Source organism: Acinetobacter sp. MD2(2019) (assembly GCF_035615615.1).
In the GTDB taxonomy this organism is placed as follows: Bacteria; Pseudomonadota; Gammaproteobacteria; order Pseudomonadales; family Moraxellaceae; genus Acinetobacter.
On sequence record NZ_VTDU01000009.1, the window covers coordinates 1 to 108725 of the forward strand.

General features: G+C 39.5%; 100 protein-coding genes, 4 tRNA genes, 4 pseudogenes and 1 other annotated feature. Of the genes and pseudogenes, 56 read left to right on the top strand and 52 right to left on the bottom strand.

What is annotated here, in order from left to right:
- From I2F62_RS06415 to I2F62_RS06430, 4 genes are all read right to left on the bottom strand, one after another.
- Positions 1-127: transposase (locus tag I2F62_RS06415; protein ID WP_324625581.1), on the bottom strand; the 127-nt coding region annotated here is incomplete at its 3' end.
- Positions 128-193: 66 nt separating this feature from the next.
- Positions 194-490, bottom strand: coding sequence for a hypothetical protein (locus I2F62_RS06420; protein WP_324626198.1), 297 nt, complete (start codon positions 488-490; stop codon positions 194-196).
- A gap of 278 nt (positions 491-768) precedes the next feature.
- Entirely contained in the window at positions 769-1176 is a 408-nt protein-coding gene (locus I2F62_RS06425; RefSeq protein ID WP_324626199.1) for a hypothetical protein, read from the bottom strand.
- Positions 1177-1374: 198 nt separating this feature from the next.
- A protein-coding gene (locus I2F62_RS06430; protein WP_324626200.1) for an IS3 family transposase occupies positions 1375-2594 on the bottom strand; the annotation gives its coding sequence in 2 pieces (ribosomal slippage) (positions 1375-2318 and positions 2318-2594; 1221 coding nt in all).
- Positions 2205-2319, bottom strand: a sequence feature (AL1L pseudoknot). (Overlaps the previous gene by 115 nt.)
- 50 nt (positions 2595-2644) lie before the next feature.
- On the opposite strand from I2F62_RS06430, the gene I2F62_RS06435 reads away from it, so the two are divergent.
- The 4 genes and pseudogenes from I2F62_RS06435 (at position 2645) to I2F62_RS06450 (ending at position 5026) form a co-directional block, all read left to right on the top strand.
- Positions 2645-2908, top strand: a complete 264-nt coding sequence (locus I2F62_RS06435; RefSeq protein WP_324626201.1) for a hypothetical protein — start codon at positions 2645-2647, stop codon at positions 2906-2908.
- Positions 2909-2926: 18 nt separating this feature from the next.
- On the top strand, positions 2927-4222 hold the full coding sequence (locus tag I2F62_RS06440) for a type VI immunity family protein (RefSeq protein ID WP_324626202.1): 1296 nt from the start codon (positions 2927-2929) through the stop codon (positions 4220-4222).
- A 30-nt stretch (positions 4223-4252) separates the two neighbouring features.
- Positions 4253-4369, top strand: a pseudogene (locus tag I2F62_RS06445) (IS1 family transposase); the annotation flags it as partial.
- Positions 4370-4408: 39 nt separating this feature from the next.
- Entirely contained in the window at positions 4409-5026 is a 618-nt protein-coding gene (locus I2F62_RS06450) for an alpha-ketoglutarate-dependent dioxygenase AlkB (RefSeq protein WP_324626203.1), read from the top strand.
- A 64-nt stretch (positions 5027-5090) separates the two neighbouring features.
- Here I2F62_RS06450 and I2F62_RS06455 read toward each other — a convergent pair whose 3' ends face one another.
- From I2F62_RS06455 to I2F62_RS06490, 8 genes are all read right to left on the bottom strand, one after another.
- On the bottom strand, positions 5091-5699 hold the full coding sequence (locus tag I2F62_RS06455) for a septal ring lytic transglycosylase RlpA family protein (protein WP_324626204.1): 609 nt from the start codon (positions 5697-5699) through the stop codon (positions 5091-5093).
- A gap of 284 nt (positions 5700-5983) precedes the next feature.
- Positions 5984-6985, bottom strand: coding sequence for a lytic murein transglycosylase B (gene mltB, locus I2F62_RS06460; protein WP_324626205.1), 1002 nt, complete (start codon positions 6983-6985; stop codon positions 5984-5986).
- 13 nt (positions 6986-6998) lie between these two features.
- The gene (gene rodA / locus I2F62_RS06465; RefSeq protein WP_324626206.1) at positions 6999-8141 is read right to left on the bottom strand and encodes a rod shape-determining protein RodA; all 1143 of its coding nucleotides are present in this window, start codon (positions 8139-8141) and stop codon (positions 6999-7001) included.
- Between the two features lie 125 nt (positions 8142-8266).
- Positions 8267-8917, bottom strand: a complete 651-nt coding sequence (locus tag I2F62_RS06470) for a hypothetical protein (protein ID WP_324626207.1) — start codon at positions 8915-8917, stop codon at positions 8267-8269.
- A 25-nt stretch (positions 8918-8942) separates the two neighbouring features.
- Complete coding sequence (gene queF / locus I2F62_RS06475; protein ID WP_324626208.1) at positions 8943-9758, bottom strand: NADPH-dependent 7-cyano-7-deazaguanine reductase QueF; 816 nt, start codon at positions 9756-9758, stop codon at positions 8943-8945.
- The gene (locus I2F62_RS06480) at positions 9755-10528 is read right to left on the bottom strand and encodes an ABC transporter permease (RefSeq protein WP_324626209.1); all 774 of its coding nucleotides are present in this window, start codon (positions 10526-10528) and stop codon (positions 9755-9757) included. The genes queF and I2F62_RS06480 overlap by 4 nt, the downstream gene beginning before the upstream one ends.
- Entirely contained in the window at positions 10525-11460 is a 936-nt protein-coding gene (locus I2F62_RS06485; RefSeq protein WP_324626210.1) for an ABC transporter ATP-binding protein, read from the bottom strand. Before I2F62_RS06485 ends, I2F62_RS06480 begins: the two co-directional genes overlap by 4 nt.
- Before the next feature lie 280 nt (positions 11461-11740).
- A tRNA-Arg gene (locus I2F62_RS06490) sits at positions 11741-11816 on the bottom strand.
- Between the two features lie 520 nt (positions 11817-12336).
- On the opposite strand from I2F62_RS06490, the gene I2F62_RS06495 reads away from it, so the two are divergent.
- A complete protein-coding gene (locus tag I2F62_RS06495) occupies positions 12337-13941 on the top strand; it encodes an isocitrate lyase (protein ID WP_324626211.1) in 1605 nt (534 codons plus the stop codon).
- Positions 13942-13998: 57 nt separating this feature from the next.
- Here the strand turns inward: I2F62_RS06495 and I2F62_RS06500 are convergent, their stop codons facing one another.
- Together I2F62_RS06500 and map are read right to left on the bottom strand one after the other, a co-directional pair.
- Positions 13999-14310 carry a hypothetical protein gene (locus tag I2F62_RS06500; RefSeq protein WP_324626212.1) on the bottom strand — a complete coding sequence of 104 codons (312 nt, stop codon included), beginning with the start codon at positions 14308-14310 and terminating at the stop codon, positions 13999-14001.
- Positions 14311-14464: 154 nt separating this feature from the next.
- Positions 14465-15292, bottom strand: coding sequence for a type I methionyl aminopeptidase (gene map, locus I2F62_RS06505; RefSeq protein ID WP_324626213.1), 828 nt, complete (start codon positions 15290-15292; stop codon positions 14465-14467).
- Positions 15293-15771: 479 nt separating this feature from the next.
- On the opposite strand from map, the gene rpsB reads away from it, so the two are divergent.
- The 7 genes and pseudogenes from rpsB (at position 15772) to I2F62_RS06540 (ending at position 20184) form a co-directional block, all read left to right on the top strand.
- A complete protein-coding gene (rpsB, locus tag I2F62_RS06510) occupies positions 15772-16518 on the top strand; it encodes a 30S ribosomal protein S2 (RefSeq protein WP_324626214.1) in 747 nt (248 codons plus the stop codon).
- Between the two features lie 135 nt (positions 16519-16653).
- Positions 16654-17529 carry a translation elongation factor Ts gene (gene tsf / locus I2F62_RS06515; RefSeq protein WP_324626215.1) on the top strand — a complete coding sequence of 292 codons (876 nt, stop codon included), beginning with the start codon at positions 16654-16656 and terminating at the stop codon, positions 17527-17529.
- A gap of 70 nt (positions 17530-17599) precedes the next feature.
- A complete protein-coding gene (locus tag I2F62_RS06520; protein ID WP_324626216.1) occupies positions 17600-17770 on the top strand; it encodes a hypothetical protein in 171 nt (56 codons plus the stop codon).
- 3 nt (positions 17771-17773) lie between these two features.
- Positions 17774-18106: pseudogene (locus tag I2F62_RS06525) on the top strand (DUF3465 domain-containing protein); the annotation flags it as partial.
- A gap of 125 nt (positions 18107-18231) precedes the next feature.
- Positions 18232-19071, top strand: coding sequence for an AraC family transcriptional regulator (locus I2F62_RS06530; RefSeq protein WP_324626217.1), 840 nt, complete (start codon positions 18232-18234; stop codon positions 19069-19071).
- A gap of 82 nt (positions 19072-19153) precedes the next feature.
- Positions 19154-19867: an AzlC family ABC transporter permease gene (locus I2F62_RS06535; protein WP_324626218.1), complete on the top strand. Its 714-nt coding sequence runs from the start codon at positions 19154-19156 to the stop codon at positions 19865-19867.
- Complete coding sequence (locus I2F62_RS06540) at positions 19864-20184, top strand: AzlD domain-containing protein (protein WP_324626219.1); 321 nt, start codon at positions 19864-19866, stop codon at positions 20182-20184. The genes I2F62_RS06535 and I2F62_RS06540 overlap by 4 nt, the downstream gene beginning before the upstream one ends.
- Before the next feature lie 38 nt (positions 20185-20222).
- Here the strand turns inward: I2F62_RS06540 and I2F62_RS06545 are convergent, their stop codons facing one another.
- From I2F62_RS06545 to I2F62_RS06560, 5 genes and pseudogenes are all read right to left on the bottom strand, one after another.
- Positions 20223-20675 (bottom strand): DUF962 domain-containing protein, encoded by a 453-nt coding sequence (locus tag I2F62_RS06545; RefSeq protein ID WP_324626220.1) that lies wholly within the window; start codon positions 20673-20675, stop codon positions 20223-20225.
- A gap of 81 nt (positions 20676-20756) precedes the next feature.
- Positions 20757-21152: a DUF2726 domain-containing protein gene (locus I2F62_RS06550; protein WP_420713736.1), complete on the bottom strand. Its 396-nt coding sequence runs from the start codon at positions 21150-21152 to the stop codon at positions 20757-20759.
- 102 nt (positions 21153-21254) lie between these two features.
- Positions 21255-21330 (bottom strand) — tRNA-Asn (locus I2F62_RS06555).
- A 141-nt stretch (positions 21331-21471) separates the two neighbouring features.
- Positions 21472-21543, bottom strand: a pseudogene (locus I2F62_RS13190) (hypothetical protein); the annotation flags it as partial.
- Between the two features lie 38 nt (positions 21544-21581).
- The gene (locus I2F62_RS06560) at positions 21582-21818 is read right to left on the bottom strand and encodes an ATP-binding protein (protein WP_324626291.1); all 237 of its coding nucleotides are present in this window, start codon (positions 21816-21818) and stop codon (positions 21582-21584) included.
- 72 nt (positions 21819-21890) lie between these two features.
- Here I2F62_RS06560 and I2F62_RS06565 point away from each other — a divergent pair, with 72 nt between their 5' ends.
- The gene (locus I2F62_RS06565) at positions 21891-22343 is read left to right on the top strand and encodes a hypothetical protein (protein WP_324626221.1); all 453 of its coding nucleotides are present in this window, start codon (positions 21891-21893) and stop codon (positions 22341-22343) included.
- Complete coding sequence (locus I2F62_RS06570) at positions 22344-22580, top strand: hemagglutinin repeat-containing protein (RefSeq protein WP_324626292.1); 237 nt, start codon at positions 22344-22346, stop codon at positions 22578-22580.
- Positions 22581-22899: 319 nt separating this feature from the next.
- On the opposite strand, the gene I2F62_RS06575 is transcribed toward I2F62_RS06570, so the two are convergent.
- The 4 genes from I2F62_RS06575 to I2F62_RS06590 all read right to left on the bottom strand — a co-directional run bounded on the left by I2F62_RS06575 (position 22900) and on the right by I2F62_RS06590 (position 24830).
- Positions 22900-22975 (bottom strand) — tRNA-Asn (locus I2F62_RS06575).
- A gap of 5 nt (positions 22976-22980) precedes the next feature.
- Positions 22981-23056: transfer RNA gene (locus I2F62_RS06580), tRNA-Asn, on the bottom strand.
- 250 nt (positions 23057-23306) lie between these two features.
- Positions 23307-23933 (bottom strand): superoxide dismutase, encoded by a 627-nt coding sequence (locus I2F62_RS06585; protein ID WP_324626222.1) that lies wholly within the window; start codon positions 23931-23933, stop codon positions 23307-23309.
- Positions 23934-24071: 138 nt separating this feature from the next.
- Entirely contained in the window at positions 24072-24830 is a 759-nt protein-coding gene (locus I2F62_RS06590) for a Nif3-like dinuclear metal center hexameric protein (RefSeq protein ID WP_324626223.1), read from the bottom strand.
- Between the two features lie 167 nt (positions 24831-24997).
- Here I2F62_RS06590 and I2F62_RS06595 point away from each other — a divergent pair, with 167 nt between their 5' ends.
- Entirely contained in the window at positions 24998-26173 is a 1176-nt protein-coding gene (locus I2F62_RS06595) for a S1C family serine protease (protein WP_324626224.1), read from the top strand.
- 195 nt (positions 26174-26368) lie between these two features.
- Here the strand turns inward: I2F62_RS06595 and I2F62_RS06600 are convergent, their stop codons facing one another.
- On the bottom strand, positions 26369-27370 hold the full coding sequence (locus tag I2F62_RS06600) for a Tim44-like domain-containing protein (RefSeq protein ID WP_324626225.1): 1002 nt from the start codon (positions 27368-27370) through the stop codon (positions 26369-26371).
- A 188-nt stretch (positions 27371-27558) separates the two neighbouring features.
- On the bottom strand, positions 27559-28944 hold the full coding sequence (gene radA, locus I2F62_RS06605; protein ID WP_324626226.1) for a DNA repair protein RadA: 1386 nt from the start codon (positions 28942-28944) through the stop codon (positions 27559-27561).
- A gap of 259 nt (positions 28945-29203) precedes the next feature.
- Here radA and I2F62_RS06610 point away from each other — a divergent pair, with 259 nt between their 5' ends.
- The 5 genes from I2F62_RS06610 (at position 29204) to I2F62_RS06630 (ending at position 34351) form a co-directional block, all read left to right on the top strand.
- The gene (locus I2F62_RS06610; RefSeq protein ID WP_324626227.1) at positions 29204-30616 is read left to right on the top strand and encodes an amino acid permease; all 1413 of its coding nucleotides are present in this window, start codon (positions 29204-29206) and stop codon (positions 30614-30616) included.
- A gap of 832 nt (positions 30617-31448) precedes the next feature.
- On the top strand, positions 31449-31652 hold the full coding sequence (gene lptM / locus I2F62_RS06615) for an LPS translocon maturation chaperone LptM (protein ID WP_324626228.1): 204 nt from the start codon (positions 31449-31451) through the stop codon (positions 31650-31652).
- Positions 31653-31670: 18 nt separating this feature from the next.
- Positions 31671-32921, top strand: coding sequence for a diaminopimelate decarboxylase (lysA, locus tag I2F62_RS06620; protein WP_324626229.1), 1251 nt, complete (start codon positions 31671-31673; stop codon positions 32919-32921).
- Between the two features lie 6 nt (positions 32922-32927).
- The gene (dapF, locus tag I2F62_RS06625) at positions 32928-33773 is read left to right on the top strand and encodes a diaminopimelate epimerase (protein WP_324626230.1); all 846 of its coding nucleotides are present in this window, start codon (positions 32928-32930) and stop codon (positions 33771-33773) included.
- A 215-nt stretch (positions 33774-33988) separates the two neighbouring features.
- Positions 33989-34351: a hypothetical protein gene (locus I2F62_RS06630; protein ID WP_324626231.1), complete on the top strand. Its 363-nt coding sequence runs from the start codon at positions 33989-33991 to the stop codon at positions 34349-34351.
- A gap of 206 nt (positions 34352-34557) precedes the next feature.
- Here the strand turns inward: I2F62_RS06630 and I2F62_RS06635 are convergent, their stop codons facing one another.
- Entirely contained in the window at positions 34558-35145 is a 588-nt protein-coding gene (locus tag I2F62_RS06635; RefSeq protein WP_324626232.1) for a hypothetical protein, read from the bottom strand.
- A gap of 744 nt (positions 35146-35889) precedes the next feature.
- Here I2F62_RS06635 and I2F62_RS06640 point away from each other — a divergent pair.
- Positions 35890-36792: a tyrosine recombinase XerC gene (locus I2F62_RS06640; protein WP_324626293.1), complete on the top strand. Its 903-nt coding sequence runs from the start codon at positions 35890-35892 to the stop codon at positions 36790-36792.
- 5 nt (positions 36793-36797) lie between these two features.
- Here the strand turns inward: I2F62_RS06640 and I2F62_RS06645 are convergent, their stop codons facing one another.
- The 3 genes from I2F62_RS06645 to I2F62_RS06655 are packed head-to-tail and all read right to left on the bottom strand — an operon-like array spanning position 36798 to position 38533.
- Positions 36798-37406, bottom strand: coding sequence for an FMN-binding negative transcriptional regulator (locus tag I2F62_RS06645; RefSeq protein ID WP_324626233.1), 609 nt, complete (start codon positions 37404-37406; stop codon positions 36798-36800).
- A 2-nt stretch (positions 37407-37408) separates the two neighbouring features.
- The gene (locus I2F62_RS06650; protein ID WP_324626234.1) at positions 37409-38014 is read right to left on the bottom strand and encodes a GNAT family protein; all 606 of its coding nucleotides are present in this window, start codon (positions 38012-38014) and stop codon (positions 37409-37411) included.
- A gap of 33 nt (positions 38015-38047) precedes the next feature.
- A complete protein-coding gene (locus I2F62_RS06655; RefSeq protein ID WP_324626235.1) occupies positions 38048-38533 on the bottom strand; it encodes an Lrp/AsnC family transcriptional regulator in 486 nt (161 codons plus the stop codon).
- 112 nt (positions 38534-38645) lie between these two features.
- On the opposite strand from I2F62_RS06655, the gene I2F62_RS06660 reads away from it, so the two are divergent.
- From I2F62_RS06660 to I2F62_RS06695, 8 genes are all read left to right on the top strand, one after another.
- Complete coding sequence (locus I2F62_RS06660) at positions 38646-39251, top strand: LysE family translocator (RefSeq protein ID WP_324626236.1); 606 nt, start codon at positions 38646-38648, stop codon at positions 39249-39251.
- A 421-nt stretch (positions 39252-39672) separates the two neighbouring features.
- Complete coding sequence (locus I2F62_RS06665) at positions 39673-40422, top strand: electron transfer flavoprotein subunit beta/FixA family protein (protein ID WP_324626237.1); 750 nt, start codon at positions 39673-39675, stop codon at positions 40420-40422.
- Between the two features lie 16 nt (positions 40423-40438).
- Entirely contained in the window at positions 40439-41374 is a 936-nt protein-coding gene (locus I2F62_RS06670; protein ID WP_324626238.1) for an FAD-binding protein, read from the top strand.
- A 206-nt stretch (positions 41375-41580) separates the two neighbouring features.
- Positions 41581-42018, top strand: a complete 438-nt coding sequence (locus I2F62_RS06675) for a MarR family transcriptional regulator (RefSeq protein ID WP_324626239.1) — start codon at positions 41581-41583, stop codon at positions 42016-42018.
- A gap of 148 nt (positions 42019-42166) precedes the next feature.
- Complete coding sequence (locus tag I2F62_RS06680; RefSeq protein WP_324626240.1) at positions 42167-42595, top strand: organic hydroperoxide resistance protein; 429 nt, start codon at positions 42167-42169, stop codon at positions 42593-42595.
- Positions 42596-42804: 209 nt separating this feature from the next.
- Positions 42805-43296, top strand: a complete 492-nt coding sequence (locus I2F62_RS06685) for a chorismate--pyruvate lyase family protein (protein WP_324626241.1) — start codon at positions 42805-42807, stop codon at positions 43294-43296.
- 8 nt (positions 43297-43304) lie between these two features.
- Complete coding sequence (gene ubiA, locus I2F62_RS06690; protein WP_324626242.1) at positions 43305-44183, top strand: 4-hydroxybenzoate octaprenyltransferase; 879 nt, start codon at positions 43305-43307, stop codon at positions 44181-44183.
- A gap of 31 nt (positions 44184-44214) precedes the next feature.
- Complete coding sequence (locus I2F62_RS06695) at positions 44215-44478, top strand: hypothetical protein (RefSeq protein WP_324626243.1); 264 nt, start codon at positions 44215-44217, stop codon at positions 44476-44478.
- 31 nt (positions 44479-44509) lie between these two features.
- On the opposite strand, the gene I2F62_RS06700 is transcribed toward I2F62_RS06695, so the two are convergent.
- Together I2F62_RS06700 and I2F62_RS06705 are read right to left on the bottom strand one after the other, a co-directional pair.
- Positions 44510-45793, bottom strand: a complete 1284-nt coding sequence (locus I2F62_RS06700; RefSeq protein WP_324626244.1) for an MFS transporter — start codon at positions 45791-45793, stop codon at positions 44510-44512.
- 98 nt (positions 45794-45891) lie between these two features.
- Positions 45892-46095: an amino acid transport protein gene (locus I2F62_RS06705; protein WP_324626245.1), complete on the bottom strand. Its 204-nt coding sequence runs from the start codon at positions 46093-46095 to the stop codon at positions 45892-45894.
- A 133-nt stretch (positions 46096-46228) separates the two neighbouring features.
- Between I2F62_RS06705 and def the strand changes: the two genes are divergently transcribed.
- Positions 46229-46726, top strand: coding sequence for a peptide deformylase (gene def, locus I2F62_RS06710; RefSeq protein ID WP_324626246.1), 498 nt, complete (start codon positions 46229-46231; stop codon positions 46724-46726).
- A gap of 29 nt (positions 46727-46755) precedes the next feature.
- Here def and I2F62_RS06715 read toward each other — a convergent pair whose 3' ends face one another.
- Positions 46756-47514 carry an AraC family transcriptional regulator gene (locus tag I2F62_RS06715; protein WP_420713735.1) on the bottom strand — a complete coding sequence of 253 codons (759 nt, stop codon included), beginning with the start codon at positions 47512-47514 and terminating at the stop codon, positions 46756-46758.
- 92 nt (positions 47515-47606) lie between these two features.
- Here I2F62_RS06715 and I2F62_RS06720 point away from each other — a divergent pair, with 92 nt between their 5' ends.
- Both I2F62_RS06720 and I2F62_RS06725 read left to right on the top strand, forming a co-directional pair.
- Positions 47607-48827 carry an MFS transporter gene (locus I2F62_RS06720; RefSeq protein WP_324626247.1) on the top strand — a complete coding sequence of 407 codons (1221 nt, stop codon included), beginning with the start codon at positions 47607-47609 and terminating at the stop codon, positions 48825-48827.
- Positions 48828-49359: 532 nt separating this feature from the next.
- Positions 49360-50985 (top strand): inorganic phosphate transporter, encoded by a 1626-nt coding sequence (locus I2F62_RS06725; RefSeq protein WP_324626248.1) that lies wholly within the window; start codon positions 49360-49362, stop codon positions 50983-50985.
- A gap of 73 nt (positions 50986-51058) precedes the next feature.
- Here the strand turns inward: I2F62_RS06725 and I2F62_RS06730 are convergent, their stop codons facing one another.
- Together I2F62_RS06730 and I2F62_RS06735 are read right to left on the bottom strand one after the other, a co-directional pair.
- Positions 51059-52576 (bottom strand): hypothetical protein, encoded by a 1518-nt coding sequence (locus tag I2F62_RS06730; protein WP_324626249.1) that lies wholly within the window; start codon positions 52574-52576, stop codon positions 51059-51061.
- Between the two features lie 199 nt (positions 52577-52775).
- Positions 52776-53393: a rhomboid family intramembrane serine protease gene (locus tag I2F62_RS06735; protein ID WP_324626250.1), complete on the bottom strand. Its 618-nt coding sequence runs from the start codon at positions 53391-53393 to the stop codon at positions 52776-52778.
- 130 nt (positions 53394-53523) lie between these two features.
- Between I2F62_RS06735 and nfuA the strand changes: the two genes are divergently transcribed.
- Entirely contained in the window at positions 53524-54168 is a 645-nt protein-coding gene (nfuA, locus tag I2F62_RS06740) for a Fe-S biogenesis protein NfuA (RefSeq protein WP_324626251.1), read from the top strand.
- 68 nt (positions 54169-54236) lie between these two features.
- On the opposite strand, the gene I2F62_RS06745 is transcribed toward nfuA, so the two are convergent.
- Complete coding sequence (locus I2F62_RS06745) at positions 54237-56636, bottom strand: TonB-dependent siderophore receptor (RefSeq protein WP_324626252.1); 2400 nt, start codon at positions 56634-56636, stop codon at positions 54237-54239.
- Positions 56637-56837: 201 nt separating this feature from the next.
- The gene (locus I2F62_RS06750; protein ID WP_324626253.1) at positions 56838-57854 is read right to left on the bottom strand and encodes a hypothetical protein; all 1017 of its coding nucleotides are present in this window, start codon (positions 57852-57854) and stop codon (positions 56838-56840) included.
- Positions 57855-58262: 408 nt separating this feature from the next.
- Here I2F62_RS06750 and I2F62_RS06755 point away from each other — a divergent pair, with 408 nt between their 5' ends.
- Positions 58263-58877 carry a carbonic anhydrase gene (locus tag I2F62_RS06755; RefSeq protein WP_324626254.1) on the top strand — a complete coding sequence of 205 codons (615 nt, stop codon included), beginning with the start codon at positions 58263-58265 and terminating at the stop codon, positions 58875-58877.
- Between the two features lie 76 nt (positions 58878-58953).
- Here I2F62_RS06755 and I2F62_RS06760 read toward each other — a convergent pair whose 3' ends face one another.
- Positions 58954-59586: an arylesterase gene (locus I2F62_RS06760; protein ID WP_324626255.1), complete on the bottom strand. Its 633-nt coding sequence runs from the start codon at positions 59584-59586 to the stop codon at positions 58954-58956.
- Positions 59587-59628: 42 nt separating this feature from the next.
- Here I2F62_RS06760 and I2F62_RS06765 point away from each other — a divergent pair, with 42 nt between their 5' ends.
- Both I2F62_RS06765 and I2F62_RS06770 read left to right on the top strand, forming a co-directional pair.
- Positions 59629-60336 (top strand): ABC transporter ATP-binding protein, encoded by a 708-nt coding sequence (locus I2F62_RS06765; protein ID WP_324626256.1) that lies wholly within the window; start codon positions 59629-59631, stop codon positions 60334-60336.
- Positions 60333-62786, top strand: coding sequence for an ABC transporter permease (locus I2F62_RS06770; RefSeq protein WP_324626257.1), 2454 nt, complete (start codon positions 60333-60335; stop codon positions 62784-62786). The genes I2F62_RS06765 and I2F62_RS06770 overlap by 4 nt, the downstream gene beginning before the upstream one ends.
- 25 nt (positions 62787-62811) lie before the next feature.
- Here the strand turns inward: I2F62_RS06770 and I2F62_RS06775 are convergent, their stop codons facing one another.
- Positions 62812-63612: a rhomboid family intramembrane serine protease gene (locus I2F62_RS06775; protein WP_324626258.1), complete on the bottom strand. Its 801-nt coding sequence runs from the start codon at positions 63610-63612 to the stop codon at positions 62812-62814.
- 68 nt (positions 63613-63680) lie between these two features.
- Between I2F62_RS06775 and mtgA the strand changes: the two genes are divergently transcribed.
- The 3 genes from mtgA to I2F62_RS06790 all read left to right on the top strand — a co-directional run bounded on the left by mtgA (position 63681) and on the right by I2F62_RS06790 (position 68604).
- A complete protein-coding gene (gene mtgA, locus I2F62_RS06780) occupies positions 63681-64358 on the top strand; it encodes a monofunctional biosynthetic peptidoglycan transglycosylase (protein ID WP_324626259.1) in 678 nt (225 codons plus the stop codon).
- Between the two features lie 106 nt (positions 64359-64464).
- Entirely contained in the window at positions 64465-66564 is a 2100-nt protein-coding gene (ppk1, locus tag I2F62_RS06785; RefSeq protein ID WP_324626260.1) for a polyphosphate kinase 1, read from the top strand.
- A 585-nt stretch (positions 66565-67149) separates the two neighbouring features.
- A complete protein-coding gene (locus tag I2F62_RS06790) occupies positions 67150-68604 on the top strand; it encodes a SulP family inorganic anion transporter (protein WP_324626261.1) in 1455 nt (484 codons plus the stop codon).
- A 165-nt stretch (positions 68605-68769) separates the two neighbouring features.
- Here the strand turns inward: I2F62_RS06790 and htpX are convergent, their stop codons facing one another.
- Complete coding sequence (gene htpX / locus I2F62_RS06795) at positions 68770-69675, bottom strand: protease HtpX (RefSeq protein ID WP_324626262.1); 906 nt, start codon at positions 69673-69675, stop codon at positions 68770-68772.
- A 152-nt stretch (positions 69676-69827) separates the two neighbouring features.
- Entirely contained in the window at positions 69828-70613 is a 786-nt protein-coding gene (locus tag I2F62_RS06800) for a lytic transglycosylase domain-containing protein (RefSeq protein ID WP_324626295.1), read from the bottom strand.
- 525 nt (positions 70614-71138) lie between these two features.
- Here I2F62_RS06800 and ttcA point away from each other — a divergent pair.
- Both ttcA and I2F62_RS06810 read left to right on the top strand, forming a co-directional pair.
- Positions 71139-72044 (top strand): tRNA 2-thiocytidine(32) synthetase TtcA, encoded by a 906-nt coding sequence (gene ttcA, locus I2F62_RS06805; RefSeq protein WP_324626263.1) that lies wholly within the window; start codon positions 71139-71141, stop codon positions 72042-72044.
- 242 nt (positions 72045-72286) lie between these two features.
- On the top strand, positions 72287-72670 hold the full coding sequence (locus tag I2F62_RS06810) for an SCP2 sterol-binding domain-containing protein (protein WP_324626264.1): 384 nt from the start codon (positions 72287-72289) through the stop codon (positions 72668-72670).
- A 47-nt stretch (positions 72671-72717) separates the two neighbouring features.
- Here I2F62_RS06810 and I2F62_RS06815 read toward each other — a convergent pair whose 3' ends face one another.
- Together I2F62_RS06815 and crp are read right to left on the bottom strand one after the other, a co-directional pair.
- The gene (locus I2F62_RS06815) at positions 72718-73830 is read right to left on the bottom strand and encodes a transglycosylase SLT domain-containing protein (RefSeq protein WP_324626265.1); all 1113 of its coding nucleotides are present in this window, start codon (positions 73828-73830) and stop codon (positions 72718-72720) included.
- Positions 73831-74203: 373 nt separating this feature from the next.
- Positions 74204-74884 (bottom strand): cAMP-activated global transcriptional regulator CRP, encoded by a 681-nt coding sequence (gene crp, locus I2F62_RS06820; RefSeq protein ID WP_324626266.1) that lies wholly within the window; start codon positions 74882-74884, stop codon positions 74204-74206.
- A 130-nt stretch (positions 74885-75014) separates the two neighbouring features.
- On the opposite strand from crp, the gene I2F62_RS06825 reads away from it, so the two are divergent.
- On the top strand, positions 75015-75437 hold the full coding sequence (locus tag I2F62_RS06825; protein ID WP_324626267.1) for an OsmC family protein: 423 nt from the start codon (positions 75015-75017) through the stop codon (positions 75435-75437).
- Positions 75438-75513: 76 nt separating this feature from the next.
- Here I2F62_RS06825 and I2F62_RS06830 read toward each other — a convergent pair whose 3' ends face one another.
- Positions 75514-76326, bottom strand: coding sequence for a peptidoglycan DD-metalloendopeptidase family protein (locus I2F62_RS06830; protein WP_324626268.1), 813 nt, complete (start codon positions 76324-76326; stop codon positions 75514-75516).
- A gap of 139 nt (positions 76327-76465) precedes the next feature.
- Positions 76466-78644, bottom strand: a pseudogene (locus tag I2F62_RS06835) (TonB-dependent receptor).
- 288 nt (positions 78645-78932) lie between these two features.
- Here I2F62_RS06835 and clpB point away from each other — a divergent pair.
- Complete coding sequence (gene clpB / locus I2F62_RS06840) at positions 78933-81512, top strand: ATP-dependent chaperone ClpB (RefSeq protein WP_324626269.1); 2580 nt, start codon at positions 78933-78935, stop codon at positions 81510-81512.
- Between the two features lie 151 nt (positions 81513-81663).
- A complete protein-coding gene (locus I2F62_RS06845) occupies positions 81664-82968 on the top strand; it encodes a DUF945 family protein (RefSeq protein ID WP_324626270.1) in 1305 nt (434 codons plus the stop codon).
- A 65-nt stretch (positions 82969-83033) separates the two neighbouring features.
- Here I2F62_RS06845 and rlmKL read toward each other — a convergent pair whose 3' ends face one another.
- On the bottom strand, positions 83034-85235 hold the full coding sequence (gene rlmKL, locus I2F62_RS06850) for a bifunctional 23S rRNA (guanine(2069)-N(7))-methyltransferase RlmK/23S rRNA (guanine(2445)-N(2))-methyltransferase RlmL (RefSeq protein WP_324626271.1): 2202 nt from the start codon (positions 85233-85235) through the stop codon (positions 83034-83036).
- A gap of 156 nt (positions 85236-85391) precedes the next feature.
- On the opposite strand from rlmKL, the gene I2F62_RS06855 reads away from it, so the two are divergent.
- Both I2F62_RS06855 and I2F62_RS06860 read left to right on the top strand, forming a co-directional pair.
- Positions 85392-86408: an aspartate carbamoyltransferase catalytic subunit gene (locus I2F62_RS06855; protein ID WP_324626272.1), complete on the top strand. Its 1017-nt coding sequence runs from the start codon at positions 85392-85394 to the stop codon at positions 86406-86408.
- 9 nt (positions 86409-86417) lie between these two features.
- Positions 86418-87659 carry a dihydroorotase gene (locus I2F62_RS06860; protein ID WP_324626273.1) on the top strand — a complete coding sequence of 414 codons (1242 nt, stop codon included), beginning with the start codon at positions 86418-86420 and terminating at the stop codon, positions 87657-87659.
- Between the two features lie 84 nt (positions 87660-87743).
- Here I2F62_RS06860 and I2F62_RS06865 read toward each other — a convergent pair whose 3' ends face one another.
- Positions 87744-90341 carry an ATP-binding protein gene (locus I2F62_RS06865; protein WP_324626274.1) on the bottom strand — a complete coding sequence of 866 codons (2598 nt, stop codon included), beginning with the start codon at positions 90339-90341 and terminating at the stop codon, positions 87744-87746.
- A gap of 180 nt (positions 90342-90521) precedes the next feature.
- Between I2F62_RS06865 and I2F62_RS06870 the strand changes: the two genes are divergently transcribed.
- The 3 genes from I2F62_RS06870 to rpmE all read left to right on the top strand — a co-directional run bounded on the left by I2F62_RS06870 (position 90522) and on the right by rpmE (position 93514).
- Entirely contained in the window at positions 90522-92675 is a 2154-nt protein-coding gene (locus I2F62_RS06870; RefSeq protein WP_324626275.1) for an AmpG family muropeptide MFS transporter, read from the top strand.
- Between the two features lie 14 nt (positions 92676-92689).
- Entirely contained in the window at positions 92690-93091 is a 402-nt protein-coding gene (gene gloA, locus I2F62_RS06875) for a lactoylglutathione lyase (protein ID WP_324626276.1), read from the top strand.
- A 198-nt stretch (positions 93092-93289) separates the two neighbouring features.
- Positions 93290-93514: a 50S ribosomal protein L31 gene (gene rpmE, locus I2F62_RS06880; RefSeq protein ID WP_166323224.1), complete on the top strand. Its 225-nt coding sequence runs from the start codon at positions 93290-93292 to the stop codon at positions 93512-93514.
- 69 nt (positions 93515-93583) lie between these two features.
- Here rpmE and I2F62_RS06885 read toward each other — a convergent pair whose 3' ends face one another.
- From I2F62_RS06885 to epmB, 3 genes are read right to left on the bottom strand one after another with little or no spacing between them, the layout of a single operon-like run.
- Positions 93584-95710 carry an EAL domain-containing protein gene (locus I2F62_RS06885; protein WP_324626277.1) on the bottom strand — a complete coding sequence of 709 codons (2127 nt, stop codon included), beginning with the start codon at positions 95708-95710 and terminating at the stop codon, positions 93584-93586.
- The gene (locus I2F62_RS06890) at positions 95707-97464 is read right to left on the bottom strand and encodes a PilZ domain-containing protein (RefSeq protein WP_324626278.1); all 1758 of its coding nucleotides are present in this window, start codon (positions 97462-97464) and stop codon (positions 95707-95709) included. Before I2F62_RS06890 ends, I2F62_RS06885 begins: the two co-directional genes overlap by 4 nt.
- Positions 97465-97480: 16 nt before the next feature.
- Entirely contained in the window at positions 97481-98494 is a 1014-nt protein-coding gene (gene epmB, locus I2F62_RS06895; protein ID WP_324626279.1) for an EF-P beta-lysylation protein EpmB, read from the bottom strand.
- Between the two features lie 70 nt (positions 98495-98564).
- On the opposite strand from epmB, the gene efp reads away from it, so the two are divergent.
- The 6 genes from efp (at position 98565) to I2F62_RS06925 (ending at position 104548) form a co-directional block, all read left to right on the top strand.
- Complete coding sequence (gene efp, locus I2F62_RS06900) at positions 98565-99134, top strand: elongation factor P (protein WP_324626280.1); 570 nt, start codon at positions 98565-98567, stop codon at positions 99132-99134.
- A 188-nt stretch (positions 99135-99322) separates the two neighbouring features.
- Positions 99323-101401 (top strand): carbon starvation CstA family protein, encoded by a 2079-nt coding sequence (locus I2F62_RS06905; RefSeq protein ID WP_420713737.1) that lies wholly within the window; start codon positions 99323-99325, stop codon positions 101399-101401.
- Positions 101402-101412: 11 nt separating this feature from the next.
- Positions 101413-101712, top strand: coding sequence for a YbdD/YjiX family protein (locus tag I2F62_RS06910; protein WP_324626282.1), 300 nt, complete (start codon positions 101413-101415; stop codon positions 101710-101712).
- A 146-nt stretch (positions 101713-101858) separates the two neighbouring features.
- Positions 101859-103034, top strand: coding sequence for a pyridoxal phosphate-dependent aminotransferase (locus I2F62_RS06915; RefSeq protein WP_324626283.1), 1176 nt, complete (start codon positions 101859-101861; stop codon positions 103032-103034).
- Positions 103035-103122: 88 nt separating this feature from the next.
- Positions 103123-103758, top strand: a complete 636-nt coding sequence (locus I2F62_RS06920) for a CatB-related O-acetyltransferase (RefSeq protein ID WP_324626284.1) — start codon at positions 103123-103125, stop codon at positions 103756-103758.
- Between the two features lie 211 nt (positions 103759-103969).
- Positions 103970-104548, top strand: a complete 579-nt coding sequence (locus I2F62_RS06925) for a YceI family protein (RefSeq protein WP_324626285.1) — start codon at positions 103970-103972, stop codon at positions 104546-104548.
- Positions 104549-104893: 345 nt separating this feature from the next.
- Here I2F62_RS06925 and I2F62_RS06930 read toward each other — a convergent pair whose 3' ends face one another.
- Both I2F62_RS06930 and I2F62_RS06935 read right to left on the bottom strand, forming a co-directional pair.
- Positions 104894-105604, bottom strand: a complete 711-nt coding sequence (locus I2F62_RS06930; RefSeq protein ID WP_324626286.1) for a glutamine amidotransferase — start codon at positions 105602-105604, stop codon at positions 104894-104896.
- A 150-nt stretch (positions 105605-105754) separates the two neighbouring features.
- On the bottom strand, positions 105755-106573 hold the full coding sequence (locus tag I2F62_RS06935) for a 5'-methylthioadenosine/S-adenosylhomocysteine nucleosidase (protein ID WP_324626287.1): 819 nt from the start codon (positions 106571-106573) through the stop codon (positions 105755-105757).
- A 722-nt stretch (positions 106574-107295) separates the two neighbouring features.
- Between I2F62_RS06935 and tsx the strand changes: the two genes are divergently transcribed.
- Positions 107296-108147, top strand: coding sequence for a nucleoside-specific channel-forming protein Tsx (tsx, locus tag I2F62_RS06940; RefSeq protein WP_324626288.1), 852 nt, complete (start codon positions 107296-107298; stop codon positions 108145-108147).
- A gap of 129 nt (positions 108148-108276) precedes the next feature.
- On the opposite strand, the gene I2F62_RS06945 is transcribed toward tsx, so the two are convergent.
- Positions 108277-108725, bottom strand: a 449-nt coding sequence (locus I2F62_RS06945) for an aldehyde dehydrogenase family protein (RefSeq protein WP_324626289.1), incomplete at its 5' end; no start/stop codon positions are given.

Sequence of the window (108725 nt, forward strand, 5' to 3'; positions counted from 1 at the left end):
ACTTCCATTTGTAGAACGTTGCCGTACTCATACCGTGTTCACGACAAAGATTCGGTACAGGCGTGCCAGATTCAGCTTGTTTTAAAATACTCATGATTAAACTGTCTGAATATTTTGATGTTTTCATAGAAAATCTCCTTGGACAAAGGTTAATCGATTTTCTACTTTTAAACTCGCTTAATTTGCGGGAGCATTACCAGTAGATTTGCATTTCAATTTTCTCTCGCTCGTAATCATTTTTAATTTTTCTAATTTCAGATAGATTATCTTTCATGACCTTATTAGAATGTTCTTTATCTCTAAAATTTAGGTTCTGAATTATATCTTTATATTTTTTAATAATGACTTGATCTTCTATAGAAAGATTCTGACTTTCCTTATTACTTTGAGTAGCCTTTACTTCACCATCACTAGAATCCAGTTTATTAGATGAAGAAGCCGTATTTCCAAGTATCAACAAGATGGCTATGGTCTTAAAAAAATATTTCATTTAGTTTCTCTAGTTGCTGACTTCAAAGTAAAAGTATGGGTTGTAAAGCTAGGAATCGGTGTAACTATTCCCATATCGGCTTTTTTTACAGCGGTTTTGGAACAAATTGCCAACAAAAATGGTTAATAAGTGAGCGTTTTTGAGATTTTACTAACTTCAAAAGAGCTTCATTTTTAAAACTATTCGCAATTTCTGCGGATAAAAGTGTGGGTAAAAAAGAACAACTGTAAGCTAAATCACACATATTCACAGCTAATGAAGCTTACTGGAAAGTACTTTTATTTATCGTCAATGGAAACGATAAATTTATCTGTTTTATGAATATCTCCTAGCATCGCAGAAAAGATACCTTGACATTGCAAGTTAATCTCTTTTACATTATTAATGTTTTTAGGATTACATATACCCTTGTCATTATTTTCACAATAACTTACTATAAAATCTATTCTATTATTTTGAAGCTCCTTAACATAACCATATAAGAGTTGACTCTTGTTGTTAACATCTTTGCAATCCATTTTTTTTGAAGATAATTCTTTAATTTCATTTAAATCATTTTTATTAAAATACATAGAAAAATTCAATACATTATTATTTTTATAAATATTATCTATTTTAGAAAAAGAGATATGTTTAGTACAACCAGTTAATAAAATTGCGCCAATTAATACCAAATATTTTTTCATTAGACCACCTTCTTTAACTCATATAGAAGAATATCTGCCTCAGATATATGATGTGTGCTGAATTAGCAGGAGACTTTCACTTGGGAGATTTTAGGCAGCCAACTTGCAAAAGTCCTCTGCCATTTGATTTGGTGTCTTAAAATCCAGTCCTTTTTGAATTTGAACCGTACCGAGTTTATCGGAGACAGTTTATCTAAGTTAGGCCACCTGACCTAACGGATTCATCTTAGCATAGTACGTCGTTTCATATTCAAATGGTGATACATATCCAATTGCACTATGTAGCCGTTTTTTATTAAACCAATCGACCCAATTCAATGTTGCTAGTTCAACATCAGATAGACCTGTCCAATCAGATTTCAAATATTCAATCACCTCCATTTTGTATAAACCATTCACTGTTTCAGCCAAAGCATTATCGTATGAATCACCTGTAGTACCAACAGAGGCTTTTACATTCGCTGCTTCTAGGCGATTGGTATAGCGAATCGACAAATATTGCACGCCTCTATCGGAATGATGAATCACATTCTTTGGCATACCTCGATCATGTAATGCTTGCTCCAGTGCATCGAGGACCATATCTGTATTCATACGTGTTGACACTTTCCAACCTACGATTGCTCGTGAAAAAACATCAATAATAAATGCCGTATAGACCCAGCCTGAATGGGTCTGAATATAGGTAAAGTCAGCGACCCACAGGTTATTAGGATGTTGTGCTGTAAAATCATGTTTAACTAAGTCATCTGCACGTTTTTGATCATCACGGCTACGTGTAGTTTGCTTATTCTTACCACGCCATACACCTTGTATATCAAGCTGTTGCATTAATCTAGCAATACGGCAACGAGCAATGGCATAGCCTTCTTTCTTCAATTGCTCCCAAACTTTACGAACGCCATAACGACCCGAGCTATCACGCCATATTCGTTTAATTTCTTCTGCATAATGTTCATCATGCAAAACTCGTTTAGAACGTTTATCGGGATGATCATTGAGGTATAAATGCCGATAGTACGTTGAAGGAGTGATTGGTAATATTTTGCAAATACCTTCAACGCTATACCGAATTTTATTGTTGTGAATGAAATCGACCATTATTTGCGTGGGCGGTCGAGCTCCGCCTGGGCGAAAAAAGCGGCTGCTTTACGCAGGATTTCATTTGCTCGTTGTAGTTCTTTATTTTCACGCTCAAGTTTTTTGATGCGTTCTTGATCAGACATCTGTTGAACTTTGGCAGGATTTTGGAGATCAAGATGCTTCTGATACCAAACACGTAATGTTTCAGGTGTACAGCCAATTTTAGGAGCAATAGCAGTGATTGTAGCCCAAGTTGAAGGATAATCTTTTTCGGATTCTAGAACTAAGCGAACAGCTCGTTCTTTGATTTCAGGAGTGTAGTTTGGTTTTTTCATCGGAGTAGTTTCTCAGGAAAAGTGGTCTCTGACAAACTCGGTACGATTCAATGCTCGGTGGTCTGGGTAAATTGATTGCCCCACCATCTCAAAAAGTTATTTTTCAGCGTAAGCTTGTACCTCTTCAAGAATATCAAAGCATGATGATTCCGATTACTGCAAGTGTTGGTATCGTAGGTGCATTTATTTGTGCAACAGTGGTTTTAGCAGGGGCAGTTGGAGGTACAGTTGCTACAGCAGGAGCAATTGGAGCAAGTGAAGCAGTTGGGGGGGGCTTACTGATTACAGGCTTTGCAACTTTGGCACATTCATAAAATAAGGAAAAGACCATCATGATCAACAGCTATGCAGATTTAGAGCCTTATTTAAAGGATTTTCAGTGGTTGGAGCATAAAAAAGACCAACCATCTTTATTTATTACAGGTGCTGAATTTCAGGCACATTTTTTATATTTTTCAGGACATACCCCTGAAAAACGTCAAGCTTTAGCTGAGTGTATCGAAGCATTTAATCAACATTATGCCGAACATTTCACATGGGGAGCTTATGTCAATGAAAAAGGAAAGGGAAAATATTACGATATTTCCGAAATGCCAAATATTCAAGAAGCTGTTGCTAAGCACACCCATCCCGATGATCAAATTGAATGGTATTGTGCCTCTGGTGAACGTGATGAAGCACCTGAATATATGATTAATGCTTTTACCAATCGAGGTTGGGAAGGACATATATTGGAAAGTTCATCTTTGATTTTTCATGTTCCTAATCAAATAATATTCGATGAAAAACAAAAAAAAATCCTTATGGGATTAATTCAAATGTGTATTGATAAACTCGGCGTATATCATGCTACAGCAGGATTTCAAGGAGTTTTGCCTTATAAACCTATCGGTGTTGGTGATTACTCGTTAGCTCAAGGTGAACGCTTTTGGGGAATCTATCAAGGCGCAAGTATAAGAGAAAGGGGGAGGATTCGGGATGGAATTAAAAGTATCGATTGGTTAACCTACATTAGTAACACTTTAGTACAGCGAATTTGTGAGGTTAAAACATTTCCTAAATATTGTGAGCATTTCAAGTTGAAGCCACAGCAACAGGCAGAAGGTTTTTTATTTCAACTCGAGAAGTTTCCTCAATTGTTACCAAGCAATCAGCCTGTTTTAGACAGTTATTACAATCTAAATAAAGCACTGCGTCCGTTAAGAAATGGCGCATATTGGTCAATTAGTTGGGACGTTGGAAATAATTATAAAGTTCTAGATGTTGAAGCCAGTCGTAAATGGATTCGTCGTTTGGACGCACCAGATATTTTTCCTGATCGTGGACATTATCAAGAGCATAAACCTCAAAAAAATAATATTTACTTAGAATCTGGGCGACCTTGTGAAATTGATGGTATCTATCGTTATGACGAACAGCTAGATTTAGATGGTCAGCCAATGTATGTAGGTTATGATAACCGTGATAACTATGAGCAAAACAATGCCGATGATTACCGCCAGCAAGTTATTTTGCTTAAAGGTGATATAGCACCTCGTTTTTTAGAGTGTTATGACCATATGGTTTTAAAGCAAGCTAAAAAGATTAAGTGGCATTTAGTCAGTGAGATTATTAGGTCTGATTCATAATCATAAGTAAGGGGGAATTCTTCTTACAGGAAAAGGCATCGCATCAGGCGAGGCTTTAGGGGAAGCTGCAACTTCTCTAAAAAGCTTGAGAATCATTTCAAAGCCTTTGATTTAGTCTTTTTTTACATCAATAATGGATTCGTTTAATGCCAGCATACTTTTTGAAACACTACCGTTTTTTTAACTATGCAACACAACCTCGATTTATTTGAGCAAGATCCGACAGAAAATTATTTACCATTTGATGGTACTGTAGAATATTTGCCACACTTTTTGACGCCTACAGCTGCCAATCAATTTTTTGAGGTTTTATTGCAACAGGTCTCATGGCAGCGTGATGAAGTATTTGTTGCAGGTAAATACATTCAAACCTCCAGAAAAATTGCATGGTATGCCGATCAAGCATTTTCTTATCATTATTCAGGCACAACCAAATATGCAAAGCCTTGGTTGCCTGAACTTTTCATCCTTAAACAGAAAATAGAGCAGGCAACAGGTGAACAATTTAATACCTGTTTATTAAATTTATATCATACAGGGGCAGAAGGATTAGGATGGCATAGCGATTCTGAGCCAGAAATAAGCCCTTCATCGGCGATTGCATCACTCAGCCTAGGGGTGGTACGTAAATTCGTCTTTAAGCATAGACAGCGAGCGTTTAAGGTGCAACTGCAACTTGAGTCTGGAAGCCTGTTACTGATGAAGGATCAAACTCAACAGTATTGGCAGCATAGCTTGCCTAAAATGCGCAATGTAGAGCAGGCGAGAATGAATTTAACGTTTCGTAAAATGCGAGATGAATAGGCTAAAAAAATAAAGCCACAAAAAGTGGCTCGTCAAATACAGTTGTTACATAGGAGTATTCTGATTAAGAATTAGGTCCGTCTACACGCTCGATGCTGACTTTGGCTGTACCAGAGTTAGTTAAGCCAATTTGTTTTGCAGCGGCGAAAGATAAATCAAGAACACGGTTACCGTGGAAAGGACCACGATCATTTACTTTAACAACGACACTACGGCCGTTATCTTTATTGGTCACACGAATATAACAATTTAACGGTAAGCTACGATGAGCAGCAGTTAAAGCGTTCATATCGAAAGTGTCACCACTTGCTGTCTTACGACCATGAAACTGACGACCGTACCAAGAGGCAATCCCTGTTTGGCTAAAACGACGTACAGTGTTTGACGCGACAGTATTTAATCTATCGATTACAGAAGGTTCATCTTCAGGGACTTCAACTTTAGCAGCCAAAGTTTGGCGACGGATGGTGTCACCTGAACGTTCGGTAATCGATAGACCATTTAACGTTGACAGACGGTTCGTCTGTTTTACATCTTTATTAATAACACGAGCAGCAAGACCAGAACTATCATTGTCGCTATTAAACGATGATGATTGAACCATATCTGCTTGTACCTGCGACAATGACAAACCAAGTGTAATTGCGAGCAGGGATTTTATGGGATATTGCATGAATAATCTCCTAAGACATTCGCTTGCATTCAATATAAATGCTTGAAAAGCAAGAGAAGCTGTCTAAAAATTGACTTGTTCAACTGCATTTGACGGATAGGATAATATTCATGTTGGTCTAAAAGTGTCTAGTCTTTATTGGCAAATAGTTACAAAAACAACAAAAATAGACAGAGTTTTGGTTAAAAAATAGACAAAATTGTAACATTTGATGAATTTTGCCTATTTTTAGTCCATTTAAAGCAAAAAAAAGCTTGCTTATTTAAAATTTTTGTAAATTTGACTTATCTTTCTGTGATTTCAGTGCCCAATAACCATACTGCCGTTGCGTACATTCTGCTTTTGTTATAAGTCGTGATCACTTGAAAATTAGGATAAGTGATGTAGTAAATTGGTGCATTATAATCTTGCAATTGAATGACATTTACAGGGTCAAATTCGTCTATTTTTACAATAGGATTGAGCGGAGTAATGCCTTTTTGTTGCAGCACGGCATAAGGGGTTGGCTGATTCAAATCCTTGGCAATGACTTCATCTGGCGTGGTGCCTGTATAGCGCGCCAAAAAGCCAATCGGTTGATTTCTTTGCCAACCTTGCTGAGCCAAATAATTGGCAATCGAACCAATCGCATCGACCGGTGAGTTACGTAAGTCGATATGACCATTGTTGTCGTAATCGACACCGTATTTACCAATATTACTTGGCATGAATTGTGGATAGCCAATTGCCCCTGCATAAGAACCTGTAATGCTGGTTATTGGATATCCTTCTTTATATGCCCATGCAATCAGTGCTGCAAGTTCATCTGCAAAGTAATCTGCGCGGCGTGGATAATTAAATGCAAGGGTAGCCAGTGCATCGCGCGTCATAATATTGCCACGATTACTGCCAAAGCCAGTTTCTACGCCTAGAATGCCTAAAATAATGGCTTGTGGAACGCCAAATTGTTGTTCGGCGCGGTTAAGCTCATCTGCATATTTGTTGCGAAAATTCACGCCACGTTGAATGGTACCTTCGGTTAAGAACATTTCGCGGTAGCTGTACCACGGTTTGCTTTCGCCGGGGCGTTGCATAATTTGTAAAATGTTGGGTCTGTTTTTCGCACCAAGCATGGCTTGATCCACTTGCGCTGCACTTAAGTTGTAGCGCTGCATGGTTTTAAGCTTAAAGCTTTCATAGCTTGGAGCATTAATAAATTCATTGGCCTGACAAAATGAAGTTGTAAAAACAGCACTGCTAGACAATGCAAAAATACCAAATGTTTTATTTAATTTTTTTCGCCACATAATTAAAATCCCGTTAGCGATGGGTGTGAATGGACATAACAATACCAAAAGAAGTCATGAGTGTAATAATGGCTGTTCCTCCATAACTCATAAACGGCAGTGGAACACCGACTACAGGTAAAATACCACTAACCATTCCTGCATTAACGAAAACATATACAAAAAACGACAAACCATATGCACTTGCAAGTAAGCGGCCATAGTTATGGAAAGATTGCATGCCAATTTGGAAGGTACGGCAAATGATTGCAAAATACAGCAAAACCAGCAGAATGACGCCAATTAAACCAAATTCTTCTGAATAGGCGGCAATAATAAAGTCGGTATGTCCTTCCGGTAAAAAATGCAGATGCGACTGTGTGCCTTGTAAGAAGCCTTTACCTGAAAAACCACCCGAACCAATGGCCGTTTTAGATTGAATAATGTTCCATCCGGTACCCAAAGCATCAGCTTCCGGATTGAGCAACGTCAATACGCGTTGACGTTGGTAGTCGTGGAGTAAAAATTCCCATGCCACAGGAATAAACACGCCAGCGCCAGCAATGGCTGCAAGAATAAGTTTCCAAGATAGTCCGCTTAAAAACAGTACAAAGATACCACTGCCGAGGACCAATAATGAAGTTCCTAAATCGGGTTGTTCAGCAATTAACACAAATGGAATAACAATGAGAACGAGGGTAATCAGCACTGTTTTTAAACTAGGCGGCAACGGTTTACGCGTTAAAAACCATGCGGTCATCATGGGCATGCCCAGTTTCATAAATTCACTGGGTTGTACACTGCCAATACCCGGTACGCTCAGCCAACGTTGAGCACCCATGCGAATTTCGCCGAACGCCTTGACTCCGACTAAGCAGATCACGCCAAACAAATAGAAATACGGTGAAAATGATTGGAATACTTTGGGCGGAATTTGGGCAATGGTTGCCATAACAACAAAGCCAATCCCAAAACTAATGGCTTGTTTCGTCACCATTCCCACGTCTTGTGCAGACGCACTATACAGCACCACTAAGCCTAACATGGCGTTCAGAATAAGAAATGAACACAACCATGGGTCAATGTGTAGGCGCTGCCATCGAGAAGGCTGCATTGCCGTGCTTAATCCATCGCGTGGCGCTTGGCGTAAAAATTTATATTGGGAACTTGGTGGCATAACAAGAAAAAGCAAGTGATTATCAGCATATGAATGCTAACATAATGTCATCACAAGGTAATGTATTATCTATTTTTTGCAATAAAAAACCTAGCCTAAGCTAGGTTTTCGATGAGTGGCTGCTGCTATTGAAAAAATAATTCATCATGATGCTGAGCCAAGACTTTTAGTTCATCTTTAGTTAGATGAACAAAGACTTTATCGATGGCGATATGCACGGCTTTAATTACGGCCGAACAGCCAATATCTGCAGCTTTTCGTTTAATCATGCCAAGATCTAAAGTACGATGAAAATCATGCATAAAGTGATTGACCGTAGCTTCTGCAAAAACTTTATAATTTTCTGCAAAGGCATGAATATCAATACGTTCACCGGATTGAATTTGCTGAAAATAATGCTTTAGGTTGGTCACTAATCTTGGGTCTAATGTTTCACCCATACGCAATTGACCTTGGGGGTCTTGAAATAGACTTTGCTCGGAAAAAGCAATCGATTGTTGCACAACGTCATTGCTGGCTTTACTTAACAGTTGTTTGAGTAAAACCGCCACGCTAGATTTAACAAAGCTTGCCAGTTTCTCTGCGGTTTCTTTTTTCTCACTTGGCGGAAAATGTCTGACCACGTTGGTTAAAATCGCATCGATAATTTCTTCATTGACGTGTAAGGCAATCTCATCTCGCAATGGATAAAGGGGAGATTTTGCATTTTTTTGGGCTATAGAAGTCTGAACTTTTTGCAATAAGTTCTCAGAAGGGATAAAACCAAAAAAAGCCATAACGATTCCTTTATTTGTGTGTCAATTATTGTCGTGCTAAGCGAACTGGCGCGCTAGGCAGCCAATCGAGGTCTGAAACGCGGCAAGGATTAATATCTAAACCACCTCGGCGGGTGTAAGCTGCGTAAACCATCAGTTTCTCGGGCTGCAAAATTTGCCAAATATCGGCAAAAATCTGTTCAACACATTGTTCGTGAAAACCATTGTGTTGTCGATACGAAATAATATACGCCAATAAACTCTCTAAACATGGTTTTTTACCATGGTAGCGAATAAAAAGGGTTCCCCAGTCTGGCTGTCCAGTTACAGGGCAGTTACTACGAAGGAGATTCGAATAGAACTGTTCTTCAATAATAGGCGCGTCTGCATCAAGTTTGAGTAAACTGGCATCGGGATGCTCAGAAAGCGTGCTGGGTTGTTGTTGGTCTAAACAGATTCCCTGTGGTTCAGACACCGACAAATGGTTCGCATCAATTAAGCTTAATGTGACTTTCGCTTCCGCGGCTTTAGATAAATCTTTTTCAACCGTTTCAATAAGCTGTTCTGTTGATGCAAAACGGGTGAAATTTAAGCTGTTAAAGTAAAGCTTCAGCGATTTCGATTCAATTAAATTGGGCGATGTGGCAGGCAAGGTTAAACGACCAATGGCAACTTGGGGTAATCCATAGCTATTTAACCAAGATAACTCAAAGACATGCCACCAATCTTGACCTTGTACAACACCAGCAACATCACTATATGCACTACGTGATGGCGCACGTTGAATTGGAAATAAAATGTCTGGTTGGTATTCAGTTGGGTAAGCGGTATCCTTACCCAATAACGATTTTTCTACGCTCATTCACGGATTCCTGAACCACGTGCCAATAAATAGTATGCAAAACTATAAAAAACGACACAAAATAAACTAATAATAATGAGAGAAAGGCTCACATTAATATCGCTATGACCCAAAATGCCGTAACGGAAGGCATTGACCATATAAACAATCGGGTTAAGCAGCGATAGTTTTTGCCAAAAAGGGCTTAACGAACTAATGGCATAGAATACACCACCTAAATAAGTCAGTGGAGTTAAAACGAAGGTTGGAATAATTGAAATATCATCAAATGAGCGGGCATAAAAGGCATTAATAAAGCCTGCAATTGAAAATAATAAACTGGTAATAATGACGGTATAAACCGTTACAAAGAGGTTATTTAAATGCAAGTCAGTAAAAAATAGGCTGACTAAGGTTACAATAAAACCCACCAAAACACCGCGACAAACGCCACCAATCACATATCCCCATAAAACCAAACTTAACGGCGTAGGGCTGACCAGTAATTCTTCAATGCTGTGTTGAAATTTCGCGCTATAAAAGCTAGAACAAACATTGGCATAACTATTGGTGATGACCGACATCATGACCAAGCCGGGCACAATAAATTGAATGTAGCTAAAACCACCCATTTGACCAATGCGAGAACCGACCAAATTACCGAAAATAACAAAATATAAAGTCATGGTAATTGCAGGCGGAAGTAAGGTTTGTGGCCAAATTCTTAAAAATCTGCGGACTTCTTTTTGCACTAGCGTCCACAGTGCGATTTGCAATTGCGTCAAGTTCATGCGTTGGCTTCCTGTAGATTCTTTTCGACCATGCGCACAAACAGCTCTTCAAGGCGATTGGTTTTGTTACGCATACTTTGCACTTGAATATTTAGGCTTTCAAATAATTGAAAAATCTCATTTAAACTATGTGATTTATCCATTTTGACTTCTAAAGTCACCGGGTCAATTAAGTTTAATTGAATGCCAATTAATTCGATGTGAATCGGCTCAATTGGTTCTGCTAAATCGAAGATAAAAGATTCTTCATTGAGCTGGCTTAAAAACGCCTTCATGCTGGTGTCTTCTTTAATCACGCCATGATCAATAATTGCAATTTGGCGACACAGACTTTCAGCTTCTTCTAAATAATGCGTGGTGAGAATAATCGACGTGCCTTTTTGGTTAATTTCAACCAAAAAATCCCACATCGAACGTCTCAGTTCGATATCTACACCGGCGGTCGGTTCATCTAGAATGAGTAGTTTAGGTTCGTGCATCATAGCGCGTGCAATCATTAAACGGCGTTTCATACCGCCAGAAAGCATACGTGTTTGAGTATCACGTTTTGTCCATAAACCTAATTTTTCTAAATAGTATTCTGCACGTTGTTCGGCAACTTTTTTAGGAATACCGTAATAACCCGCTTGAGTCACTAAAATATCTAAGGTTTTTTCAAAATGACCAAAATTAAACTCTTGCGGTACAATTCCGAGTTGTTGTTTGGCACGCGAGCTTTGAGTATCTAAGCTGTGCCCAAAAATTTCGACTGTGCCGGCAGTTTTTTTAATCAGCGAGCTAATAATGCTAATCGTGGTTGATTTTCCTGCACCATTTGGCCCCAATAAAGCATAAAACTCACCTTCAGGAACGGTTAAATTGATGCCTTTTAAGGCTTGAAAGCCATTTTTATAGGTTTTAGATACGTCTTTGAGCATTAAAGCATGCGTCATATCGTTCTCTCAAAATAAAACTTCCGACTATTGTGAGCGATCTTGAGGCATAAACCAAGTCAACCAGATAAAACTCTCTGTTTCATTTGCATAAGAACAATAATGAAAATGCTGTAAGCGCGAGTATGTAGTGGCTGAAGTTTATAATTTTTTTAAATAGCATTTAAGATGAGGTAGAGACTTAAGTTCAGGAATATAGCAGTATGTTAAAGTGAGGTGTAATAGATTGTGGTGAAGATATTTAAAAATATTATTATAATTCAGTGGTTTATGTGGTTTTTGGTGCGCTCAGCGGGACTCGAACCCACGCCACAGGCTTCGGAGACCTGTACTCTATCCAGTTGAGCTATGAGCGCATCGGAAGCCATCATAACAAAAAAAAATATAAGGTAAAGCTTTAAAATGCGCACAGATTTTTTATGTTCATCCTTTAAACAATTCAGTTATCTTTATTTTGAGTTGGAATCAGCATAATTTGCATGTCATTTGATTGGCTGTTATGCAAAAAATTATATGCTGAATTGTTAGAAAATTGATGATTATTTCATCAAGGTATATAAAATACAAAAACATGAGCCGTGAAAACAGGCGTAAATGTAAAAAAATGACTGATCAGACCATAGTCTAGGTTCTAGATTCTAACTGTAAGTTGTGTTTTTTAAATCATTAAAAATCAATAAATTAAATTTTTATAACTTCATTATAATACGACTTTGATCTACATATTTTATAAATAAATGGTGAGGATTCCTTTGAAATATTGGATTTAATTGTGCTTCGGTTTTACTCTGAGATTAGGAACAGAATATGATCAAAAAATAAACTTGATCATGCGTGATGCCACTAAACAGTTAAGAACTAAAAAAGGAAGCAACGATGACAACTTATCAAACAGCAATTGATGCCATTCGCGAATTAAAAGCAAAATTTGGCAACACTTGGGCTGACATTAGCCCTGAAGATGCAGCACGTATGCAACTACAAAACCGCTTCAAAACTGGTTTAGACATTGCAAAATATACCGCAGCAATTATGCGTAAAGACATGGCTGAATATGATGCAGACCATAGCAAATATACGCAATCACTGGGCTGCTGGCATGGTTTTATTGCACAGCAAAAAATGATTGCCAATAAAAAATATTTTGGCACTACAAGCAAACGTTACATTTATTTATCGGGTTGGATGGTTGCGGCGCTTCGTTCAGAATTTGGCCCATTACCAGACCAATCCATGCATGAAAAAACCTCTGTTGCCGCACTAATTGGCGAAATTTACACCTTCTTACGTCAAGCCGATGCCAAAGAACTCAACGATTTATTTCGTGCTTTAAATAAAGCGAAACAAACGGAGGATTCTGCAAAAGTTGCTGAAATTACAGCGCAAATTGACAACTTTGAAACCCATGTTGTGCCAATTATTGCCGACATTGATGCTGGTTTTGGTAATGAGGAAGCAACTTATTTACTTGCGAAAAAGATGATTGAAGCCGGTGCATGTGCGTTACAAATTGAAAACCAAGTATCTGATGCTAAGCAATGTGGCCACCAAGCCGGTAAAGTGACTGTACCTCATGCCGATTTTATCGCTAAAATTCATGCACTTCGCTATGCATTCTTAGAAATGGGTGTGGATGAAGGCGTAATTGTGGCACGTACCGACTCAGAAGGGGCAGATTTAACCCAAAGCATTCCCGTAGTTAAAGAAGCAGGTGATATCGCATCTAAATATATTAGTTATTTAGACACCCAAGAAATTGATATTTCTGAAGCTACGGATGATGAAATTTTAATTAAACGTGACGGTAAGTTGCATCGTCCAACCCGTTTGGCTTCGGGCTTGTACCAATTCCGTGAAGGTACGCAAATTGACCGTGTGGTATTAGATTGTATTACCAGTTTACAAAATGGCGCAGATTTACTTTGGATTGAAACACCAACGCCAAACGTCAAAGAAATTGCCCACATGGTGAATCGGGTGAAAGAAGTGGTGCCAAATGCCAAGCTGGTTTATAACAACAGCCCATCATTTAACTGGACATTAAACTTCCGTCAGCAATCTTACGATCGTTGGGTTGCAGAAGGTAAGGATGTGTCTGCATACGACCGCGCAAAATTAATGAGTGCAGAATACGATGCAACAGAATTAGCAGCAGATGCCGATGAAAAAATTCGCACATTCCAAGCCGATGCTGCGCGTGAAGCCGGTGTGTTCCATCACTTAATTACCTTGCCAACGTATCATACTGCGGCACTGTCTACCCATGAATTGGCACAAGGTTACTTTGGCGATCAAGGCATGTTGGCTTATGTTGCTGGTGTACAGCGTAAAGAAATTCGCGGTGGCATTGCCTGTGTGAAACACCAAGCAATGGCTGGTTCAGATATTGGTGATGATCACAAAGAAATCTTTGCAGGTGAAAATGCACTCAAAGCGGGTGATGACTCTAAAAATACAATGAATCAGTTTGCAGCGCACTAAGCCGCAAAACAAAAACACCACCTTATATAGGTGGTGTTTTTATTGTTTTAATGGTAATTACAAAATGCCGCCTAAAGATTGACAAGCATCTTTATAAATGCTGTATTGCTGGTTAATCACTTCATCTAGCGGAACGTTAAACAGACGATCGCCATCTTTATATTGTTGTAAATAATCTTCAGATTTTTGCTTGCTTATATTCAGCGTTTGCTGATGATAGCTACTAATTGGATTAGCTGAGCCTTGTTGTTCAATATTGTCACAGTGAAATCGCTTAATGATTTGTTCAGATTTTTTAATTTCATTTGATGTGCCAAAAAGGCAACCGGTTAAAAAAAAACTACAACCCAACAACACCAAGAATTTCATGTGAGATGATCTGAAGAAAAAAAGTTACAAGGAATTTAATTTTACCATAAGGTATAGTGTGAGCTAGGACACGCTTTTATTTTTTGAGTTATTTTTAAGCGAAAATTACAATTCAACACAAAGGGCAATTCAGCCCTTTGTGCTCGAACACAACTTATTGTTGAAAGCGGGATAAATCTTCTTCAGGGCGTGCAGTTAAAATTTCTACGCCTGTTTCAGTCACTAAAATAGTATGTTCATATTGCGCAGAAAGCTTATGGTCTTTGGTGACAACCGTCCATTTATCGCCAAGGGTTTTGGTTTGCCAAACGCCTGCATTAACCATCGGTTCAATGGTGAAGGTCATACCTGCTTCTAAACGCATACCGGTTTGCGCTGTACCATAATGTAAGACTTGTGGCTCATCATGAAAAACAGTACCGATGCCATGACCACAATATTCACGGACTACGCTAAAACGTTCAGATTCAACATATTTTTGAATTGCAGCGCCGACATCGCCAATATATGCGCCCGGTTTAACCACGGCAATTCCGCGATACATGGCTTCTTGGGCAACTTTGCATAAACGATTGGCTAAAATGGTGGTTTCACCACCAACCACATACATCATGTTGGTGTCGCCATGGTAACCATCTTTAATCACAGTGACATCAATATTTAAGATATCGCCATTTTTTAAAATTTTCGTTTCAGATGGAATGCCGTGGCACACCACATGGTTCACTGAAGTACAAATGGTGTGTTGAAACGCAGGGCGACCTGGTGCAGCACCATAACCTAAACATGCTGGAATGGCATTTTGAACATTCACAATATAGTCGTGACAAATCGTGTCTAATTCTAAAGTGCTTACGCCAGCTTTGATATGCGGTTTAATCATATCTAAAATTTCCGCTGCCAAACGCCCTGCAATACGCATTTTTTCAATTTCATCTGGGGTTTTAATTAATCGACGTGGCGCTTCGTAAGTACTGTTCATAAGACCTAAAAACTTTTGGTAATTTATATGCAACTATGGTATAAATATGCACCCATTTTATCAAATGCTTTTCGTGAATAATTTTAATTCATGATTAGTGGTTAAAATGGTTATTTAAAAATCCGCACATATGTCGACACATTGCTCTGGGTGCTTCAGGGATTGTTGTCACTTTATATGTGAGTTGCGTTGTCGGCTAAAATTTTTGCATGCGAGGCATGAAACGTAGGTAATGGTGTGTCCTTATCAAGTTTCATAACGAAGCATTAGGTAATTTTAGCCACAACCCTTCGGGACTAGGGCGTTTTTTGACGCTACAGCGTTATGAATACATTTTTTAGAATGCTAAATTTCATTATTCATGCCTTGTATCGCCTTAAAAACGACCTTTGTCGCAACCACTGATAAAGTGACAGCAATCCCTTGGGTGGAGGATGAGGACATATGGAGGCCTAACCCAAAATATTAAGGTAATGAAAATGGCAGATTACAACGTAAGCATGCGCGACCTTCTTCAAGCTGGCGCACACTTCGGTCACCAAACTCGTTTTTGGAATCCAAAAATGCGTCAATATATTTTTGGCGCGCGCAACAAAATTCACATCATCAACCTTGAGCACACTGTTCCTGCGTTAAATGATGCTTTGAACTTCGCTAACCAATTAGCAAGCAAAAAGAACAAAGTTTTGTTCGTTGGTACAAAACGTGCTGCTTCTAGCATCATCCGTGAACAAGCGCAACGTGCTGGTCAACCATATGTAGATCACCGTTGGTTAGGTGGTATGTTGACGAACTGGAAAACACTTCGCCAATCTATCAACCGTTTAAAAGACCTTCAAACTCAATCTCAAGATGGTACTTTTGCTAAGCTGACTAAGCGTGAAGCATTAGAGCGTACTCGTGAGATGGAAAAACTTGAGCGTGCTTTAGGCGGCGTGAAAAACATGGGTGGCTTACCTGACGCATTGTTTGTAATCGACGTTGACCACGAAGCGATTGCAATCAAAGAAGCTAAAAACTTAGGTATTCCTGTAATCGGTATCGTTGATACAAACTCTAACCCAGACAATGTTGACTACATCATTCCTGGTAACGACGATGCGATCCGTGCAGTAACCCTTTATGCTTCTTCAATGGCGAATGCAATTCTTGCAGGTAAAGAGTACGCTCAAACTCAAGCAAATGCACAAGCTAAAGGCGAAGAAGCTGCTGCTTCTGAAGCTTAATGCGTTTTGACGCAGGCTTGTCATTCTTGCGACATGTAATGGTGGCAAATTAAGCGTCGAGAAAAAGCAAACGGCTCAGAGTTTCTTTGGGCCGTTTTTCTTAAAAGATTTTTTCTACCTAATTTGGAGAACAACATGACTGCAATTACTGCAAGCATGGTAAAAGAATTACGTGACCGTACTGGTCTTGCAATGATGGAATGTAAAAAAGCTTTGACAGAAGCGAATGGTGATATCGAACTTGCGATTGATAACCTTCGTAAATCTGGTCAAGCAAAAGCTGCTAAAAAAGCAGGTAACATTGCAGCTGACGGTGCAATCACAATTGCTCAAGAAGGCAACAAAGCAGTATTGCTTGAAGTAAACTGCCAAACTGACTTCGTTGCAAAAGATGATAACTTTGCTAACTTCTCTAAAGCAGTTGCGCAAGCAGTTTTAGCTTCTGGCGAAACTGATGCAGCGAAAATTGCTGAATTAAAATTAGAAGATGGTCAAACTGTTGAAGAAGCGCGTATTGCACTTGTTCAAAAAATCGGTGAAAACATCCAAGTTCGTCGTGCAACAATCGTTGAAGGCGAAAACTTGGCAGTTTACAAACACGGTTTAAAAATCGGTGTTGTGGTTTCTTATGCTGGTGATGCTGAAACTGGTAAAGGTATTGCAATGCACGTTGCTGCGTTCAACCCAGTTGCGGTAACTGCTGAACAAGTTTCTGCAGATTTAATCGCTAAAGAGAAAGAAATTGCTGAAGCAAAAGCAATTGAATCTGGCAAACCAGCTAACATCGTTGAAAAAATGGTGACTGGTTCTGTTGAAAAATACTTGAACGAAGTTGTTCTTGAGCGTCAAATGTACGTAATTGACAACGACAAGAAAGTTGCTGACGTATTAAAAGCGACTGCAACAACTGTAGCTCAATTCGTTCGTTTCGAAGTGGGTGAGGGTATTGAGAAAAAAGCAGAAATGAGCTTCGCTGAAGAAGTTGCTGCTGCTCAAGCCGCTGCGCAATAAGTTTTATTGTGTCAAAAAAAGCTCCGTAAGGGGCTTTTTTTATTTATTTAAAAATATGAGGAATAGCAAAATGAATAAAAAAATTAATTATTTACTTTTTATTTTTGCTGCATTTTTAGCTGGCTATTATGCGTATTCTGCCAAATTTTCAAATTCGAAAATGAAAACAGAGCATGTCAATCATGAAATGCAACATCAGATTGTGTTGGGGGTAGATAAATCTGATCAAACTGATGCTTAACAAGGTTTGCAAATTATTGCGAATGCATTTGCTCAGCACAAAAGTAATGTGCAGGCACAGGCGAGTGGTAAAGTGAAAGCTATATTAGCTGATGATAACGAGGGTTTTCGTCATCAAAAATTTATTTTAAGTTTAGAAAATGGCATATCTGTTTTGGTTGCTCATAATATTGATTTGGCACCCCAGATTAAACATTTAGAAAAAGGTGATGTGGTTGAATTTAATGGCGAGTATGAATATAACCCGAAAGGTGGGGTGACTCATTGGACGCATCGTGATCCGAAAGGAAATCATGCAAATGGTTGGTTAAAACATAATGGTCAAATTTATCAATAAACTTGATTAATTCATGACCATAAAGTAAGTCATCATTTAATGTGATGTAGTTCTAACAGCAATTTTATTCTAGACACTCGTTTCCTACGTGTTAAGGTTTTATATAGACATCAATGAGATAGGCTATGTATCAAGAACAAGCTAACTATTTACATTTAAGTGAATTAGGTGGCTTAGAACTTTTAAAAGCACAATATCATCAGACGCAATTTTCTAAACATGTGCATGAAGGCTATTGTATTGGGGTCATAGAAGATGGTGCACAGTCATTGTTTAGAACTGGTGAACTGCATGTCGCACCGAAAGGCGATATTATTTTGGTAAATGCTGATGAAATTCATACCGGTTCATCGGCTGTTGAGTCGGGTTGGCGATATCGTGCAATTTATCCAACGCCTGAAATGTTAGCTGAGATTGCGCGGGATCTGTTTGTTAGCCAACATGGAGCGCCTTGGTTTCCTCATGCAGTTGTACGAGATGTTGGACTTGCACAACAATTATGTTTGCTATTTGATTTGCTTGAGCAAAAAGATAACTTTTTGCTTAAAGAAAGTATGTATTTGTCTACACTCAGCTATTTGATGTCCCGTCATGGGCAATATCAACGAAATTTAGTGAAGTTACCTGAAGCGCAAAATAAGATTTTAATGATTAAGGACTTATTATCTGCTTCACCTGAAAAAAATTATAGTTTAACTGAGCTTTCAAATTTAGTTGGATTAAGTTCTTGGCATTTTTTACGTCAATTTAAGCGATATGTTGGACTTCCGCCACATGGTTGGTTAGTGCAAGCTCGGTTGCATAAGGCTAAGCAGTTGCTAAAAAGTGAATATTCAATTTCTTCTGTTGCCTTAGCTTGTGGATTTTCAGACCAAAGTCATTTTAGTCGTCATTTTAAAAAAGCGATGGGAGTCACACCTGCGCAGTATATATTGAACCTCAATAGGTCGAATGGATCAACTTAAATAACATACAGCAATTTTGTGCAAGTCAAATTTTAAAAAGTAGGGAATAATTTTAGTTCATTTAGCATGAAATATAATTTGGATGAACAGCATGTCTTGTTCAGGTTCTTTATCTTTTAGAAAACGTCCGTTGTTTCAGGGTGTTATTGCGATCATGCCGCTTTCGATTGCAGTGGTTCCCTGGGGGATTTTGGCAGGTTCGATGGCTGTTAAAGCAGGGTTATCATTTGCTAAAGCATTTGCGATGTCCTCACTGGTGTTTGCAGGGGCAGCACAACTGGTTAGTTTAAGCATGGTGATGGAAGGTGCTTCTACGCTGACCATTTTTATTACGATATTTTTTTTGACCTCTCAGCATTTTATTTATGCCCTTAGTTTACGTCATCAGATTTCGGTGTTGGCTTTAAGGCAGCGTTTAGCACTTGGGTTTCTACTCACGGATGAACTATTTGCAGTCAGTTTGACTCCTGAAAACCGCCATTCAGAATTTATGCTCGGTGCAGGAATATGCTTTTATTTGTTTTGGGTCACTTTTAGTGCTGTCGGAATCTTACTTGCGCAAATGGTTCCAGATTTAATGAACTATCATCTTGATTTTTCAATTGTTGCAATCTTTATTGCAATGATTGTTCCTTTAATAACAAATTTAAAAGTGGTGTTGGCAGTTTTGGTGACTTGTTTAAGTGGTTTTATATTGCGAGTTTACCAAATAGAAGGTGCAGTTTTAATTTCTGGTTTACTTGGGATGATGACTCCTGTTGGTTTGGCGTATTTTTCTAAGGAGCGTGAAGAATGACATGGATCATGATTTTTACTTTAGCTGCCATCGTATTTTTGAATAGATCTATTTTCTTATCACCAAATATTAAAATTCGGTTTCCAAGTTTTATGGAAAGAATGTTGAAATATTCTGCGCCATGTTTGTTAACTGCAATCTGTTTTCCTGTTATTTTCTTTGAGGGGGAGCAGATTAGATCACTACCGACTAATGCTTATTTCTATGCAGCCATTTTTTGTATTATACTTGCTTATTGTCGGGTAAAAATTATTTATAACGTCATGATGAGCTTGTTGATATTTTACAGTTTAAACTTTTTGTTGAGTTCAAGCTAAGCTTTAGGCTACATCAGCCTAAAGCCTAATATCTTAAGTTAAGAGCTGGGTAGGTCTAACTGACGGCTTTTCCAGTTTGGAAATACTTTTGTGATATACGCATCCATACACCATAGCGGACCAATCAGCAAAAATTGTAAGTCTTTAAAGAAAGATGGTTTTTTACCTTCAATTTTGTGTCCATAAAATTGTCCAATCCATGCGGTGATAAACAGCGCCAAATAGAATCCTGTATCAACAGGTAGGATGTGAATGAGCCATGTCATGAGGAGCATAAGTATAGCCATGGCAATAGCTAAAACTACATCTAGTCGTGCATAGAAAATCAGGCTTAGGATGAGCAATAGCGTGGTCAAAAGTGCATTAAAATGAAACAGCAGTCCCATAATGGAAAATAAAATAGTGGGAACACAGATCCAATGAATTTTTTTGTTCTGAGGGTTTTGGTGGCTTTGGTTATATTCATCAAGCCATTCGTGAATACTTTTCATGATAAATTCCTTTTATCAACGATGTGCTGTCACAAGCAATAATTTAATACTTGAATGGAATAAAAGCAAATGCTGAAAGGGTTAGTGAATATCTTGTTGTAATTGTCGAATAGATGGAATTTCGGTGTAGCGAAAGATTTGATAACCGGCTTCAGTGAGCATTTTATCGCGAAATTTATCCTCCTCGGCTTTATTAAGATGCGTTGGATCATCAAGTTCAATAATCGCTTTGACCTGAAATTTGCTGTTAACCAAAACAAAATCGGTCACTTTACGATTGAATTGATTTCTAATTTTGTAATCGTTACTGGTAATTAAAGCGCTAAAAGCCACTTGCGTTAAAATATGGTATTGCGGGAAGGCATGGTTTAATTGTTTAAACATGCGATTTTCAAATGCAGTAATCAGCGGTCTTGCAAAATACTTTTGCTTTTTTTTAAGCTGTGTGTATAGCCCGACAATGCTTAAAATAACCAGAATGGAAATAAAGAAAAGGGGGGGAGATGACAATTGGCTTAGCACGAACTTACACTTTACTCATAAAAAAACCCACTCAAAAAAGAGTGGGTTTTATAATTTTGGCTCTCCCACCTGGGCTCGAACCAGGGACCTGCGGATTAACAGTCCGTCGCTCTACCGACTGAGCTATGGGAGAATATGGAAAAGGATTTTAGGCGGCAGTGCGGATTTGGTCAAGCATTTATGTGAAAAGAATACTAGAAATAGGTTTAAGTGTTGTAAAAATAAGCTTTTTTATTTTGATGCAAAATGAACCTTTACTTGGACAGCGGATTGGTTATTCTACTATCGTTTTACGCATTGATTCGCCTTGCAGGTTAAAAATATGAGAACGATGGATAATTTGGTCTAAGAGAGCTTTACCGAGTGTTTGATCTTCAAAATGATTTAACCACGTTTTGTTTCATATTGACTTGTAATTAAAAGTGATCCATGGTCAGTATGTTTGTCAATCACACTGATAAAATGAGCCATCCAATCAACTCTTACTTTAGATAAACCAAAATCGTCAAGAATGAGGAGCTGACAAGATAATAATTTCTTTTTGAATAAAGGAATTGTGCCTAATTTACTAAATGATCCAACTTTTAAGAACGTATCTGAAAAAATGACTAATGTGAATATTCTAGACTATAAAAGTTACATCTATTTTGGCTGTAAAACGAAGAAATATCTTCAAGCCCAAGGATGTACACCATGAAATTTTCAATAAAATTAAAGTTTATTTTATATTATTCATTTAGCCCATTTATAACAGGATTTATTTTATTTTTTATTTATGGAGTTAAGGACCTGATAAAGCTAGATGAAAAAAATAATATTCTTAGTATATTAATAGGTGCTCCTCTTGGGGCTGGATTAATAGCATTAATAATTTTTAGCATACCCGCAACAATTGTTGGATCAATTTTATATAAATTGAGACATTTCAATAAATTAAAAATGATCGTATCTTCAGTTTGTATTGGTTTTAGTATTCCTTTTTTCTTATTATATATACCAATGACTAATGACTGCTCTTCCGAAATGAAAAATTTTGGAGGTTTATTGAATTGTTATTACGCAGCTAGAAATATGGGGGTATTAGGAGGGATTACTAGCTTTATAGTCACATTAAAATTGATTTATTACCCACTTACAGCAAAATAAATTAAATCATTTGAGCGAAGTACCACTAAACGATCTGGCAATAAAAGCGAAGGCTTTAATGCTGGGGTGGTGATTAGCTATGGTAGCAGTGGTTTGGCATTTGGTATCACTGCGATGGGGAATGTTGGCAAAGGCGCGGGCAATGGCGATGAAACTAGCCATTTAAACAGCCAGACCAACATCAGCAGTTGCAATGCCACCAATATCATAAAAGGCAACTGGATGCCAAAGCACTAAATATTGAAAGCCTAAAAAACAAAGCGGATTATAAAAGCAAACAACAAAATATAGAGGGACAAGCCACAGTTGGCTTGTGTGGCGGAGCCTTAGTTTTGGGAGGGCGAGTCAATCGAATATCTCTGTGTTCATTTTAATAAGAATACGCATTTTGAGTCATCTGCCGATTTATTTTTATTGTATGCGATGTGTTGGAGTATTTATGAGTGATGCATTTGGATTTATAACTGCAATATTCAATGTTGCATTTACAAATGCTTGGGTGTTTTTAACTGCATAAAGAAAAAGCCCACTACATAGTAGTGGGCTTTTTGAATCTTGGCTCTTCCACCTGGGCTCGAACCAGGGACCTGCGGATTAACAGTCCGTCGCTCTACCGACTGAGCTATGGAAGAATAGATGGCTCTCCAACCTGGGCTCGAACCAGGGACCTGCGGATTAACAGTCCGTCGCTCTACCGACTGAGCTATTGGAGAATCTGATGCGCATTTTATGGAGTTGAAGCCACTTGGTCAAGCATTTATTTGAATAAAAACAAACGATTGTTTTATTTCTAGGCAAAAACACATTTTTTTGAAGAAATTGATTTTAAAAGCAGCAATTCATCTACGTTGAAAGAGATGTTATGGTTTAAAAGTAAGCGGTGGTATTTGTTATTTTTTAATCTGAATTGCCATAAAAAACAAAAGGGAGTATTAACTCCCTTTTGTTTTACATGCGGTGAAATTATTTTTCAACGCCTGCTGCTTCGCCTGCAAGTTTTGCATTCGCATAATCCCAGTTTACAAGGCTTTCTAAGAAAGTCGAGATGTATTTAGGACGTGCATTGCGGAAATCGATGTAATAAGCGTGTTCCCATACATCAATAGTTAATACAGCAATTTGACCATGTGCAAGAGGGGTGTCTGCATTGGCTGTTTTAACAATTGAAAGGTTACCATTTACTTGGTCTGCAACCAACCATGCCCAACCTGAACCAAATTGAGTTGTTGCAGCAGCAGTAAATTCTTCTGCAAATTTTTCATACGAACCAAATGCAGCATCAATTTTTTCAGCAATTGCGCCAGTCGGTTTACCGCCACCGTTTTGTGCCAAACAGTTCCAGTAAAACGTGTGGTTCCAGACTTGTGCAGCATTATTAAAAATGCCTGCTTTAGATGCATCACCCGCAGTTGCTTTAATAATATCTTCGAGTGATTGACCTTCTAAGTCAGTCCCTTTAATTAAGTTATTTAGATTTACGACATAAGTATTGTGATGTTTGTCGTGATGATATTCTAAAGTTTCTTTGCTGATGTGTGGCTCAAGTGCTTCATAACCATACGGAAGAGCAGGTAGAGTAATCGTTGTCATTTTAGTTCCTTGCGTTAGCTGGGTTAGACAATTAGAGGCAATAAGTTTAAAACATTTTTAGCTAAAATGCTTGTGTGATCAATAATGTAATACAAACTGTTTAAAAATAACAATTCTTTCCTACAAATTGGATATGGCTTAAATTGGATTGGCTAATTCAAAATAAGCATATTCAAGATCAAGCGCTTCGGCCAAAGCTTGGCCTAAACGTTGTACGCCAAATTGCTCGGTGGCATGGTGTCCACAGGCGAAATAATGCACGCCCATTTCCTTGGCTTCATAAAAAGTACGTTCACTGACTTCACCCGACAAATACGCATCGCAGTGTTGATCGGCCGCTTTGTTGATAAAGTCTTGTGCTGCACCCGTACAAAAGCCAATTTTTTGGATAGACGAAGTCTGCGCTGGTAAATGAATAATCTCGCGTTGAAATTTTTCTGTTAACCGTTGCTTAAATTCCTGTACAGGCATGGCTTGCTTTAAATAGCCAATATTGCCAATTGGGTGCTTTTCGCTTGGGTCTAATGCTTCAATATGTTCTAAATCTAATAATTCAGCAATTGATGCGTTGTTGCCATATTGTGGATGAGCATCTAAGGGCAGGTGATACGCAAGCAATGATATATCGTGTTGAATTAATTTTTTAATCCGCTCGCCACGCATGCCTGTAATGGGTGCAGGTTCACCTTTCCAAAAATAACCATGATGCACAAGCAATAAATCGGCTTGTTGTTCTATACAGGCGTCAATGGCGTCTAAAGATGCTGTTACAGCACACAAAATTTTGCGTACTTCAGTTTTACCTTCAATTTGTAGGCCGTTGGGTGCGTAATCTTTAAACTCTGAAGTTTTAAGCGTTTGGTCACACCAATGTAAAATATTGCTTAATGAAGCCATTTTAAGAGTTCCAAAATGAGTTGAAAGCGAAAATTTTTGTAATTCTGAACTATTGTAACGAATGCTAGACAAAACCGTAGTATTGTTTTTAGATTTCATGATTCTTTTCGGTCTAAAATAGAATTTACTTATTGATCAATTAATTAAAATAAATTGAGGGAAAAATTGTGCGTAAAGCCTTCTCGTGGTTGCCGTGGTTACTACTCATTGTAGTCATACTCGGCTTTTTAACATGGCAAAAAACACAAAAAATCAACGCGCCAATTGCTTCAGATGGCGTTCAAATGCCCGCGGAAAAACAACAGCCCCTTGTCGATAGTCATTCATCGGGTAGCGTGTCATCTTATAGTGCTGCGGTGAAAGTTGCTGCGCCTGCGGTAGTGAATATTTTTACCACCCAAAAAGTGGAACGGCACGATAATGCGTTGTTAAAAGACCCTGCATTTAAAAAGTTTTTTGGCGATCAAATCCCCGATCAACTGAAGCAAGATGAAAACAGTTTAGGTTCTGGGGTGATTGTTCGTTCCGATGGTTATATTCTAACCAATAACCATGTGGTCGCTCAAGCAGACCAAATTGTTGTGGCGTTATACGATGGTCGCCGCGTCGAAGCCAAAGTGATTGGTACAGATCCCGACACAGATTTGGCGGTCATTAAGGTGGATTTAACCGACTTGCCTGTTTTGCCATTTAAACAAACAGCCAGCGAAGTGGGTGATGTGGTTTTAGCCATTGGCAACCCGTTTGGGGTAGGACAAACCGTGACGCAAGGTATTATTTCTGCCTTAGGTCGTTCCGACTTAGGAATTAATACTTATGAAGATTTTATTCAAACTGATGCTGCAATTAACCCCGGAAACTCAGGCGGTGCGTTAATTGATGTAGCTGGAAACTTAGTGGGCATTAATACCGCTATTTTTTCACAATCGGGTGGTTCTTTAGGGATTGGTTTTGCAATTCCAACCAAAATCTGCGAGCAAATTTTTAATGCCATTTTAAAAGATGGTCGCGTCATTCGTGGTTGGCTAGGAATCAGCTTGGTTGCGGTACATCAAAATGATGGTTTATCGCCAAATCAAAGCGGTGTTGTGGTTGCAGATGTGCTGACTAATGGACCGGCTGCGCATGCAGGCTTACAAATTGGCGATCGCATTTTACAAGTGAATCAGGAAAAGATTACATCGCCATCGCATTTAATTAATTACGTTGCGCTACAAGCACCAAATAGCCGTGTACAGTTGTTGGTTGAGCGGAATAAGCAGCAAGTGAAGTTAGAGGTTACGGTGGGTGAGCGTAGAATAAAAAGCAATAATGCACAGTTTATTCCGTTGCCAAACCGTTAAGATTAAATTGTTTCAATGATTCAATGGCATATCAACGTGAACATAAAAAGTTCACGTTGATTCAAATTAATAATGCTGATGCACTTCATGATTTAAATGCTTTGGTTCTGCTATTGAAATACCGAATATAAAAAACGCTTGATGAATTTCATCAAGCGTTTTTGTAACATTCACCAAAAGCTTTGTGTTTAAAACTTAGCTTTCAACTTGAATACCCGCAACAACCCAATCTTGCTGAGTATTGGCAGGTTTAACAAAGTGCCAAATTTCAGAGAAAGGTTTAGGTTGACTGTTTAAATCTTCAGACACGCTACCTGTAAAGCGAACACTGGCAATGTATTGACCATTTTCAGTCGTCGATTCCACAATCATGGCATTTAAGTTGCTAAATTCCGCAATATCTTGATCCTGATTCGACATAATATCTTGATAAATCGATTGATATAACTCAGGTGTTAAGTAACGACGGATTTCTTCAACATTGCTTGCACTGTTGATGGATTGAATATGGTTAAAACGTTGGCGTGCAATACGTAAGAACGCTGCAGGTTCGCTACCATCGGGTAATTGGCTGCCGCTGTTGGTATATGCTGCACCGCCAAATGGTGCTTGAGGTGCTGTCTGGCTATTACCACCCACACTTTGACCAAAAATATTGGTATTGTCGTTGCTGTTACGTGCATTAACCGGTGGCTGAGCAAATGGGCCATTGCCGCCAGCATTTGGGGCATATGGATTATTACTGGCTAACTTTTTTTTTGCTTCCATACGGCGGAAGATAAAAAAGGCAATACCACCTAAAAGCACAATCCAAATCCAGCTTGATACGCCTGACTTTTCTTTTTGCTGTGCTTGTTGTTGATCGGTTTGTTCAGTAGCTGTGTTGGTGTTTGCAGTCGCTGAATGACGATCATCCGCCATTGCATTGGCTGCAATAGCACCTACGGCAGCACCTGCAGCCCCAGCGGCAACCATTTTACCCACACCTGAACCAGATTTTTGCTGAGTTGAACGGTTATAGGTTGCAGCAGGTGCAGTTTGATAAGATGGCGCTTGCTGATAAGACTGACTTGGTGCTGCAGAACGGGTCATACCGTGGCTACGGCCACCACCTACACGTTTTGCATCAACTAACGGTGAAACCACCAAAGTTGCCATTAACATACTGGCAACTAAGCCACGACGGCGTGTGTTCATTTATTTTTCCTTTCCTAATAGAGCAGAAATGACTATTTGCCTTACTTTTATGCAGTCTTTTGGGGCAAATTTCAATAGCAAACGAGTAATTTTTAACAACAGAGAAAAATTCTTTTATAAAATAAGCAATATTTATCCATATTTTAGAAATATAAATAAATTCAGTCACTTAATTTTTTATGGAACGTCTATGTTTCATCACTAAGTTGCATGGCTTGAGAGAGCGCTTCATGTAATCGTGAAACAGCAATCACTTCTACATTGGGAATGGCTTTTTGCGGTGCATTTCCTTTAGGTACAATAATGTATTTAAAGCCCTGTTTAATCGCTTCTTTTAAACGCTCTTGCCCATTTGGAACAGGGCGAATTTCACCCGAAAGCCCAACCTCGCCAAATACTGCCAGTTGCTGCGGAAGGGCTTTAGCACGTAAGCTCGATGCACAGGCCAATAAAACTGCCAAGTCAGATCCAGTTTCGGTAATTTTTAAACCACCCACAATATTGACGTAAACATCCTGCCCAAGCGTTTGCACACCACCATGGCGATGCATCACCGCCAAAAGCATATTTAAACGGTTTTGTTCTAAACCCAACGCAACGCGTCTCGGTTGGCCTTGAGCATCGTCCACTAACGCTTGCACTTCAACCAACAGTGGGCGCGTGCCTTCACGGCTAATCATAACCACAGAACCCGGAATGGCTTCTTCATAACGGCTTAAGAAAATGGCTGAAGGGTTGCTAACCCCGCGTAAACCTTTATCGGTCATGCCAAAAACACCAAGTTCATTCACTGCGCCAAAACGGTTTTTAACTGCACGAATCATTCGATATCTTGAATCGGTTTGCCCTTCAAAATAAAGCACACAATCGACCATATGCTCTAAAACTCGTGGGCCAGCCAGCGCACCTTCTTTGGTCACATGCCCAACAATAAATAATGCTGTGCCACTGTGTTTGGCAAAGCGCGTGAGTAGTGCTGCAGATTCACGAATTTGAGAAACCCCACCGGGAGCAGATTGTAACGTTTCTGTATATAAGGTTTGGATAGAATCTAAAATAGCCACGGCAGGGCGTAACTCGGCTAATACTTCGCAAATACGCTCGACGCAAGTTTCCGCCATCACTTTTAAATGTGTGGTGGATAAATCAAGCCGCTGCGCTCTTAATGCAACCTGAGATAACGATTCCTCACCTGTCACATATAGCGCAGATTGTTGTGCTGCAATGTGGGTTGCGGTTTGAAGCAAAATGGTTGATTTACCAATGCCCGGATCGCCACCAATCAGTACCACCGAACCTTCCACTAATCCGCCACCCAAAACGCGGTCAAATTCTTCACTGCCAGTTTCTAAACGGCCTTCAAGTGAAACTGAAACTTTATCTAAGGTCGTAATGTTTGCTGACTGACCTGAATATCCACCGCCCAGTTGAATTTTTGCCCGATGGGTTGATGCCGGTTCAATTTTTGTTTCAAGTAAAGTATTCCATTCGCCACATTCAGAACATTGGCCCGCCCATTTGGGATGATTTGCACCACATTGTTCACAGCGATAGGTGGTTTTAACTTTACTCATGCAGGGAATTCACTCATTTTGTTTGGTTGAGACAACATTTTACCTAAATTTTAAGAATTCGCATGAATTATAAAAATAGTCGCATCGAAGATATTTACATTTTCCAAATTTACAGCTAAAAATTATTGCCTGAAAAAGAACAATTGGGGACGATAAAAAGAATTTTCGATTAAAAAGTAAACGCTTAAAGATCAATAATAACTAACTTGGCATGTTATTTGTTAGTTAAAACCACAAAACGCAACAAGGAACCTTCTGGATGACAATAATGAATCATGATACAGATCATTCAGCTCATGATCTTAAACGTAATTTGAGCAACCGCCACTTACAATTAATTGCAATTGGTGGTGCAATTGGTACTGGTCTCTTCATGGGGTCGGGTAAAACAATTAGTTTGGCTGGCCCATCTATTCTTTTGATCTACATGATCATCGGGATTATGGTTTTTTTCTTAATGCGTGCATTGGGCGAATTGCTACTTTCTAATTTAGAATATAAATCATTCGTTGATATGTCTTATGACTTAATCGGGCCGAAAGCTGGGTTCTACGTGGGGTGGACTTACTGGGTTGGTTGGGTATTGACAGGTATGGCGGATTTAACCGCAGTCATTAACTATTTAACCTTTTGGTTGCCGGATGGAATGCAATTTACACCCGGTGGGCAAGCGCTAATTAGTGCGGGTTGTGTCATTATTTTATTGATTTTAAACCTTTTAACTGTGCGCCTATTTGGTGAAACAGAGTTCTGGTTTGCCATTATTAAAATTGTGGCGATTATTGCTTTGGTCTGTGTGGGGGCATACATGATCTTTACGCATTACCAATCTCCAAATGGTGATGTGGCATCTTTAAGCAATATTTGGTCACACGGTGGTATTTTCCCTAAAGGCTTTGAAGGCTTCTTGGCCGGCTTCCAAATCGCAATTTTCGCCTTTATTGGGGTTGAATTGGTCGGTACTGCGGCAGCTGAAGCGAAAGATCCACACAAGAACTTACCAAAAGCGGTTAATGCCATTCCTATTCGTGTGATTTTATTCTATGTATTATCACTGGTTGTCGTAATGTCTGTTGTGCCTTGGAACCACGTTGTTCCGAGCAAGAGCCCATTCGTTGAATTGTTCTTAATGGCAGGTATTCCAACAGCTGCGGTGATTATGAACTTGGTGGTATTGTCTTCTGTAATGTCATCAATGAACAGCGGTATCTTCTCGACTAGCCGTATGCTTTACGGTTTAGCAAAAGATGGTCAAGCACCTGATGCAATGGGTAAATTGTCTAAGAGTGCGGTTCCAACTAACGGTTTATTGTTCTCTTGCGCATGTATTATGGGCGGTGCAGCATTGCAATTCTTCGTTCCAAATACCATTGAAGCATTTACTTTAGCAACGACATTGTCTGTAATTCTATTCGTATCGGTATGGATCATCATTATGGTGAGCTATATTCGCTATCGCAAATTGAAACCAGAACTGCATGAAAAGTCTATTTTCAAAATGCCTGGTGGCGTGTTCATGAGCTACGTTGTAATTATCTTCTTCTTATTTACAATTTCAATCCTAGTTCTTGAGCCAGATACACGTAAATCGTTATTGGTTAGCCCAATTTGGTTAATTATTTTGGCGATTGGTTACTACGGTTTCTACAGAAAAAAATTAGAAAATAACTAAAACTCAATTTAGTTAAATTCTAAGCCGAGGATATTGAGCAGAAATGCTCAATATCCTTTTTTGTTTTAAGATGGTGCAAAAAACACAAAGCGAGCATAATTTTATCTTTGTTGCGTTTGTTTTTTGTAAAAATAAATTCAATAACTTTCAATAGCTAAAATAAATATAAATTTGATCGAAAAGTAAAAAAATACCAAGTTTTAAAAAATGAGTTTTTATGATGCACTTTATTGTTCACATTTGGTGCAAAAATAATAAAAAGATTATAAAATTTGAATAAATTAAGTTTTTGCTTAGAAAGTGCACGAATTTGGCACGGTTAAATTAACAATCAATAACAATCATTTCAGCAGCCTCATTTTTGTATTACATGCGAAGCATAAATTCGTGTTCGTTTGCATAATTTTGCCTATTCTAAGGCTTTATTTTTAGGTCAGGGAAAATACAAAAAGTAACAAATGCAAGCCGAGTTCATATTTTATAAAATTCGTATGAACTGAGCAGAATCGTGGTGATGTAATTTTTCTTCCTTTATTGATCAATCGTGTAATGGGGCAGTGATGTTCATCAAGCATGCAAAATAATAGGGCGGAAGGGCGTTTCATTTGAATGAGTGAATGATGGTTCGATATGGGTTTTAGTTGCCTAACTTTGCGGGAATAGACACATGCAATTACTTATTGAGGTTTAAATGGGTGAGATAAATCTGCGAGCTTGTAACTTTATCATTTAGACATAGCTTTAATTTGTATATAAACCCGAATGAAATACTTTGGGCTGCGTCCGGTTCACGGTATACTGCTTTGAATTTACAAATAAGGTGATGTCGATTATGCGTCAGTTGGTTTGCGCAATAGGTGCTTTAGCCGCCATGCTTTCACTCGCAGGTTGCGGGCAGTCAGGTGATTTACAATTAACCTCCGACCCACACTTAGACACGCGTCCTAAATATTTGTTATATCATCCAAAAGAACAGCAACAGCCGCATCAAGAAGAACGCACTGCATCTGATCTTTCACCTTCTCAAGTTCAATAATATAAGGATTGTTTTCCCATGAGCTTTACCCGTATACAAGGGGTTTTACATGCCGAACAGTGTTCGTTAGAACAGCTTGCCCAACAATTTTCCACACCATTGTATGTGTATTCAAAACAAAGTTTTGAAACGCATTATTTGCAGATGGATCGGGCATTTGCATTTATCGATCATCAAATTTGTTTTGCAGTAAAATCGAACTCAAATTTGGCTGTTTTGAGTGTATTGGCAAAGCTTGGTGCAGGTTTTGATATTGTGACAGGGGGTGAGCTTGCACGTGTTTTAGCTGCTGGCGGGGACGCATCTAAAATTGTGTTTTCGGGCTTAGGGAAAACAGAAGCCGATATTGAAAAAGCATTAAATGTGGGTATTGCTTGTTTTAATGTGGAATCGTACGCCGAATTAGACCGCATTGAAAAAGTTGCAGCACGTTTAGGCAAAAAAGCGCCGATTTCTTTGCGTGTAAATCCCGATGTCGATGCCAAAACCCATCCTTATATTTCAACGGGACTCAAAGAAAATAAATTTGGTATTCCAAGTGATGCCGTGTATGAAACTTATGCGCATGCACAACAACTACCGCATTTAGAGATTATTGGCATCGATTGTCATATTGGTTCGCAGCTGACTGAAACCAAGCCGTTTGTTGATGCGCTTGAGCGTGTCACACTCATGATTGAAAAACTTGCCGATATGGGCATTCAGCTGAAACATATTGATATTGGCGGTGGCTTAGGCGTGGTTTATAAAGATGAAACGCCACCAAGCGTAGAAGAATATGCCAATGCCATGAAGCCGGCCTTGGAAAAATTAGGCTTAAAAGTGTATATGGAACCGGGACGCAGCATTAGCGCCAATGCTGGTGTATTGCTGACCAAAGTAGATTTACTGAAACCGACTGCACATCGTAATTTTGCCATTATTGATGCCGCTATGAACGATTTAATCCGCCCATCTTTATATGAAGCATGGATGGATATTCAAGAAGTGACGCCAAGACCAGTTGAACAACAAAAATGTTGGGATGTGGTCGGTGCAATTTGTGAAACAGGCGATTTTTTAGGTAAAGATCGTGCGCTTGCATTGCAAGAGAATGATTTGTTGGCGGTCACTGGCGCGGGGGCTTATGGGTTTTCAATGAGCTCGAATTATAACTCGCGTGGTCGTGCGGCAGAAGTGATGGTCGATGCTGACAAAGCTTATTTGATTCGTGAGCGCGAAACGATTGAGTCGTTATGGCAAAACGAACATTTATTGCCTGAGGAGTAACAAAACGTGTTGTTAGAATTTACCAAAATGCACGGTTTGGGCAATGACTTTATGGTGATTGACCTATTAAGCCAAAATGTTTACTTAGATTCTTTAACCATTCAACGCATGGCCGATCGTCATTTTGGCATAGGTTTCGATCAATTATTGATTGTTGAACCACCCGATTCACCCAATGTAGATTTCAAATACCGTATTTTTAATGCAGATGGTTCAGAAGTTCAGCAATGTGGGAATGGTGTGCGTTGTTTTGCTCGCTTTGTGCACGAGCGTCAACTAACCAACAAAACCAAAATTCGCGTACAAACCAAATCTGGAATTGTTGAACCCGAATTAGGTCCGAATGGTTGGGTTCGGGTGAATATGGGACAGCCACGTTTTTTACCACATGAAATTCCATTTTTAGCTGAAGAGCAAGAAGCGTTATATCCCTTAGAGCTTTCAAAAAATGAAACGCTGAATATTGATGTGGTGAGCATGGGAAATCCACATGCAGTGACCTTAGTAACAGATGTTTTAAAAACAGATGTTGCCCGTTTAGGCCCACAAATAGAAGGGCATTTGCGTTTTCCCGAGCGTGTCAATGCAGGCTTCATGCAAATTATTGATGAAAAGCATGCACGCTTACGTGTCTATGAACGAGGTGTTGGGGAAACCTTGGCTTGTGGTACAGGTGCATGTGCAGCTGCTGTGAGTGGAATGCGCCGTGGTTTACTGGCCAATGATGTGGAAATTGAATTGCCAGGCGGACGTATACACATAGCATGGCGTGAAGGCGATGTTGTGTGGATGACAGGGCCAACCGCAAAAGTTTATGACGGTCGTTTAGATTTACGCTACTTCCAAAGTTAAATTACTTTTGGCTTCTTAAAGGCACTATTTTGAATATAGTGCCTTTTTGTATTAAGTGATCAGTGAAAGTGAAGTGTATTGAATGGTGTATGTAAATTTCCCGACTTTTTATCCTTGTTATATAAAATAAACTTAGATGGAAGCTGTCGAGAACCGCTTGTCAGCCCAAAGCAGATAGTCGTATTTTATGGTGTGTTTTTGCTAAGAATCGTTAAATGGATATGTCACAAAAAAATGTTATTCATGTTTCCGATGAAACGATAACCACCATCCTAGATGGACGATATCAGGTCATTTTTTCTTTTACAGAATTTCGTATGTCGCTTTGGGCACATAATATTAGTATCATTGATACTTTACATGATATTGTCATTCTCAGAAAAAATTCACATTTTGATGTCATTGATTTGACTGAAATAAATCGTGGTATAAGCATAAATTTTAGAATTTGGCCAGAAGGTGGAGTTTTTTATTCGGTAGATATTTATCCTGATACACGTACTTTTTTTTATAAAGATAAAGAATATTCTTTAGACAGTTTTATGGATACCTTTTTTCACCCTTGTAATGAAAAATAACAAAAGACTCATCGTTTAAAATCTTTTTTTAGCGCGAGGAATAAGCGTAAATTCTATAATTTAAAGCATATAGCTTTATTGTTGATTACTATATTATTCGGAGTGATTATATTTTATCTACTCAGATTATGAAAAAATACATCAAACTATTACCAGAATTTATGTGTGCAAGATTGGAATGGTGAAAAATCATCTATGAAAGAAGTCTATTGTTTTTCAAATTGTCTGGAAAAAATATAATTTTTTGGATCATGAAATTGCATGATTAAAGTAGTTATTTTTTGAATGAGAGATTTAGCTTCTTTTTTATTAAGATTAATTGCAAATGACGTTATACCATTGTATGTATAAATATGAATATTTCCATTACAATAATCAGGCAAAAAAGGAGGATTTATATCACCTAAATGATGACTAAATTTAATTTTCACAATTTCCTGAGTATCTATTTCTGTACGGGCTAACTCTTCATCTAGACATTTTCTTACGATGATAAGCTTATTTTTTGAGAAATAAAAAATTTGATGTGCGTGAATAATCCATTTTTTCTTTTTGTTATGTTCATAGTGAAAATAGATGATTCCAATCGAAGTAATTAATATCATTAAAATAGATATAAAACTAATGCTTTGATTACTCATTAGAAGCTCATAAGTCATATAAAACGCAAAAGCATCATAAAATAGGAGCATCAAAAAAGAAAAATGAATTTCTCCAAGCAAATTGTCGCCATTCATTTTTAGATCAATAATGACTTCATTATCTGAAGAATAGGTTTTTAATTCGTTCGACATATAAATTTTAACATTACTTTTATAGATTAAAATTAATTATTTACCATAGTGGCCTTTATGCAAAATGAATCTTTTAAATCCTTATAAAATCAATAATTTACTATAACACTAAAAGCAAAGAAAAAAGTCATTTTTTACAATTTGGATTTTTATCGCTTGTTTTGTCGCTAAGATTGGCTAGAATTAACTATTCTTGATTTCTCAAAAAACAGATAAGAAAATTATCCCCATTTTTTACGAACAAAACTTCAAATAAATTTAGGCAAACACCGTGTACGAAATGGCGTACATCAATACAAGACAATTGCCAATATTCAAACAGTCTATAAATACCTATGATGGATTTATAGAGAACAGGATGTTCCAGACAACAAAAATAACACTAGCGACAGGACGCGAGGGATGACAGGAGTTGACCCTAGACACGCAAATACGAAAAAGCCCAACAGGACGTTGGGCTTTTTTATTATCTAATTCAATGTTTATGCGTAGCCAAAATCCTTAAAAGCGTGTATTCGGTGTATATGTGAATACCGATTTCATTACCTCAATAGCGATGACAAATATTTAACTCGCCAACATCGGCAAGCAGGCCTTAAAATAGTTTCAGCTGAAATCATTTTGCAGATACATCAGCTGAAATTTGCACGTATATTTTAGAGCTTGAAGGGCAATTTAGTGAATACAAAGGATGCCATCGTGAATATCCATCCTGAAACCTTGATAGGTGATCAACTTTTACAAATGTGGCTTAACGAACGCAGAATTCAAAATCAATCTGCGCATACGTTGTTGGCTTATGAGCGTGATATTCAGGATTTTTTAAACTTTTGTGAACAGCAAAAAATTGGGCTTAGTGATATTGAAGCAGCTGATTTACGTCAATATCTGGCATCACGCGTAGAAAAAGATCAACTGGTTTCAAGTAGTTTGCAGCGCCATTTAACCTCTATTCGTCAATTTATGAAATGGGCCGAGCAGGGGGGCTATTTAAATATTAATCCTACCGAAGATTTTCAGCTTAAACGACAACCGCGTCCTTTACCGGGCATGATTGATATTGAAATGGTGGGGCAAATTATTGATCAACCTGCACCTGAAAAACCGCTCGATCAACAACTTTGGCTACGAGATAAAGCAATTTTAGAATTGTTTTATGCAAGCGGTTTGCGCTTGGCAGAATTACAAGGTTTAAAAATTAAAGATTTAGATTTTAAGCGCTTATTGCTACGTGTTACTGGTAAAGGCAATAAAACACGTATTGTGCCATTTGGGCAAAAAGCCAAAGACAGTTTATTAATCTGGTTGAGCATGTATAAAATTTGGATGCAAAATTTACAACCGGAATATCCTGTTTTTATTTCACAAAAAGGCAATGCGTTAACGTCACGGCAAATTGAAAATCGTGTTAAATATCAAGCACAACGTGCAGGCGTAAATGTCGATTTGCATCCACATTTATTGCGGCATTGCTTTGCCAGCCACTTACTTTCTGCAAGTGGTGATTTGCGTTCTATTCAAGAAATGTTGGGACACAGTAATTTGTCGACCACGCAAATTTATACTCATTTAGATTTTGACCGCTTGGCACAAGTCTATGATAAAACCCATCCACGGGCGCAGAAGAAATCTGAATCATCTTCATGAGAAGATTAATCCTGATGTTTGCGATTGTTTAACGCTTTTTGCACCGCTTGTTGTGTTTCTGGGCTTTTGTTTTGGCTCATTTTGAATTTGGCATCGATGTCTAAAATCTCGATTTGAATACCGACAATATAATTGAGCATTTGGTTAATATAATCTTGCGGCGCATCGGAAAGCGACCACGCGGTATTTTGTAAAAGTTTGGCTTCTTCTTGGTTGGTTAAATGCTGTAACAGTTCTAGAAGGTGCTTTGGGTCTTCAATTAAACTGAGCTTGCCTTTAATGTGTACTGCCTTGTAGTTCCAAGTTGGGACAACTTTGTGGTGAAGTATTTTTTCTGGATACCAATTCGGTGAAATATAATTACTATCCGACTGAAAAATAACTAAAACATCACTATGTGGTTGCTGCAAAATTTTTTGATACAACGGATTAGCTTTAGCAATATGTGCGTGAAGCTGACCTAAACCATTGGACTCTTGCACAATTTCAAAAGGAATGTGATTGGCATCTAATTCGCCATCAAACTGTGTCACCAGTGCCGCCAAACGATGTTGCTGCATAAAATCAAATAAGACCTTTAAATTTTTTTCTTCGAAGGCTTTGACCTGATACATGTTTATTCCTTTGCTAAAGATGAGCGATCCAATAAATAAAGTAAGTGCGCCTGAACGCCGGCCCATTCACTTTGAATAATGCTGTACATGACTGTATCGCGAATGGTGCCATCGGGACGTGCGGCATGTTGACGCAAAACGCCATCTTTTTTGGCACCGAGTCGTTCAATTGCTCTTTGACTTGCAAAATTGAAATGATCTGTGCGTAATCCCACCACGTTGGCATGAAGTTGCTCAAAAGCATGACGCAATAATAACAACTTACATGTGGTATTAATGTGCGTGCGTTGCGCACTTTTTGCATACCAGGTATAACCAATTTCGAGGCGCTTAATGGGCGCAACAATATCGTGATAACTGGTAGTGCCGACAATCGTTTCTGTGCGTTCGTCAATCACCACAAAAGCAAAGCGAGTGCCTTGTTCACGTTGTGCTAAGGCAAGGTCAATATACGCGCTAACTGTTTCAGGTGAGGGGGCAGAAGTGACACGTAGTTTCCAAAGTTCACCATCTCGGCAGGCAGATTTCAAGCCTTCGGCATGTTGTTGGCTTAATGGTTCAAGCCGAACTTGATGGTACGACAGTGAAACGGGTACAACGAAATTCATACTTAGTGCTCACGCTGCGACAGAAAACTGATCTTATAACGGAAGTTGGTAACTTTGTTTAATAATTTGGCTTGGCAAATCAGTTTTTACACTGGTGATGCCATTTTTTTTGGTTAAGTGGCTCGACTGAAATTTACGATAACTTTCTAAATCGGGCACAATCACTTTTAGCATTGCATCGCATTCACCCAAAATAATATAGCATTCCATAACTTGCGGGAGCTCTTTCATGGCTTCAATAAAGATATCAATGGTTTCTGCATCTTGCCCAATTAGCCAAATACGTGAAAATAGAATCAGTTGTAAGCCTACTTTTTGTGGATCGACCAAGGTGGTGTAACTTTGAATAATTCCTGCTTCTTCAAGCAATTTGACACGTCTTAAGCAAGATGAAGGCGATAGCCCAATATGTTTAGCCAAATCATTATTTTGGATACGACCATTCTCTTGTAAGTGACGAATAATACTTTTATCTATTCGATCTATCTTCATTGAAATAGTATTAGATGATAATTTCATAAAATAGAATTTAATTCTAAAATAAAGATAAATTATAGAATAATTGCAAGCCTATTTGATATAAAAAAATGGATACTAGCGCCACTTTATTTGTATTTTGAAGTGATTTGAAATGTCCAATTTTACCTTATTTACGCTGACCATTATTCCGCTGGTGCTTACCCCAGGACCCGACATGCTTTTTGTTATTTCTCAAGCAATTGGTAAGAATTTTAAGTCAGGTATGATGGCAACTTTTGGCGTGTGTTCAGGTTACTTGGTGCATTCTGTTTTGGTGGCTTTGGGTATTTCTGCCATTATTGTGTCTTATCCAATGCTTTTTAATGCCATCCGTTTTTTAGGCATTGCCTATTTAATGTATTTATCGGTTTGTCTATTTCGCTCGGTGATTCAATCTAACGGCATACATATTCAAAAAACCAATACGCCAAACCCGATTCGCAAAGGCTTTATCACTTCGTTATTAAACCCGAAAGTTATGTTGATTTATTTTGCAATTTTACCGCAATTTATGACAGCAAAAGGCAATACAGTGATACAAGGTTTAGAATTGTCATTTATTTTTATTGGATTATGTATTATTGTGTATTTAAGCGTTGCTTATGCATTTGTAAAAATGACCCAAAAAGCAGGCTTTGATCAAAGTAAACAACGTTGGTTAGATGCAACTTCTGGCACCATGATTATGCTTGCTGCAACATGGTTGATCGCACATTAACGAGTTCTAGGTTTTCCAACGCCAGCGCAAGCTGGTGTTTTTTTATCTAAGGAAGTGCTAAAAATAACAGAATGTTGCATTTCTTACATTAAACACGCTTTATAACTACAGATTTGCCCTAAAAATATTTGATGTCCTACATGAAGAAAACTGATGATGTTTTCTAAAAAATGAGAAATGAGTATTTTTTAAACGACTGTTTTATATTAATAAAAAATGTAATCCCGTATAATGCTGCTGAATCAAAAAATATTTTTGAACTGACCAAGTCATCATTTTTGCCTAAAAAAACGGTTGGGTCAAAAAATGTGACTTGACCGAAATGCCAAACGCATTGCAAGATAGATGTTGAAAAACAAATTTGAAGAGTATCGCACTTTTCCCCCTTTTTTTATCATTGGATAATACAGCCGAGGATTACATGAAGGCTCTTGTTGCTGTCAAACGTGTGGTGGATGCAAACGTAAAGGTTCGCGTGAAGCCAGATAATAGTGGTGTCGACTTAACGAACGTTAAAATGTCAATTAACCCATTTTGTGAAATCGCAGTGGAAGAAGCGGTTCGTTTAAAAGAAAAAGGAACAGTATCTGAAATCGTTGTGGTTTCGATTGGGCCAAAAGAAGCACAAGAACAAATCCGTTCTTCAATGGCTTTAGGTGCAGACCGCGGGATTTTAGTTGAAACAACAGATGAAATTGGTGCACTCGAAGTTGCGAAAATTTTAAAAGCTGTTGTTGAACAAGAACAACCAGAACTTGTATTACTTGGCAAACAAGCCATTGATGACGACTCTAACCAAGTGGGTCAAATGCTTGCTGCATTGCTTGACGCAGGTCAGGGCACATTTGCTTCTGAAGTGAAAGTCGATGCTGGTAAAGTTCAGGTTACACGTGAAATTGATGGTGGTTTACAAACTGTAGAATTAAAATTGCCTGCAATTATTACCACCGACTTACGTTTGAATGAGCCACGTTATGCGGCACTACCAAACATTATGAAAGCACGTAAAAAACCGCTTGAAACCAAATCTCCTGCAGATTATGGCTTGGCAACGGGCACGAAGCTTAAAACTGTAAAAGTTGAGACACCTGCTGAACGTAAAGCGGGCGTACAAGTGAAATCGGTAGATGAACTTGTAGAAAAATTAAAAAACGAAGCAAAAGTAATCTAAGGGCAGGGATAAAATCATGAGTATTTTAGTTATCGCTGATCACAACAACCAAGCCTTAAATGGTGCGACTTTAAACGTTGTTGCGGCAGCTCAAAAAATCGGTGGTGATATTACTGTTTTGGTTGCAGGTTCTGGCGCTCAAGCTGCGGCCGATGCTGCGGCAAAAGTTGCAGGCGTAAGCAAAGTATTACTTGCTGACAACGCAGTTTATGCAAACCAATTGGCAGAAAATGTGGCAAAACTGGTGGCTGACCTTGCAAAAGGTACGTATAGTCACGTATTAGCTGCATCGACAACAACGGGTAAAAATATTTTGCCTCGCGCTGCGGCATTGCTTGATGTCAGTATGATTACCGATATTATTGCGGTTGAATCGGCTAATACATTCAAGCGTCCAATTTATGCAGGCAATGCCATTGCAACTGTACAATCGGATGAAAGCATAGTTGTGGGTACAGTTCGTGGTACAGCATTTGATGCTGTTGCTAGCGAAGGTGGCTCCGCTACAGTTGAAACAGTGGGCGAAGCGGCCGATGCCGGCGTATCTTCATTTGTAAGTGAAGAAATTGTGAAACTCGACCGTCCTGAATTAACCGCTGCGCGCATTGTTGTGTCGGGTGGTCGTGGTGTGGGTTCTGGTGAAAATTATCACAAAGTGCTCGATCCATTGGCAGATAAATTGGGTGCAGCTCAAGGTGCATCTCGTGCCGCTGTCGATGCAGGCTTTGTACCGAACGATTTCCAAGTTGGTCAAACAGGTAAAATTGTTGCGCCTGATTTGTACATGGCGATTGGTATTTCTGGTGCAATTCAGCATTTGGCGGGTATGAAAGATTCTAAAGTCATTGTTGCAATCAACAAAGATGAAGAAGCGCCAATTAACAGCGTTGCAGATTACTGGTTGGTTGGTGATTTGAACGACGTTGTGCCTGAGTTGGTGGCTAAACTTTAATATAAAAAATTTGATGCAGCCTTGCTTGTACGAGCTTTGTGCTGCATTTAGTTTTTAGTATGAAGTGATTAAAATGAGTGTATGCAAATGCACTCATTTTTTATTTTAGGCACTGTTGTGAAATACAAACATTCCTGCAAGATAGGAACCAATGAAAATAAATGCCATAATTAGGCAACCCAATATTGGATAAAGTGCCAAAGTACATGACTGAGCAAAATGACTTATTAAAATTAGATCATCAACTGTGTTTTGCCTTGTATTCTACGCATTTGGCACTGAATCAGGTCTATCGAAAATTATTGACACCGCTTGGGCTGACCTATCCTCAATATTTAGTCATGCTGATATTATGGGAAACCAATCCACAAACCGTTTCCACCATTGGGCGGCGTTTATTCTTAGAATCTTCAACGTTAACGCCAATGTTAAAACGACTGGAAAAAATGGAACTTTTGTCTAGACAACGTTCTGAGCAAGACGAACGGCAAGTGTTGATTGCTTTAACAGACAAAGGGCAACAATTAAAACAACAGGCAGAAAAAATCCCTGAATTGATTCGAGATCATTCGCAGTGTGATTTACAAAGTTTAAGTGAATTGAAACATCAACTCGACGCGCTGCGTGCTAAATTAATCAAGTAAATCAGTCAAAGGTTTTCAGCAGCTCCAATTTTTATTGGATGATTTAACCGTAACACTGTTACCGATTGCAAATGGATAAAAAAATACTTGTTTTGAAAATTATATCGTGTACGATATAGTTGTAAGCGATAATAATGGAGATTTAAAAATGTCACTTGAAAAAGTTGTCTATGTTGCAAAAGCAAAAGCCACAGGCGGTCGAGATGGCCGCGCGACCTCTAACGATGGTGTGTTAGATGTTCAATTGGGTGTTCCTAAAGAAATGGGTGGAGCAGGCGGCGCGGCGACTAATCCAGAGCAATTATTTGCTGCGGGTTATTCAGCATGTTTCTTGGGTGCAATGAAATTTGTTGCATCACGCGATAAAGTCACTTTGCCAAAAGATTTATTTATTGAAGGTGAAGTGGGTATTGGACCAATTCCAACGGGTTTTAGCATTGAAGTGACTTTAAATATTCATTTAGAAGGCATGGAGCGCGAAGCCGCTGAGGCATTGGTTGAGGCAGCCCATATCGTGTGTCCATATTCAAATGCAACCCGTGGCAACATTGATGTGACTTTAAATGTAATTGTTTAAAACACATCTGTTGTTAAAAAACCGACTGTCAGCACAGTCGGTTTTTTTTTATGAAAAATCTAGCGGATAGATTTTGATGAGCTGGCTTCATTGTAAAATATTGAAAGAATGGTCAAAACCAAGTACAGCTTGAATAGCGTGCCTGCATATTTGATTCGGCAGATGGTTTCAATTTCGGTTAAACTAGTGCATGTTTGCAAAGACTAGGCATGTCACGTTTGAAGCGCTCTCCCATCCAGCATAATAAATTACCCAAAGATTTGAAACCTTGGTTATGTGCAGAAGGTTCTTTAACGCGTCAGTTAACGCAGCTTGCGCAAGGGCAATTCAGGGTCGAGCCTATTGTCGAAGCTTATCGGCGTTTAGAGCAAATAGATGCCCGTTGGATGAATATGCCAAATCATCATATTGCATGGGTGCGCGAAAGTTATTTATTTGGCTGTGAGTCCCAAGCGTGGGTGCGCGCCAAAAGTATTTTTCCGATTTTAAGCTTACGTAAAAAAGCACGAATTTTTCCACATATACAAAAACAACCGATTGGGCGCTTTCTTTTTCAACGCACAACGCCGCAATGCCAACGGCGAATTATTCGTCTGGCAGAGGGCTGGACGCGACAAAGTTGCTATACATGGCACGGTTGTCAGTTTATTGTGCAAGAAACTTTTCTTCCTGCATTTGAAGATTATCTTCGGTTTAACTAAGGAACATTATGGCAGAAATACCGCACACGACATGGCAGCAACGCTTGCAGGCGTATTACTATCTGTGTCGTTTTGACAAGCCGATTGGAACAGAATTGGTTTTATGGCCAACGCTATGGGCATTATGGATTGCAGCAGGTGGTATTCCTGCAAAGTATCTCATTATTGTTATGGTGTTGGGTGCTGTGTTTATGCGCGCAGCAGGCTGTGCAATTAATGACTTCGCCGACCGTAAAGTCGATGGACACGTGGCGCGTACCAAACATCGTCCATTAGCTGCGGGCATTATTCGCCCCATTGAAGCCATTATTGTATTTGCGGTTTTGGTGGTGCTCAGTGCGGGTCTATTATTCTTTTTGCCGATTGAAACCTTCTATTGTGCATTTGGCGCATTATTTTTGGCGTTTATCTATCCATTTATGAAGCGTTATACGCACTTGCCGCAAGTTTTTTTAGGTGCGGCATTTTCTTGGTCGATTCCCATGGCATTTACTGCGGTTGGGCATCCCTTAGATTTAACCTGTTGGTTACTTTATTTTGGTAATTTAGCTTGGACGGTTGCCTACGATACCCAATATGCGATTACCGATCGCGCCTATGATTTAAAAATTGGCGTGAAATCGACAGCTATTTTATTTGGTCGATACGATATTGCCATCATTAGCGTATTACAACTGATCAGCATCGTTTTGATTGGCGCGGCATTGGTCAATGAAGAGTTGTTGCATCCTTACGGAACGATTGCCTTGGCGTTGGTGGCCTGTGATTTTATCTATCAATGGTCGCAAACCAAAGACCGCGACCCACAGCGTTGTTTTAAAATGTTTTTACATAATCGCTGGATTGGGATGATGATTTTTGCTGGCATTTTTGCGGCTTTACTTTAATAATGTAGTTTATCTGGATAGGAATATTTTTATGTCGCAAGATTTAAAACAGCGCGATCGTAAACGTTGGACAATTTTTGCTATTGCTTTGTGTATTCCCATGTTATTGGTATTGGGGCTATTTTTTGCAGCAAAACAAGATGCTCAAACCAAAAAAGAATACGATCAGCTCAGTACAGAATATGCCAATGAGCGTCAAGCGCGAGAAAACCAGCAACACCTCAATAGTGAACAGCAATACCAACAATTGCAAAAAGATCAAGAAGCACAGCTTTCCAAGCCAGCCAAACCATAAAACAGCAATGGGCGATAAAAATCGCCCATTTTTATTTTTGCGGGGCAGGTTCAAATTTTAGCTTAAAGACCACAGCAGTGATGCAGGCAATGATTGCCAATAAAAAAATGTAATACATGGCACCAATTTTACTGTATTGGCCTAAAACTTGTAGCAGCGGCAGCGTCAATCCACCAATGATCGCATAGGCAACGTTATAAGAAAAAGAAATTCCCGAAAAGCGAATAACGGCAGGGAACATTTTTACCAACGCGCTAGGTACAATGCCAACACAACCTGAACATAAGCCAAGCAGCATATACAGCATAAAAATGCTGCTGTGACTGGCACTATTTAAACTGTTATAAAATACTGCGGCCACAATGGCTAACGTTGCCGAACCCCACAGCATGACTTTTGCACAGCCCAAGCGGTCAGCCAACATTCCCGTTAAAATACAGCCCAGCATTTGCATTAAAATAGCCGCACTTTGCATTTTAAAGGTGAGTGCACGTTCATAGCCAAAACCGTTCATTAATAAATTCGGCATGGCCAAAATAATGACCACCACGCATCCCGTTAAAAACCATGTAAATAACATGCCAATTGCAACTGCAGGTTTGTGTTTTTGCAAAACTTGTTGAATTGGAAGTGCTTTGGCTAATTCTTTACGTTGCTGCATGGCTTTAAATACAGGTGTTTCGTGTAAATAACTACGTAGATATAAGGCAAATAAACCAAAAATTCCGCCTGCAATAAATGCAATTCGCCATGCCCAAGAATGAATTTGCTGCTCATTAAATTGAATGGAAATACACAAAGACATGACTGCACCGAGTAAAATCCCTAAAGATAAGCCTGCGGTGAGTAATCCGTTGGCAAAACCGACGCGTTTTTCTGGTGCATGTTCTGAAACAAAGGTCCAAGCAGCAGGAATTTCACCGCCAATGGCAATACCTTGAATAATTCGCATCAATAATAAAAGCAGCGGTGCAGCATAACCAATGCTTGCAAAGGTTGGCAAAAGTCCAATGATGAGCGTGGGCAGCGACATGAGTAAAATAGACAAAGAAAACAAGCGTTTTCGTCCAACCAAGTCGCCAAAATGCGCCATGACGACGCCACCTAGTGGCCTGAAAAAATAGCCGGCAGCAAAAATGCCGTAGGTATTCAGCATTGCCCAAAATGGACTGAGCGTGCTTGGAAAGAATAAATCGGAAATGATTTTTGCGTAAAACACATAAATCACAAAATCGTAAAACTCTAATGCGCCTCCTAGCGAGGAAAGGACGAAGGTGCGTTTATCTTGAGATGAGAGTTGGGTTGTGGCATCCATGCTTTATAATATGTAACAATAAAATTGGCTTGATGTTACTGTAAAAATGCTTAAAAAGTAACTGATTCAACGCGATAAACTTGCACCATTGGTTAAACTTATTGGCGGAATAACATTGGGGAAATACAGAGCAGCAAACCAATAATGCTCATAAGTGTAATATTTTCAATAAAATAAGGGAAAATCATTAAACCAAACCCACAGATCAAAGGCACAACCACTTTCTGTTTTTTGCCATACAGAAAATAACCGAAGCCAATCGAGCTAAAAACTAATCCAAGCAGTAAAGAGGTTGTATTCATAAAAAAATCAGGCCATTTTTGCCATCAGATTAGTACGAAAAGCTGAAAACCAGATTAATTGTTTTTGTGTTTAGTTTAATAAGTCACGAATTTAGCGAAAGTGAGTTTGTGATAGACTCATTAAGAGCAAAACATGATAGAGAAAAAGAGCGAAATGACCATTTTACCTGTGGCTCAGCGTGGCGAAAACATTTTAACGCTTAAAGCGGTACCTGTAGCTGCCAATGAATTTAACAGTGAGTGGCTAACACAATTGTCTGCTGCCATGTTTGACACCATGTCCGAACGCAATGGCGTTGGTATTGCTGCGCCGCAAGTGTATATTTCAAAACGGGTGATTATTGTCGCCTCGCGCTCTAATCCACGTTATCCCGATGCGCCAGAGATGGACCCGATTGTGATGGTGAATCCTGAAATTTTAGAATTTTCTGTATCGACCTGTTTAGGCGAAGAAGGTTGCTTAAGTGTACCGAATGAACGTGCGATGGTGGAACGTGCTGAAATGGTGCGTGTACGTTATTTCACTTTACAAGGCGATGAAGTTGAAAGCGCTTATCGCGGGTTTCCAGCCCGAATTGTACAACATGAAATAGACCATTTAGATGGTGTCTTGTTTGTGGATCGACGCTGATTTCCTAAGCCTTGTTTAAAACAAAAAATTTAGCCCTTAAACTGTTGTGGCGTTTTACCTAAATGACGTTTAAACATGGCACTAAAGGCGCTGGCATTGGTATAACCAAGCGATGTTGCAATACTTGAAATCGCTTCGCCATGACCAATTTTACTTAATGCCAAGGCAATGTGAAGCTGCTGAATCCAACTTCGATACGACAGCCCAGTGTCTTTTTGAAACATTCGCATTAAGGTACGTGGGCTCGTACTAATTTCATCGGCCCATGCATTTAAATCTTTTAGATCATTTGGCGTATCAAATAAAGCCTGACAAATTTTTAATAGTCGCGCATCTTTAGGCCATGGAATTTGAATGGGCAGTAAATTGGCTTTATGAATTTCCTCAAAAATAAGCACTTGTAACGCTCTGAATAATTCATCTGAATTGATGCCACTGCTGATGGGTAGGTGATGCGTTTCGTTTAAACGAATCAGTAATTCATGTAATAAGTTGCCTACACGAATAATAAAACAATGTTGGCTCATTACCCGTGCTGCTTTTTCTTCAATTAACGCCGTATTCATTTTTACATAGCTGAGTGCAATCACGCTATGTTCAATCCGTGCCGGAATCCATAAGGCACATTTGGGCGGCACAATCCACATTTGCTGCGGTGTATAAACTTGAATGGTGCCTATTGACGCGTACAGTAATTGTGCTCTTAAATGAGCATGTGGATAGGTAATGTCCTTATAAATATGTTCGGATGATTGACCAATAATCAATTCAGAATGATCGATATTCACTTAAAGTTGTCACTTATACAATATTAATTGGAAGATAATGCTGTTTCGGTCGCTTTACAATTGTTTTCTCTTGAAAAAATGGAGCTTTAGAGATGACAGATTTGGCACAAATTAAAGACGGTTTGGATGAAATAGACAACCAGCAATCACACAAAATGATTATTAAAATCGTCGGTGCTGTTGCGGTCGCACATTTACTGAATGATTTAATTCAGGCGGTGTTACCTGCAATTTATCCCATGTTAAAAGCCAATTTCTCTTTAAGCTTTGTGCAAGTTGGGCTAATTTCCATGGTGTACCAAATAACAGGCTCATTATTACAACCGTGGGTTGGCCTATATACCGATAAATATCCTAAGCCGTATTTATTACCAATTGGTATGTGTGTCACTTTTGTGGGTATTCTGGTTTTGGCATTTGCACCGAGCTTTGGCTTATTGTTGCTTGCATCGGCAATGATTGGTGTGGGTTCGGCAACATTTCATCCTGAAGCATCACGTGTCGCGCGTATGGCATCGGGTGGGCGTTTCGGTACAGCACAATCGACCTTTCAAGTCGGCGGCAATACCGGTACTGCCATTGGGCCATTATTGGCGGCGATATGTATTGTGCCTTTTGGGCAATATGCGGTGGCAGGGTTAATCCTTTTTGCGTCATTGGCAATTTGGATTTTAACGCAGGTGAGTCATTGGTCGGTTAAAAATGCTCAAAATCTAAGTATATTTAAGGCCAAAGCCGAGCAGACCAAATTACATGGCCAAAAATTGGTGATTGCGTTAAGTACCATCTGTGTATTGATGTTTGCTAAATTTACCTATATTGCAAGTATTGCAAATTACTTCACGTTTTACTTAATTCATAAATTTCATGTAGGTTTGCAAACAGCGCAATTGCATTTATTTGCCTTTTTAGCGGCTGTGGCACTGGGAACTTTTGTGGGTGGGCCGATTGGCGACAAAATTGGACGTAAAGCCGTGATTTGGGTGTCCTTTTTAGGTATGGCGCCATTTGCATTAATTATGCCGTATGCCGATTTATTTTGGACCACGGTGTTATCTATTATTGCAGGCTTAATTTTATCTTCTGCATTTTCTGCAATGGTGGTCTATGCGCAAGAAGCCATTCCGGGTCGGATTGGAATGGTTTCAGGGTTAATGTTTGGCTTAATGTTTGGCGTCAGTGGTATTGCAGCCGCAGGTTTAGGGTATTTAGCCGATTTAAATGGCATTGAATGGGTCTTTAAACTATGTTCATTTATGCCATTATTGGGTTTTGCGACCATCTTCTTACCCAATACACGCATTAAAAAATAAAGTACAGCCAAATGGCGTGAAGTGCATTTTCACGCCATTTGGAAAAGTATTTGTAGTGAAGCAAATAGAGCCTTGGCTTTCATTTAGATGTTTGTCTGGTTGTTCAAAGTCTTAGTCTGAGTGCAATTCATTGGTCTATTTTGTTTATTTCAGAAATTTTATAACCATAATGATGTTTACTGCCGAATCTTTGCTTATGTCTAAAGCCCCAATTTCTTGTTATCCAAAAATAGAATGATCTCAAAAGATGTATATGCAATTGCAAAAAGGGTAGCGCCGTCATCTTAATGCAATAAATGAAGCGTTAAATGAAAAATATAACAATGAAGTGATGATTTTATAGCCCATAAAAATGATTTGAAATGATCGCACTAATTCCTAGTGTTGTATAAAAATTCTGCAAAACTATGCGGTCTGATTTAAAATAAAGCAAAAGATCGGAAATAGTTTTTTCTGAAAATCAGAATGTCATATAATTGTCATAATTTAAATGAAGAATAAGGGGACTTTTTGATCCCCTTTACATGACTGCATGAATTCAAATATTCCTCCTGCACAAGAGTCAGTACAACTTGATCCAGTAAAGCCATCAAATGTACATGCACCGACGCCTAAATTTTTTATGCCGGTGTTTCTGACGGTTATTATTGCGACATTAATTTATATTGCTTTGCAAGTGAATGCTGATTTAGCCAATGTTCCACCATTAAATCTGTATTCTGTTGTTCTTTTATCTACCGCGTTAGTGATTGCTTTAGGCTTTGAGTTTGTTAATGGTTTTCATGATACAGCCAATGCCGTTGCAACAGTGATTTATACCAATTCTTTATCTGCACCTGTGGCGGTAATGTGGGCGGGCTTTTGTAACTTTTTAGGGGTCATGCTCGCAAGCGGTACCGTTGCTTACGGCATTATTGCACTGTTGCCTGTTGAACTGATTATGAATGTGGGCAGTGGCGCAGGCTTTGCAATGGTGTTTGCACTGTTAATTTCAGCCATTTTGTGGAATTTAGGCACTTGGTTCTTTGGTATTCCTGCCTCAAGTTCGCACACCTTAATTGGTTCAATTTTAGGTGTGGGCATTATGAATCATTTGCTTACGCAATCGACTGGCGCGTCAAGCAGTGGTATCGACCTTGATCAGGTATTAAAAGTCGGTAAGGCATTACTGTTTTCGCCTTTAATTGGTTTTGTGTTTGCAGCGCTGATTTTCTTATTGGTGAAATTCTTTTTTAAACGCCATTTTGAATTGTTTCAACCGCCAAAAGGTGCTGAACCACCACCACCGATTATCCGTGCGATTCTCATTTTTACCTGTACAGGGGTTAGTTTTGCACACGGTTCTAACGATGGGCAAAAAGGTATGGGCTTAATCATGCTGATTTTGGTTGGATTGGTCCCGCTTGCCTATTCGTTAAATAAAAATATGGATAGCCAACAGCTACAAAGTTTTGCGCAGTTGTCGTCACAAACATCGGTATTAATTGCGCCAGAACATCAAAAAATTGATGATCAAGACGCTGAACATGTACTTACATTGTACTTACAAGATAAGAAAATCACCCCAGAAGTTTTGCCAGCACTGGCTAGCATGACGCAGCATTTGGGTGAAGAAATGCAAAGCTATACTTCACTTAAAGATATTCCTGAACATCAAGTGACTGAAATTCGCAACCAAATGTTCTTAAGTACAAGTGCGCTAAAAAGCTTAGCTAAAAAAGACGCTTTACCACATTGGACTGCTGAACAAGACAAAACCGTAAAAGCTTACCAAAAAAGCTTAGATGGTTTCTTACAGTATATTCCAACATGGGTAAAAGTTGCTGTGGCATTGGCATTGGGCTTAGGCACCATGGTGGGCTGGAAGCGTATTGTGGTTACTGTGGGCGAGCGTATTGGTAAAAACCATATGACTTATGCGCAAGGAATGTCGGCAGAGTTGGTTGCAATGAGTACCATTGCAGCAGCAGATGGTTTTGGTTTGCCAGTTTCTACTACGCACGTTTTAAATAGTGCGGTTGCTGGAACCATGGTTGCCAATAAATCTGGCTTACAAGCTTCAACCATTCGTAGTATTTTGTCTGCTTGGGTTCTGACTTTACCAGTAACGATTTGTTTGTCTGGTGGTTTGTACTGGTTGTTCTTGAAATTTATTTAAAGCTGTCGGGCTACATTAAATAAAAAAAGCTTTGCCTCGGCAAAGCTTTTTTTATGGGTTAAGGTAATTGAGATTATTTTTTAAACATAAATTTGTTTTTCACTAATCCGTACACGGCAGAAAAGGGCAGCGCACTTCTGACCAAATAAGCAGCATTCCACATTCCACCATGATTGGCACCTTCCATAAGCAACTCTAAAGGGTGTTCAGGGGTATTCTTGGCTTGTGCCAAACTGCTCGGGTTGCGTAAATCGTGAATCCACATTGCGGCCATAATGGCATTGGTGGTTTCTGGTTCAAAAGCTTCTACATCAAACAAATGTGCGCCAGAAAAAGCCGCTTTAAGCAGTGGATTTTTGGTGACCGACTGGGTTGTGGTGGAAGGTGCAATGTTAATACAGACATGTTGTCCCTGAGTTTTTGCCACAATGGCACGCCATTGCTGAATGCGTTTTGCCAGTGCGTAATTCGGGCCTTGTTCAAGCACTAAACAGTCGGCAATGCTGTAACTTTTACCATTATTGGAACGAATGGCTCGATGCGTGTGCGGTCTTAAAAAATGACGAATACTTAAACCTGAAACACCTTTGGCTAGCATTTTTTCTAAGGTAGAACGCTGACCGAGTTTTTGGCGCGCACGTTGCATCACTTGGGTGGGCACCGCGTAAATATCGGTGGGTGTGCACATAAACATCAGTGTGCTGTCGGGTTTTTTGCTGCTTACATATTGCATAATGGCATCCATCGCCATGGCGACACGGACATGTTTTTCGCCATCTAAATAAGCAATCGCTGCAAGGTCAAGCTGTTCTGGCATTTTCGCCAGCCAATCTGCAATTTCTGGAGTTTGGGTTAAAAGGTTGGCACCCAATAACGAAATAAATTGATCGCTGTGGTTTAAACGCGTGCTTGCAGGGGCAATTAAGGTGGCATTGCCATCTTGAATAGTTTTTAAAATACGCGTCCACACGTTTTCATTGGGCAAATCGATTGCCACAATATTGGCTTTCCACTTCGACAACCACGTTAATGGACCCGCTTCAGAACCTGCACCAAATAAAACCATAGTTCGGTCTGACAAATCTAACCATTCAGGGTGGGCTTGTACGGCTTTTAGTGCTTCGGCATGGCTGGCTTCTATAATGCCTTGTTCCTGCCATGCATCAATTTGCGCAAGTAAAGCTTGTCCTTGTAAGTTTTTTCCGCCGTAAGGAATATACCATTCGGGTGCTTGGCTGCTTTGCCCCTTAATGGTAATGCTATGCAACGGTTGTATTTGTGGCGCTTGCATAAAATTTTGCAGGCATAATTTGCTGTCTTGACGATGAAACTCAAATAATTGATGGGCTTTTTGTAAGCCATGTTTTGCAATTTTGAAGGGGTTTTCTTTGAGGCGAATACTATCTTCAACCATTTTTCTAAAATAAACAGGATATTTTTTTCGCCAGTTTTTTTCTTTGATCACCTCTTTCGAGGCTTTATTATCAATGAGAGCCAAGGCTTCAGACAAAATTTGCTGTCCCGTCCGTGATGTGCTTATACGTTGATCTTCATCGCAGGGGAATTGGAGTCCTTCTCGTGTTTCTGACATGCAAGTCGTCCTTTAAAATAATAATTTGACAGTTATATTAATTATGGCGTGATTTGGCACTTTTCGACCAGTATTTCTTGCGAGAAAATGTAGCAAATCATCACAGAGTGTATCTTTATTTAGTCGTGCCGGAAGCTCCATAAATGACAATCATCACTTATGGAGGCTGTTTTAAAGATACGCTATAGAATGATTATATTTAGAACGGTAGTTGTGTTAATTCGACTAAAAAATGTGGCAACACTTTGGGATTGATCAGCAAGGTGACAACAACACCGTAGGCGGCCCCCCAAAGGTGCGCACTGTGATTGACATGTTGTCCTGTTCTTTTAGACGACCAAATGCTATAGCCCACATAAAGTACAGCAAAAATAATGGCAGGCACAGGAATAAAGAAAACGAGAATTAAATTCCAAGGTTTAAACAAAATGTAGGCAAACAAAACTGCAGACACCGCACCAGATGCACCCAAGCTTGCCCATTGGTAATCGTTTCTATGCTTAAAGTAGCTTGGTAAAATAGAAAAAATTAACGCGCCAACATAAAACAGCACAAAGCCCATATTAAAGGCATATTGTCGGTAAAATTGCTCAATGGCACTGCCAAAAAAGAACAGGGTAATCATATTAAACAGCAAATGCGTACCATCGGCATGCACAAAACCATAGGTAATAAAACGATCGTATTGACCTTTTTGCATTGCAGGTGGCCAAAAAATGAGACGATTCATTAGTGCCTGATTAGAAAAAGCCAACAATGAAATGATTACGGTAAGAATAATGAGCGTAATACTATGGTTAAAGGGTAACTGAAGCATAAGTTTTTATCGCAAAAATAAGGTCAATATAAAAATTAAAAAAACAATTCCGACAATTTTAGTTGATTTTTCTCAATTACCCCATATTTTTAGTTAAAATACAGCCTTCATATTGAGGAAAGAAAACGTCATGTCGACTGAGAACATCAACTCTGCGGTGGCAGGAACAGAAGAAATTCCAAATTTATTGATTACGCCTTCTGCTCAAGAATATTTAGCAGACCTCTTGGCGAAACAAAATACGCCGGGTATTGGTGTTCGTGTGTTTGTAGAAAGTGCGGGTACACCTCGTGCAGAATGCTGTATGGCATATAGCGCGCCAGAAGAAGTTGTACCGACAGATTATAAGCAAGATTATCCAAATTTTCCTGCTTTTATTGATGCGCCGTCTATCCCATATTTACGTGACGCGGTTATTGATTATAACAAAGACCGTTTTGGTGGGCAGTTAACATTCCGTGCACCTAACTCTAAGGTACCACGCGTTGGTGCAGATGCTTCGATTGAAGAACGTATTGCTTATGTATTGCAAGCGGAAATTAATCCCGGTTTAGAAGGGCATGGCGGAAATTGTAGTTTGGTTGAAGTGATTGACGATGCCGAGCACGGATTAACCGCAGTGTTAAAATTTGGCGGTGGCTGCCAAGGTTGTTCTGCAATTGATGTGACATTAAAACAAGGTGTTGAAACCACATTACAGCAGCATATTCCGGAGCTAAAACGTGTGGTTGACCAAACTGACCATAGCCAAGCAGAAGGTGCTTATTTTAAATAAGTTTTTTTTGCTAAATAAAAAAGACCTCTTATGAGGTCTTTTTTTAGTTTATAGATACAAACTGAATGTTAGAACTTCGCTTCTAGTGAAAGCGTGAAGCGACGTGGTTCACCATAAATTAAGCCATTATAGAAACCATATTGGCGGTAGTAAGTTTTATCAAACAAGTTACTTACATTTAAACTTGCAGAGAAGTTTTTATTGATGTCGTAACGTGCCATTGCATCAAATAATGTATAACCTTTAACTTTAAGTGGGGTGTTATCGTATGTTGGAATACCATCTTTAAGAACTGGGTTACCACTTGCGTCTAGAATTGGTCGACCTGGGTTTGGTGTATTAATTGTTGGAGTTTGCCAAGATGCACCAGCACCAATTGTTAAACCGTTGATATAGTCAGAAAGGTTGTACGTTGTATGGATGCGGAATAAATTACGTGGATCTTTGCGATCTGCTGTGCTTTGGTCTTTAACAGACAAATAAGTATAACCCGCAGAAACATTCCAGTTATCGGTTACAGCACCAGAAATTTCGGTTTCAAAACCTTGGGTTTCACGACCAGTACCTTCAAAATATGCTTGTGTGCCTGCAACACCTTGTACAAGGTTATCACTGTCTTTTATCGCAAGATTTTTTTGCTTGGTTTTAAATACTGCTAAAGAGGCATTTAACGTATCATCGAACCATGCACCCTTAATTCCTACTTCATAGCTTTGGCCAGTAATTGGGTTTAACACATCTCCATTCTGTTTTTGCTGTGATTGTGGTGTAAAGATATCTGTATAACTTGCATAGGCAGAATAATTTTCTGCAAAGTTGTACACTAAACCGTAATAAGGTGTCCATGCATGAGTACTTTTTTGACCACTTTGACCACTTAGTGTGCCATTTTCTGTATAACTGTTTATGTATGTATTGTAATAACTACGGCGAACACCTGTAATTAACGATAAGTCATCCATCAAACTGAAACGTGCTGCTAAATAGCCACCATATAAATTTGTAGTTGTCTGTTTATTTGCACCTGTGCGAGTAGCAATAATATCGCTATATTCGTCACCCGACCATGTACGCCAGTTGGTTGATAGATTCGTCCGGTATTGACAGCTTGTTGGGCCACTTGAAGTAACACCATCTATATTACAATTAAATGCCCATTCTTTATCCTGCGTCTGTGAACCAGTCATGCCCAACATTAAATCATGTTGGCGACCGAATAGTTGAAATGGACCCGAGAGTGAAATATCTAAAACATCATTTTTTGTTTCTGATTCACTATGAAGAGCATTTAAATAAGCACCAGTACCATCTTGATTCCAATGTGGATATTCATTTCCTGTTAACGGCTTACCATTGTTTCCAATAATATCATTTCCATTTGCATCTTTCTTCTTAATGCTTCTATTATTTACCTTCACTACACCAAGATTGTTTAAAGCTTCACTTTCAGTATGTGCATAATGTGTACTGAGTTTCCAATCGTTTGCTAACTGGCTGTCTAAAGAAGTAAAGAAGGTTATACCTTCATATTCTGAGCGGCTCCAATCTGCAGTTGGATTGAATTTACGGCTGAAATTAGTGGTGGTTGCATCTGCAAACCATACAGGTACGTTGGTTCCCCAAGAAACACCATGCTCTTTTTTATTGTCATATTGGAAGCCCGCACCAATGGTGGTGTCGTCAGATACATCAGCCGCAATACTTGCCAGTACACTGGTACGTTTGAAGTTTTCACGTTCGCGGAAACTGTCTGAATCTTCAGAGCTCACCACCAAACGCGAACGTACTGAACCTTCTTGAGTTAATGGAACATTAATATCGCCTACAACGCTTTTTTTGTCCCAACTGCCGGTACGTAATTTTACGCTACCACCTAATTCTTTTTTCGGAAGCTTACGCACTAAGTCGATGGTTGCCGAAGGGTCGCCTGTACCCCCTAACAAACCATTGGCACCACGCACAATACTGACTTGTTCATACAAGTCCATATTTAGTGAGTTACCGGCACCATCAAAATCTGATTCGCCAGAAATCGCTAAACCGTCCGATTTATAATTAGTAATATCGTATCCACGTGCACGATAGGTGGTACGACCACCCACATCAAGCTGATTAAAAGTAATCCCTGTTGCTTGACCCATCACATCGTCAATGGTTTGTGCATTGGTATCGTCTAATTGTTGGCGAGTAATTACAGAAACCGACTGAGGTGTTTCTTTAGGGCTTAAAGCCAAACCTGTCGAAGAACTGGTTTTTTGTGTTGTGTAAGTTTTTGGTTTTTCTGTACTTACTTTAATTGTTGGTAGTACGGATGTATCGCTTGCGTTTTGCTCTTCAACGGCAGCATGTGCTGTACCTGTGATAAGAACTAAACTGACGATACTTAAGAGGTAATTTGGATTACGTTTGTACCATAAAAGGGATGGCTGCTTTTTTGGTAAACGTTTATCAGTAGTATGATTTTTCATAAGTTTAAACATTTATTTAATAAGATAGGGGGATGAGCTCTGAGCTTTAGAAAAAGAATAGACTGCACAGATGCTGATACATAATGTAACATTAAGCGTAAATGATATCCATTATTATCTTTATTTTAAATCAACTTTTTTATCTTAATGCATTTTTTTAATTCAATTATTTCATTTGAAAACGATAAAAAAAACCGCAGTTTATGGCTGCGGATTTTGTGTAAGCAAATTGTAAACTTGCGCGGAATAATAAAATTTCCGTAATAATAAATCTGCACGTTGCCTTAAATATCCCGTTGTAGACAGCCGTAGTAAAAGCGGTTGAATTAACTGTTGTAATTCATGGTCTAATATTTGCTGGTTAATGTTTAAATCTTGCAAAAGCGCTGCAAAAGTGCGGTTTTGGTTACGGATATACCACGTGTAAATGCCGTCATGCAGTTGTTGTTTTAAGTAATCGCTTTGACGGAAATAATCCCAAAATTGCTGCGTTAATTGAACAATTTGAGGCAAATCTTCTAAAACAATATAATTTTTTAAGACACTTAAAGGCTGGGTTTTAATTTTATGCCATAAATTGGCTTGAAAATGATAAAGCTTTTCGTCATCGAAATGTTGATTCAGCACGGTTTCGCTTAACTGACTCAGTTTTAAAATATTTTTTTGTAAATAATTTGCAATGGTATCGTCTAGACGGCTATCTGTGACGGTTTCTAACACCGATTTGCCCATTTTCATAAACCGTCCAACATGTGGCACGTGTTTATTCATACTGTGGTCGAGATAATCTTGTAATGCATGCTGAATAAGCTGCGAAATTAAAGCATGAAAAGCCGGTTGTGTGACCACGTGGTGAACAAGTTTGGTGCGGTGTTCTGTTTTGCTTGAAATATATTGCGCCAATTCATCAATCGCCATCACATCGGCGACATCTTCAATATTTGTTGTATCGTTAATGCTGTGGCTGAGCGCAAAGTGTAATTGGGTTGCCAATTGCTCAGTAAAAAACGTGCTAAGCGGTGTATTTAAAATTTGTTGCTGAATGAGTTGTTGAATGTGCTCGACGGGCCATAAATCTTGCAGCGTTTGGCGCTTAAACCATTCAAAAAAATGTAGATATTCGCTTTGTATGTTGTCTGAATGAAACTCATGTTCTAAAAATTGAAGATGCAATTCGATGAGTTGTTCAATGTGTGGATGTGGGGTGTAATGGCTCATTTTCTGGGCTGCAACACAAAAGATATAAATTTGAGTATACCGTGTCTGTGTTGCAAAATTTGCAATGGGTGAGGTGAATGCGTAAAAAAAGTACATTGCTTCATGTCGTTGTTGGTCTTTTTACTTATTTTAAAAACTGAGAATTTGTTTAAAATGGTAAAGCTTTAAATCGAAGTGAAGTTTTTATTTTTGTATATTTAAAATAGATGTTTTTGAATTTTAGCTGCAAAATTATATAAAAAAGCTTATTTTTATTGCTATATATTGAATTTTAAATTTGTTGTTTAAGAACAAATTTGGCTTATGCTTTAGTGCAATAAACCCATAAACGACAGTTTTGGTCAGTGACAAGCCATAGCCTAAACTTTACAATGCTTAGACTCTTATCATTCAACGAATGGGAAATATATGTTAACGGCACAAGAAGCTCTAGAGCGTTTAAAGCTAGGTAATCAGCGTTTTATTAGTGGTAAGTCTTCTATCGCAAATGTAATTTCTCATGAACATCGTGCGCAATTAACTGAAGATCAAAATCCATTTGCCATTGTATTGGGCTGTTCCGATTCACGTGTGCCTGCAGAAATTGTATTTGATCAAGGCTTGGGCGATTTATTTGTGATTCGTGTTGCTGGTAACATTGTTGCACCGTCACAAGTGGGAAGTGTTGAATTCGCCGCAGCACGTTACGATTGTGCGGTTGTGGTGGTTTTAGGGCATACCCATTGCGGCGCAGTTCAAGCAACCATTGATACGTTAATGCATCCCGATCAGCCACCATCAGACAATTTAATGTCTATTGTGAATCGGGTTCGTCCTTCGGTTGAAATTTTAATGCAAACCGATTTAAAACATGATTTATGCAAACTTTCGACGCATGCAGTGCGTTCAAATGTGTTTGCTTCAGTCAATCAGTTACGTCATGGCTCGGCTGTGCTTGAAAGCTTAATTGAAAAAGGCAAAATGATTGTTGTGGGTGCAGAATATTCCTTAGAAACGGGTGAAGTGGTTTTCTTCGATTTTTAATGTTTGAATAAAAGAATAGATACACAAGTAGGGCGCGAACACTTTTTAAAGTTGTAAGCGCCCTTATTTTTTAAATTTAATGTTTTAATGCTTGTTGAATATATGGATAAGCATTGTTTAATAAAATCGGCTGCGCTTTGGCATTTGGATGAATCAAATCTTTTTGCATTAAATCTTTACGTCCAGCCACATGTTCTAAAAAGAAGGGCAATCGGCTAATTTTATATTGCTGACTAACGGTAACATAGGTTTGTGCAAAGGCTTGACCATAAGCCTGCCCATAATTTGGCGGCAGTTTCATGCCAAATAAAACAACGGTGGCATTTTGTTGTTGGCCTAAATGAACCAGTTTTGCTAAATTTTGCTGTATCGTTTGTGGCGGTTGACCTCTTAATCCGTCATTTCCACCCAATTCAATGACTAAAATATCGGGTTGATGGATTTTTAATAGTTTAGGCAAGCGCGCCAGTGCGCCTTTGGTGGTTTCACCACTCACGCTTGCATTGACGACTTTATGCTGTTTCGGATACTGTTGATTCAAACGTTGCTGTAATTGTGTGACCCAACCCTGATTGGGTTGTAAACCATAACCAGCACTAAGACTGTCACCTAAAATCATAATGGTTTTTGCATGCGCTGTTGGTAAACAAAAGAAAATAGCAAATGTAAAACATAAAACAAGAACTGGAGTGCGCCAAGCTATCTGCATTTAGGATCTCCCTTGGTTTTTCCCATGAGGACATTTTTTATCATGCCACAAGTGATTATTTCTGCAAAAAATTTAACACAAAAAGTTGAGTTACCGCATCAAACGCTTACCATTTTAAATGAAATTAATTTAGATATTTGTTCTGGCGAGCAAGTCGCAATTACTGGGCGCTCAGGTTCGGGTAAATCGACTTTACTTGGCATTTTAGCCACACTCGATCGGGCAAGTGCTGGTGAGTTATGGCTGTGTGGTCAGGCGGTGCATGAGTTAAATGAAGAGCAACGTGCAAAATTACGCCTGCAATCGGTGGGTTTTATTTTTCAGTCATTTCAGTTGTTATCGCATCTATCGGCCTTAGAAAATGTGTTGTTGCCACTGCGCTTACAGAAAAAATTTAATTATGCTACGGCATCGGCAAAAGCGCATACCATGCTTGAGCGGGTGGGGTTGTCTGCGCAAATTGAGCAAATGCCAAAGGTGTTGTCTGGTGGCGAGCAACAACGTGTGGCGATTGCAAGAGCATTAATTAGCGAACCCCAAATTATCTATGCCGATGAACCCACAGGCAACCTAGACCGCCAAACCGCAAAAGAAATTGAGCAGCTTTTATTTGATCTGAACCAAGAAATGGGCGTGACCTTGGTTGTGGTCACTCACGATTTAAACTTGGCGGCACAGTGCCAAAAACATTACCAATTACAAGAAGGCCAACTGGTTGCCGCGCTTAAAAATAAGGAGAGGGTGGAATGAACTCCTTATTCAAGCCGTTTCTGCAACAAAATATCCGCAACCAAAGCCTTTGGTTATTGCTCTGCGCACTCAGTTTAGCCATTTGTGCGACCACCGCTTTAAAATTTAGCAATGCTCAGGTGCAACAAGCAGTACGTTTACAAGCGGCACAAATGCTGGCTGGCGATTTATCGCTAACAGATCAGAGTCCCATTCAGCCCAAATATTTAGACCAAGCACAACAACTACAATTGGCACATTCTAATGTAACTGTGTTTGGCACCATGGCCAGAAATAATCAGCAATTTGTGATGGTCACAGCCAAAGCCATCGATGCGAATTATCCGCTTCGTGGGCAGTTGGGAATAACGCCCAATCACACAAAAATTCAAAAAGGTGAGCTTTGGTTAAGCCCGAGAGCGCAAGATTTATTACAAGCCAAATTAGGCGATGAAATTAATATTGCTGATGCAAAACTGAAGTTTACTGGCGTTATTCAGCGCGATTTAAATCAGGAAATGGGTTTTTCTGGATTTTCTCCTAGCGTGATTTTATCTGCACAAGATATTGCTCAAACTCATGCCATTCAAACGGGTAGCCGTATTGAATATCGGCTATTACTTGCAGGAACAGCACAAGCAATAGGGCAATATCAGCAATGGTTTAAAAAGCAGCAGCCGAAGCTAAAAAATGGTACTAACAATGAAATTCAGGGCAATTTACAGTTAAGAAATGCCGAACAAGGCAATACACGGTTATTAAAACCGTTAAAGAATTTAGATGTATTTTTACAATTAGGTAATTTGGTTACTTTGTTGCTTTGTGGTATTGCCATTGCGTTGGCAAGTCGCCGCTTTGTTGCGCAAAGCCAAGACCAAATTGCGCTATTACGCTGCTTGGGTGCAAAGCGTGCTCAAATTTTGACGATTTCACTGTTTTTAATGTTGGGCTTAATGGTTGTTTCGACCTTGCTGGGTTGGGGGATCGGTTTAGGTTTGGGCGCAGTGTTATTGCATTTTATTGTGCAGTTTGTTCCTAATTTGGTGGTGCATTCTGGTGTAGATAGTATTTTTCCAGCTTTAGGAACGGCATTTTTAACCAGTGCTGCGGTATTGTTGGGGTTTATTGCGCCCAATCTGTATCAACTGTTTCGTGTGCCGCCCATCCGTGTGATTCGCCCCGACACCACAACACGCAAGCGTTATTTTTTTAGCGCGTGTATAGGTATGCTGTGTTTGGTTGGCTTGAGTTTTGTTTTAACGCGCAATTTGGGCCTGACCTTTAGTTTATTGGCGGCAATAACGCTTATTGGTAGCGTGTTTTTTGTTGCTTTGTGGTTGCTGCTGCGTTGGCTTAAACAACGTCAAAATCGTTTTTCAGCGTATCTGCGGTTGCCTGCACAAACGGCTGCTTATATAACCATTTTGGCGTTGGCAGTAAGCCTCATGGCGGTTTTGTGGGTATTAAAAACCGACTTATTAACACGTTGGCAGCAGCAATTACCTGCCAATACTCCAAATCAATTTGTTTATGGTTTAGCCCCAACCGATAAGCCTGCTTTTGAACAACAGTTAATCCAATATAAATGGGCGCATACGCCGTTGTATCCGAATATTCGGGCAAGATTGGTGGCAAAGAATGATCAGCCATTTTCAGCACAATTGGTGCAGCAAAATAATAGCTTAAGGCGCGAACTCAATTTGACCCAGTCGGTGCATTATCCCGCAGACAATAAAATTATTGCAGGCAGAGCTCAGTTGCTACATGCAGGTGAGGTTTCGGTTGAAGATAAGACGGCACAGGCATTGGGAATCCACTTGGGCGATCAACTCACCTTTCAATTACCAGAAGGTGATTTAAAAGCCAAGGTGGTTAATTTTAGGAAGGTCACGTGGGAGAGTTTTAGCCCAAACTTTTTCTTTATTTTTGCGCCCGAAAGTATGGATGACAATGCAGGAAGTTATTTGGGCAGTTTTTATGTGCCACCGCAAGACAATGCCAAACTTTTAAGCTTAATTGAAATGTACAATACAACCGTTTTTATCGACATTGCCAATATTTTAGACCAAGTAAAAGCTTTGCTTCATATTTTGGCGCAAGTCATTTCTATTTTAGCAATCTTGGTCGCAATTTCAGGTTTCTTGGTTTTGCTCGCGTGCTTAAACATTTTAATGGATGAGCGTAAATATGAAGTGGCATTATTGCGTGCTTTGGGCAGCTCACAACAACAAATTAAACGAATGTTTAGTATCGAATTTGGTTTTATTGGACTCTGTGCGGGCATGTTGGCGTGTTTATTTGCTGAGGCGATGGGCATGGTTGTGGCGTTAAAACTGGATTTATCTATGCAACTGCACGCCAGTATTTGGTTGGTATTACCTGTATTTATGATGCTGTTATGTTTGATTATTGCGCGTTTTCGCTTTAGGGCAATCTACCAAATATCCCCAATGATTGCCTTAAAAAGTTAGCCGCGTAAAACTTACGCTCAGCCGATTAATTAAGGTGTTCAACCAATGCTTGCCATAATGGTTCAAGTCCTACAGCGAAGTGCTGGCAATAACGATAGCTGGCCCATGTAATGGCACACGCCAGCAAGGTTCCAAACATTGGGGCAAGTTTAGGTCGGTTCTGGCGTTGCAGTAGCATCCATACGCCACTTAATATTGCACCCATCAGCATGCCACCAATATGTGCAGCATTGTTAATGTTTGGCATAAATGTGCCAATGGCTAGGTTTAAACCAAGCACCATTAACAGCGTGCGTTTGACTAAAATGTATGCCTGATTAGGGAGTGGTGGGAAAAATGCCAGTACTGTAAGCGCAGCCCCTAATCCCATAACCGCACCAGATGCTCCTGCGCTTAAATGCGGCAAAAGTGCAAAATTTTCAGTTTTTAAAAATTCATAACTGTCTTGCATGCTTAAATAGGCACTCAACAAGCTGCCCGCCAAGCCAGAAAAAATATAAAGCACCATAAAATAAAAGCGGCCATACAATTGTTCTGCAATATGCCCAAAAATATACAGCGCCCACATGTTCAGTGCTAAATGGATAAAACCAAAATGGAAAAAAATACTGCTCAATAAACGTAACGGTTGGCCGAGCCATGTCAGCGGTGGATAATCCGCCCCCCACGCCAAAGAATCTTGTATATTGGGTTGGCTGCTGTCGACACCCGTTGCAATTTGCCAAAGAAATAAAGCAACGTTCAACGCAATTAATGCCGCGGTTATCCACCATAAAGCTAAAGAAATATGCGGATGCGAAAATGAAGGCGGCTGTATTTCTGACATGTTATGCTGTGTCGCTTGAAAATTTTAGCTTAGCATAAGTACACCTGCAGCAGGAGTCATTGGTTATTATGAAAACGTTGATTAAGCGTATCATCATGTTGATTATCGGTCTTTTCTTGCTTATTCAACTTTGGATTTTCTTAAGCCTTTGCTGGTGGAAATATGTGGCGGTCGATACCACCATGTTTATGCGAATTAATCAATGGCAGTATCCAGATGCTCAAATTAAACATGAATGGCGGGACTACGACCAAATTAGCGATCAATTTAAACGCGCGGTGATTGCAGGTGAAGATGGAAAATTTATTCATCATCACGGATTTGATATAGATGGCATGACCGCAGCGTTAGAGCGTAACCAAAAAGATGGTGAAATTGTGGCAGGTGGCTCGACCATTTCGCAGCAATTGGCTAAAAATTTATTTTTATATAACGAACGATCATTTACCCGCAAAGGACAAGAAGCGATTGCAACATGGATGATGGAAATGTTGTGGTCGAAACAGCGAATTTTAGAAACCTATATGAATTCGGTAGAATTGGGTGAACATATTTATGGGGTTGAAGCTGCATCACTGCATTATTTTCATAAAAGCAGTGCAAAACTCACCCGTGATCAGGCAATATTTTTAGCCGCATTACTGCCAAATCCAAAATACTATCAAGATCATCCAAATGATCCGAAGTTTAAATTTCGTAAACGTTTTATTGCCAAATACATTCGTTATAGCCAAATTCCTGAATAATTTAAACATAGTTTCAGCTTTTGGCATTCGTATGCAGAAATTTATGAAATTGTCATAAAGATGACGCATACTATTTACATAGACAAAAAGATTACGGAAACGCGCAATGAATACCGAGGTATCTCTTACACCGTCAACCGCAGCTAAAGCGCCACTTGCGACTGAGTATGCGTATCACGACCGTTATATTAATCGTGAGTTGTCAATTTTAGATTTCCATTTACGGGTATTAGAACAAGCAGTCGATCCGCAGCATCCATTGCTTGAGCGCCTTAATTTCTTATTGATTTTCTCGCGCAATTTAGACGAATTCTTTGAAATTCGTGTTGCCGGAATGATGGAACAACTGACTTTAGGTAACGAAAGCCGCACCCCAGATGGTTTAACGCCAAAGCAAGTGCTAGACAAAATTTCAGTCATGGCGCATGAAGCCATTGAACGCCAATATCGTATTTTAAACCAAGAAATTTTGCCGAAACTGCGCGATGAAGATATTTGCTTTTTACGCCGTGGTGAGCTAACACCTGCACAAACTCAGTGGGTACGTAAATATTTCCAAGAGCAAGTTGCACCGGTACTAACGCCGATTAGTCTAGATCCGGCGCATCCGTTTCCGCGATTAGTCAATAAAAGTCTAAACTTTATTGTCACCTTAGAAGGAAAAGATGCCTTCGGTCGTCAAATTGATTTAGCTGTGGTGCCTGCGCCACGCTCATTGCCACGCGTCGTGCGTTTACCCGATGAACTCACCGATGGCAAAGAACATCATGTGATGTTATCTGCCATTATTCATGAGCATGTGTCTGACTTATTCCCCGGCATGACCGCAACAGGTTGTTATCAATTTCGTGTGACACGTAATGCCGATTTGGCCTTAAATGAAGATGTGGAAGACTTAGCCAAAGCCTTAAAAGGTGAGTTGAGTTCGCGTCGTTTCGGTCGCGCGGTGCGTTTAGAAGTCACCGAAAATTGTCCATCCCATATTTATAATTATTTACTGAATGAGTTCGATTTAAGTGAAAAAGAGTTATACAAGGTGGATGGCCCAGTTAACTTAGCGCGTTTGTTGTCAAATTTTAAACGGCCACATTTAAAATACGATGCCTTTACGCCAGTTATTCCTAAAGCATTGCTAAAAGCTGGCAATATTTTTGCCGCGATGCGTAAACAAGATATTTTGCTGCATCATCCCTTTGAATCGTTTGCACCTGTAATTTCATTTTTACGTGAAGCCGCGCGCGATCCGCAAGTTTTAGCGATTAAGCAAACGCTTTATCGTAGCGGTGCAGATTCTGAAATTGTACAAGTGTTAGCCGAAGCTGCGCGTAATGGCAAAGAAGTCACTGCGGTGATTGAGTTACGTGCCCGTTTCGATGAAGCCTCTAATATTGAAGTGGCGAACGTGTTACAAGAAGCTGGTGCAGTGGTCGTCTATGGCATTGTTGGCTATAAAACTCATGCAAAAATGATTTTGGTTGTGCGCCGTGAAAACAATAAATTGGTGCGCTATAGTCATTTAGGTACGGGTAACTATCATGCCACCAATGCGCGGATTTATACCGACTATGGCTTACTCACCACCGGCAAAGAGTTGTGTGAAGATGTGCATCGCATTTTCCAAGAATTGACGGGCATGGGCAAAATGGCAAAATTGAAAAAATTGCTGCATGCACCATTTACCTTGCATAATCAACTTATTAGCTACATTGAAGATGAAATTAATAGCGCCAAAGCTGGCAAAGATGCACGTATTATCATTAAAGTAAATGCATTAACCGAAGTGCAATTAATTAACAAATTGTATGAAGCATCACAAGCCGGTGTGCAAGTCGATTTAATTATTCGTTCCATTTGCTGTTTGCGTCCAGGGTTGCCGGGATTATCGGAAAATATTCGCGTGCGTTCAATTGTTGGGCGGTTCTTAGAACATACACGCGTTTATTACTTTGAAAATCAGGGCAATGCACGTATTTACTGTTCAAGTGCCGACTGGATGGATCGTAACTTATTTAATCGTGTCGAAGCGTGTTTCCCAATTGAAGATCCTATTTTACGTAAACGGATTTATCAGCAAGGGCTGCTGAATTACTTAAAAGATAATCAGCAAGCATGGCTACTGCAAGGTGATGGTGCGTGGGTGCGTGCCGTGCCAGACAATACCCCAGCACATAGTGCGCAGATGACTTTGCTTGAAGCCTTTAAATAAGGGTTAAAGACTCAAATTTATTATTTTTGCCCTAGCAATAAAAAAAGCTCCTGAAATTGGAGCTTTTTTATGTGTATCAATTAGTCCGCTTGAATGGATTTTCCATCAATACAAGCGTTTTAATACTGGGCGATTCAATATTTGAAGGAATAATGAAAAATGGGTTGGAGATTAACTGGCTAATTTTAAAAGATAAAGTTTCATCTGCAATATTTTTATGTTGCTAAAAAAGACATCTAAATATGACAGACAAAAAAAAGCCATACTCTGTCAGTAGGGAGTATGGCCAAAATAGGAAACTACAGCACAATTCCTATGTTTTTATATTAGGGGCTTAAGCTTAAAATAGTCTTAATTTTGATTTATTTTATCCGATTAGACTTTGTGCGATCTGCATGTTAACCTATGCGCGATTTACACTTTCTTATTGTCGATTTTCTCATGCATTTGACTCCACCTTAAGGTTTGCTTTTTTCTAAACAAATCGTTCATTACAGTCCCAAAGGCTAGTGATGTGGAGCAGGCATGTGTTGATCTATCACATCATTAGCCTTTAAAAATTAAAACCATTCAAAGGCTTTTTCTATGTTATCTACAGTTCGAGAACAATGGTTCTCTAACGTTCGAGGCGATGTTCTGTCAGGCTTAGTTGTCGGTTTGGCACTCATTCCCGAAGCAATTGCATTCTCAATTATTGCCGGTGTCGACCCAAAAATTGGTTTATATGCATCATTTTGTATTGCGGTTATTATTTCTTTTGTCGGCGGCCGACCAGCCATGATTTCCGCTGCAACAGGTGCAATGGCCTTACTTATGGTGACTTTGGTTAAAGAACACGGTCTACAATATTTGTTTGCCGCCACCATTCTTACCGGTATTTTGCAGCTGATTATTGGCTATCTTAAACTTGCAAAATTGATGCGATTTGTGTCGAAATCGGTGGTGATTGGTTTTGTAAATGCCTTAGCCATTTTAATTTTTATGGCGCAGCTACCTGAATTAATGCACGTAAGCTGGCAAGTTTATCCGTTGGTTGGTTTTGGTCTGGCGATTATTTATTTATTCCCATATATTCCTAAAATTGGCGAAGTCATTCCATCGCCATTGGTTTGTATTATTGTCATTACCAGCATTGCGTTATTGTTGCATCTAGATGTGCGAACCGTTGGTGATATGGGCGCGTTACCAAATACATTACCTGTCTTTCTTATTCCAGATATTCCATTAAATTTAGACACCTTAAAAATTATTTTTCCTTATTCGTTGGCCATGGCATTTGTCGGGCTGTTAGAGTCGATGATGACTGCGACGATTGTGGATGAAATGACTGATACGCCAAGTGATAAATTCCGCGAATGTAAAGGACAGGGTATTGCGAATATTGCTTGTGGTTTTATGGGTGGTATGGCAGGTTGCGCCATGATTGGTCAGTCTATGATTAACGTGAAATCGGGTGGACGCACACGACTTTCAACCTTATGTGCGGGTGTATTCTTACTGATTTTAGTGGTGTTTTTAAGTACTTGGTTGAAAGTTATTCCAATGGCGGCTTTGGTTGCAGTCATGATTATGGTGTCGATCAGTACTTTTGAATGGCGTTCAATTACGCAGTTTAAGCAAAATCCACGCAGCAGTAATATCGTTATGATTGCAACGGTCATTGTTGTTGTTGCAACGCATAACTTGGCGCTCGGTGTTTTCACAGGCGTATTATTGTCGGCATTGTTTTTGGCCAATAAGCTTGAAAATGATGTACGTATTCATGCGCAATGGGAAGGCCCTGCACGATTGTACATGTTACAAGGACAAATCTTTTTTAGTTCATCTGAAAAATTCATGCAAGCTTTTGACTTTAAAGAAAACATTCAAGATGTGATTATTGATTTAACCCATGCACATATTTGGGATGTCACCTCGGTTGCCATGCTAGACAGTGTAGTGGAAAAATTCAAAAGCAATCAGATTTCTGTGCAGGTACGTGGCTTAAACGAAGCCAGTTCAATGATGATTGATAAATACGGCACACATGCCAAAATATAAGGCAGAATACTTAAATGACTTTGAATGCTTTAAATCTAAGGCCATTTTTTGGAATTGATGAATGGATTTTAGCCAATATTCTAAAATCATTGGTTTTGCTTTCGCAAGATTGATTCCGCATAAAAAAAGCCTCCGAGGAGGCTTTTTTTACGTTTAACTGTTCAATTACGGGCAGTTTAACTGCTGTAATGCGCTGACACGTTGCTCAATACTTGGGTGGGTTTGGAATAATGCTGCAAGGCTAAAACCTTGTTCCTTACCTTCCGTTATGGCAAACGCTTTCATTTCTTTTGGCATTTGATCGGGTAGTTCAGCTTCAGCTTGTAAGCGCAACAACGCTGAAATCATCGCTTGTTTACCTGCAAGGCGCGCACCGGCTTCATCTGCACGATATTCGCGATAACGAGAAAACCACATCACAATGGCTGAGGCAAGAATACCAAAGACAATGTCTAGTACCATGGTAATTACAAAGTAGCCCATACCGGGTGCTTCATCATCTTGACGGCCAAACACATTGCGGTCGATAAAATCACCCACCACGCGTGCAAAGAACATCACAAACGTGTTCACCACACCTTGTACTAACGCTAGAGTAACCATATCACCATTGGCGACATGACCAATTTCGTGTGCAAGTACAGCGCGTAGCTCGTCTTTGTTCATGCGTTCAAGCAAACCTGACGAAACAGCGACAAGGGCATCGTTTTTGTTCCATCCAGTTGCAAAGGCATTTGACTGATACGATGGGAAAATTCCCACTTCAGGCATACGAATATTTGAGCGTTGCGCTAAATCTGCAACGGTTTGTAATAACCAAACTTCTGCTTGGTTACGCGGTGCATTTGGGTCGATGAGTTCGGTCCCTGTGGTTCTTTTCGCCATCCATTTTGACATGAACAATGAAATTAACGATCCGACCATACCAAAGACAAAACACAGTACTAGAAGATTACCTAAGTTTAATCCGCCTACACCATGGTAGCTTCCAACACCTAAAACTGACAAAATAAGACCAGCGACAACCAGTACCGCGAGGTTGGTAAGCAAAAACAAACCAATCCGCATCATTGAGATAATCCTCTTATAATAGAAATAAATGATAACTTATCGAGACGACAAATTATAATATGAGACCATCTGTGCAGAAATTCAAGAATTAATCGGTGAAAACACAAAAAAATATACATGAATATTGCATGTCTTAGCGTTATTACATCTTATTAGTTACGAACAATCACATCGGTAAAAGTACCATCGGCACGTTGAATAATTTGTCGCGTGACAGATTTTTTATCTTTATTTACCGATGTTTGAGCTGTGACGGTGGTTGTTGCTGTTGGGCTGGCTTGAGTCATTGGTGATTTCTCTTTTATCGCCGGTGCTTCGCTTTCAAGAGAATTGGCATATAAATGATTATAGCGGTTCAACACGCGTTGTACGTAATCTTGTGTTTCACGAAAAGGCGGCACACCACCGTAACGGTCGACATTGCCTTCACCGGCATTATACGCGGCCAATGCCAGTTGTGTATTGCCGTTATAGCGTTTAAGCAAAAGGCTTAAATATTTGGCACCGCCTAAAATATTTTGTTGTGGGTCAAAACTATTATTCACATTAAAGCGTTTTGCAGTGGCCGGCATGAGTTGCATTAAACCTTGCGCACCCACAGGCGATTTAGCATTTGTATTAAATCCTGATTCGGTGTGCATCACTGCTTTAATTAAGCCCGCAGCCAAACCATGTTGCTGCGCTGCTTGGTGAATGATGTCATTAAAGGCATCTTTATTTTTATTAAAACTGGGCAATACCGACGATTCACTTTTGCCCCAGTTTTTATAATGATGAATATTGCTGTCGTTATAAAAAGTCACTTTCACTTTGGTTAAGTGCGCATCGTTTTGCTCGCGATTGGTTAACAGTTGTACACCATTGCGATCCTGATAAGTATACATTTGCCCCGCAGATACACAGGGAAACCAGAATATGCTCCCCAATAGCAGCATCATCGGTATGGCTTGATGATGAATAAATTTTTTCATTTGAATAACATTAACTTTATAAGCGTCCTTTAAGCTCGAAATTTTAGCAGAAACTTGAATTGAGTTGCGTAAAAAACTTGAAATTGTTAAGAGTGCATGTTCTGAAAAAATCAAGTTTTATTGCTGAGAATTTGCGCGAAAAAAATTAATTTTTTTTTAAGATTAGAAGGCTTGACATGTTTAAGTAGTTGAAATTAATTAAAATAATAAATAGATTAAAAAATAACCAATTTGTATATAAGCCTTAGAAATAGGTGCTAAAGTTTTGTCAAGCCCCAATAAATCCACAAATTTATCCACAGCTTTTGTGGACAAGCCGAAAAGCGTTTAAATAATCAGCATTTGAGGGTAAATAAAGTGATTTTTAGCTTAGCAGGGGATTTCTACAATTTGATGACACAAAAATATTTGCAGAAAACGGAAAGGTTTGATGCGAAAATTGCCTGAATCGGCTAAAATCAGCCGATATTTTTTTTAAGGTGAATCTTGTCTATGTACTCTCCGGTTGAGTCCAATCAAGGATTTAATTTCAAACCTGAACTTCCTACAAGTTCGGCATATTATCGCTTGTTGAAGAAGCTGCGTCGTCAGGTTGGACACGCGATTCGTGACTTTAAAATGATTGAAGATGGCGATAAAGTCATGGTTTGTATTTCTGGAGGGAAAGACAGCTATACCTTATTGGATATTTTGTTGCAGTTTAAACGCATTGCACCGATTAATTTTGATGTTGTTGCAGTTAACCTTGACCAAAAACAACCTGGTTTTCCAGAAGATGTTTTGCCACGTTATTTAGAAGAAAACAATATTCCATATTACATTTTGGAAAAAGATACTTATAGCATTACTAAGCGTTTAACGCCTGAAGGCAAAACCTATTGTGCAGTATGTTCACGTTTACGCCGTGGTTCGTTGTATGGCTTTGCACAAGAAATTGGTGCAACCAAAGTGGCTTTAGGTCATCATCGCGACGACATTATTGCAACTTTCTTCTTAAATCTATTTCATGGTGGCAGCTTAAAAGCCATGCCGCCGAAATTGTTATCATCGGATAAAAAGAATATTTTGATTCGTCCTTTAGCGTATGTTGAAGAAAAAGACATTATCAAATATGCCGAAATGCGTAAATTCCCAATTATTCCGTGTAATTTATGTGGTTCGCAAGAAAATTTACAGCGTGCCATGTTAAATGAAATGCTGCGCGATTGGGATAAGCAATATCCAAAACGCTTACACAGTATTTTTGGTGCTTTACAAAATGTTTCGCCTTCGCAATTGGCCGATCGTGAATTGTTCGATTTTGAAAAATTAGATTCAGAACGTGAGTTTGATTTTAAAGATGCCGACGAGATGAAAAATCGTTTAGACGTGGTGAATTTAAGTTTCGCCGCAGAATAAGCGTTCAATCTTTAAAAAAGCAGGGTAGTCAAATATCCTGCTTTTTTTGTGCGTGCAAATTTTTAACGCACCTAACTGGGCTTCAATGTGTTAGCAGATTGTAGCTTGCATGTAAATTGAACTATTAGTTTGCAAAAAAGGCATCATTCTTGGCGAGATCATGTTATAAAAAGGTTTTGCTAACTGGTTTGGCAATATTTTTATTGTTGTAACATCCAGAATATTATTTTAGAGGATATATCATGCCTGCTTTTCTATCAGAAGATTGGTTTTCTACAGTAGAGCAACTGAGTGCACAAGCGGGAGATTTAAATCTACCTCCGATGCTTCAGAATTTGGCGGTTAATTTTATCGTATCTGATGCTGGGAAAAACACAGAATTATCGCTAGCAGGCGGTAAAATTCAAAAAGGCACTGTTGAAAATGCCAAAACCACTTTAAATATGGATGCAGAAACGTTACGCAAAGTCTTCTTAGAGTTTGATCTTACCGCAGCCATGCAAGCGTTTATGACGGGTAAAATAAAAGTTCAAGGCGATATGTCGCAATTGATGGCATTACAAACCGCCAAGCCGAGCGCGGAACAAAAAAGCTTATATAAGCAGATTTTAGAGCAAACGACTTAAGCTGAAGCTGCAATAAAAAAGGATGGTATTAGACCATCCTTTTTTATTTATACATCCACCACTTCATTGTTTTGGATATGTTCTAAATAAGCACGTATCCGCACAACATATTGTAATGCTTGTATATAGCGTGAATTGCCCGCTTTATGCTGCTGTAGGTAGGCATAAAAATCGACCCAATTGTTGGGATTCTTGCCTTGTTTTTCGAGTCGCTGTTGAATAATGCTGACAGCGCCGGGCCCCATATTGTAGGCAACCAAAGCAAACCAATAACGATCGGGTACTGGAATGTTTTGATATTGATCTAATAATTGGTCAAAATATTTTGCGCCACCATGAATACTTTGTTCGGGATCGTTACGATTTTGAATGCCCATTGCTTTGGCTGTGTTTGCTGTGAGCATCATTAAACCACGTACGCCGGTTGGCGAAATCGAATTTGGCTTAAGATACGATTCTTGATAACCCATTGCGGCAAGTAATTGCCAATCTAAATCGTATTCGTTGGCAGCACGTTTAAAACTGGCTTGATAAATTGGCATGCGTTGTTTTAAATCTTGCTCAATGCTATCCCATGATGATTCTGACACCACATTGTGATTATAAAACGAGGCCAAATGATTTAACGCACCAGTTTGTTTGGCCTGACAAATATAGCCACTTGCCGTTTGCGTAAGCGGATCATCAGCAGATTTAAACACCAAATTTAAGTTAGCATCTAAACCATTTTTTTCTAAGCTTTGCTCATCACCACAGCCCACAGAAAATGTCGTGAGCCGGCGTTGTTCGATGCTGTTTAAATCGGCATTGGTGAGTGCTAAATTGGCTTTGCCTTTTGCAACCCATTGTAAAGCTGTTGTATTGTCGTTCACGACTTCAAATTTTAAATTTACATTTAGGCTTTGTGCATAGTTGCGTACCAAATCGTAGCCAAAGCCATGCGAATATTGATCGCCCTCAAACACGGTACTTGAGGTACGTACGGCAACAACCGTTAAGGTTTTTTGGTGCATCACTTCATCGTATTGTGACGCTGGTTTAGTCGCATTTAAGGTAAATGGCAACATTGCTGCGCTAAAGGTTAGCAACTGAATTGGAAGCGAGGTAAATAAATTCTTTAGGCGTAAACGCCTCGTAATATCCACGGGATGAGTGTTCATGCTTGCTCCTGAACAGAGATTAACTACCCAAATTGGTTGATAACATTTGATCAAACCATTTAGTTGGCTAATGTGCTGAAGGGGCAGTCAGAGCATCATAAAAATGAGGTCTTAAAATAAGGAAATGCACATTAGAAAAACAATTAGATTAAAAAATATCCAAAAATAAAAAAGAGTCGCGCATGTTATAGGCATTAAATTTAAATGTCAACTTTTTGTTAAAATTTTTTAAATTGCCAAAACGGATAAAAAAGCGAAATGAAGCAGATATGAAGAGAGAAATGCAGAGTGTTTTAACGCGAAAAAAATAGCTGAAGTGCAATTAAAGTAAATTCGAAAATTTACTTTAATTGCTTAATTTTATTCAATTAAATTATTTTTCGGAGCTTTCCAGTGCGCTGTCATAAATTAAAATGGCTTTGCCGTCGGTTTCAATCATGCCTTGTTCTTCAAGAGATTTTAAAACCCGTCCGACCATTTCACGTGAACATCCCACAATACGTCCAATTTCTTGGCGTGTGATGCGAATTTGACGACCATTTGGCAGTAGCATCGCCGCAGGTTGATTGGCAAGGTCGATTAAGCAACGTGCAATACGACCTGTTACATCTATAAAGGCCAAATCGGTCATTTTACGCGTGGTATTTTTTAAACGACGTGCCAACTGCGCAAAAATTGCATAATTTAAATCGGGATAGATATTACTTAATTCCAAGAAGTTTTCGTAAGTAATTTCGGCAATTTCCGACACTTCACGCGTACGCACTTCTGCGGTACGATGTGGTTCCGATTCGAAAAGCCCCATCTCTCCAAAAAAATCGCCCGGATTAAGATAAGCAACAATAATCTCACGGTCATCATCTTCTTTTAAAAGAATAGACACAGACCCTTTTAGAATTAAATACAAAGATTGTGATACGCTACCGACTTCAACAATCGTCGTTCGTTTTGGATAACGATTGATACTTGCTCGCTTTAACAACGCTTTGACCGACTCAGGGAGATGATTTGGAGATAGAGCGTCATTTGCAAAAGGGAAAAGATTAGCCGCCATGGTGTTATGTCCCGAAAAGAAAACAAAGAGCAGAAGATCTGCCTATGAAAATTAGAAAATTCCTTCTCTAAAAAAATTGTGTTAGTGTACAAGCAACATAGTAATCTATATTCTTTTTAGGTAAGTTGCAATGCAATCAACAGTTCAATGGATCGAGAATGTTGCGTTTGAAGCAATATCAGAAAGTGGTCATCGTGTAGTTATGGATGGTGCTCCAGCTTATGGTGGAGAAAACCGTGGACCACGTCCTATGGAGCTTATATTAATGGGACTTGGTGGGTGTGCTTCATTTGATATTGTGACCATTTTAAAAAAATATCGTCAAGATGTGACTGATGTTGCATGTGAGCTTAAAGCCGAACGTGCAGATGCCATTCCAGCCGTATTCACTAAAATCCATTTACATTTTGTGGTAAAGGGCAAAGCCATTAAAGAAAAACAAGTGGCCAAAGCGGTGGAATTGTCTGCGGAAAAATATTGCTCGGCAAGCAAAATGCTGACCGATGGCGGTGTTGAGATTACCCACGATTTCGAAATTATAGAAGTGGCGTAATAACGCTTAAGATTTGATGGAAAATAAAAAGACTGGTCAATTTGCCAGTCTTTTTTATGCCTTAAAACTTGAAAATTCAGTGTGCTAAAAACAATTGTGGGTCAACTCGTGCATTATTCAGGCTCATTCCCCAGTGTAAATGTGGGCCTGTCACGCGTCCGGTTTTTCCAACTAAGCCAATTTCTTCACCTTGATGAACACGTTGTCCAACATGCACGTCAATTTTGCTTAAATGGCAAAACATACTAATCATTCCCTGACCATGATCGACCAAAATGGTATTGCCGTTAAAAAAGTAATTGCCTGTGCCGACCACAATACCCTCTGCAGGGGCAATCACTTTTTGACCTATTGGCGCAGGAATGTCTAAACCTGAATGTGGTGCGCGTTCTTCACCATTAAAAAAGCGCTTACGCCCAAATGAATTGCTAAATTTTCCCTGTGTAGGTGCAATAAAACTGGGAAATTGTTGCCATTGTGCGGTTGTAAAACTCTGATAAATTTTGGTTTGTTCTTGGGCTTCTTTTTGGTAACGCGCTAACTGTTCTGCTGAAGGCGATACAAAATCTTGATTTTTAAGTGTGATGTGCTGTTCTGCATAAGGATAGTTTTGCAGTTGAATATTGATGTTTTCTTTATTGGTTTGCAGTTGTAACGGTTGATTCAACGATGCCGATAACGGAATACCAAGTACTGCATATTTCTGATTATTTTCTTGTGTAATCATGACTGGTTGACCATTAAAACTCGCTTGAGTGATTGCTGGTGCTAACTGAATAATTGCAATGCCACCGGGTCTGCGAGAATCTTGCGGTAACTGAGCAAAAGATTGCGTTGTATAAAGAATGCTAGCTGCACAGAATAGTGTTTTGAATAATAATTTTTGCATGTCTAATTAAACTTAAAAGAAGATGACTTAGATTAAATCATGCCATGCTTAAATATACTTAATTGTAATAACTTTTCTGGATAGAAAAACAGCCATTGATAGGCAATGGCTGTTTTTTTGTTTGGAGATTAAAGATGAATTAGAATTGATAGTTTAGGCGAAGTAGGTAGTTTCGCGGTGTACCCGGCATAGAGTCTGAACGCCAGTATTCTTTATTAGTTAAGTTATTCACCGCTAAAGTCATGCCCCAATGGTCATCTTTATAGCCTACGGCAGCATCTAAACGCGTCCAAGCTGGCATTTTGGTTAGATTGTCATTAGCCGTGTAGTAAGAACCCATATAGGTTGCACCAATTTCGGTATAAATGCTTTGAGTTGGTAAATAGCGAACAAATAAATTCCCAGTATTTTTAGAGACATTTTGTAATGCATTACCAGTGAACTGTGGTTGGAATTTATTTTCAGTAACTTTTGCATCGGTATAGCCATAACCACCACGAACAAAGACGTTATCTAATACCCGACCGATAAAGCTAAACTCAAGACCTTTAGATTCATTTTCACCTACAATAACATAAGGTGAGTTTTCATCTTTTGGATCTTCATGGTCACGGATATTGTGTTTCTTAATATTAAACACAGAAAATTGTGTATTTAAGCGAGAATCTAGCCAATCACTTTTTACACCAATTTCATATTGATCTAAATATTGTGGTTCACTATTAAAAGTATTTAAATCTTGTGTCGCTGAAACAGCATTTACGCCCATGTTCCCACCAAACGGTACAAAGCTTCTGCTATAAGATGTATAGAAGCTATGCTCTGGTGTTGGTTGCCAAACGAAACCAATATTTGGGCTTAATGTTTCATTTTTAACTGTTCTTGATTGACCATAGCTTGTAGAGCTTTCAAGCTTGTTGGTTGTTTTTGAATCGTAGTAATCGTAACGCAGCCCTAACATCATTTTGAATTGATCGTTAAAACTTACTAAGTCTTGCACAAAAGCACCATAATTTGTGCCTTTACTATAATTATGCAAGGTAACTGTATGTCCTGTACCACGATTACTAAAACGGTCACCTGTTAATGGATTGACGAAACCATAGATTAACGAACCATCCTGATTTTTATTAGACAACAACGGTTCACGTTGTTCGTAAGTCCAATCTGTTCCAACTAAAATATTGTGCTTAATGGCGCCAGTATGGAATTCACCAGTGATGTCCCAAGTATTTGAGGTGGTTTTATTTGTAGTTTGCTGCCAGTAATAAATTTGGTTGATATATCCTTGATAACAGCCTTTATTGGTTGGCGTTGGTGTGATACTGGTTTTACAGATTGAACCTAAGTAAAAATGATCAAAATTCTGTTGGCTTTCACGATAGCTCAAGCTCCAATGGAATTTCCAATCTGGTACAAACTCATATTTTACATCTGTACGTGCTGTTTTGAGTATGTCTTCGACGTAGTCATCATCTTGAGCGAAGCCCATTTTAATCGACGTATCCGCTGGTAAATTGTCATAAGATGGTCCACGATCTGGAACACGATTCAATTTATCGTAAGTCGCTTCTGTTGTCCAAAGCAGTTTGTGATCATCGCTGCGGTAAGTGATGCTTGGGGAAAGCATAAGTTCGTTTGCACCAATTCCAGAGCGAAAACTATTGGTGTCTGATTTTTCACCGACCAAACGCACCGCCCAATTGTCATTCACAATTTGGTTTAAATCGATGGTGCCGCCAACATTATTATATGAACCAGTATATAGCCCAACTGTGCTAGGAGATTCAAAATTGGCAAATTTGGTGACCATATTAATCACACCGCCACCACCACTACGGCCATAAAGTACCGAAGCAGGGCCTTTTAATATCTCAATCCGTTCGACATTGGCAGTACTGCGGCGAATTTGTCCACTTTCACGGACGCCATCGCGGTAAATATCGCCTGTATCGGCACTAAAACCACGCAGCATAATGCCGTCACCACGCATATCGTAATTGGTCGATACGCCAGGTGTGCCTTGTAACATGACGCTTAAATCATTCGCGCCATAAATTTTATATTTTTGAACATCAATGGGTATCGATGGTTTGTGGAATATCTTTTTTCTTTAAACCATTACGGGTCACGTTGGCTTGATCGTAATCAATATAACTTTTGATCGGATCAAGCTCGCTCATGGCTTCAATTTTGATGGTTGGAAGAACGGCATTGCTATTGTTGGTTGCTTCATCGGCCCATACAGCATGGGTTTGAGCAACAAGCAGAGCCAATAGACTCAGTTTAAAATGGACTGGGAACTGACGCACAAGGATAACCTCAAAAGAATGATAACGAGAATTTCTATCGTTTAACTTTACAAAATCGAGAGATTATATTCATATTTTTTACATAATCTAGAATAATTTTTTCATTAGAAATTATCTGTATAATAAAAAACCAATGCGCCCTTGAAAAACGACAAGACGCTCTCATTTTTATATAGTGCCTTATCTTTTTTATTTTTCTTAGGTGTTTGAAAATAATAAAATTTTTATTGAAAAAGATGAGACCATCCCCATTTATGTATTAATTGAAAAAATAAGTGATGAGGTAGAACAATAATGCGTTTTGAGAAATTTACCAATCGACTCCAACAAACGCTTTCAGATGCGCAATCGCTTGCTACAGGTAAAGATCATGCAGCCATTGATAATCTGCATATTTTAGCAAGTTTACTTGAAGAAGCATCGAACCAAAGCCTATTGCAACAAGCCTGTGGACATTTAGCTGAGCTAAAACAAAAGTTAGATCAGGCGCTCAAAGATGCCCCGACCATTACTAACCCAACGGGCGATGTCAATTTAAATCCAGATGCGGTCAAAGTATTGAATTTGGCCGATCGTTATGCGCAAAAAGCCGGCGATGAGTTTTTATCGACCGATTGGGTGTTGTTGGCCTTAACCGAAACGGGTAGTAGCCAAAATGTGTTGAATAGTGTTGGTGTGACCACTGCAAGTTTACGTAAAGTTATTGAATCTATTCGAGGTAATGAAAAAGTCATGAGCAATAATCATGAAGATCAACGAGATTCACTCAGTAAATATACCGTCAATTTAACCGAAAGAGCAAAGGCGGGTAAACTCGATCCAGTCATTGGTCGAGACGATGAAATTCGCCGCACCGTGCAGGTATTGTCGCGCCGTACTAAAAATAATCCTGTGTTAATTGGTGAGCCCGGCGTCGGTAAAACAGCCATTGTAGAAGGTTTGGCGCAGCGGATTATTAATGGCGATGTACCAGAAAGCCTCAAAGGCAAACAAGTGTTGTCACTCGATTTGGGCTCGCTTTTGGCGGGTGCAAAATATCGTGGTGAATTTGAAGAGCGCTTAAAAGCGGTACTTAATGATTTAGCCAAAAAAGACGGTCAGGTCATTCTTTTTATTGATGAATTGCATACATTGGTGGGTGCAGGTAAAACTGACGGAGCCATGGATGCGGGGAATATGCTTAAACCCGCTCTAGCTCGTGGTGAACTGCGCTGTGTCGGTGCGACCACTTTAGATGAATATCGTCAATACATTGAAAAAGATGCGGCACTCGAACGCCGCTTCCAAAAAGTTCAAGTTGATGAACCGAGTGTTGAAGATACCATTGCCATTTTACGTGGTTTAAAAGAAAAATATGCGACCCATCATGGGGTGCAAATTTTAGATTCGGCCATCATTGCGGCGGCAAAAATGTCGCATCGCTATATCACCGACCGTCAATTGCCCGATAAAGCTATTGATTTAATTGATGAAGCGGCATCTCGTATTAAAATGGAGCTTGATTCTAAACCTGAAGCATTGGGCAAACTTGAAAGTCGTTTAACCCAGTTAAAAATGCAATTTGAACAAGTGAAAAAAGAGGAAGATTCTGGCTCGAAAGCTCAGGCTGCATTGTTAGAGCGTCAAATTACCGAAGCACAGAAAGAATTTAACGATCTTGAGGAAATTTGGCGAGCAGATAAAGCCTTGGTTGAAGGCAATAAAGATGTCCAAATTAAACTTGATCAGGCTCGCGTGGCCTTTGAAAAAGCACAACGTGAAGGCGATTTAGCCGAAGCCGGACGCTTGCAATATGGCGTGATTCCTGAATTGCAAAAACAATTGGAACAGATTGAAGTTGCTGAAGAAAATGAAGCACCGAAGTTGTTACGTAATAAAGTGACAGACAATGAAATTGCGGAAGTGGTCAGTGCGGCAACTGGTATTCCTGTGGCAAAAATGCTTCAAGGCGAACGTGAAAAATTATTGCATATGGAAAGTTTCTTGCATAACCGTGTAGTTGGTCAAGAAGAAGCGGTGGTGGCGGTGTCGAATGCGGTGCGTCGTTCACGCGCAGGATTGTCCGACCCGAATCGTCCGAGCGGTTCATTTTTATTCCTTGGGCCAACGGGCGTGGGTAAAACCGAGTTGACCAAAGCATTGGCGAACTTCTTGTTCGACAATGACGATGCCATGATTCGCATTGATATGAGCGAATTTATGGAAAAACATTCGGTCAGCCGTTTGGTGGGTGCACCTCCGGGCTATGTGGGTTATGAAGAAGGTGGTGTATTGACCGAAGCTGTGCGCCGTAAACCGTATAGTGTGGTGTTGTTCGATGAAGTTGAAAAAGCGCATCCCGACGTCTTTAACATTTTATTGCAAGTGTTGGATGACGGCCGTTTAACCGACTCGCAAGGTCGCGTGGTCGACTTTAAAAACACCGTGATTGTAATGACCTCTAATTTGGGTTCTCAAGATGTCCGAGAACTTGGCGATCACGCCAGTGATGATGAAGTTCGTGCTGTGGTAATGTCGGCGGTTGGTCAGCATTTCCGTCCGGAATTCATCAATCGTATTGATGAATTAGTGGTGTTCCATGCACTTAAAAAAGCCCAAATTCGTGGTATTGCCGATATTCAGCTGGATCGTTTACGCAGCCGTTTAGCCGAGCGTGAAATTAGTTTAAGTGTTGAAGATGACGCATTTGATATTCTCATTGATGCAGGATTCGACCCAGTATATGGTGCGCGCCCACTAAAACGTGCCATTCAACAACGGGTTGAAAATAGCTTGGCTCAGAAAATCTTAGCGGGCGATTTTCAGGCGGGGGACAATATTGTCATTCGTGCCGAAGATCATGACCTAATTTTTGAAAAAGTTAAAGTGCATTAAATCAATAATTTATCTTGTATTTAAAAAATCTTATGTCCATTCGTGGGCATAAGATTTTTTATATCGCTTGGAAAAATAATTGTATTTTATTTAAAGTGAAGTATTCTTATGGCTCGAACAACAAAGAATATGAGATTGAAGAGTATTTTTCATGAAGAAAAAAGCGATAACGATTGCAGTTTGTGGTGCATTGGTCAGCGGTATGGTGGGTGCACAATTTTATGCCGATCATCGATTAAAAGAATTTTATAGCCTTGCGAACCAAAGTAAAGATCAACATATTCAAAAACAAACCATGAAAATGGACATGGGCGTATGGTCAGGTGAAGCGACATGGTCGTATAAAGTGCTGGTAGACCCATGTCAGCCAGATAATTTTGTGATTATTAAAGGTGTTGACCATATTCAGCGCAGTTGGAATGGTTACAATATTCATTCGGAAATTATGCCAGAAATTTCAGATGCTGAAGCGGCAAAGAAGTATCAAGAAATCTTTAAGAATAAAGCTTTTATTGAAGCGGATAGCAAAGTAAATTGGTTTGGTAGCGTGGATACAAAATTTAAAAGTGTTCAATTAGACCAAAACAAAGATGGCACCCATGTGTTATGGAAAGGCATTGATGGGTTCATTCATTTAAAACAACAGCAAGATCGTTTTGATGTTAAAAAATTCGAACTTAACATGCCTGAATTTTCTATGACTTCGCAAGAAAAAGCCGCGAATGTGAGTGTAAAAGGCGTTGAGTTAAGTAGTGGCGGTGATGGATTTTTTGGTCGAACATTAGCCTCAGGCAAAACCAATTTTGTGATTAAACAAATGAGCTTTACGCCTGAAAATACCAACAAAAGCGTTGAGTTAAATAATTTAAATGTGAACTATGTGGTTGATGTTAATGCCAAACAAAGTAGTTTAGAAAACACTTGGTCGATAGATCAAATTAAGGTGAATCAACAAGGCTTTAAAAATATAAAATTCAATTTTAAAGTGGCCGGTTTAGACACACAAGCCGTGCAAACCAGCATTGATACGATCAATAAAATTAATCAACAATGCGATATTCAGCAAAAAGATGTATTGCAAAAGCAATTGATGCAAGACTTTGTTAAAGTGTTGGCTGCGGGGATGAGCTTTACTTCCGAAGGAAACCAAATAGAAGCTGCCGATGCAAAATTGAGTGCGAATATTAAAGGTCAGCTCATGGCACATCCATATAGCAGCCTTGACGATGTGGCTGCAACGGCTCCGCAAAAAGCCACGCTTGATGCTAAAGCTGAAATGGATAAAGCATTTATCCGTAATGTGATGCAAGCCAGCGGTCAATTCACAGAGAAAGTATCCGATCAAGATTATGAAATGATGCTGCAAGAATTGGTGCAAAAGACCCACGCGAAAATAAATGGCAATAAAGTTGAATTTGGCTTTACTTATAAAGATGGTAAACCCAACTTTCAATAATTGAGTTGAAGCCACAAAATAAAAAATCGAGCCGATGGGCTCGATTTTTTTATTGCTGCTGAAACTTAAACGGCAAAGTGTTTAATTTTCCATGCACGGTGGATTTTTTGATTGCGTTTGAAATCTAAACCAATAGTTTCATTGGTAATTTCAACCACATCAAACATGGCTTCAATTTCTTCATCCATTTCAAAACCACGGTAGTTATTTGAGAAATAGACCACGCCATCTGCACTTAGACGGTTCATGGCACGTTTTAACAATGACACATGGTCACGTTGTACGTCAAAAGTACCGTAAAACTTTTTCGAGTTCGAGAATGTTGGTGGGTCAATGAAAATCATGTCGTACTGTTCATGACCTTCTTTCAGCCAATCAAAACAATCGCCAGTAAAGAACATGTGTTGTTCATCGGGATGATCAACCGTTAAGCCATTTAAGACAAAGTTTTCTTTAGACCAATTAATGTAAGTATTTGAAAGATCGACACTGGTCGTACTTGCCGCGCCACCCAATGCTGCATGTAAACTTGCAGTTGAGGTGTAACTATACAAGTTTAAGAAATGCTTGCCTTTGGCTTCAGCAGCAATGCGTAAACGCATTTGACGGTGGTCTAAGAACAGACCTGTGTCTAAATAGTCAGTTAAATTGACTAAAATTTTGGCTTTGCCTTCTTGCACAATAAAACGTTTTGACGCAGTGCTTTGCTTGGTATATTGGTTTTTACCTTCTTGGCGTGCACGGGTTTTAATGAAAATAGCATCGCGGCTTAAACCTGTGACCGCACGAATAGCAGCTAATGCTAAGTTAAAACGCTTTTTGGCTTTTTCTGGGTCGATGGTTTTCGGTGGTGCATATTCTTGCACGTGTAAACGATCACCATATAAATCCACCGCAACGTTAAAGTCGGGTAAATCGGCATCGTACAAACGTAAGCAGTAAATATTTTCTTTCACAGCCCATTTTTTTAGTGCTTGTAAGTTCTTTTGCAAGCGATTGGTAAAATCTTGCGCACCTTCAATTTCGTCAAAGGTTTGTGGCTGCCAATTGGCCAAGAATGGTTGGCTATTTGCAACAGGTTTAACTTGCCCTAAACGAATGTAAATTGGCAATTTACCATTCATTAAACGTAAAGTTTCAGGCGCATTAAATGCCAATACATCGGCTTGTTCAATTTGTGCAGCAATAATTGCAGCGTATTGATTGGCGAAGTTTTTTTGTAATAATGCAGATAAACCTAAATATAACGCACGGTTCGAGGCTTTTTCACCTAAACGTTCGCCGTACGGCGGGTTGGTCACTACAAAAGCAGATTTGCTAGGGTCAAATTCAGGCCAGTCGGCAAGGGTGCGTTCTTCCAATTGAATTTGGTCAAGCAATTGCTCAAAACCTGCGGCAATAATATTTTGCTTGGTGGCTTTGACTGCTTCCCAGTCTGCATCGAAGGCGTAAAATTTCGGTAAGGTTTTTTCAAGCGCCGCTTCGTGGCGTGCCGCTGCTTCGGCTTTAATGTTCATCCACAATTCATGGTCGTGGCCATGCCAACCATTAAAACCAAAACGACGTACTAAACCCGGCGCGCGGTCGGTTAAAATCATTAATGATTCAATAATAAATGTACCTGAGCCACACATTGGGTCAAATACAATTTCAGGTTGGCGTTCATGTAATTTGGCTTTATGTAAAATTGCCGCCGCCAAGTTTTCTTTAATTGGCGCATCGGTCATATAACGGCGATAACCACGTTTATGTAAAGAATCACCCGATAAATCTAGGCAATAAGTGTGCGCGGTTTTACCTGCGGCAATGAAGAGGGTGATTTCAGGTTGTTTGGTGTCGATGCTTGGGCGTTTGCCGACTGCTTCCATAAAGGAATCGACCACGCCATCTTTGGCACGCAAAGTTGCAAACTGACTGTTCACTTTAATTTCACGGTCGACATGTAAGCGAATAGCAAACGTACTTTGTGGGGCAAAAATTAAAGACCAATCAAAGTTAATTGCACCTTCATACAATTCTTCTGCAACATCACGGGCATCGTGACTAAACGGAATGGCATGTTCTAAAATTGGCTTAACCACACGCGAAGCCAAACGTGACCACATGCAAATGCGGTAAGCAGTTTCAAGTGTTCCTTCAATAATGAGGCGACCCGGCTTACGCTCTACAGTTTTTGCACCTAACTGAGCAATTTCATCTTCTAATAGTAGCTCCAAACCATCGGCACAAGTAACCCAATAAGTAGATAAGCGTTGCGAGGCATTCATCAAAATTTCCAAAAACAAACAAGCAAAGGAGAATTTTACCGTATTTTTGAATTTTTCGCTTTGAATTATTTGCAGCTTTTTTGCCATTTTGTGACTGCGAAAAGTTCTCAATTTCAGCTACAATAGTGCCACTTCGCATAGCTAAAGGAATCTCTCATGCATTTGGCCGCATTGCATACCCCGAGTCAGATTCAACTCAATCAAGATGGTCATCTAAAACATTTTCTAACCATCGAAGGTTTATCGAAACAAACCCTTACTAAAATTCTCGATACCGCCCAATCATTTATTAATGAAAACAACCAATTAATTACCTCGCCATTGTTGGAAGGGCGCACGGTAATGAATTTATTCTTTGAAAACTCCACCCGAACCCGAACCACCTTTGAAGCTGCAGCAAAGCGCTTATCTGCCAATGTTTTAAATATTGATATTGCGCGTTCCAGTACCTCGAAAGGCGAAACCTTGAGGGACACGCTGTGGAACTTACAAGCCATGGCAGCAGACATTTTTGTGGTGCGCCACTCCTCATCGGGAGCGGCGCATTTTATTGCCAAAGATGTTTGTCCGAATATGGCCATTATTAATGCAGGTGATGGTCGTCATGCCCATCCAACCCAAGCCATGTTGGATATGCTGACTATTCGCCGTGCTACCAAAAAGCCATTTGAAACTTTAAGTGTTGCAATTATTGGTGACATTAAGCATTCACGGGTGGCGCGTTCAGATATTGCCGCATTGCAAACGTTAGGCTGTACCGATATTCGTGTGATTGCGCCGAATACCTTGTTGCCATTTGGTTTTAGTGAATATGGCGAAGGCGTGCGTTTATTTAACAATATGGATGCAGGCGTTGCCGATTGCGACGTGATTATTGCACTACGTATTCAAAACGAGCGAATTGATTCACCTGCGTTGTCTTCACAAGCTGAATTTTACAAAATGTATGGCTTAAATGAAGAGCGCTTGGCTTTGGCTAAACCCGATTGTATCGTCATGCATCCGGGGCCTATGAACCGAGGGGTAGAAATTGCATCGAGCATTGCTGATGGCCCACAATCGGTGATTTTACAGCAAGTAACGAATGGTATTGCTGCACGTATGGCGGTTCTTGCATTGACCATGCAAGGGCAGTTACAAGAACAAGGTTTAATTGAAGCAATCGCGGTTTAAGGAAAACTCATGAGCAGTGTAAAAATTGAAAATGTCCGTATCTTAGATCCAATTCAGCAATTAGACCAAATTCAAACCATCTATTTAAAAGATGGGCAACGTGTTGATGCCTTAGATTCGGTAGATCAAACCATTGATGGCACAGGACATTGGTTGATGCCCACCATGGTGGATTTATGCGCGCGCATGCGTGAACCGGGGCAGCAGCAACACGGCACTTTGGCATCGGAAGGTAAAGCTGCACGAGCAAATGGTATTTTGCATGTGATTACGCCGCCCGATTCAAAACCGATTGTGCAAGACAATGGTGCACTTATTCATGGCTTAGTTGAAAAAGCATGGCAAGATGCTCAAATTCATTTACAAATTATTGGTGCACAAACCCAAGGTTTAAAAGGCAAACAACCTGCCAATATGGCGGGTTTAAAAAAGGGCGGTTGTACTTCGGTATCCAATGCCAATGCGCCTTTTGCTGACGATGATGTGGTGATTCGTACTTTAGAATATGCCGCAGGTCTAGATTTAACCGTGGTGTTTTATCCAGAAGAACACCAAATTGCCAAAGATGGTTGTGTCCACGAAGGCTTTGTGGCGTCACGCCAAGGCTTACCCATGATTCCTGTAATGGCAGAAACCATTGCCATTGCCAAATATTTACTCATGATTGAAGCGACAGGCGTTCGTGCGCATTTTAGCTTACTTTCAAGTGGTGCAGCGGTTGAGTTAATTGCGGCTGCCAAAGCCAAAGGTTTGGCGGTAACGGCAGATGTAGCCATGCATCAACTGCACTTAACCGATGACTTAATTGATGGCTTTAATGCATTGGCACATGTGCGTCCGCCGCTACGTTCAGAGCAAGACAAAGTGCAATTACGCGAGGGATTAAAGTCAGGCGTGATTGATGCAATTTGTACCCACCATGAACCCTTAAGTGCTTCGGCAAAAATGATGCCTTTTGCTGAAACTGAACCCGGCATGAGTGCTTTTGACAGTTATGTCGCTTTGGGCACACAACTGGTACGTGAAGGTGTCTTTAGCCCATTAGAATGGGTGGAAAAAGTCACACTTTCCCCGGCAAAAGTCGCCAATATGCAAAACCGTTGGGCAAATGAGGCAGGTTGGGTGTTGGTTAATCCTGAAGAAAAATGGCAGTTAGACGCCAAAAGTATGTGGTCGCAAGGGAAAAATACCCCGTTAATTGGTCAACATTTACAAGGTAAGGTGGTCGCGGTTTTTGCTTTGCCAAAATAAACGATTGTTGCGAGCAGTTTTATTTTGAATAAAAACGCCGACAAAGATGTCGGCGTTTTTTATGGTGTCAGTTTTGACGTTGGCTTAAGAGGCACTCGCGTTTTCATCCACGCTGACATTTGCAGTGGCTTCTTTTTTCTTTTTGGCCTTGTTCTTTTTCTTCTTTTTGTCTTTTTCTTCCTCTACAAGTTCGCCATCTTCAATGGCTTGCCAATATTCAAGCTGCTGCATAACTGCGGCATAAATTGAATTTTTGCTGTAATTGCCTTTTTTATCAAGCTCACCGACAGGACGCGCCATTAAAATTTCGAGCGCTTGGTCAATGGTATTAATGGCGTGAATATGAAATTGACTTTCTTTTACCGCATCAATCACATCTTGACGTAACATTAAATGCTGCATGTTTTGTCGAGGGATAATCACCCCTTGTTTACCCGTTAAACCTTGTAATTTACAGGCATCATAAAAGCCTTCAATTTTAGCATTCACACCACCAATCGGTTGCACTTGTCCCAATTGGTTCATAGAACCTGTAATGGCCCAAGATTGATCAATCGGTAATTGGCTAATGGCTGAAATGAGTGCGGATAATTCTGCTACGGTTGCGCTATCCCCATCGACTTGGCCATAGCTTTGTTCGAAGGCCAAAGCGGCTGAAAAATGCAGAATTTGTTCACGACCAAAATGGGCTTTTAAGAAGCTCGACATCAATAACACGCCTTTAGCATGTAACGAGCCGCCCAATTCAACACTACGTTCGATATCTAAAATATCGCCCCCGCCTTGATACACCGATGCGGTTAAGCGAGAAGGCAGACCAAATTCGACATCTGCATAGTGAATCACCGACAGTGCATTAATTTGCCCTAAACGATAACCGCGCGTTTCAATCAGTTGTGTCCCGCGGGATAAATCTTGCCAATACAATTCTCGCAAATAGCCGAGTCGATATTGGCGATGTTGCAAGGCCAAATTAATGTGCTTATCGGTGACGGTTTTATCGCCTGATTGAGAGGCGTGATGATGCGATTCTCGAATTAAATCGCCGAGGGTTAATGCATGCAAAGACAATGAGCTTTGATCTTCCGCTTGGCGACTAGAGTCGGTAAGTAACGCCGCCAATGCCGAACGGTCGAAGGGAAGGAGTTTATCTGCCTGTACGTAGTTGGCAATGAGCTGCATATAGGCTTGTTCATTGTCTTCGTTACGCTGCAAGGTGTCGGTGAAGTCGGCACGAATTTTAAAAACGCTGCCCAATTCAGGTTCAAGTTCTAAAATTTCGTAATACACTTCAGGTTCCGCTAAAAGCACAACTTTTAATTGCAGCGGAATCGATTCAGGTTCAATTGAAATGCTGCCTGTAAGCGTCAGCATATGTTCAAGAGATGAAAGTTTAAGTTTTCCAGATTTTAACGCACGTTTCAAACCTTGCCATGCATAAGGTTGTTCAAGCAGCTGCTCGGCTTCGAGCATTAAAAAACCACCGTTGGCACGATGTAATGCACCGGCACGAATTAAGGTGAAATCTGTGGTGATGGTGCCATTTTGTGTCAGTTGCTCGACATGACCTAGCAAATTGTAGTGTGTCGGAAAATCTTCAAAAATAACCGGCGCACCGCTATTGGCTGCATTGCTAATAATGACATTGGCTTGGTAACGTGCCGGAATACGACTAAACATTGCAGGGGTGAAATCATCTTCATCCTGATCTAAAATCATTTCGACATTTTCGATAATGTCGTTGGCGTAATGTTTTAGATATTGTGCTAAACCTTTTACATTTTCAAACTTATTTAAAATCAGATCGATACGCGGTTGCACCACTTGGCGCGCAATGTCGCGGTTTAAATCGGACACTTGGTCGCGGGCATCATCTTCAAGCGTACCTAAATGCAGCCCAAGGCGATCGAGTTTTTTATCCATATAACGAATATTGGCATTAATTTCAGCACGTTGCTTGCTATTTAATGCAGCAAGATCATCGGCTGTCATTTCTTGCACAGTATCATCTTTATTTTGTACAGGCACAAAACAATGTTGTTCGTCGCGTGAAATCAGTTTTAGATTTAGACCTTCACCTTCTTTGGTCAGTTCAACTAACGCTTGTTGTTGTTCTTGTCCGGTATCTTGGCGGATGCGTTCAATGCGATTGTGGTAGGTTTCTGCACTAAAACGACGTTCTAATTGTTTTAAGATGACTTGCCATGCTTGATGCAATGCGGTTTGGAATTTTGTCCCCTGAGATGCAGGAAAACACAGCGCAATTGGTTGGCGCGCATTTTGAAAATTATTGACATACACCCAATCATTGGGCGTTGGCATGGTTTTGGCGTGTTGTTGGAGTAAACGCTTAATCATGGTGCGTTTACCTAAACCTGCCGTGCCCACGGCAAAAATGTTATAGCCTGAATACGGCAATGAAATGCCTGCTTCAACAGAAGCTTTAGCCCGATCTTGCCCTAAAAAATTATTTAAGGGTTTAATGCGGCGGGTTGAGGCAGGAATATGTTCTAAATCTAAGACATGCGTGAGTTGTTCGGGGTTCAGTTGAGTGTGCTGCAATGTTTTTAGTATTTCAGGTTGATCAAACGCAGAGTGAGTTGTTTGCTGAGCTTGTTGTTGGATTGAGTCTAATTTATTCGCAGAGAGTACAGAGTTCATTTGATCGAGTCTTTGGGTCACAGTTGAATTCCACAACACATGTTGATTGGAAATTTAAAGGTATACAGGTTTGGTCTAAAAGATCAAGCAACATACGTAAATTAACATGAAAAAAGCATAAAGCTGCGCTTTGATATTGCAAGATGCCGCGATAAGGGTTCAAATATCCATCTTAAAAGAACAATGGAATATTTCCAGACCATGACTTCGCAACGCCAAAGTTGGACGCAAGCCTTTCGCGCTTTTTTAGATCGTCGTGCTGCAATTATGCTGTTTTTAGGGTTTTCTGCAGGAATTCCGATTTTACTAATTTTTTCCAGCCTATCTTTATGGTTAGGTGAAGCAGGAATTGATAAAAGCGCAGTGACGTTTTTTAGCTGGGCTGCGCTCGGTTATTCCTTCAAATTCGTGTGGGCGCCCTTAATTGACGAATTACCTGTGCCCATCTTAACCAAAAAACTCGGTCATCGCCGTGCTTGGTTGTTAATTGCACAGTTGTTAATTGTCGCTGCAATTAGTTTAATGGCGTTTTCAAATCCGGCTTTGGGGCATGATGCATTAATTCAAATGGCGGTAGGTGCGGTGTTACTTGGGTTTTCTGCCGCCACGCAAGATATCGTCATTGACGCGTATCGGATTGAATTGGCTGATACCTCCATGCAAACGGTTTTAGCTTCGACTTATAATGCAGGTTATCGAATCGGTATGATTGTTGCTGGTGCTGGTGCCTTGTTCTTGGCTGCATCGCTTGGAACATCGAAAGGCAATTATATTTATAGCGCATGGCAATATACCTATTTAGCCATGGCTGCGGTGATGAGCGTTGGACTGATTACCACGTTAGTGATTCGTGAGCCCAAAGGGCAACGAAAAGAGCGACATTACCAAAAACAAGATTATTTCCGCTTGGTGTTTGTCTTTTTCTTGGCTGTAGGCAGTTTTGTCTTAAGCTATATTTTTCTTGGTCAAATGCTCGATGGATTAGAAAAAGCATGGCAAATCAAAGACAATATCGTTCTATTTGGCTTAGAAACGATTCGCTTTATTGCCTCTGGTTTTATTGCATTTGTGGTCGGAAGTGTGCTGGTTAAATTTGGTGTGGTGAACCGACAAATGGCGGTTGAAACATGGGTCACCCCCATTCAAGATTTCTTTGTGCGCTATGGCGTTAAACTTGCACTGTTTTTATTGCTGCTGATTGGTTTTTATCGGATTTCAGATATTATTGCCGGTGTCATTTCCAATGTTTTTTATCAAGATTTAAACTTTAGTAAAGAACAAATTGCCGCTGCGGTTAAAGTCTATGGGGTATTTTTCTCATTACTGGGTGGCTTTTTAGGTGGTTTATTGGCGCAGCGCATGAACATTATGAAATTGATGTTTGTGGGCGCTATTTTAGCCAGCGTAACCAATCTGATTTTTATTGGATTGGTGAAATCTGGCGAGCCTTTGGGGCAAGTGACGGTACATGTTGCTGGGCAGACTTATGTGACACAACCTGATGATGTTGGTTATTGGTCGGTAAATGTTCCGAATCAACAATTACAGACTCAACACGATCTGCTCATTCAAGCGCAATACAATTCAGTTACAGCGTCTAAATTTGAGCTAGATGTGCCGTATTTGGTAGAAACGAATCATCCACAGATTCTATTGTTTCCTATTCAAGCCAAGCATTTAGCAGCGGCGATTCAGCAAAAACAAAGTGTTGTGGTGACCGGACAAGTCACTGGAGTTAATGTTGCTGATTTAAATGCCGATGCGCCAGTCATATTAACGTTTTTAGGTAAAAATTATCCTGCAAAACTCGATGAACATGGCGTATTAAGTACGGCCATTTCTGGCGATCAATTACAAGCCCTGCCAAAAGATGCAATGGTTGCCAAGCTTAATTTTAAATCGAATAATGCAGCAGTTGTAGAAACACAGCTTCATTTACCGAGTTTGAATAAAATACAAAATACCGACTTAGATATTGATATCAGCCCAATTGCTGTGGTGAAACAAGGGCAAGGCAGCACAGAAATTAAAGGTAAAGTGATAAAATCTTATAATAAACTGTGGTTATATTTTGCCATTGTGGTGGATAACATGGCTTCGGGACTGGCTGGTGCTGCATTTATTGCATTTTTGTCGAGCCTAACCAGCGTGTCATTTACTGCGGTGCAATATGCCATTTTTAGCTCACTGATGACCTTAACGCCTAAAATTTTAGGCGGTTACTCAGGCACCATTGTGACCCATATTGGCTATCCAAAATTTTTCTTAATGACCACCTTAATTGGAATTCCTGTGTTGATTTTAGTGGCATGGGTTGGCAAATTATTGAAAGAACATCAGCAAATATCTCAGTAAAAAGGAAAAATATTATGCGTATGCTTCATACCATGTTGCGTGTAGGCAATTTAGAGCGCTCTTTGGCGTTTTATACTGAAGTACTCGGTATGCAACTGCTTCGTAAAAGAGACTATGAAGAAGGGCGTTTTACGCTAGCCTTTGTCGGTTATGGCGATGAAGCCAATCATACCGTACTAGAATTGACTCATAATTGGGATACCGAACATTATGAATTAGGCAATGCCTATGGCCATATTGCAATTGGTGTTGAAGATGCTTACCAAGCTTGCGCCGAGATAAAAGCGCGTGGAGGCAATGTGGTGCGTGAAGCAGGGCCAATGAAAGGCGGTGTGACTGTAATTGCTTTTGTCGAAGACCCAGATGGCTATAAAGTAGAACTGATTCAGCAAGATCAAAATGCACGGAATAACTAAGGAAATTGTTCGCAAAACAGTTTGAGTTCACGTATAATATGCCAAACTTGTTGAACCTTGCCCTAACCTGATGTGTTTCGGTGGGTCAAAAGAATGGTCTGTTATGGTGTTGATCTGCCCGAAAAGGCATTCCTTATTTTAAATAAGAGTGATCAATTGCGATGACAGCTTAACCTTCTTAACTTAGGAGAATCGACCATGCGCGCCGATATTCACCCAAAATATGAAACTTTAGTTGCTACTTGTTCTTGTGGTAACGTGATCGAAACTCGTTCTGCACTTGGTAAAGAAACAATTTACCTAGACGTATGTTCAGCTTGTCACCCGTTCTATACTGGTAAGCAAAAGAATGTAGATACAGGCGGTCGTATCGACAAATTCAAGCAACGTTTTGCTGGTATGTCACGTTCTATCAAACGTTAATCATATCTGTAAAAGAAAAAACGGGCATTTGCCCGTTTTTTTATGTCTACTTTAAGCTGCGACAAGGTCTTAATGACCTTGCACATCAATTAAAGCATCGCTTCTTTTTTGGAAATAATCACCTTGTAAATAACGTACATCCACATTCCATGCGTTGGCAAAGTTGGTCATGTCATCAAGTTTTGGCAAAATCAAATCGACAGGGTAGATGGTTTTGTATTCCTCAATGCTATTTTGCAATGGTTCTAGGGTACTGTCATTACCAAGGTTTTCACTTAAGTTCTGATTAAGAACAGCAAAATCTGGTTGAATGTGTTCAAGTACCGCTAAGCTTTCGTTGTTGATGCCAAAATCTCGGACGGCAATCAATACACCTTGAGATTTAATCATTTGTATACTTGGTTTTAATTGCTTGATATGCGCTGCCAGTTCTATGGTTGGGAATTGTAAAATTAACGGCATAGATTGGTGATGCACAAGGGTCAACAATTTTTCGATTAGGCTGAGCAACTGCTCGGGTGCATTGAATAAAATCTCAAGATTCAGATTAATCATCAATTTTGTATTTGGAAATTGGGTGCGGAAATTGTGTAGTTGTTTGCATGCTTCAACCAAAATCCAACGATCCAATTTAACTGATAACGATTGATCTTTTTTCAATTCGGCCAAATCGGCAAGATTTAACCATTGATGTTCATAAAATACGCCCGCGGTCACTTCATAAATATATAATTCAGTGTCTTGTTTGTCATAAAGTTGCTGATATTTTAAGTGAATTGAATTGTCTTCAATATTTTTTTCAATGGTGTTTAATAAGCTCAATGCCTTGTCTAGGTGTGCTCCTAATACAACCGGTGCTTCGTTTGGCTTGTGTGTTGGCGTAACGCTTTTTTCTATTGGTTTTGATTCAGTTTCTAAAGATGAGAATTGAATCTCTGGCATTGTGGTTGCTTCAAATTTTAATGGATGAGCGAAAGCTTGGGTGAGCAAATATTCGAACTGTTCAGAATTTTGAATGGCAGCATTTATGGACTTTGCGCCAATTTCAAACTGAGCCGCGTAATTATCTTGTTCCACTGGTATCAGTTGTGCTTTTAACAGCGGCTGCAAATTACGTAGTTTTGATTCCATGCGCTCTGTAGATGCCGCTTGGATTAAGCCAAAATAAGTCATGGCCGCAACTTTATAAACCGTGGTCTGAGTCTGCTCTTGTAGAAACTTTTGAACTTGTTGTAAGTATTCAGCGGTGAGTTTCGGGTTGAGATGGGCAAGGTCAGTATAAGGCGGGCTAATTCTAAACACTACCAACGTATTCTGATTCGCAGGTTCACTTAGCATTTTACGATTCAGTGCTTCATAGCTAGATACTGTGGTCGTTTCTGTCTGTACCGCCGTATTGATTACAGGTGTTTGTTGTTCTGTAGCAATAGTCAATTGCACCGTCTCTGCTGCATTGCCAGACAAAAATTCAAGTTTAAGCGTCGGTGATTCAACGTGTGGGTTTTGAGAATGAATTTCAAAGCTTGGTTGTTCAAAGTTATGCTGTGAAATACGCTTAAAAAATTTCTTAAAATTTTGAATTTCTTCAGGTTGTAAAATATCTAATAAAGGTAGGCCAATAATCTCATCTTCATTTTTTAGCCCGAAGAGCGCAAGATATTCTGCATTGGCATGCACATGGATGCCCTCATGAATTGTGGCAACGGCAAGTTTATTATCAATTGAATAATTTTGTAGCCGCGTTTCAAATTGGGCTAATTCAGTATGAAGATATTTTTGCGTTTGTAATGAACGGCTGTAGGATAAAGTCCGAACCAAGCCAATATAAAAACGATCGGGATAATCAAGATTAAATAAATCGTAAACCCCTTTATTGATAAAGCTCAGATATTGCGAAGGATTATAATTTTCATCATTCAACAATAAGAAAGGAATTTGAGGCTGTTGTGAGTGATGAATTAAAGTTAAGGCTTGCTCGACTTTAAAGTCATACGCCCGACCAAATAGCACAATATCCCATGAAGTATTCAGTTGTTTTTCAAAACTATGCACATCATCTAGTAGGTGAGCATTTACCGAATGACCTTTAGATTCTAATAACGCGACAATTTGGTTATAACGGATTTGATTATCATCAATAATGAGTAAACGAATATTTGTTTGTTTTAGTTTGTCAGATAAAAATGCATTTCTCATTTAAGACTTTCCCAAAGATCTTGTTTTTTTAGCGTTTCTGCATGCTGTTGGATAAACTGATCCAATAGAATCTGCTCATCGCTATTCAGCAATTCAAATTGCAACTGACTAAAGCTTTGGCTAATGACCTTCGCTTCATTCAGATAAATTTTAATGTTTCTTTCCCCTAAACGTAGAAAAACCCCTTGTTGAGATTTGAACGTTTGAGACCCCCAAACAATGATAGACAAATGTGCTTCATTTAACACCTGATTTTTTAAAATAAGTGCAGGCTGATAAGACAATAGGTCGCGTTCTTTAGTGAGTTGCACTGCGCACGGTGTAATTTCATCCGATAAAACTTCCACACCAAATTCAAAAGATTGATCTTTATTTTGTTTTAACCAGCGCACCGTGCCGCCACGCCAAGGTGATTTTTCGTTTTCTTGGACTAAAATAAACTCGCCAGTACGTAACTGTTTAGGCACCGGATTCGGTGAACGCATACGATAACCATTCACACTGATATCGATAACTGTGCAGCTATGTACTTGTTTTGATTCTGGATTTAAGGTTTTATAATGTTGATTTGCAGATGCAACGTCACTATTCCAAGTCGATAATGATTTGGCACTTTGCTGTTGGACATTAACTTTACGCCCAAGCTGTAATGTATCTTGAAACGGCAGGCCATGCGATAGATGAAAGTGTGCACTTTGAATGCTAAATACCATTTGCACGGTAGAGTTGAAGTTATAACGTTCATAGCGCCGTTCAGGCAGGCTGTTTAATACATGTTGTAGATGAAAAATAAGCGAAGGGCTTAAATGACGGCGTTCTATTGCAGAAATCTGCGGGTTATTTTCTAAATTGGCAAGATTAATATGTTTAACTAAATCTTTAACTTCAATAAATACAATAGATTCATCGGTTCTTTTTTTGACGCTGTTTAGCGAAGGCGGTAAATCACTTTCAAGGTCAACAAAATATCGAGAGTGACTATTTTCATGCGTTGATAACCCAATTAAGTTAACCCATTGAAAGGTGCACTGATACAGGGCAGTAATTTCAATAGGACGAATTTGATGGGTATTTAAAATATCCATTAATAAAATTTGCGTATAAATCTGGGTGATTGTGGTCAGTTTAGATGTATTGGTTTGAATATGTTGGATTTTTTCAGACTGAAATTTATGTTGCTGTGCTAATTTAAATAAATGATGGCCTGCGAGCGACTGTCCCATTAATCGATTGGTGTAAACAACGGTTTGTTGGAATCGGAGTAAACTGAATTGTTCGAGTGCATAATAGGTGCTCAGCGTTCGTACTCTAGACAAGGCCTTTTTTTGTTTAAATGCAAATAATGATATTTGATTATTTTGAATCGTTTGATCGCTTTTTTGCGCAATATCTAAATAAATACGCGCTAAATAGCAACGAAATTGTTGTGCTAATTCAATAGTATGATAGTTAAATGCAGACAGATGATGCGATTGATCGATAAATTGTTTTTCGAGTAATCCTAAGACTTGTTCGATAGGCAAATGTAGAGTTTGAATTAGATCGAAACGAAGCAGTTCATCACACTCTAATTCTGAAACTTCAATAAGTGCATTAAATAATAATTTCGAGCTGTCCCCCAATTGCACGACAGGCAACTTAGCCAACCACCGTTGAAGCGAGGCTAGGTTGGCATCACAAAAGCTAAGCATCGGTCTACGCTGCCCAGCGGACAGCATAAAAAAATCTGACGGAGGAGTTTCAATCGTTGTCATTATTCGCCCTTATTAATTAAAACGTTTCTCCATAGAGAGGGGTTTTATTTTTTTCACCAGCAATTTCTCTGACCAATTTCGGGACCAAATATCCGGGTAGTTTCGCCAGCAACTCAGTATAAATTTGGTTGATTTGCGCTGAATCAAGGTCAAAATGTTGCGCACCTTTGACTTTGTCTAAGACGTGCAAATAATAAGGCATCACATTGGCTTCGAATAAACGATAACTTAGGTCGGCTAAAATTTCTGCACAATCATTGACGCCTTTGAGAAAAACCGCTTGATTTAGAACTGTTATTTGGTGTTTTGTCAAGTTTTTTAATTGATCAATGGTGTATGGATCAAGTTCTTTGGCATGATTTGAGTGTACCACCACAATGCATTGCAACCTACAATTTTTTAATAAAGTGATAAATTCATCATCAATTCGGCTTGGGGTGACAATAGGAACACGCGTGTGAATCCTTAAAAATTTAACCTGTGGCACGCTTTCCAGTCGCTTAATCCAAAGTTCTAATTTGGCATTGGTTAAGGTAAGAGGATCGCCACCGCTTAAAATAATTTCATTAATCTGTGGGTTTTGCTCGATATAGTCACGAATATTATCCCAATCATTATTTTTAGGTAGATTTTCTTGATAAGGAAAATGTCTACGGAAGCAGTAACGGCAATGCACCGCACACGCACCTGTCAGAGTCAGCAAAAAACGAGATTGATATTTATGTAGAACGCCAGGAAGTTGATTGGCTTCTTTTTCTCCCAGTGGATCGGTGACAAATTCAGGATGATCTTCTAATTCTAAATGATGGGGTAAAACTTGAAGTAACAGGGGATCTAAAGCATCGCCGACATTCATTTTTGCAACGAAAGCACGGGGAACACGCAGCTTGAATTGTTCAGAAGCTAAAATAGCCCCTGATAATAATTGATCTGTTGAGAGCTCAAGTTGCTGAAGTAACTCTTTTGGATCGGTAATTAGATCACTAAGTTGTGTTTTCCAGTTTTGCTCTTGGTACAAATAGTTTATCATGCGACGTGTTAAAAATAATGCTAGTCTAGCATTAATTGATTTAAGTTAGTAAGTTTGGAGTGAGCCAGTCATGGCCAATTATTCTACAAATGATTTTAAGCAAGGCTTAAAAGTCATGCTCGATGGTAACCCATGTTCAATCATGGAAAATGAATACGTAAAACCGGGTAAAGGCCAAGCATTTAACCGTGTTAAATTGCGTAACCTTCGCTCGGGTAAAGTATTAGAAAAAACCTTTAAATCTGGTGAAGTTTTAGAAGCAGCTGACATTGTAGAAGTAGAAATGGAATACTTATACAACGACGGCGAAATGTGGCACTTCATGGATCCTGAATCATTTGAACAGCTTGCTGCTGATAAAACAGCAATGGGCGATGCTTCAAAATGGTTAAAAGACGATTCGAATGCAAAATGTTCAGTGATGTTATTTAATGGCGTGCCATTAAATGTCAACGCACCGAACTTTGTTGTATTACAAATTGTTGAAACAGATCCAGGTGTTAAAGGTGATACGGCTGGTACAGGCGGTAAACCTGCAACGCTTGAAACCGGTGCTGTGGTACGTGTTCCTTTATTCGTGCAACAAGAAGACAGCATTCGTGTTGACACGCGTACGGGCGAATATTTAGAACGTGCATAATGGTCATTAAATAGACTATGATAAAAGGGTGACGCATGTCGCCCTTTTTTTATGCCAAAGTCGTAGATAAAAATATATAAATGGGGTGTACAGTCACAGGGAAGAATATAAATTGTAATAAAAACAATCAAGTTTTTATGAAAAAATAGGCGAGGGATGTCATGGATCGTGATCTACGTCAGCGTAAAATGTCAATTACATCAATAATGCTGTGGGTTATTGTTGCGGTAATTGGCGCAGTTTCTTTTGGAATGCTTGCTTTAAGCCGAGGTGAGCAAATTAATGCAGTCTGGCTTGTACTTGCTGCATTATGTACTTATAGCATTGCATATCGTTTTTATAGTTTATATATCGCTAAAAATATTTTTGAATTAAATCCACGTCGTTTAACGCCTGCGCATCGCTTAGCTGACGGCTTAGACTACGTTCCAACCAATAAATATGTATTATATGGGCATCATTTCGCAGCCATTGCCGGTGCAGGGCCTTTGGTTGGGCCTATTCTAGCGGCACAAATGGGTTTTTTACCGGGTACAATTTGGTTGTTGGTCGGTGTGGTTTTTGCAGGTGCAGTGCAAGATTTCTTGGTTTTATTTATTTCCACGCGCCGTGACGGTCGTTCACTCGGTGAAATGGCAAAACAAGAACTTGGAACCTTTGCCGGTATTATTGTGATGCTTGGAACGCTTGGGGTGATGATTATTATCCTTGCCGTTTTAGCATTAGTGGTGGTTAAAGCGCTTGCCCATAGTCCTTGGGGAGTGTTTAGTATTGCCGCAACGGTGCCAATTGCATTATTTATGGGCGTGTATATGCGTTTTATTCGCCCAGGTAAAATTGCAGAAATTTCAGTAATTGGCTTTGTGTTGATGATGCTCGCGATTGTTTACGGTGGTCATGTCGCAGCAGATCCATACTGGGGCGAATTCTTTACTTTAACGGGTACGCAACTGACGTGGTGTCTGATTATCTATGGCTTTATTGCCTCAGTATTGCCAGTTTGGCTATTGCTTGCACCGCGTGATTACTTATCGACCTTTTTAAAAATTGGTGTGATTGCCGGTTTGGCGGTAGCTATTGTTGTGGCATTACCTGAACTGAAAATGCCTGCGGTCACGCATTTTATTGATGGTACCGGTCCTGTATTTGCAGGCAGTTTATTTCCATTTTTATTTATCACCATTGCTTGTGGTGCAATTTCGGGCTTCCATGCCTTGGTTTCGAGTGGAACCACCCCTAAATTGGTCGATAACGAAAGCCACATTCGTATGATTGGTTATGGTGGCATGCTTACGGAATCGTTTGTTGCAATTATGGCGCTCATCTGTGCAACCGTGCTTGACCCAGGTGTTTACTTTGCCATTAACTCACCTGCGGCATTATTAGGAACAGATCCGCAATCTGCAGCAGAAGCCATTCGCCAAATTGGTTTTGTGGTAACGCCTGAGAGTTTAACTGTACTTGCCAAAGAAGTCGGTGAATCTACGGTGCTTTCACGAGCCGGTGGTGCACCAACCTTTGCGATTGGTATGGCGCATATTTTATCTGAATTATTCAATAATCGTTCAATGATGGCTTTTTGGTATCACTTTGCTATTTTGTTCGAAGCCTTATTTATTTTAACAGCAGTCGATGCAGGAACTCGTGCTTGTCGCTTTATGGTGCAAGACACAGTCGGTATTGTTGTTCCTTCAATTAAAACATCACGTTCATTTGTGGGTAATTTGATTGGTACCTTTGTCGCGGTGGGTGGATGGGGCTACTTTGTTTATCAAGGTGTTGTCGACCCATTAGGTGGAATTAACTCTTTATGGCCATTATTTGGTATTGGCAACCAAATGCTTGCCGCCATGGCGTTAATTTTAGGTACGGTTATTTTATTTAAAATGAAAAAAGACAAATTTGTGTGGGTTACCATTTTACCTACCATTTTCTTGGTCGTGACCTCAATGACTGCGGGTTGGCAAAAAATATTCCACAGCAATCCGAAAATTGGCTTTTTGGCACAAGCCAACAAATTTTCAGATGCGATTGCACGTGGTGAAATTTTAAAACCTGCTAAATCGTTAGAAGAGATGCATACCATTGTGTTGTCGAATCAGATTAATGCCAGTTTATGTGCATTCTTTATGATTGTATTGGTGGTGATGATTATTGCTTCAATAGGTGCGGTGCGTCGTGCATTGGCAAGTAAAACGCCTACCGTAAAAGAAGCGCCTGCGATTTATGTCGATGAAGAAGCCAGTGCGGCAAGTTTGCAAAAATAAGGAGAGTATTAATGAAACTTAAATATGCAAAACAAGGCGCAACGGTGCTGACCAAAATTATTAAGATGACCATTATGTCGCAAAAACATTTGGTTTTATCTCCTAAAAATTGGTCGAAAATTGCGACTCTTTGGCAGCGGTTGCAGCAAAGTTTTAGATTAATGGTGGGCGTGCCAGATTACACCACCTATTTAAATCACATGCAGCAACATCACCCCGATTTAAGCCCAATGGATGCGAAGACGTTTTACCGTTACTGTGTGGACGCGCGTTATCCATCGGCAGGGAATTTAAAAAAATGCCCATGCTAAATTAAATTTAAACGGTACTGTGAAAATGGCAGATGCTTCGGCATATGCCATTTTTTATGGCTAAATTTTAGTGCGTATTTTTAACTCAAAAGTTCGCCATTTTTGCTATGATTCTCAGCAAAATAATTCAATCCTCTGATGAAACAATGAAAATTTCTAAACGCGCACAATCTATTGCACCATTTTATGCCATGGCATTTGGTGCAAAAGCGGCAGATTTGGCTGAACAAGGCCATCCGATAATTAAGCTTAGCTTGGGGGAACCCGACTTTGGAGCACCACCTGCGGTCATTGAAGCGGGTAAAAAGCTCATGGATGGTCGCGCGCTCGCATATACTTCTGCTTTAGGATTGCCCGAATTACGCCAAAAAATTTCAGAGTTTTATCTGCACCGACATGGTGTATCTGTCGATCCTAAACGGATTATTGTTACTGCGGGTGCATCTGCGGCATTGCTATTACTCACCGCGGCATTGGTTGATCATGGCGATGAGGTGATGGTTGGTGATCCATCTTATCCATGTAATCGGCAATTCTTAAGCAGTTTTGGTGCAGAGGTGGAATTGGTTGCAACCGATGCGCGCACGTATTATCAATTGAGCATGCAGTCGGTACAGCAACATTGGACGGCAAAAACCACTGGATTAATGATTGCAACACCATCGAATCCGACGGGTACGTCCATTCCAATAGATGAATTAAAGCAAATTTGTGCGTGGGCACAGCAACATCAAGCATGGCGAATTATTGATGAAATTTATTTGAATTTGGCCGACCCTGATGCCGAAGGCAATGTTCCACAAACGGTATTAAGTTTTGATCCAGACGCAATTGTAATTAATAGCTTTTCGAAATATTTTGGCATGACGGGTTGGCGCTTAGGTTGGTGTGTGGTGCCCGAAGAGTTAGTGCCAATCATTGAGAATTTGGCGCAAAATTATTTTATCTGTCCATCAACCATTGCGCAGTATGCAGCATTAGAATGCTTTACTGAAGAATCTTTGGCAGTTTGTGAGCAGCGCCGTGAAATTTTTATGCAGCGTCGTCAATTGGTTTTAGCCGCGTTAAAACGTATTGGTCTGCCTGTGCCAGTTGAACCAGATGGGGCGTTTTATGTGTATTTTGATGTCAGTGCTACGGGGCTGAGTTCTTGGCAGTTTTGCGAGCGAGTATTGCAAGAAGCGCATGTGGCATTAACGCCAGGGCAAGATTTTGGTCATGCTCAGGCCGAAACGCATGTGCGCTTATCTTATGCCGCATCGACCGAGCATTTAGAGCAAGCATTACAACGCATAGAAAATTTTGTGCGTTCATTAAACTAAACCCTGTTTGTAGATTTAAAAAACCGACAATGGGAATGTTTGGCAATTGGGGTATAATGCCGCATTCCTTTTTTGTATCACAACATTTATGCATCAAAGCCACACAGACTTGCCGGTGAAACATTGGTGTGAATTTGAGTTTATCTCTAAAACGGTTAAAAATCCCAATATCCACATTTCAGGAAATTACAGTTATTACAGCGCATTTTGGGATCGCGGTTTTGAACGGTCAGTGGTGCGTTATTTACACGATAAACCTTCCACAGCAGAAAAACCAATAGACCAGTTATACATTGGCAATTTTGTTTCCTTTGGTGCGGAATGTGTGATTATGATGGGCGGAAACCAACTGCACCGCACAGATTGGATTGCCGCATTTCCCTTTGATACGCGTAGTTTTGTGGCTGCGGGCGATACCGTCATTGCTGATGGTTGTTGGATTGGTAGTCGTGCCATGATTATGCAAGGGGTTAAATTAGGCGAAGGGGCAGTGGTTGCAACGGGTGCAGTTGTGACCAAAGATGTACCGCCATATGCTGTCGTGGGTGGGGTGCCTGCCAAAATTATTAAATATCGTTTTCCAATCGACAAAATTCAAAAGTTACTTGCTCTTAAATTGTATTCACTGAATGAAAAGCAAATTTTGAGCATGCGTGAGCAATTACAAACCGATGATGTCGATCAGTTATGCAACTACATTATGGCATTAAAAACGCAAAATTAAGCTTTTTTTATTAAAAATGGGCTTTAGATTGGCGTTTCCAGTTTTGATATTTGTGAGTCTGCTAAAAATAAAGCGACTTAAAATTCGTAAAATGGATTGAATCACGGGCAGTGTTGCATGAATGCAACAAATCGTTTTATGCTTAATAATGTACTTTATCCTTAAATGATTATAATTTTGAGAATATTCTAACGTAATGGAAATAAACAAAATGACTTTAAAAACATTATCTCTAGGTTTGGCTGTTGCGGTTGTAAGTTCTATGAGTATGGCTGCGCCAGTGGCTTATGATATCGATCCAACCCATACAGCAACGGTATTTTCTTGGAATCATTTTGGTTTTTCTACACCAAGCGCAAATTTTAGCAATATCCAAGGTGTAATTAATGTTGATAATGCTAAACCATCAGCATCTACAGTGGATGTAACCATTCCTGTAAGCAGCGTAAATACCAATGTGCCTGCGTTGGATAAAGAATTCCAAGAAGAAGGTTGGTTTAATGCCGAGAAGTATCCAAACATTACCTTTAAAAGTACCAAAGTTGAAACCAAAGACAAAAAACATTTCAAAATTACAGGTAACTTAACCGTTAAAGGTGTAACTAAACCTGTAGTGTTGAACGCGGTATTGAATAAACAAGCTGTTCATCCAATGACAAAATCACCTGCAATTGGTTTAAATGCAACTACTTCATTTAACCGTTCAGAATTTGGTATCGGCAACTACGTGCCAAATGTTGGCGATAAAATCACTGTAAACATTACCGTTGAAGCTGAAGCGAAAAAATAATATTCCTTAAAACAGCGATTTATTAAAGATGAAGCCTGCATAATGTAGGCTTTTTTTTGTTTTAAAATCAGAAAATACAACGCTTTTTTCTGTTTTTTTATTTTTATAAAAACAAATCTGCACCAAGAAAATGAAGAAACAAAACCCATTGACCCAATTGTTATACCCGTTATTTGTATTTTGCTGTCTTAAAAAAGATTAATCGAGCAGATGACGATTGCACACAGTTTGCAGATAGGTAATACCCATGTGATGAATCACATGTTTATTCGAATGTGAAACACGTGTGCTACCGCTAAATATCTTTAAAATAGGATAGGGCAGCCGCCTGCCCAAAACCTAATCTTATAAGTTTAAATTCTTTAAAAATTCGTGGATAACTGCTTGCGCGGCATGTTCAAGCGTTGTTGCATATTTTTGGTTGTCTTGGCGTAACTGTGGAATAGCAATGCCTGCATGGCGTAATTCACAGGTATTTCCAATGAGCCAACTTTCGAGGCTATCGTGTGCAACTTCAACATGAAATTGTAACCCAAGAATCTGTTTACCTACGGCAAATGCTTGGTTAGGGTAAATGCTTGAGCTTGCCAGTAATGTCGCCTGTTCAGGAAGGTCAAAGGTATCGCCGTGCCAATGTAAAACAGCCGTTCCGTTGAGTGCGGCTAACGGATTATTTTCAATTTCGGCAATGCTTAGCTCACTCCAGCCAATTTCTTTTTCATGCCCCGCATAGACTTTAGCACCAAGTGCATGCGCAATGAGCTGCGCACCTAAACAAATGCCAAGGGTTGGTTTATTTTGCGCAAGACGCTGTTTTAATCCTGCAATTTCATCGATTAAAAATGGATAATCTTCCTGCTCATACACCCCGATTGGCCCACCTAAAAGAATGGTGAGTCCATCATATGCCAAAGCAGGACTTAAATCGTCTATACCTGCTTCAAAATAGCGAATGCGAAATCCAAGCTGATAAAAAACATCCTCTAAAGAACCTAAATCTTCAAAAGCCAAATGTTGAATTGCGTAGATGGTTTTATGGTGTGGAAACGTGGTCATGATGATCGACAATCTATGTACTTTACATCATCACAGCATTTCTCTTTTTGTTAGAAATGGCAAGTCAGATTGTATAATTTTTCTTGAATATTTGCTGAGATGAAAAAAAGTTGATGAATCGTGCGGATTCATCAACCCAATCAGACGATTTTATTTTTTAGCGTTGGCAAGATAAGTCGTTGCAACATCTAATGCATAATCTTGGCAGGCTTCACCAGTATTTGGATTATATGCGCCATTGTTGGTTGCGTTATTTGATAACACGCGAATCCCTAAGAATGGAACTTTATATAGTGATGCAACTTGAGCCGCAGATGCTGTTTCCATTTCTTCTACTGACGTTTTATAGGTGTCGTGGAATAATTTAATGCGGTCTAATTCGTTATTCCATACATCGGCAGAGCCAATCACGCCTTCAACGACACGACCTTTGGTATAAGTGCTTTTAATGCTGTTTGCTGTTTGAATCAGCTTGTCGTCACCTGCAAATGTTAAGTGGCGTGATGCTTCGGCATCCGAATTGTCATTAGGTAATACATTAAAGGGTTTGTTCCACGTCAAAGCATTTGAACCTTCACCAAGCGCTTTTTTAGGTGTAATGAATGCACCAATATTTTCCGATTGTTTGCCAAGCACAATATCAAAAACGTTTAATGCTGGATCGTGCCCACCCGCCGTACCTTGGTTAATAATCGCAGCAGGATGATAATGTTCAATGGCAAGTGTAGTTGCGGCAGCAGCGTCGGTCATGCCCATACGGGTACGCGAAATCACAATCGGTTGGCCCTTATATTTGCCTTCCCAAAATTGCCAGCCACCATAAGTTTTGCTTTTAACATGAGTCAATTTGCTGACCATGTGGTCGGTTTCGATGTCTAAAGCCCCTTGAATAACCACAGGCGCTTGTGCATATAAATGACCTGTGAGTAAAAGTCCAGCAGCGAGAAATGCGGGTTTAAGAATTTTCATGGGATATGTCCTTTGAATAGGCTGATTTAAAGCATGGAATCTATTAAATAAAGGGTTGTGCTGATTTGGGGCTGTAATTGGCATCCATTAATTTGAGGTATGGAATTGCATGATTCTAGTTTGGTGTGCACTCATTAGGGCACTGCAACTCAATCATCCATTTTAGTTGCCGCAAAATTGAAGTGATTCAATAGACGTGAAAAAGGTAACACCACAAATAATTGCTACATTTAAAAAATCCAAATCTATCGCGTTAACCAGATGATCTCATCGGATTAAGCAAGCGATGTGCCAAGTTGCTTCAGCTAAAAAATTTTCTAATTATTCATTCTCTTGGGGATGCCTGCAAGCAATAATTTAGAAAAAATAGGCAAAAATGCTGGGTGTTGTTACAAAAAGATAAAAAATTCAGTGAGTTATTGGTTGGTTTGTCTTGTTAAAAGTAACTTGTTGTATTCTATAGTTAATAATATATAATGACGCGATTTTAAAATATCAGAATTGATACTTTTGTGGATAAATTCGAGATTTTTCCAGCCTAAACGCCAAAAAAATCTCGAATTTAAACAGTTCTGTGCAAAATCTGTAACTTAAGCGATATGCCTGTTTAACTAGCACATGGCATAGTACTTGCTGAAAACTATTTTTATTTATATGTCTTTGTTTTTAAGGCATGTTCTCTGAATGATTCTGAATAGACCAAATGCATAGGAGCGATTGGTATGGGTTCAATGAAAACACTAAGTTGTGCAGTTCTTGCAGCCTTAGCGGTATGTGGTACTCAAGCAGCAAAGGCGGGTGATTTTGTAAATACCACACTTTGGGGTATTTACAGTAACAATATTATGTTTGGCCCACATCCTGCTGAAAATGGCTATTTAGAGCTTGAATATTTTGGTCAAAAAGGTCCTGTCGATCTTTATGGTTACCTTGATGCACCAAAATATTTCGGCGGTAATCGCAACATTAAAGGTGTTTGGGATAAAGACAGTTCAAAATTATTCATGGAACATGAACCAAAATTATCTATGAATCGTTTAACAGGCAAAGATTTATCTGTTGGGCCATTTAAAGATTGGTTCTTGGCAGCAGATTGGATTGTTGACGCTGGTACAACTACAGATTCACGTCAAAATACCTTGTATTACGGTGTGGGTACGTCAATTGACACACATACGAAATTAGGTATGAATGTAAATGTTTATGCCAAACAACAGTGGGAAAACTACGGCGCTGCCAACGCGTATACCTCAAATGATGGTGGTCGTTTACAAGTTCAGTTCTTCTATCCGTTACACACTTTTGAAAATGGCGCGAGCTTAAATTATTTCACCTTTAGTAACTATGACTTTGGTTCGAAGTTAGGCGATAAAACTGAAGGCGGTTATCGCACCAATGAAGCGTTTGTTTCAACACATGTATTCTCTTATAACATGAAACATTTACGTCTATTTACTGCTGCACGTTATTTCCATAACGGTGGGCAATGGAAAGATGGCGCAACAACATCTTGGGGCGATATGCTAACCAATAATGGTTGGGGATATTACGTAGCAGCAGGTTATCAATTCTAATTATAACCATTGCTATAAATCAAAAGCTGTCAGGTTCGCCTGACAGCTTTTTTTATGGATGAAAAAAATGCAGCTCACTTGCGTCAACTGCATCTGGAAAACTTAAAAATTAAAAATAATGGCTAAAACTTAGAAGAAGCCCATTGGTTTTGTTGCATAGCTGACTAGCAAGTTTTTGGTTTGTTGATAATGATCAAGCATCATTTTGTGGTTTTCACGGCCAATGCCCGATTTTTTATAACCACCAAAGGCTGCATGGGCAGGATACATGTGGTAGCAGTTGGTCCACACACGACCGGCTTCAATTGCACGACCTGCACGATACGAGGTATGCGCTGAACGTGACCAAACCCCAGCGCCTAAACCATAAATGGTGTCATTGGCAATTTTAATCGCTTCATCAAAGTCTTTAAACGTGGTGACAGAAAGCACAGGGCCAAAGATTTCTTCTTGGAAAATCTTCATGCTGTTGTTGCCTTTAAAAATGGTCGGCTCGATATAAAAACCTTCGCCAATTTCGTGACGTGCCGCACCACCCGTTAAAAGCTGCGCACCTTCATTACGACCAGTATTAATAC

What these genes read in the sequence shown, in the direction of transcription:
- efp (WP_324626280.1), top strand. Translation starts at nt 98,565, where the DNA reads ATGGCCAATTATTCTACAAATGATTTTAAGCAAGGCTTAAAAGTCATG.
- I2F62_RS06650 (WP_324626234.1), bottom strand. Translation starts at nt 38,014, where the DNA reads ATGAATTTCGTTGTACCCGTTTCACTGTCGTACCATCAAGTTCGGCTT.
- gloA (WP_324626276.1), top strand. Translation starts at nt 92,690, where the DNA reads ATGCGTATGCTTCATACCATGTTGCGTGTAGGCAATTTAGAGCGCTCT.
- radA (WP_324626226.1), bottom strand. Translation starts at nt 28,944, where the DNA reads ATGAGTAAAGTTAAAACCACCTATCGCTGTGAACAATGTGGTGCAAAT.
- I2F62_RS06830 (WP_324626268.1), bottom strand. Translation starts at nt 76,326, where the DNA reads ATGCAAAAATTATTATTCAAAACACTATTCTGTGCAGCTAGCATTCTT.
- I2F62_RS06455 (WP_324626204.1), bottom strand. Translation starts at nt 5,699, where the DNA reads ATGCAATATCCCATAAAATCCCTGCTCGCAATTACACTTGGTTTGTCA.
- I2F62_RS06495 (WP_324626211.1), top strand. Translation starts at nt 12,337, where the DNA reads ATGACAACTTATCAAACAGCAATTGATGCCATTCGCGAATTAAAAGCA.
- I2F62_RS06735 (WP_324626250.1), bottom strand. Translation starts at nt 53,393, where the DNA reads ATGCTTCAGTTACCCTTTAACCATAGTATTACGCTCATTATTCTTACC.
- I2F62_RS06800 (WP_324626295.1), bottom strand. Translation starts at nt 70,613, where the DNA reads ATGATGCTGCTATTGGGGAGCATATTCTGGTTTCCCTGTGTATCTGCG.
- I2F62_RS06450 (WP_324626203.1), top strand. Translation starts at nt 4,409, where the DNA reads ATGCAACACAACCTCGATTTATTTGAGCAAGATCCGACAGAAAATTAT.
- htpX (WP_324626262.1), bottom strand. Translation starts at nt 69,675, where the DNA reads ATGATGCGGATTGGTTTGTTTTTGCTTACCAACCTCGCGGTACTGGTT.
- I2F62_RS06910 (WP_324626282.1), top strand. Translation starts at nt 101,413, where the DNA reads ATGAAACTTAAATATGCAAAACAAGGCGCAACGGTGCTGACCAAAATT.
- tsf (WP_324626215.1), top strand. Translation starts at nt 16,654, where the DNA reads ATGACTGCAATTACTGCAAGCATGGTAAAAGAATTACGTGACCGTACT.
- rlmKL (WP_324626271.1), bottom strand. Translation starts at nt 85,235, where the DNA reads ATGAATGCCTCGCAACGCTTATCTACTTATTGGGTTACTTGTGCCGAT.
- I2F62_RS06700 (WP_324626244.1), bottom strand. Translation starts at nt 45,793, where the DNA reads ATGGATGCCACAACCCAACTCTCATCTCAAGATAAACGCACCTTCGTC.
- I2F62_RS06930 (WP_324626286.1), bottom strand. Translation starts at nt 105,604, where the DNA reads ATGACCACGTTTCCACACCATAAAACCATCTACGCAATTCAACATTTG.
- I2F62_RS06885 (WP_324626277.1), bottom strand. Translation starts at nt 95,710, where the DNA reads ATGAGAAATGCATTTTTATCTGACAAACTAAAACAAACAAATATTCGT.
- I2F62_RS06920 (WP_324626284.1), top strand. Translation starts at nt 103,123, where the DNA reads ATGCATCAAAGCCACACAGACTTGCCGGTGAAACATTGGTGTGAATTT.
- I2F62_RS06645 (WP_324626233.1), bottom strand. Translation starts at nt 37,406, where the DNA reads ATGTATCAGGTCAAAGCCTTCGAAGAAAAAAATTTAAAGGTCTTATTT.
- I2F62_RS06480 (WP_324626209.1), bottom strand. Translation starts at nt 10,528, where the DNA reads ATGAACTTGACGCAATTGCAAATCGCACTGTGGACGCTAGTGCAAAAA.
- I2F62_RS06755 (WP_324626254.1), top strand. Translation starts at nt 58,263, where the DNA reads ATGTTAACGGCACAAGAAGCTCTAGAGCGTTTAAAGCTAGGTAATCAG.
- I2F62_RS06670 (WP_324626238.1), top strand. Translation starts at nt 40,439, where the DNA reads ATGAGTATTTTAGTTATCGCTGATCACAACAACCAAGCCTTAAATGGT.
- I2F62_RS06590 (WP_324626223.1), bottom strand. Translation starts at nt 24,830, where the DNA reads ATGGCTTCATTAAGCAATATTTTACATTGGTGTGACCAAACGCTTAAA.
- ttcA (WP_324626263.1), top strand. Translation starts at nt 71,139, where the DNA reads ATGTACTCTCCGGTTGAGTCCAATCAAGGATTTAATTTCAAACCTGAA.
- I2F62_RS06695 (WP_324626243.1), top strand. Translation starts at nt 44,215, where the DNA reads ATGTCGCAAGATTTAAAACAGCGCGATCGTAAACGTTGGACAATTTTT.
- I2F62_RS06420 (WP_324626198.1), bottom strand. Translation starts at nt 490, where the DNA reads ATGAAATATTTTTTTAAGACCATAGCCATCTTGTTGATACTTGGAAAT.
- ubiA (WP_324626242.1), top strand. Translation starts at nt 43,305, where the DNA reads ATGGCAGAAATACCGCACACGACATGGCAGCAACGCTTGCAGGCGTAT.
- crp (WP_324626266.1), bottom strand. Translation starts at nt 74,884, where the DNA reads ATGGCGGCTAATCTTTTCCCTTTTGCAAATGACGCTCTATCTCCAAAT.
- I2F62_RS06905 (WP_420713737.1), top strand. Translation starts at nt 99,323, where the DNA reads ATGTCAATTACATCAATAATGCTGTGGGTTATTGTTGCGGTAATTGGC.
- I2F62_RS06470 (WP_324626207.1), bottom strand. Translation starts at nt 8,917, where the DNA reads ATGGCTTTTTTTGGTTTTATCCCTTCTGAGAACTTATTGCAAAAAGTT.
- clpB (WP_324626269.1), top strand. Translation starts at nt 78,933, where the DNA reads ATGCGTTTTGAGAAATTTACCAATCGACTCCAACAAACGCTTTCAGAT.
- I2F62_RS06725 (WP_324626248.1), top strand. Translation starts at nt 49,360, where the DNA reads ATGAATTCAAATATTCCTCCTGCACAAGAGTCAGTACAACTTGATCCA.
- I2F62_RS06925 (WP_324626285.1), top strand. Translation starts at nt 103,970, where the DNA reads ATGACTTTAAAAACATTATCTCTAGGTTTGGCTGTTGCGGTTGTAAGT.
- I2F62_RS06720 (WP_324626247.1), top strand. Translation starts at nt 47,607, where the DNA reads ATGACAGATTTGGCACAAATTAAAGACGGTTTGGATGAAATAGACAAC.
- I2F62_RS06680 (WP_324626240.1), top strand. Translation starts at nt 42,167, where the DNA reads ATGTCACTTGAAAAAGTTGTCTATGTTGCAAAAGCAAAAGCCACAGGC.
- I2F62_RS06500 (WP_324626212.1), bottom strand. Translation starts at nt 14,310, where the DNA reads ATGAAATTCTTGGTGTTGTTGGGTTGTAGTTTTTTTTTAACCGGTTGC.
- I2F62_RS06540 (WP_324626219.1), top strand. Translation starts at nt 19,864, where the DNA reads ATGACATGGATCATGATTTTTACTTTAGCTGCCATCGTATTTTTGAAT.
- I2F62_RS06655 (WP_324626235.1), bottom strand. Translation starts at nt 38,533, where the DNA reads ATGAAATTATCATCTAATACTATTTCAATGAAGATAGATCGAATAGAT.
- I2F62_RS06825 (WP_324626267.1), top strand. Translation starts at nt 75,015, where the DNA reads ATGCAATCAACAGTTCAATGGATCGAGAATGTTGCGTTTGAAGCAATA.
- ppk1 (WP_324626260.1), top strand. Translation starts at nt 64,465, where the DNA reads ATGAATACCGAGGTATCTCTTACACCGTCAACCGCAGCTAAAGCGCCA.
- I2F62_RS06685 (WP_324626241.1), top strand. Translation starts at nt 42,805, where the DNA reads ATGTCACGTTTGAAGCGCTCTCCCATCCAGCATAATAAATTACCCAAA.
- I2F62_RS06760 (WP_324626255.1), bottom strand. Translation starts at nt 59,586, where the DNA reads ATGCAGATAGCTTGGCGCACTCCAGTTCTTGTTTTATGTTTTACATTT.
- I2F62_RS06485 (WP_324626210.1), bottom strand. Translation starts at nt 11,460, where the DNA reads ATGACGCATGCTTTAATGCTCAAAGACGTATCTAAAACCTATAAAAAT.
- mltB (WP_324626205.1), bottom strand. Translation starts at nt 6,985, where the DNA reads ATGTGGCGAAAAAAATTAAATAAAACATTTGGTATTTTTGCATTGTCT.
- I2F62_RS06770 (WP_324626257.1), top strand. Translation starts at nt 60,333, where the DNA reads ATGAACTCCTTATTCAAGCCGTTTCTGCAACAAAATATCCGCAACCAA.
- I2F62_RS06665 (WP_324626237.1), top strand. Translation starts at nt 39,673, where the DNA reads ATGAAGGCTCTTGTTGCTGTCAAACGTGTGGTGGATGCAAACGTAAAG.
- I2F62_RS06890 (WP_324626278.1), bottom strand. Translation starts at nt 97,464, where the DNA reads ATGACAACGATTGAAACTCCTCCGTCAGATTTTTTTATGCTGTCCGCT.
- I2F62_RS06870 (WP_324626275.1), top strand. Translation starts at nt 90,522, where the DNA reads ATGACTTCGCAACGCCAAAGTTGGACGCAAGCCTTTCGCGCTTTTTTA.
- I2F62_RS06775 (WP_324626258.1), bottom strand. Translation starts at nt 63,612, where the DNA reads ATGTCAGAAATACAGCCGCCTTCATTTTCGCATCCGCATATTTCTTTA.
- rodA (WP_324626206.1), bottom strand. Translation starts at nt 8,141, where the DNA reads ATGCCACCAAGTTCCCAATATAAATTTTTACGCCAAGCGCCACGCGAT.
- I2F62_RS06600 (WP_324626225.1), bottom strand. Translation starts at nt 27,370, where the DNA reads ATGAACACACGCCGTCGTGGCTTAGTTGCCAGTATGTTAATGGCAACT.
- I2F62_RS06530 (WP_324626217.1), top strand. Translation starts at nt 18,232, where the DNA reads ATGTATCAAGAACAAGCTAACTATTTACATTTAAGTGAATTAGGTGGC.
- I2F62_RS06425 (WP_324626199.1), bottom strand. Translation starts at nt 1,176, where the DNA reads ATGAAAAAATATTTGGTATTAATTGGCGCAATTTTATTAACTGGTTGT.
- I2F62_RS06750 (WP_324626253.1), bottom strand. Translation starts at nt 57,854, where the DNA reads ATGAGCCATTACACCCCACATCCACACATTGAACAACTCATCGAATTG.
- mtgA (WP_324626259.1), top strand. Translation starts at nt 63,681, where the DNA reads ATGAAAACGTTGATTAAGCGTATCATCATGTTGATTATCGGTCTTTTC.
- nfuA (WP_324626251.1), top strand. Translation starts at nt 53,524, where the DNA reads ATGTCGACTGAGAACATCAACTCTGCGGTGGCAGGAACAGAAGAAATT.
- I2F62_RS06935 (WP_324626287.1), bottom strand. Translation starts at nt 106,573, where the DNA reads ATGAAAATTCTTAAACCCGCATTTCTCGCTGCTGGACTTTTACTCACA.
- I2F62_RS06845 (WP_324626270.1), top strand. Translation starts at nt 81,664, where the DNA reads ATGAAGAAAAAAGCGATAACGATTGCAGTTTGTGGTGCATTGGTCAGC.
- I2F62_RS06765 (WP_324626256.1), top strand. Translation starts at nt 59,629, where the DNA reads ATGCCACAAGTGATTATTTCTGCAAAAAATTTAACACAAAAAGTTGAG.
- map (WP_324626213.1), bottom strand. Translation starts at nt 15,292, where the DNA reads ATGAACAGTACTTACGAAGCGCCACGTCGATTAATTAAAACCCCAGAT.
- I2F62_RS06675 (WP_324626239.1), top strand. Translation starts at nt 41,581, where the DNA reads ATGACTGAGCAAAATGACTTATTAAAATTAGATCATCAACTGTGTTTT.
- I2F62_RS06660 (WP_324626236.1), top strand. Translation starts at nt 38,646, where the DNA reads ATGTCCAATTTTACCTTATTTACGCTGACCATTATTCCGCTGGTGCTT.
- I2F62_RS06860 (WP_324626273.1), top strand. Translation starts at nt 86,418, where the DNA reads ATGAGCAGTGTAAAAATTGAAAATGTCCGTATCTTAGATCCAATTCAG.
- lptM (WP_324626228.1), top strand. Translation starts at nt 31,449, where the DNA reads ATGCGTCAGTTGGTTTGCGCAATAGGTGCTTTAGCCGCCATGCTTTCA.
- I2F62_RS06565 (WP_324626221.1), top strand. Translation starts at nt 21,891, where the DNA reads ATGAAATTTTCAATAAAATTAAAGTTTATTTTATATTATTCATTTAGC.
- I2F62_RS06790 (WP_324626261.1), top strand. Translation starts at nt 67,150, where the DNA reads ATGTTATCTACAGTTCGAGAACAATGGTTCTCTAACGTTCGAGGCGAT.
- tsx (WP_324626288.1), top strand. Translation starts at nt 107,296, where the DNA reads ATGGGTTCAATGAAAACACTAAGTTGTGCAGTTCTTGCAGCCTTAGCG.
- I2F62_RS06435 (WP_324626201.1), top strand. Translation starts at nt 2,645, where the DNA reads ATGCTCGGTGGTCTGGGTAAATTGATTGCCCCACCATCTCAAAAAGTT.
- I2F62_RS06440 (WP_324626202.1), top strand. Translation starts at nt 2,927, where the DNA reads ATGATCAACAGCTATGCAGATTTAGAGCCTTATTTAAAGGATTTTCAG.
- I2F62_RS06585 (WP_324626222.1), bottom strand. Translation starts at nt 23,933, where the DNA reads ATGACAACGATTACTCTACCTGCTCTTCCGTATGGTTATGAAGCACTT.
- rpsB (WP_324626214.1), top strand. Translation starts at nt 15,772, where the DNA reads ATGGCAGATTACAACGTAAGCATGCGCGACCTTCTTCAAGCTGGCGCA.
- I2F62_RS06815 (WP_324626265.1), bottom strand. Translation starts at nt 73,830, where the DNA reads ATGAACACTCATCCCGTGGATATTACGAGGCGTTTACGCCTAAAGAAT.
- I2F62_RS06745 (WP_324626252.1), bottom strand. Translation starts at nt 56,636, where the DNA reads ATGAAAAATCATACTACTGATAAACGTTTACCAAAAAAGCAGCCATCC.
- I2F62_RS06915 (WP_324626283.1), top strand. Translation starts at nt 101,859, where the DNA reads ATGAAAATTTCTAAACGCGCACAATCTATTGCACCATTTTATGCCATG.
- queF (WP_324626208.1), bottom strand. Translation starts at nt 9,758, where the DNA reads ATGAGCGTAGAAAAATCGTTATTGGGTAAGGATACCGCTTACCCAACT.
- I2F62_RS06520 (WP_324626216.1), top strand. Translation starts at nt 17,600, where the DNA reads ATGAATAAAAAAATTAATTATTTACTTTTTATTTTTGCTGCATTTTTA.
- def (WP_324626246.1), top strand. Translation starts at nt 46,229, where the DNA reads ATGATAGAGAAAAAGAGCGAAATGACCATTTTACCTGTGGCTCAGCGT.
- I2F62_RS06640 (WP_324626293.1), top strand. Translation starts at nt 35,890, where the DNA reads ATGTGGCTTAACGAACGCAGAATTCAAAATCAATCTGCGCATACGTTG.
- I2F62_RS06535 (WP_324626218.1), top strand. Translation starts at nt 19,154, where the DNA reads ATGAACAGCATGTCTTGTTCAGGTTCTTTATCTTTTAGAAAACGTCCG.
- I2F62_RS06610 (WP_324626227.1), top strand. Translation starts at nt 29,204, where the DNA reads ATGACAATAATGAATCATGATACAGATCATTCAGCTCATGATCTTAAA.
- I2F62_RS06545 (WP_324626220.1), bottom strand. Translation starts at nt 20,675, where the DNA reads ATGAAAAGTATTCACGAATGGCTTGATGAATATAACCAAAGCCACCAA.
- I2F62_RS06810 (WP_324626264.1), top strand. Translation starts at nt 72,287, where the DNA reads ATGCCTGCTTTTCTATCAGAAGATTGGTTTTCTACAGTAGAGCAACTG.
- I2F62_RS06635 (WP_324626232.1), bottom strand. Translation starts at nt 35,145, where the DNA reads ATGTCGAACGAATTAAAAACCTATTCTTCAGATAATGAAGTCATTATT.
- epmB (WP_324626279.1), bottom strand. Translation starts at nt 98,494, where the DNA reads ATGATAAACTATTTGTACCAAGAGCAAAACTGGAAAACACAACTTAGT.
- I2F62_RS06705 (WP_324626245.1), bottom strand. Translation starts at nt 46,095, where the DNA reads ATGAATACAACCTCTTTACTGCTTGGATTAGTTTTTAGCTCGATTGGC.
- I2F62_RS06630 (WP_324626231.1), top strand. Translation starts at nt 33,989, where the DNA reads ATGGATATGTCACAAAAAAATGTTATTCATGTTTCCGATGAAACGATA.
- lysA (WP_324626229.1), top strand. Translation starts at nt 31,671, where the DNA reads ATGAGCTTTACCCGTATACAAGGGGTTTTACATGCCGAACAGTGTTCG.
- I2F62_RS06855 (WP_324626272.1), top strand. Translation starts at nt 85,392, where the DNA reads ATGCATTTGGCCGCATTGCATACCCCGAGTCAGATTCAACTCAATCAA.
- I2F62_RS06730 (WP_324626249.1), bottom strand. Translation starts at nt 52,576, where the DNA reads ATGTCAGAAACACGAGAAGGACTCCAATTCCCCTGCGATGAAGATCAA.
- rpmE (WP_166323224.1), top strand. Translation starts at nt 93,290, where the DNA reads ATGCGCGCCGATATTCACCCAAAATATGAAACTTTAGTTGCTACTTGT.